Genomic DNA, 115,343 nt, shown 5'->3' with positions numbered 1-115,343 from the left:
GACGTCCCACCAGTGGCCGCCGGCCTCGGTCGTCGCATACGGATCGGTATCGATCACCACGACCTGGACGCCTGAGGCCGATTTCGCCCGTTCCAGCGCCGTCTCCAGCTCGCCGACGGAGCCGGCCTTCGCCGCACTGGCGCCGAGTGCGCGGGCATGGGCGGCGAAGTCGATTTCCGGCAGCGTCTCGTGACGCGCATCCTCGAGAAGATTGTTGAAGCCGGCGCCGCCGGTCGAGCGCTGCAGCCGGTTGATGCAGCCGAAGCCGCGGTTGTCGAGGACGACGATGGTGAGCTTGACGCCGAGCATCGCAGCCGAGGCGATCTCTGAGTTCAGCATCAGATAGGAGCCGTCACCGACCATCACCACGACGTCGTCGCCCGGCCGGGCGAGCGCGACGCCGAGCCCGCCGGCGATCTCGTAGCCCATGCAGGAGAAGCCGTATTCGAGATGATAGCCGCCGGGGACCGCGGGATTCCAGAGCTTGTGCAGCTCGCCCGGCAGGCCGCCGGCGGCGCAGACGATGCGCGCTTCCGGTCCGAAGACCCGCTCCACGGCGCCGATCACCTGGCCATCGGAGGGGTGCTCGGCGTTGGTCGTGGCCTTGGCGGCGGCGGACGCTTCCGACCAGACGGCCTTGGCCCTTGTCGCCGTATCCGTCCATTCGCCGGGTACGCGGTGGCTGCCGATCGCGGCCGACAGCTCATCGAGGCCGACCTTGGCGTCGGCGACCAGCGTCGCGCTCGCATGCTTGCCGGCATCGAAGGGCTGGATGTTGAGACCGATGATGCGCCGGTCCGGGTTCTTGAACAGCGACCAGGAGCCCGTGGTGAAATCCTGCAGCCGTGTGCCGACGGCGAGGATCAGGTCGGCATCCTCGGCGAGCTGGTTGGAGGCCGAGCTGCCGGTCACGCCGACTGATCCCATGGCGAAGGGATGGTCGTGCGGCATCGCCGACTTGCCGGCCTGGGTTTCCATGACCGGGACGCCATGGCGCGTCGCAAATCTCTGCAGCGCCTTGCTGGCCTGCGCGTAGAGCACGCCGCCGCCGGCAACGATCACCGGCTTCTTCGCCTCCGCCAGGAGATGGGCGGCGAGCTGCAGTTCCTCGACGTCGGGCCGCGGCCGGCGGGTCGTCCAGATCTTCTCGGCGAAGAAACTCTCGGGGTAGTCGTAGGCCTCCGCCTGGACATCCTGGCAGAGGCCGAGCGTCACCGGGCCGCAGTCGGCCGGGTCGGTCAGCACGGCCATGGCGCGGGCAAGGGCGGGGATCAACTGCTCCGGCCGGGTGATCCGGTCGAAATAGCGCGAGACCGGGCGGAAGCAGTCATTGGCCGAGAGCGTGCCGTCGGAGAAATCCTCGATCTGCTGGAGCACCGGGTCCGGGCGGCGATTGGCGAAGACGTCGCCCGGCAGGAGCAGGAGCGGCAGCCGGTTGACATGGGCGACGGCGGCGGCGGTGACCATGTTGGTGGCGCCGGGACCGATCGAGCTGGTGCAGGCCATGAAGCGGCGGCGGAACTTCGCCTTGGCATAGGCGATCGCCGCATGTGCCATCGCCTGCTCGTTATGCGCACGAAAGGTCGGCAGTTCCTCGCGGACGCCATAGAGCGCCTCGCCGAGGCCGGCGACGTTGCCATGGCCGAAGATCGCCCAGACGCCGCCGAAGATCGGCACCTTCCGGCCGTTCTCGATGATCATCTGACGGGTGAGAAAGCGCGCCAGGGCCTGCGCCATGGTGAGGCGGACGGTCTTCTGCGTCATGGGTCTGCGGTCCTCCCGTGTCGTCTCTTGCGGCTCAGGCGGCGCGGGCCCGGCGCGCCCGGTCCCAAGCCTCGACGAGCGTGCGGAACCGTTGCGTCATATCGGCGACCGCCGCAGCGTCGTCGATCTCGCCGCGCATCCAGCGGCGCGCCGCGTCACCGAAGATCGTACGCCCGACCGCAAAGCCCTTGACCAGCGGCGCATCCGCCGCGGCCGAAAACGCCGCCTCGAGCTCCTGCGTCGGCGCGTCGAGCCCCAGCAGGACGATGCCCCGGCACCAAGGGTCCTCGCGCGCGATCACCTCGGAGATGCCGGCGAAAGCCCGGCTCGAAGCCTGTGGCTCGAGCTTCCACCATTCCGGCTTGATGCCCGCATCATAGAGTTCCTGCAGCGCCCGCGCGACCGTGTCGTCGGACAGGCGGCCATGCTTGCCGGCGATGATCTCGATCAGAAGCTCGCGCCCGACCCGCCGCGACGCCTCGTAGAGTCGCGCCAGCGTTTCGGCCTGCTCGCGCTTCAGGTCAGCCGGATCGTCGGGATGGTAGAAGCAGAGGCATTTAATGACGTGATCGACCGGCCATTCGACCAGCTGCGAGCCGATGTCGCGCCTGTGCTCGAAGGCGAGGGGCCGCGAGCCCGGCTTCTCCACCGGGCGGCCGATCCAGAAGCCAGCCTTGGCCGCGGCGTCGAAGGCTGTCCGCCCGTAGGTCTCGTCGAGCAGCATGCCGAAGTCGTCCCGGCCGGCCGCAGCCTGGCGCGCCGCCTCGACCGCCAGCGTCTTGAACACCGCGATGCGGGAGACGTCCGCTCCCGCCTCGGCAGCCATCTCCTCCAGCTGCGAGCGATGATCGATGGCGAGGGCGACGAGGCTCGGCCAGTGCTTGCGCCGCGTCGTGGCGCGGTGGATGTGGTTCAGCGCCTCGTCCTTGCGCAGCGCCCTGTGCGGCGACCCGAGCTTCAGGAAATACTGCAGCTCCTCGAAGGTCGGGCTTTCCGGCGAGCAGAGCAGGCGCGAGACGGCAAAGGCGCCGCACGCATTTGCCCAGGTTGCGGCGGTGGAAAGATCCTCGCCGCCGAGCCAGCCGCGCAGGAAACCGGACATGAAGGCGTCGCCCGCGCCGAGGACGTTGTAGACCTCGATCGGGAAGCCCTGGCCGACAATGCCGGCCTCGAGGTCGTCGGAAATCGGCCCGTCATAGACGATGCAGCCCATCGGCCCGCGCTTCAGGACGATCGTCGCCGCGGATATCGCGCGGATCGCCTTGAGGCTGGCGAGGACGTCGCTCTCGCCCGCGGCGATCATGATCTCCTCTTCGGTGCCGACGATGAGGTCGCAGTCCGGCAGGACGGTCTTGAGGTGCCGGGAAACCGCTTCGGAGGCGATATAGCGGCTCTCGCCGGCGTCGTGGCCGGCAAGGCCCCACAGGTTCGGGCGGTAGTCGATGTCGAAGCAAACCTTGGCGCCGGACGCCTTGGCGATCCGGATCGCCTTCTTCTGCGCGGCGTCGGTGTTCGGCTTGGAGAAGTGCGTGCCGGTGACGACGATCGCGCGGGCGCGCCGGAAGAAGGTTTCGTCGACGTCGTCCTCGCACAGCGCCATGTCGGCGCAGTTCTCGCGATAAAAGATCAGCGGAAAGGTGGTCTCGTTCTCGACCGAGAGCAGGACCAGGGCGGTCAGCCGCTCCCCGTCGGTGACGATGGCACCGGTATCGACACCCTCCCGGCCCATCTGTTCGCGGATGAAGCGCCCCATCTGCTCGTCGCCGACGCGCGTCAGGACCGCGCTCTTCAGCCCCAGTCGCGCCGTCCCGATGGCGATGTTCGAGGGGCAACCGCCGACGGACTTCGCGAAGCTGGCGATGTCCTCGAGCCGCGAGCCGATCTGCTGGCCGTAGAGGTCGACCGAGGAGCGTCCGATGGTGATGACGTCGAGCGTGCCTGAATCGGCTCCGGCTGGGGCCATGGCTTATCCTCCCGCTCGTCTGATCTGCGTCTGCGCGGCCGGGCACGCCAGCTGCCTGTCGAGCAAATGAAATAGCAATTTCGTATTCATGTCAACGTGGATTGAATATTCCAAATTGCTGCGATAGAAGGGCGGCAGCCATCGTGTGGGGGAGAATGCGCATGCTGACCTTCGGCCTTCTGGGATGCGGCCGCATCGGGCAGATCCACGGACGCAACATCGCGGCGCATCCGGGCGCCTCGCTCGTCGCCGTCGCCGACGCGCTGCCGCACGCAGCCGACGCTTTCGCCGGCACGACAGGCAGCGCGGCGCGCTCCGTCGACGACATTCTGTCGGCCGGCGACATCGACGCGGTCGTCATCTGCACCCCGACCGACACCCACTCGCAGCTGATCGAGAAGGCTGCCGCCGCGGGCAAGGCGATCTTCTGCGAGAAGCCCGTCGACCTCAACTCGCAGCGCATCCGCGACACGCTGTCGCGCACCGGCGGCGTTCCGCTGATGATCGGCTTCAACCGGCGATTCGACCCGAACTTCGCCTCGCTGCGGGCGCGCATCGAGGACGGCCTCATCGGCGATGTCGAGCTCGTCACCATCCTGTCGCGCGACCCCGGCCCGCCGCCGGTCTCCTACATCAAGTCGTCTGGCGGGCTGTTCCGCGACATGACCATCCACGACTTCGACATGGCCCGCTTCCTGCTCGGCGAGGAGGTGGAGGAGGTCCATGCGGTCGGCTCCTGCCTCGTCGACGCCGCGATCGGCGAAGCCGGCGACATCGACACGGCCGCGGTGCTCCTGAAGACCGCCTCCGGCAAGATCGCCCAGATCTCCAATTCGCGGCGCGCGACCTACGGCTACGACCAGCGGATCGAGGTGCACGGGGCGAAGGGCTTGCTGAAGGCCGAGAACCTGCACCGCACCACGGTCGTCCTCGCCAACGCGGCTGGCGTCTCCGCCGATCCTGTTCAGGACTTCTTCCTGGAGCGTTATGCCGAGGCGTATCGGCGGGAGCTTTCGCATTTCATCGACGCCGTCACGTCCGGCCGCAAGCCGAGTCCGACCGGCGAGGACGGGCTGAAAGCGGGGCTGCTGGCCGACGCGGCGACGCGGAGCCACGAGAGCGGCCGGCCGGTGAAGCTCGCCGACCTCGGCTGAGCGTCCCCGAAAGGCGGCCGTCTCGCATGCCGCCGCCTTACCGCTCGCGCCGCTTGCGCGCCGCGGCGACGGCGAGCGTGACTGACAGCGCCATGGTGGCGCCGAGCGATCGAAACCCTTCGAAATCGGCTTCCACCACCTCCAGCCAGACCGCCGAGAGATTGACCAGCGGCGAGAACAGGCTGTCGGTCAGCCCGATCACCGGGACCTCCTGAGCGGCGAGCGTCTGCGCCCATTCGACCGTCGCGGAGGCGTAAGGGGTGAAGGAGATGGCGATCGCCGCATCCTTCGGCCCGGCGAGCGCCAGCTGGTCCTCTTCACCGCCCTGGGCCGAGCCGACCACCACGACGCGCATGCGCAGCTTGCCGAAGATGTAGCCGAGATAGCTCGCGGCGGGGAAAGAGCGCTTCTGCGCCAGCACATAGATCGTCTCGGCATCCGCCAGGATGTCCGTGGCCCGCTCCAGCGCTTCGGCATCGAGGCTGCGCTGCGCCCGTTCGACGGAATGGACCGCGGCGTTGAGCACGCCGATCGCGATCGTCTGGGCTCCCGATGCGTCCGCCGGGATCGCCTGGCCGGCATGCGCCAGCCGCTCGTCATAGCTGGCGGTCCGCGCCTTCAGCCGCTCGCGGAACACCGCCTGAAGGTCGGAGAACCCCTGGTAGCCGAGGCTCTGGGCGAGGCGCACCAGTGTCGAGGGCTGCACCTCGGCCGCCTCGGCAATGCTCGCCGCGGTGCCGAAGGCGATGTCCTCCGGATTCTCGACGGAGAAGCGGGCGACCTGCGCGAGCCGCTTGGGCAGGGAATCGTGGCGCGCCAGGATCAGCCGGCGCAGCGATTCGAAATCCGTCGGCGGGGCGGCATCCTCGGCTGCATTCATACTCAGACGCTCTGTTTCATTTCATTCGGATCCGGAATTTACATTCCAATCCCCGGTTTGCAAAGCTAACATGGCCGGACCGGCGGGTGTGGGCGCAGGCGCGCATGGCCCGTCATAGCATCTTGGGAGAGACGCATGGCAGCCATCGGGATCGGCCTCATCGGCACGGGATACATGGGCAAGTGTCACGCGCTCGCCTGGAACGCCGTCTCCGCGGTCTTCGGCGGCATCGAGCGGCCGCGCCTCGCCGTTCTGGCCGAGGCCGGGGAGGATCTGGCGGCGGCGCGGGCGGCGCAGTTCGGCTTTGTGCGCGCGACCGGCGACTGGCGCACGCTGGTGGACGACCCGGCGGTCGACGTCGTCTCGATCACCGTGCCGAACCACCTGCATGCGGAGATGGCGACTGCCTTCCTCGCCGCCGGCAAGCATGTCTGGTGCGAAAAGCCGATGGCGACGAGCCTTGCCGATGCGGAGCGCATGCTCGCCGCGGCGCGCGCGTCCGGCCGCCTCGCCGCGCTCGGCTACAACTACATCCAGAACCCGATGGTGCGGCAGATGGGCCGGATGATCGGGGAGGGCGCGATCGGACGGATAAACGACGTGCGCGTCGAGATGGACGAAGACTTCATGGCCGATCCGGGTGCCCCTTTCTGCTTCAAGGACGAGGCGCGTTCCGGGCATGGCGCCGCCGACGATTTCGGCGTCCATCCGCTCTCGCTCCTGTCCGTGCTGGTCGGCCTTCCGACCCGGCTGGTCGCGCAGTTCGCGGCGCCGCACCGGACGCGCCGCGCAGAAGGCGGACAGGCGCGGGCGGTCGAGACCTTCGACATCGCCCGCATGCTGATGGAATTCGGGGACGGCGCAACGGGCTCGATCCTGCTCCACCGCGGCGCCTGGGGCCGCAAGGGGCGCATCGCCGTCCAGATCTTCGGCAGCGAAGGGACACTGCTCTACGACCAGGAGCGGATGAACGAACTGCAGTATTTCGACGCCCGCGAGCCGGCCGACCGGCAGGGCTTCCGCACCATCCTCGCGGCACCGGCGCACGAGCCCTATGGCGACTTCGTGCCGGCGCCCGGCCATGGCCTCGGCTTCAACGACCTGAAGGTGATCGAGGCACGCGAGCTGCTGCGCGCGATCGCGGGCGAGCCGGCGCGGCTGATCGATTTCGAACAGGGGATCCGGATCGAGCGCGTGGTCGACGCCATGGCGCGGTCGCATCGGGAGGGCCGGTGGATCGGCGTCGGGACCTCGGCTCCGTCCGCGCCCTGATCAAATCGTCTCGCGCCGAAACCTGCGGCAACTCGGCGTTCCGTCCCCGGCAAGCGCGTGGAAAGGCGCGAGGAGGAGTCGAATCTTTTGGAACAGGCTTGACCAATGGAAAAATAATGGAATAGAAATTCCATAACGAAGGCGGCCCGTAGTCAAAGAGGGGTCGCGGGAGCGAGACGATCATGGTCGCTGCGAACCCTGCCGACGCAATCGCCTTCGGGCTGAACCACATGGCCGCGCCGAAGCTTTCGCCGGCGGGCTTCTTCGGTCTCGCCCGATCACTCGGGATCGAGGCGGTGGAGATCCGCAACGATCTCGCCGGGAATGCCATCCTCGACGGAACGGCGCCGGAGGCGATCCGCGATCTTGCCGCTGAGAGAGGCGTCAGGATCGTCTCGATCAACGCGCTGCAGCGCTTCAACGCGTGGACGGAAGAGCGCGCGGCGGAGGCGATCGCGCTCGCCGACTACGCGGCGGCCTGCGGCGCCGAGGCGCTGGTCCTCGTGCCGAAGAACGACGGCACCGGCACCGGCGCGGAGGAGCGGCTGCCCAATCTGATGGCGGCGCTGCGTGCCCTGAAGCCGATCCTCGCCGAGCGCGGCCTGACCGGTCTGGTCGAGCCGCTCGGCTTCGCGGTTTCGTCGCTGCGGCTGAAGAGCGAGGCGGTGGAGGCGATCGCATCGCTGGACGCCGGAGAGGTGTTCGAGCTGGTGCACGACACCTTCCACCATCATCTCGCCGGCGAGGCGGCGATCTTCCCCGAGATGACGGGTCTCGTGCACATCTCCGGCGTCTCGGATCCGACGGTGGCGGTTTCGCGCCTGCGCGACGACCACCGCATCCTGGTGGGTGCCGACGACCGGCTGGGCAATCTGCAACAGATCGACCGCCTGCTGGCGGGCGGCTATCGCGGCGTCTTCTCCTTCGAGCCCTTCGCGGCCGAGGTGCACGCGCTCGCCGATCCCGCCGCGGCCCTGTCGAGGAGCATGGCGTTCATCGCGGCCGGACTGCGCGAGGAGGCCGCCTGACATCGGCGCCGCGGCGGCGGGAGGATGCTGCCGCGGGACTGATCGACTGGGCTGACGGGCACCTGCCCGACCGCCTTCCGGAGGAAAGGGTGCCGCCGGACACCCGAGTGGAGGAGAATCGGACGATGAAATCGCTTCTGTTGGGCGTGGGGCTCGCGGCCCTTCTGTCGACCTCGGCCATGGCCGAGACCATCGGCGTCTCGATGGCGCTGTTCGACGACAACTTCCTGACCGTGCTGCGCAACGGCATGCAGCAATATGCCGACTCCAAACCGGGCGTGACGCTGCAGATCGAGGACGCCCAGAACGACATCTCGAAGCAGCTGAACCAGATCCAGAACTTCGTGGCCTCCGGCGTCGATGCGATCATCGTCAACCCGGTCGACACCGACGCCACGGTGGCAATGTCCAAGGCGGCCGAGAACGCCGGCATTCCGCTCGTCTACGTCAACCGCGAGCCGATCAACGTCGACAAGCTCCCGAAGAACCAGGCCTTCGTCGCTTCCGACGAGAAGCAGTCCGGAACGCTGGAGACCAAGGAGGTCTGCAAGCTCCTCGGCGGCAAGGGCAACGTCCTCGTCATCATGGGCGAACTCTCGAACCAGGCCGCCCGCCAGCGCACCGCCGACATCCACGACGTCATCAAGAACGATCCGAACTGCCAGGGGATGAAGGTCACCGACGAGCAGACCGCCAACTGGCAGCGCACGCAGGCGGCGAACCTGATGACCAACTGGCTCTCCTCCGGCCGCAAGTTCGACGCCGTGATCTCCAACAATGACGAGATGGCCATCGGCGCCATCCAGGCGATGAAGGCGGCCGGCAAGGACCCGAAGTCGGTGGTCGTCGCGGGCATCGACGCGACCCGCGACGGGCTCGCGGCCCTGCGGGCCGGCGATCTGAAGGCGACCGTCTTCCAGGATGCGGCGGGGCAGGGGCAGGGCGCGGTGGACGCCGCGCTGAAGCTCGCCAAGGGCGAGCATGTCGACCAGAAGGTCTACATCCCGTTCCAGCTCGTCACGCCGGACAATATCGACAAGTTCGACAAGAAGAACTGAGTCTGCGCCGTCGGGCCGGGCGCGCGCCGTCCGGTCCGCCGCGCGGCATGCGGCGCGAAGGCCGCAAGCTTCGCCCGGAGGATTAGCCGGATGCTCAAGCCAGCGACGATGAAGGCGGTGCGCGAAAGCGGCGCGGTGCCGGGAGCGGCCTTCCTCATGGAGGTCGAGAACGTCCGCAAGACCTTCCCCGGCGTCGTCGCGCTCGACGACGTCTCATTCCGGCTGCGGCGCGGCACCGTCCATGCCCTGATGGGCGAGAACGGGGCCGGCAAGTCGACGCTGATGAAGATCATCGCCGGCGTCTACCAGCCGAATGGCGGAACGGTGCGCCTGAAGGGTCAGCCGATCCGGCTGGAAAGCCCGCTGGACGCACTCGAGAACGGCATCGCCATGATCCATCAGGAGCTCAACCTGATGCCCTTCATGACGGTCGCCGAGAACATCTGGATCCGCCGCGAGCCGATGACCCGCTTCGGCTTCGTCGACCACAAGGCGATGCGCGAGAAGACCGCGGCGCTGTTCGAGCGGCTGAACATCGAGATCGACCCGGAGATCGAGGTGCGGCATCTGTCTGTCGCGTCCCGGCAGATGGTGGAGATCGCCAAGGCCGTCTCCTACGATTCCGACGTCCTCATCATGGACGAGCCGACCTCGGCGCTGACCGAGCGCGAGGTGGAGCACCTGTTCCGGATCATCCGCGACCTGAAGGCGCAGGGGATCGGCATCGTCTACATCACCCACAAGATGAACGAGCTGTTCGAGATCGCCGACGAGGTCTCGGTGTTCCGCGACGGCCGCTACATCGGCACGCACGCATCCGAGGACGTCACCCGCGACGAGATCATCAGGATGATGGTTGGACGCGCGGTGACCGACCTCTTCCCGAAGGAGACGGTGCCGGTCGGCGACGTCGTCCTGAAGGTCAAGGACCTGACCCTCGACGGCGTCTTTCGCGATGTCAGCTTCGACGTCCGGGCCGGCGAGATCCTCGGCGTCGCAGGCCTCGTCGGCTCCGGCCGGTCGAACGTCGCCGAGACGCTGTTCGGCGTGACGCCGGCGAGCCGCGGGACGATCACCATCCGCGGCGAAGCGGTCGACGTGTCGTCTCCGACCGTCGCCATGCGTCATGGAATGGCGTTCCTCACCGAGGACCGCAAGGACACCGGCTGCTTCCTGCCGCTGGACGTCTTGTCGAACATGCAGATCGCGGTGATCGGCAGCCGCTTCGTCAAGGGCGGCTTCGTGCAGGAGCGGGAGATCGCGCGGCGCTGCGACGAGCTGAAGGACATGCTGCGGGTCAAGACGCCGGATCTCCACGAGCGCATCGAGAACCTCTCGGGCGGCAACCAGCAGAAGGCGCTGATCGCCCGCTGGCTGATGACCGAGCCCTCGATCCTGATCCTCGACGAGCCGACGCGCGGCATCGACGTCGGCGCCAAGGCCGAGATCCACCGGCTGATCAGCAAGCTCGCGCGGCAGGGCGTCGCGATCATCATGATCTCGTCGGAAATGCCGGAGGTGCTCGGGATGAGCGACCGCATCATGGTCATGCACGAAGGCCATGTCACCGGCTTCCTCGACCGGGCGGAGGCCGACCAGGTGAAGGTCATGGACCTCGCCGCGCAGTAGCGGATGATGCCGGAGGGCGGGAGCCTTTCGGGAAAGCATCATCGCTGGACAAGGACGGATTCGAGCGGCGCGGCGGGTCTTCCCGCAGACGTCGCGATTGCGGCCCGCGGCTGCGGGCAAAGCCATCGGGAGGACGCCATGGCGGTGGAACAGACGACGACGCCGATGCCGGGAACCGCGCCGGCGGTCGACAAGCGGAAGAAGTCGCGGCGCGTGCCGACCGAGCTGAACATCCTGGGCGTGCTCGTCGCCATCGCGCTGGTGTTCGAGATCCTCGGCTGGATCACGCAGGGCCAGAGCTTCCTCTTCAACAGCCAACGCCTGACGATCATGATCCTGCAGGTCGCGGTGATCGGCATCATCGCCGTCGGCGTCACCCAGGTGATCATCACCGGCGGCATCGACCTGTCCTCCGGCTCCGTGGTCGGCATGGTGGCGATGATCGCGATGAGCTTCGCGCAGTCGAGCGAATACGGGCGCGCGGTCTACCCGGCGCTGACGGACCTCCCGGTCCTCGTGCCGCTCGCCGTCGGCCTGGGGGTCGGCCTGCTCGCCGGCATCGTCAACGGCGCGCTGATCGCCCAGACGGGGATTCCGCCCTTCATCGCGACGCTCGGCATGATGGTGACGGCGCGCGGCATCGCCAAGTGGTACACGAAGGGCCAGCCGATCTCGTTTCCGACCGACAGCTTCGCCTTCATCGGATCGGGCATCGTGCCGGTCGTCATCTTCATCGGCGTCGCGATCGTCTTCCACATCGCCCTGCGCTACACCCGCTACGGCAAGTTCACCTATGCGATCGGCGCCAACATGCAGGCGGCGCGGGTGTCGGGCATCGACGTCGGCAAGCACCTCATCAAGGTCTACGCCATCGCAGGTCTCCTCGCTGGGCTCGCCGGCATCGTCACCGCCGCGCGCGCGCAGACCGCGCAGGCCGGCATGGGCGTGATGTATGAGCTCGACGCGATCGCCGCCGCGGTCATCGGCGGCACCTCGCTCTCCGGCGGCATGGGCAAGATCACCGGCACGGTGATCGGCACCATCATCCTCGGCGTGATGACCTCGGGCTTCACCTTCCTGCGGATCGACGCCTACTACCAGGAGATCGTCAAGGGCATCATCATCGTCGCCGCGGTGGTCGCCGACCAGTACCGCCAGCGCAAGCGCGGCAAGGCCTGAAGCCGGCGCCGGCGGTCCCGCCGTCGTCAACCGCGCGCGGTCGATGGGGACCGGACGCCGATCCATCCCGCTGGCGGCCGTGCGGAACGCCCGCTTCAGGATGTCGCAGGTTGCGAGCAACAGGCTCCGGCTTGAGCATGAGTGAGACGGGACCGAGAAGTCGGAAAGCAGCCGGTCCGGCGTTTTTCGGGCGTCCTTCCGGACCACTTGGCAGTGCTCGACTTGCACGTGCCCCAGGCGGATTCGATGCGAGGGCTCTGCGGCCGGTGGTCCCCTGAAAGACGATTGACAGGTTCGATAGACTACAGCGTCCGAGAGATGGCCTGCGACAGGCTCGGCAGTCGCACCCACAACCTCGCGATGCGCCCGACTCACCGCCCGGCGCTTCGATCTGGAGAGCCCGCAGCGCATGAGTCCGTTCCAGGCATCCCATCGTTCCACCATTGATGTTCGTCCGGACGAACCTCGGTGACACTCTCCTCTTTCGAAGCGCAGCTGCAGCCCTTTTCCGGGGATGAGCCGCGGGTCCTTCCGGAGTCGGATCCGTCAACGATCGGCCGCCCGATCACGCGGGCGCAGGCCCCGTCGCCGGCAGCGGCGCAACGCTCCGTGTTGTCCATTCCCGCACCGGCAGACATCATGCGGGACAAGGACGCCGGCGCCGATCTCACGGTGGTTGTCCCGACGCTCAACGAGGCGGCGAACGTTCCCGTCCTGGTCGAGCGACTGCATCGGGCGCTTTGCGGCATCGACTGGGAAGTCGTCTTCGTCGACGACGATTCGAAGGACGGCACCACCGACGCCGTCCGGCGGATCGCACGGCGCGACCGGCGCGTGCGCTGCATCCGCCGGCTGCGGCGCCGGGGCCTCGCCGGCGCCTGCATCGAGGGCTTCCTGTCGAGTTCGGCGCCGGTCGTCGCGGTCATCGACGCCGATCTCCAGCACGACGAGAGCCTGCTGCCGGCCATCTTCCGGATGGTCGAGGCGGACGAGGCGGATCTCGTCGTCGCCAGCCGCTATGCCGGGCAGGGCGAGGCGGCCGGCGGGCTGAACCCCTTGCGCCACTGGGGCAGCCGGCTCGCGACCCGCATTGCGGGCCTCGCGACGAAGACCCGGCTCAGCGATCCGATGAGCGGCTTCTTCGCCATCCGCCGCGACATCGTCGAGGCGCTGGCGCCGAGGCTGTCCGAGCAGGGGTTCAAGATCCTCTTCGACATCGTCGCCTCCGCGAAGCAGCCGCTGCGGGTGCGCGAAGTGCCCTACAGCTTCCGCCCGCGGCTCGCCGGCGAGAGCAAGCTCGATACCAATGTGGTCCTCGACTATCTCGGGCTCCTCGTGTCCAAGCTCTCGCGCGGCCTCGTCTCGCCGCGGCTGTTCGGCTTCGGCCTCGTCGGCTCCGCCGGCGTCGTCGTGCATCTGACGATCCTGCGGGCGGCGCTCCTCGCCGGGCTCTCCTTCGCGGGCGGCCAGGCGGCGGCGATGACCACGGCGATGGTGTTCAACTATTCGCTGAACAACGCCTTCACCTTCCGCGACCGGCGCCGGCGCGGCTGGCGGTTCCTGACCGGCCTTCTCTGGTTCGCGGCGCTGTGCAGCGTCGGGCTGGCGGCGGGCGTCGGCGTCGGCGCCTTCCTCTATCAGGACGATCAGCGGTGGTGGGCCGCGGGACTGGCCGGCGCGGCCTTGGGAGCGGGGTGGAACTATGTCACGAACTCGGCCGTCACCTGGCGCGCCGGCTGAGGCCGGCGCCCGGTTCGCCGACAGCGACCTCGCCTTTGCCTCGGCCGTCGTCCTGGCGGTGGTCCTGTTCCGGCTGTGCGTCGCCGGCCTCGTCGATCTCGTGCCGGACGAGGGCTATTACTGGCTGTGGGCGCAGGCGCCGTCCGCCGGCTATTACGACCACCCGCCGATGGTCGCCTGGTGGATCTATGCCGGCACGGCGCTGTTCGGGGATACGCCGCTCGGCGTGCGGGCCGTGCCGGTCCTCGCCGACCTCGTGCTCTCGGCCGCGGTCTATGCCACGGGGCGCGAACTCGGGCTGAGCCGCCGGGTCGCGGCGACCGCGGCGCTGTGGATCAACGCCACCTTCCTCATTGCCGGAGCGATGCTGCTCGCCACCCCCGACGCGCCGTCGGTGGCGCTCTGGGCGCTGACCGTCTGGGCGCTGGCGCGCCTCAGACGGACTGGAGCGGAGACCTGGTGGTTCGCGGTCGGCCTGTTCGCCGGGCTCGGCTGCGTCGCCAAATACACCAATCTCTTCCTCGGCCCCGGCATCGTCCTCTGGATCGTCCTAGACCCTCAGGCGCGGCGCTGGCTGCGCTCGCCCTGGCCCTATCTCGGCGGACTCGTCGCGCTCGCCGCCTTCCTGCCGGTGATCATGTGGAACGCCGGGCACGGCTGGATCTCCTTCGCCAAGCAGTTCGGCCGCATCACCGACGGCCATCTGACCCTTCGCTATCTCGGCGAGTTTGTCGGCGGCCAGTTCGCGCTCCTCAACCCGCTGATCGCGCTCTTCGCCGGCCTCGCGATCCTGCGCATCAGGCGCAGGGACCTCCTTGGAAACAGGACGAGCCCCGCGGCCTTCCTCGCGCTCCTGTCAGCGCCGCTGGTGCTCTACATGATGCTGCACGCCTTCCACGACCGCGTGCAGGGCAACTGGCCGGCGCCGATCTATCCGGCTGCGGCGCTTCTCGCCGCCGTGGCCGCCGCGGATCCGAGAAACGACGTCCGCTGGCGCCGGCTCGCCCGCTGGGTGCTGCCGGTCGGGCTCGGCCTGCAGATCGTGGGGCTCGGCTACGCCGCGGTGGCGGGCCCGGCGGGACTGCCGTTCCGCTCGCCGCTCGACCAGGTCGCCGGCTGGGGCGCGATGACGGACAGGCTGCAGGAACTCGCCGAGCGGAACGGCGCCGGCTGGATCGCGACCGCCGACTATGGCCTGACCGGCGAACTCGCCTTCCACTCGGGCGCGCCTGACACGGTGCAGGAGGTGGTCGAGCGGGCGCGCTACAGTTTCCAGACGCCCGACGCGGGCCTCGCAAAGGAGCCGGCGCTCCTCGTCCTGCGCCGGCGCGATCCGGACATCGCGCATTTCCGCGCCTGCTTCGCCTCGATCCAGCCGCTCGGCACCGTGTCCCGCTCGGCCGGCCCGCGGGTTGTGGACGACTATCGGGTCTACAAGGTGGCCGGCGCCCGCCCGGACCTTCTCACCGCCGGCTGCGATGGCGAAACGGCGAATTAGGAGTCCGCCCCGCAGGTCTGTCCCGAGCGGCCGCAGAAGGGGCAGCATCGCCGCGAGGCAATGTTGGCGCCGGCGCGCACGCGGCGCTCGGCGGCTCGCTGATCCGCCGAGCTGTCGGCGTCGTTACCGGAGCCGCGCTCCTGCAGCAGCATAACCCTCGCGGCGACGCGCCGAGGAGCCCGCGGGCGGTGACCGCCGGATGCTCACCGGTCGGGGGCGAGGATCGCTTCGCTTCGCCTGATCGTCAGCCTTGCTTTCGGTCGACGATCGGTCTCTGTTGCGATAGGGGGCGCCGCCGGCGTCGGCGGCGTCCGATCATCGCCCGAAGATTGATGCAGTGCCGGCCCGTGGGCGATCGCCGCGCCGGGAGAGGAAGATCGATTGATGCGCAATTCCGAGGAGATCTGGGACCTCGTCGACAGCAAGAAGGCGGCCTTCGAGGCCCTAGCCGACCGCGTCTGGGGCATGCCGGAGATCGCCTATACCGAGAACCGTTCCTGCCAGGAGCATACCCGGATGCTGGAGGAGGAAGGCTTCCGGGTGACGTCGAACGTCGCCGGCATCCCGACTGCGGTGATGGGCGAGGCGGGCGAGGGCGGTCCGGTGATCGCCATCCTCGGCGAATACGACGCGCTGCCGGGCCTCTCCCAGGAAGCCGGCGTCGCCGAATACAAGCCGATCCCCGGAACGGGCCACGGCCATGGCTGCGGCCACAATCTTCTCGGCTCGGCGGCCCTGCTGGCGGCGACGGCCGTAAAGGACTATCTCCAGGCGAACGGCATTGCGGGGCGTGTGCGCTATTACGGCTGTCCGGCGGAAGAGGGCGGTGCGGCCAAGGGCTTCATGGTCCGCGCGGGCGCCTTCGACGACGTCGACATCGCGATCTCCTGGCACCCGGCCGCCTTTTCCGGCGTGCGCGACGCCAAATCGCTCGCCAACACCCGCATCGACTTCACCTTCTCCGGGCGGGCCTCCCACGCCGCGGCATCGCCCGAACTCGGCCGCTCGGCGCTCGACGCCGTGGAGCTGATGAATGTCGGCGCCAACTACATGCGCGAGCACATGCCCTCGACCGCGCGCCTGCACTATGCGCTGCTCGACGCCGGCGGAATCGCGCCGAACGTCGTGCAGTCGAAGGCGACGGTGCGCTATCTCGTTCGCGGCAAGGACCTGACGGACCTCAACGCGCTGGTGAAGCGGGTGAGGAAGATCGCGGAAGGCGCCGCGCTGATGACCGAAACGACGGTAACGGCGAAGGTCGTCAGCGCGGTCTCCAACCTCGTCGGCAACGAGCCGCTGGAGCGGGTCATGCACGACAATTTCATGCGGCTCGGCCCGCCGGATTTCGATGAGGCGGACAAGGCCTTCGCCCGCGAGATCCGCAAGACCATGACCGCCGACGACATCGCGGCGGCGTTTCGCAGCGCCGGCCTGCCGGTCGACCGCGACCTCGCCTTGTGCGACCGGATCATCCCGTTCGAGATCAAGGGGGAGCGCATGTTCGGCTCGACCGACGTCGGCGACGTCAGCTGGGTCGTGCCGACGGTGCAGGCGGAAGGGGCGACCTATGCGATCGGGACGCCCGGCCATTCCTGGCAGCTGACCGCGCAGGGCAAGATGCCGGCCGCCCACAAGGGCATGGTGCATACGGCGAAGGTCATGGCGGGAACGGCGATCGACGCGCTGCTCGACGAGACGCTGATCCCGCGGGCGAAGGCCGAGCATGCCGCCCGGCTGAAGGAGACGCCCTACGTCTCGCCGCTGCCGGCCGACGTCGACCCGCCGATCGAAATGTCGAAGGTCGCCTGAACGGACGCTCCCGCGGCCGGACGAGACCAGCATCATCGGGACGAGCGGCGCCGCACCGTCGGGGCCGCTCATTTGCATGGACAGGCAGCACATGACGACACGCGACGAGGCGCTTTCCGGAATCCGGAGCTACTTTGATTCCGGCGATTTCATCCAGGACCTCGCGCGGCTCGTGTCCTACCCGACGGAGAGCCAGGACCCGGAGCGCAAGCCCGAGTTGAAACGCTATCTCGTCGAGGAGATGCAGCCGCTTCTCGGCGCGCTCGGCTGCGAAACCGAGCTCTTCGAGAATGCCGATCCGCGCGGCGGCCCGATCCTCCTCGGCACGCGGATCGAGGATCCGGCGCTCAAGACCGTGCTGACCTACGGCCATGGCGACGTCATCCGCGCCCAGACGCAGGACTGGCGCGCCGGCCTTTCGCCGTTCGAGCTCGTCGTCGAGGGAAACCGCGCCTATGGTCGCGGCACCGCCGACAACAAGGGCCAGCATCTCGTCAACCTCGCGGCGCTGAAGACCGTCCTCAAGGCCCGCGGCCGGCTCGGATTCAATCTCAAGGTCGTCATCGAAACCTCGGAAGAGACCGGCTCGGCCGGGCTGGCGGAGTTCTTCCGCGCGCAGAAGCACCGGCTGGCGGCCGACGTCCTGATCGCCTCCGACGGGCCGCGCATCCAGGCCGACCGGCCGACGCTGTTCATGGGCAGCCGCGGCGCCATCAACTTCGAGCTCGCCGTCCGCTGCCGCGAGGGCGCGCATCACTCCGGCAACTGGGGCGGTCTGCTGAAGGACCCGGCGACGCGGCTGGCCCACGCGATCGCATCGATCGTCGATCCGCGCGGACAGATCAAGGTGCCGGAATGGCGGCCGACGAGCCTGACGCCGGCGGTCCGGGACGCGATCGCCGACTGCCCGCTCGGCAACCGCGAGCCGCCGATCGACATCGACTGGGGCGAACTGGACCTGACACCCGCCGAGCGCGTGTTCGGCTGGAACTCCTTCGCCGTCCTCGCGATGAAGAGCGGCGTGCCGGAAGCGCCGGTGAATGCCATCTCCGGCCATGCCGCGGCGACCTGCCAGCTGCGCTACGTCGTCGGTACCGATCCGGACGACATCCTGTCGGCGCTGCGCCGTCATCTCGACGCGCATGGCTTCGCCGACGTCGCGATCACCCCCGCCGACCGGGTGTTCTTCAAGGCGACGCGGCTCGACCCGGACCATCCCTGGGTGCGGCGGGTCGCGGCCTCGATCACGGCGACGACGGGCCGGCCGCCGGTGATCCAGCCCAATCTCGCCGGCTCGCTGCCGAACGACAGCTTCACCGACATTCTCGGCCTGCCGACCGTCTGGGTGCCGCACTCCTATCCCGGCTGTTCCCAGCACGCGCCGAACGAGCACGTGCTGCTCGACGCCTGCCTCTCGGCGCTGGAGCTGATGACCGGGCTGTTCTGGGACCTCGGCGATCCGGCGCCTGCGCCCTGAGTCGCGCAGCATGGGCGAGCAGAAGCCCGGGCCGTTTCGTCCCTTCGCTTGCCGCGGTCAACGGATACGAACCCGCTGGCTGCCCGATGCCTGGGCGTCTCCGACGCATCCGCCACTTCCCCCGGGGTGGCCGGTATCTTGATCAACAAAAAGCCCACCCGCTGATCCTGCGGGTGGGCTTTTTGTCTGCCTTCGCGCGTTCCGCCCGCTCCGGATGGGGCGGGCGGAACGATGTGTCATGGAGGCGGCCTCCGGCGCGTCGTCAGACCCTCGGCCGCTGTGCGCGCTCAGCTGCAGCCGCTCGTCGAGCCGCAGGTGTCGCACTTCAGGCAGGTGCCGTTGCGCACCATGGTGAAGTTGCCGCATTCCGAGCAGCTCTCGCCGGTGTAGCCCTTCATCATCGCGATGGTCCGGCGCTCGGCGCTGGAGGGCTTCGGCGCTTCGCTGACATTGGCCGCGTCCTTCTCGCTCGCCTCGTAGGCCAGCGGCTGGTCGAACAGCCCCTGTGCCGGCGAGGCATCTGCGACCGGGGCCGGGGCGTCGAGCGGCTCGATGTCGAGCGGGGCGGGGGCCGCCTCGTAGTCGCGCTTGAACGCCGTCGCCTGGTTGCCGGCATGCGCCGCCACCGTCGGGGTGGCGCGGCCCATCGTCGATGCCGCCGGGGCCGCAGCCGAGGCGGCCTGCGGCTTGGCCGGGGCGTTGGCGGCGGCGACAGGGCGGCCCGATGCCGTCACCGGCGCGGGCTTGGCCGGCGCCTCGACCTTGGCCGAGCCCTGCGGCTCGCCGGAGGAGACCAGCCGGAACTTCGCCGTCTGGCCGCGCACCATGCCGGACGAGATCGGCAGCGGCGCCGGCTTGTCGCCAGCGACCCCGCGCCCGACCGTCGAGGCGCCGATGTCCTCGGGCTGGACATGGGCGAGGTCGTGCCGGCCGAGATAGGAGATCGCGAGCTCGCGGAACACGTAGTCGAGGATCGACGTCGCGTTCTTGATCGCCTCGTTGCCCTGGACCATGCCGGCCGGCTCGAACCGCGTGAAGGTGAAGGCGTCGACATACTCCTCCAGCGGCACGCCGAACTGCAGGCCGAGCGAGATCGCGATGGCGAAGTTGTTCATCATCGCGCGGAAGGCGGCGCCCTCCTTGTGCATGTCGATGAAGATCTCGCCGAGCCGGCCGTCGTCAAACTCGCCGGTTCGCAGATACACCTTGTGGCCGCCGACGATGGCCTTCTGGGTGTAGCCCTTGCGCCGGTTCGGCAGCTTCTCGCGCTCGCGCACCACCTTCTCGACGATGCGCTCGACGATCCGCTCGGCGACCTGCACCGCCTGCGCTGCCGGCGGCGACGCGATGAGCGCAGCGGCCGTCTCCTCGACGACTTCGTCCTCGTCATTGTCGTCGGCGATCAGCGACGCGTTCAGCGGTTGGCTGAGCTTGGAGCCGTCGCGATAGAGCGCGTTCGCCTTCAGCGCGAGCTTCCAGGACAGCATGTAGGCGTTCTGGCAGTCCTCGACGCTCGCCTCGTTCGGCATGTTGATCGTCTTGGAGATCGCGCCGGAGATGAAGGGCTGCGCCGCCGCCATCATCCGGATGTGGCTCTCGACCGACAGGTACCGCTTGCCGATCCGCCCGCAGGGATTGGCGCAGTCGAAGACGGGCAGGTGCTCCGCCTTCAGGTGCGGGGCGCCTTCCAGCGTCATCGCGCCGCAGACATGGACGTTCGCGGCCTCGATGTCCTTCTTCGAGAATCCCAGCGCCGGGAGCATCTCGAAGGAGAAGTCGTTCAGCTCCGCGTCCGTAAAGCCGAGGACGTCCTTGCAGAACGCCTCGCCGAGCGTGAACTTGTTGAAGACGAACTTGATGTCGAAGGCCGAGGTCAGCGCGGCGTTGACCGTCGCGATGATCTCGTCGGTGAAGCCCTTGGCCTTCAGCGAGCCGGGGTTGATCGCCGGGGCCTGGTTGAGGTTGCCGTGGCCGACGGCATAGGCCTCGATCTCGGCGATCTCCGCCTCGGTGTAGCCGAGCGTGCGCAGGGCCTCGGGAACGGCGCGGTTGATGATCTTGAAGTAGCCGCCGCCGGCGAGCTTCTTGAACTTCACCAGGGCGAAGTCCGGCTCGATGCCGGTGGTGTCGCAGTCCATGACGAGGCCGATCGTCCCGGTCGGGGCGATCACCGAGACCTGGGCGTTGCGGTAGCCGTTGCGCGAGCCGAGCTCGACGGCTTCCGTCCAGGCGGCCTTGGCGCGGCCGGACAGGCGCTTGTCCTTCAGCGAGGCGTGGTCGAGCGGCACCGGATCGACCGACAACTGCTCATAGCCGTTGGCGATGCCGTGCGCGGCGCGGGCGTGGTTGCGCATGACGCGCAGCATCGCCTCGGCATTGCGCTCGTAGTCGGGGAAGGGGCTGAGCGTGCCCGCCATCTCCGCCGAGGTCTTGTAGGCGACGCCGGTCATCAGCGCCGAGATCGCGCCGCAGATCGCGCGGCCTTCCTTGGAGTCGTACGGGATGCCGGAGGACATCAGGAGGCCGCCGATATTGGCGAAGCCGAGGCCGAGCGTGCGGTAGTCGTAGGAGAGGCGCGCGATCTCCTTGGAGGGGAACTGCGCCATCAGCACCGAGATCTCGAGAACCACCGTCCACAGCCGCACGGCATGCTCGAAAGCGGCGGTGTCGAAGCGCTTCGTCACCTTGCCGTCGGCCCCGGTCACGCTCTCCTGGAACTGCATCAGGTTGAGCGACGCGAGATTACAGGCCGTGTCGTCGAGGAACATGTATTCCGAGCACGGATTCGACGCGCGGATCGGGCCGGCCGCCGGGCAGGTGTGCCAGTCGTTCATCGTGGTGTTGAAGTGCAGGCCGGGATCGGCGGACGCCCAGGCGGCGTAGCCGATCTGCTCCCACAGGTCGCGCGCCTTCAAGGTCTTCGCCACCTTGCCGTCGGTGCGCCGGATCAGATCCCAGGTGCCGTCTTCCTCGACGGCGCGCAGGAAGTCGTCCTTCAGCGAGACCGAGTTGTTGGAGTTCTGTCCGGCGACGGTGAGATAGGCCTCGGAGTCCCAGTCGGTGTTGTAGACCGGGAATTCAATGTCGGTGTAGCCCTGGCGTGCGAACTGGATGACGCGCTTGACGTAGTTCTCCGGCACCTGCGCCTTCTTGGCGTCCTTCACCGCGCGCTTCAGCGCCGGGTTCTTCATCGGCTCGAAGCAGTCGCCGTTCGGCCCCTCGCAATTGACGCAGGCCGACAGGATCGCCTTGAGGTGCTTGGAGACGGTCTTGGAGCCGGTGACGAGCGCGGCGACCTTCTCCTCCTCGCGGACCTTCCAGTTGATGTAGGCCTCGATGTCGGGATGATCGATGTCGACGACGACCATCTTCGCCGCGCGCCGGGTCGTGCCGCCGGACTTGATGGCGCCCGCGGCGCGGTCGCCGATCTTCAGGAAGCTCATCAGGCCGGACGACTTGCCGCCGCCGGCGAGCTTCTCGCCTTCGCCGCGCAGGTTCGAGAAGTTCGAGCCGGTGCCCGAGCCGTATTTGAACAGCCGCGCCTCGCGCACCCACAGGTCCATGATGCCGCCCTCGTTGACGAGGTCGTCGGCGACGGACTGGATGAAGCAGGCATGCGGCTGCGGATGCTCGTAGGACGAGCCGGAGCGGGTCAGCTGGCCGGTGCGGTAGTCGACATAGAAGTGACCCTGGCTCGGGCCGTCGATGCCGTAGGCCCAGTGAAGGCCGGTGTTGAACCACTGCGGCGAGTTCGGCGCGACCTTCTGGGTCGCCAGCATGTAGGCGAGCTCGTCCTTGAAGGCCGCCGCATCCTCCTCGGAGGCGAAGTAGCCGCCCTTCCAGCCCCAGTAGGTCCAGGTGCCGGCGAGACGATCGAACACCTGCCGTCCGTCCATCTCTGAGCCGGTGCGCTCGGCTTCGGGAAGCGCGGCGAGGGCCTTCTCGTCGGCGACCGAGCGCCACAGGAAGGCGGGAACGTCGTTCTCCTCGACCTTCTTCAGCCGCGCCGGCACGCCCGCCTTGCGGAAATACTTCTGCGCCAGGATGTCGGCCGCGACCTGGCTGAACTGGGCGGGAACGTCGATGCCTTCCAGCCGGAAGACGATCGAGCCGTCGGGATTCTTGATCTCGCTCGTCGCCTTGCGGAACGCGACGTCGTGATAGGGGCTTTGGCCGGCCTTGGTGTAGCGGCGCTCGATCTTCATGCCCATGACGGTATCCCTCGTTTGAAGCCAGATCCGGTGATTCCGCGCGGCATGCCGCCAGCATGGCTCGCTGGAACCGTGTTGGCCGATCTAGTGGGGCGGCCGGTCCGGAACGCTACATATAGTAGCTTGTGCGAGGTTAATCGACTCTGAATCGGAGGCGGGGAAAGCGCCGGAGCGAGTTTTGCACGCTTTTCGCCGGCAGCCGGGGACGGCTGTGGAAAAGCCGGAGATCGCGTCTCGTCCGATCTGGGAGCTGAAGCCGAGGCTAGGGCGAGTCCCGGAAGCGGGTCAATCGGGCGGCGCCGCTTCTCCCCGGCTTGAATCGAATATGATGAAAATCGCTGGAAAACCGGCCGGCGGCGCAGGAAACCGGCTTGAAAGCCGGAACGAGCCGGCCCTACAAAAATCGCCATATCCTGAGCAGCTCGATTCGGCAGGCATTGCCGGCTGCCGTCACTCATCCGGCCACGGGACGTGCCCGGATGGAGCCGTCCGCGGAAAGGACAGGGTCGTGTCTTTGCTGAACGAGTCGGGTTGGCGGCTGGGCGCCGCGGACCTCATCGAGTCGGGACCCGACGAGGCTTTCGACCGCGTCACGCGGCTCGTCGCCCGAATCCTGGGCGTCCCGGTGGCGCTCGTCTCCATCCTCGATGTGGACCGCCAGGTCTTCAGCGGCGCGACGGGGCTCGCGGAACCCTTCGCCACCAGCCGCCAGACGCCCCGCTCGCACTCGTTCTGCCAGTATGTGGTGGCCAGCGGCGAGCCGCTCGTCGTCGCCGACGCCCGAATCGATCCCCTCGTTCAGGACAATCCGGCCATCGAGGCGCTCGGCGTCGTCGCCTATCTCGGCCTGCCGCTGAAGACGCCGAGCGGCGAGGTCATCGGCACGCTCTGCGCGATCGATCACCAGCCGCGACAGTGGACCGCGGCCGATCGCGAGACGGTGCAGGATCTCCTGGCGATTCTTTCGTCCGAACTCGCGCTGCGCGAGGAGGTGCGGTTCCGCCGGCGGGCCGAGGAGCAGGCGCGGCTGATGTCTCGGGAGATGGAGCACCGGGTCAAGAACTCGCTGTCGACCGTGCAGGCGGTGATCTCGCTGTCGGTCCGTGACACGCAGAGCCCGGCCGACATCCGCTCGGACCTGCTCGAGCGCGTCGCCTCGCTCGCCAAGACCCACTCGCTGCTGGTCGAGAGCGACGGCACCGGAGCACTGTTCGGCGACATCGTCGCGTCCGAACTGCAGCATTACGGTCTCGGCGGGCGCATCCGGACGAACGGGCCGGAGGTGTACCTCACCGCGAACGAAGCCGTCACGCTCGGAATGGCCATGCACGAACTCGCCACCAATGCGACGAAATACGGCGCGCTGGCACCGGGATCGGAGGGCGCGCTCGCAATCGCCTGGACGCTCGAACAGGAAGCGGGACGGCCGGTGCTGCGGCTGCGCTGGACAGAGGAACTGCCGGCGGGCATCGCCGCGCAGGCCGGAGCGGCGCCGCCGGAAGGATTCGGAAGCGAGCTGCTGGACACGCTGATCGTGCGCCAGCTCCGCGGCGCCATGCGCCGGGAATGGACGGCGAGGGGCCTGATCTTCGAGGCGACGATGCCGCTCTCGGCCGACTCCGGCGAGGTTCCCTGCCAGGGCATCCCCGGAGACTGAGCGGACCGAGCGGGCCGAGGCCGGAACCGGGTCATCCCGGGGCTGAGAGCGGCGGCGCTTGCGGCTCAGATGCCCGAGCCCGCCTCCTCGAAGTCGCTCTCGCGCGCCGGGTCCGGCCAGCCGCCGACCGTTGCCTCGGCACCGCGCCCCGCCGGCGGCTGGGGCAGGGGCATCCATGCGACGAGTTCGTCGTCTTCATAGGTGACGGGGTTGTCCGGGCCGGTGTCGGTGGCGACCCAGCCGCGCTCGGCACCGCCTCTCGGCATCTGCCAGCGCACGGTATCGACCTCCGCAGGTCCCTGTTCGCTGGCGCGGACGGTCACGAGAATCCGCCGTCCGTCGCGCTCGGCGCTCGACATCGGCAGCCAGCCGCCGCGATCGCTGTCACTCATGCTGTTTCTCCCATTGTCTGCCGGCGACCTTCCGCCGCGGGTTCGCCCGCCGAAGCCAAAACGCCCGGTAGAGCCGCACAGCCTCCCGCTGCGGCGCCGCGCCCGCCACTGTCGGCGATCTGCGCTCTTCGTTCCAGCCGCGCAGCTGGAACGCTTCCAGCCTTGCGTCGCCCGGGAGAAGGGGGTAACCGTCGCCGCATTGCGGGATGGCGGCCCGACCGCGTCTCTTCGACAAGCCCTCGCGAGGCGTTCGCCCAAGATCGTATTCGCGCGGCCGATCCTGCAAGAAGCATGGCGATTTCCGCAGGTTATGCTTGCGACGGATCGCCTGCGAACCGATATGAGGTCCGAAAGTCGCGATGACCGTATTGCTGACATCCTACCTGCCGATCGTCATCTTCGTCGGCGTTGCCATGATCATCGGCCTGGCTCTCTTGGTCTCGCCCTTCCTCGTGGCCTTCAAGGCGCCCGACGACGAGAAGCTGTCGGCCTACGAATGCGGGTTCGATGCGTTCGACGACTCGCGCATGAAGTTCGACGTCCGCTTCTATCTGGTGTCGATCCTGTTCATCATCTTCGATCTCGAGGTCGCCTTTCTGTTTCCCTGGGCGGCGAGCTTCGGGACCCTGGGCTGGTTCGGCTTCTGGTCGATGATGGTGTTCCTCGGCGTCCTGACGATCGGCTTCATCTACGAATGGAAGAAGGGTGCCCTGGAATGGGATTGATCTCAGGCGAGAAGCCGCTCGTCGCGCATGCGGCGGAGGCCGGATACGGAACGGCGGATCCTGGCCGGGCGGTTGCTCCGGCCCACGACCCGTTCGTCACCGACATCAACAACGAGTTGGCTGACAAGGGTTTCATCGTCACCTCGACGGACGACGTCATCCAGTGGGCCCGCACCGGCTCGCTGATGTGGATGACGTTCGGGCTGGCCTGCTGCGCGGTCGAGATGATGCAGATGTCGATGCCGCGCTACGATGCGGAGCGATTCGGCTTCGCGCCGCGCGCCTCGCCGCGCCAGTCGGACCTGATGATCGTCGCCGGCACGCTGACCAACAAGATGGCCCCGGCGCTCCGCAAAGTCTACGACCAGATGCCGGAGCCGCGCTACGTCATCTCGATGGGCTCCTGCGCCAACGGCGGCGGCTACTACCACTACTCCTATTCGGTGGTCCGCGGCTGTGACCGGATCGTGCCGATCGACGTCTACGTGCCGGGCTGCCCGCCGACGGCCGAGGCGCTGCTCTACGGCATGCTGCTCCTGCAGAAGAAGATCCGCCGCACCGGCACGATCGAGCGCTGAGCGGAAAGGGCGATCGATGCGCGAATTCGCGACCAAGGACCTGTCGGACTATATCGCCGAGACCATCGGCGATCGGCTGGTCGAGCACTTCTTCAGCTTCGGCGAGCTGACGATCGTCGTCGCGCCCGAGGACATCGTGCGGGTGATGACCTTCCTCAGGGACGATCCCCAGACGCAGTTCATCAACCTGACCGATCTCTGCGGCGTCGACTTTCCGGCGCGCGAGAAGCGCTTCGAGGTAGTCTACCATCTCCTGTCGCCGCGGCAGAACCAGCGCATCCGCGTCAAGATCCGCACGGCGGAGGACGATCCCGTCCCCTCGGTCTGCGACGTCTTTCCGGCAGCGGACTGGTACGAGCGGGAGGCCTACGACTTCTACGGCATCCTGTTCACCGGCCATCCGGATCTCAGGCGCATCCTCACCGACTACGGCTTCGAGGGCTATCCGCTGCGCAAGGACTTCCCGCTGACCGGCTTCGTCGAGGTCCATTACGATGAGGAGAAGAAGCAGGTGGTCTACGAGCCGGTCGAACTCCGCCAGGAGTTCCGCTCGTTCGACTTCCTGTCGCCCTGGGAAGGCGCGGACTACGTCCTGCCCGGGGACGAAAAGGCCAGGCAATAGGCGAGGGCGGATATGGCGATCAGAACTCTGCAGGCGAAGTGTCTGTGCGGCGGCGTCCGCATCGATGCCGACTTTGAGGATGTGGCGGTCAACGCCTGCCACTGCGATACCTGCCGGCGCTGGACCAGCGGGCCCTTCCTGTCGCTCCACGGTGCGGAGAACGTCGTTCTGGCGGGCACCGATCTGCTGACGGTCTACAAGTCGTCGCAGTGGGGCGAGCGGGGCTTCTGCAAGGCCTGTGGATCGGCGCTGTTCTGGCGCAGCCACGACGAGGCGATCTACGCGATCTCCGCGGCTGCGGTCGATAATCTCGGCGACGTCGAGATGACGCGGGAGATCTTCATCGATTCCAAGCCGGACTGGTACGCCTTCGCCAACGATACCGAGAAGATGACCGGCGCCGAGTTCTTCGCCATGGTGGCGCCCACGCAGGAAGAGCCGAATGGCTGAGATCGACGTCCGCAACTTCAACATCAACTTCGGACCGCAGCATCCTGCCGCGCATGGCGTGCTGCGCCTGGTGCTCGAGCTCGACGGCGAGATCGTCGAGCGGGTCGACCCGCATATCGGCCTCTTGCACCGCGGCACCGAGAAGCTGATCGAGCACAAGACCTATCTGCAGGCGATCCCGTATTTCGATCGCCTCGACTACGTCGCGCCGATGAGCCAGGAGCATGCATTCTGCCTCGCGATCGAGCGGCTCGCCGGCGTCGAGGTTCCGATTCGCGGCCAGCTGATCCGCGTGCTCTACGCCGAGATCAGCCGCATCCTCTCGCACATCCTCAACGTCACCACGCAGGCGATGGACGTCGGCGCCCTGACGCCGCCGCTGTGGGGCTTCGAGGAACGCGAGAAGCTGATGGTGTTCTACGAGCGCGCCTCCGGCTCGCGCATGCATGCGGCCTATTTCCGGCCCGGTGGCGTGCACCAGGACCTGACGCCGCAGCTCGTCGAGGACATCGGCAACTGGTGCGACCCGTTCCTGAAGGTCTGCGACGACCTCGAGGAGCTCCTGACCGACAACCGCATCTTCAAGCAGCGCAATGTCGATATCGGCGTCGTCTCGCTCGAGGATGCCTGGGCCATGGGCTTCTCCGGCGTGATGGTGCGCGGCTCCGGCGCGGCCTGGGACCTGCGCAAGGCCCAGCCCTACGAGTGCTACGACCAGATGGATTTCGACATCCCGATCGGCAAGAACGGGGACTGCTACGACCGCTACCTCATCCGCATGGTTGAGATGCGCGAAGCGGTGAAGATCATGAAGCAGTGCGTCGAGCGGCTGTCCTCGACCGCCGGCGCCGGCCCCGTGGCCTCGCTGGAGGGAAAGGTTGTCCCGCCGAAGCGCGGCCAGATGAAGCGTTCGATGGAAGCGCTGATCCATCACTTCAAGCTATACACCGAGGGCTTCCACCTGCCGGAGGGCGAGGTCTACGCCGCCGTCGAGGCGCCGAAGGGCGAGTTCGGGGTCTATCTCGTCGCCGACGGCACCAACAAGCCGTATCGCTGCAAGATCAAGGCGCCGGGCTTCGCGCATCTCCAGGCGATGGACGTCATGTGCAAGGGGCACATGCTGGCCGATGTCTCGGCGATCCTCGGAACGCTCGACATCGTGTTCGGCGAGGTGGATCGCTGATCCAGCGGTGACGGAGCGGCCGTGATAGTCTGATGCCATGATGAAAGCAGAGCCTTCCGATACCAGCCCGATGACCGCAGACGAGTTCTTCGCCTGGTGCGAAGGCCTGCCGGACAAGCAGCGGTACGAGCTGGTCGAGGGGGAGCCGGTACGGCGGCAGTCGGAGCGCATCCGGCACGCGGAGACGAAGTTCGCGGCGGTCGTGGCCCTGAAGGCGGGGCTGCGTGCGGCAGGAAGGCTCGACTGCCACGCATTCATCGACGGCGTCAGCGTGCGAATCGACGATCAGACGGTCCGCGAGCCGGACGCGCTCATTCATTGCGGCCCCTACGACCCCGATGACGTCGTCGCGACCAATCCCGTGGTGGTGGTCGAGGTGGTCTCGCCGTCGACCGTCGAGACCGATGCGACGCGCAAGCTTCTCGACTACTTCGTCGTTCCTTCGATCTGCCATTACCTCGTGCTCGTCCCCGAGCGGGACCGCCTCGTCCATTATCGCCGTTCGCCCGTCGAAGGCGAAATCCTCACGCGCATCCTCGGACGCGAAGCCACGGTCGATCTGTCGCCGCCCGGCATCGCGGTTTCGGTGGAGGCGCTCTTCGGTGCCTGAGGGGGCGTCGCGAGACGGCTCTTACGGCATCCAAACCTGCGGCGGCTCGCCACTGGCCTTTTGCCGGTCATGTGGTAGAACGCGCCGCAACACACGCATGTTGAACCGGTTCTAAAGTCGAGGTCCGATGTCCGTCAGACGTCTCGCGGAAGATGCCGTCCAGCCCCAGGGCTTTGCGTTTTCGGAAGAGAACGCCGCTTGGGCCGAGATGACCATCCGCAAATATCCCGAGGGTCGTCAGCAGTCCGCGGTGATTCCCCTTCTGATGCGTGCGCAGGATCAGGACGGCTGGGTGACCAAGGCTGCCATCGAGCATGTCGCCGACATGCTCGACATGCCGCTGATCCGCGTGCTGGAAGTCGCGACCTTCTATACGCAGTTCCAGCTGAAGCCGGTCGGCACCAAGGCCCATGTCCAGGTCTGCGGCACGACGCCCTGCATGCTGCGCGGCTCGGAGGATCTGAAGGCGGTCTGCCGCAAGAAGATCCATGCCGAGCCGTTCCACCGCAACGCCTCCGGCACGCTGTCGTGGGAAGAGGTCGAGTGCCTCGGCGCCTGCGTCAACGCGCCGATGGTGATGATCTTCCAGGACACCTATGAAGACCTGACGCCGGAACGGCTGGAGGAGATCATCGATCTCTTCGACGCGGGCCGGGGCGAAGAGGTGCAGCCGGGCCCGCAGAACGGGCGGCATCTGTCCGCACCGATCGGCGGACTGACCAGCCTCAATGGCGACTACGACGACATCATCGAGACGCAGCGGCGCGAGACGGGCCATGGCCCGGCCGCCGGCGCGCCGCCGCAGGGCGCGGGGGGCGGAGCCGCGTCGACGCCGCCGTCGGATGCCGGGCGACCGGACACCGACGCAGCCGAGACCGATCCCACCATTGCCGCGCCCGGCAAGGCGCAGGACGGCAATGCGGTCGAGGGCGGCGAGCGCGAGGAAAGCGACGAGCTGACGGCGGAGGCGCATGCGCCCGAAGCCGGGCAGACCGGCGGCACGCGGCAGGGCGAGACCGGCGAAGCCGAGCGCGATGCGGCCGAAGTCGGCCAGGTATCGGGCGATTCTCCGTCGGCCCCGACGAACACCGGCGGGACGATGCGCCGGAAGGAAGCGGCTGCGACCGACGCCGTGGTGCCGGACGTGCGGCTGGTGCCCGAGGACCGCACCGCCGGAGCTTCGCTCGACCTCGACAAGGGCGGCGACTACGACCGCGCCAACACCGATCAGGTCGGCGGCGACGAGATCGAGGGGCGCCGCACCGGAACGTCGGACGAGTCGGCCGGTCCGGTGATCCACGATCACTTCGACAGCGAGGCCGAGGAGAAGCGCGAGGCGCCGCAGGTCGGCGAGAAGCCCGCCGACCTTCTCTCGCAGCCGCAGGGCGAGAAGGACGACCTGCAGAAGATCCGCGGCATCGGCCCCGTCATCGAGGGCAAGCTGAACGATCTCGGCGTCTTCCACTACTGGCAGGTCGCCAAGTGGCGCGAGGTCGAGCTTCTCTGGATCGACGACTACCTGAACTTTCGCGGACGCGCGGTGCGCGAGGGCTGGATCGAGCAGGCGAAGGAGCTTCAGGGCCGTTCGCCGGATGATGCCGGCGACGCGTGATGCGGACGAGGAGAGACTGACATGCTTCAGGACAAGGACCGCATCTTCACCAACATCTACGGCCTCCGGGACAAGAGCCTGAAGGCCGCGATGAAGCGCGGGCATTTCGACGGCACGGCCGAGATCATCGGCAAGGGCCGCGACTGGATCATCAACGAGATGAAGGCCTCGGGCCTTCGGGGCCGCGGCGGCGCGGGCTTCCCGACGGGTCTGAAGTGGTCGTTCATGCCGAAGGAAGTCGGCGAGCGGCCGCACTACCTCGTCATCAACGCCGACGAGTCCGAGCCCGGCACCTGCAAGGACCGGGAAATCATGCGGAACGACCCGTTCACGCTGATCGAGGGCTGCATCATCGCCGGCTTCGCCATGCTGGCGCACACGTGCTACATCTATATCCGCGGCGAGTATGTCCGCGAGCGTCAGGCGCTGCAGCGGGCAATCGACGAGTGCTACGAAGCGGGCCTCCTCGGCCGCGACAACAAGTGCGGCTGGGACTATGACATCATCGTCCATCACGGCGCCGGCGCCTATATCTGCGGCGAGGAGACGGCGCTGCTCGAAAGCCTGGAGGGCAAGAAGGGCCAGCCGCGGCTGAAGCCGCCATTCCCGGCGAATGTCGGCCTCTACGGCTGCCCGACGACGGTCAACAACGTCGAGTCGATCGCGGTCGCGCCGACCATCCTCCGCCGCGGCGGTTCCTGGTTCGCCGGCATCGGACGGCAGAACAACACCGGCACCAAGCTCTTCTGCGTCTCCGGCCATGTCGAGCAGCCCTGCACCGTCGAAGAGGCGATGGGCATCTCGTTCCGCGAACTGATCGAGAAGCATTGCGGCGGCATTCGGGGCGGCTGGGACAATCTCCTGGCGGTCATCCCCGGCGGCTCGTCGGTGCCGCTGGTGCCGGGCGCCGACATCATCGACGCCCCGATGGACTTCGACGGCCTGAAGGAGATCAAGACCTCCCTCGGCACCGCCGCCGTGATCGTGATGGACAAGTCGACCGACATCGTCCAGGCGATCGCCCGCATCTCGTACTTCTACAAGCACGAGAGCTGCGGCCAGTGCACGCCGTGCCGCGAGGGAACGGGCTGGATGTGGCGCGTGATGGAGCGCATGGCGACCGGCCACGCGCAGAAGCGCGAGATCGACATGCTGCTCGACGTGACCAAGCAGGTCGAAGGACACACGATCTGCGCGCTCGGCGACGCCGCCGCCTGGCCGATCCAGGGCCTGGTGCGGCATTTCCGCGCCGAGATCGAGCGCCGCATCGACGCCTATTCGCGCAATGCGCACCAGGTGCAGCCGGTGCTCGAGGCGGCGGAGTAGGGGCCGGGGCGATGTCGGACGAGCCGGACAATCTGGTTTTGCAGCTGCTTCGGGATATCCGCGCGGATATCGGCGAGGTGAAGTACACGCTTGCGAAACACAGCGAGCGCTTCGACCATGTCGACCAGCGGCTCGAGGAGGTCCACGACACGCTCTACACGGTCGCGGGTGCGGCCGTGCACGCAAATGTCCGCCACGACACGGTGGCGGAGCGGTTGAAGACGCTGGAAGAGCGCGTCTCCCGGCTGGAAGAGAAGGCTTGACCATGGCGAAGCTGAAAGTCGACGGCAAAGAGATCGAGGTTCCCGACCACTTCACGCTGCTGCAGGCGGCGGAAGAGGCCGGTGCTGAAATCCCGCGCTTCTGTTTCCACGAGCGGCTGTCGATCGCCGGCAACTGCCGCATGTGCCTGATCGAGGTGAAGGGCGGCCCGCCGAAGCCGGCGGCCTCCTGCGCCATGGGCGTGCGCGACCTCAGGCCCGGGCCGAACGGCGAGGCGCCGGAGATCTTCACCAACACGCCGATGGTGAAGAAGGCCCGCGAGGGCGTGATGGAGTTCCTGCTGATCAACCATCCGCTCGACTGCCCGATCTGCGACCAGGGCGGCGAGTGCGACCTGCAGGACCAGGCGATGGCCTACGGCGTGGACAGCTCGCGCTACCAGGAGAACAAGCGCGCCGTCGAGGACAAGTACATCGGCCCGCTGGTGAAGACGATCATGACGCGCTGCATCCACTGCACGCGCTGCGTCCGCTTCACCACCGAGGTCGCGGGCATCTCCGAACTCGGCCTCGTCGGCCGCGGCGAGGACGCCGAGATCACCACCTTCCTCGAGCAGGCGATGACGTCGGAGCTGCAGGGCAACGTCATCGACCTCTGCCCGGTCGGCGCCCTGACCTCGCGCCCCTACGCCTTCCAGGCGCGGCCTTGGGAACTGGCGAAGACCGAGACGGTCGACGTGATGGATGCGGTCGGCTCCTCGATCCGCGTCGACACGCGCGGCCGCGAGGTCATGCGCATCCTGCCGCGCACCAATGACGAAGTGAACGAGGAGTGGATCTCCGACAAGACTCGCTTCGTCTGGGACGGGCTGCGGACGCAGCGGCTCGACCGGCCCTATATCCGCGAGAACGGCAAGCTTCGGCCGGCGACGTGGCCGGAGGCCTTCGGCGCGATCAAGGCGAAGATCGACGGCGTTTCGCCCGATCGCATCGGCGCGGTCGCCGGCGATCTCGCGGCGGTCGAGGAGATGTGGGCGCTGAAACGGCTGATGGGCGAGCTCGGCTCGGCAAACATCGACTGCCGCCAGGACGGTGCGATGCTCGATCCGGCGGACGGGCGGGCCTCCTACATCTTCAACACGACGATCGCCGGGATCGAATCGGCCGACGCGCTGCTGATCATTGGTGCCAATCCACGGTTCGAGGCCTCGGTGCTCAACGCCCGGATCCGCAAGCGCTGGCGCCTCGGCGGCTTCCCGATCGGCGTGATCGGCGAGCACGAGGATCTGCGCTACGACTATACCTATCTCGGCGCCGGCACCGACACCCTGTCGAACATCGAGGGCGCGAGCCAGGGCTTCTTCGACGCGCTGAAGAACGCCGAGCGCCCGATGGTGATCGTCGGGCAGGGGGCGCTCACGGGTGAGAACGGCGCCGGCATCCTCGCCGCGGCCGCCGCGCTCGCGCGGGAGATCGGCGCGGTGACCGACAGCTGGAACGGCTTCAACGTCCTGCATTCCGCCGCCTCGCGCGTCGGCGGCCTCGACATCGGTTTCGTGCCGGGCGAGGGCGGCAAGACCTTCGCCGAGATGGCAGCCGGCGGGCTGGACGTCCTGTTCAACCTCGGCGCCGACGAGGTCGAGATCGCGCCGGGACCGTTCATGGTCTACATCGGCACGCATGGCGATCGCGGAGCGCACCGCGCGGACGTGATCCTGCCGGGGGCTGCCTACACCGAAAAGGACGGCACCTACGTCAATCTTGAGGGTCGGGCCCAGGTCGGTGCCCGCGCCGGCTTCCCGCCGGGCGATGCCCGCGAGGACTGGGCGATCCTGCGGGCGCTTTCGGCGGTCCTCGGGCACACGCTGCCCTTCGACTCCCTTGCTGCATTGCGGCGCGAGATGTATCAGTCGCACCCGTGGATGCGGACCGACCGGATCGAGCCGGCCGATGCGGGCGCGATCGCCCGTCTGGCGGACCGGGTCGGATCGCTCCCGTCGCAATCTCTGACGTCCCATATCGGCGATTTCTATCTGACGAACCCGATCGCCAGGGCGTCCAAAGTCATGGCCGAATGTTCGAAGCTGGCTCACGCCGAGCATCTTCAGGCGGCGGAATAGGGAACGGCGCGAAGTGGCGGATTTCTTTTCACTCTACGTCTGGCCGGCATTGATCGTGCTGGGGGAGAGCGTGCTCTTCCTCGTCGTCCTCCTGGTGCTGATCGCCTACATCCTGCTGGCCGACCGGAAGATCTGGGCGGCGGTGCAGATGCGCCGCGGCCCGAACGTCGTCGGCCCCTTCGGCCTGTTCCAGTCCTTCGCCGACCTGTTGAAGTTCATCCTGAAGGAGCCGATCATCCCGGCGAGCTCCGACAAGGCGGTCTTCCTGCTGGCGCCGCTGGTCGCGGTGGTTCTGTCGCTTGCCACCTTTGCGGTGATCCCGGTCTCGTTCGGCTGGGTGATCGCCAACATCAACATCGGCATCCTCTACGTCTTCGCGATCTCCTCGCTGGAGGTCTACGGCGTGATCATGGGCGGCTGGGCGTCGAACTCGAAGTATGCCTTCCTCGGCGCGCTTCGCTCGGCGGCGCAGATGGTGTCCTATGAGGTGTCGATCGGCTTCGTCATCGTCACCGTGCTCCTCTGCGTCGGCTCGCTGAACCTCACCGACATCGTGCTGGCCCAGGAGAACGGTTTCGGGACCTGGCTCGGCCTGCCGAACACCTTCCTCGACTGGCATTGGCTGACCCTGTTCCCGATGTTCGTCGTGTTCTTCATCTCGTCGCTCGCCGAGACCAACCGGCCGCCCTTCGACCTGCCGGAGGCGGAGTCGGAGCTGGTCGCCGGCTTCATGGTGGAGTACGGCTCGTCGCCCTATATGATGTTCATGCTCGGCGAGTATGCGGCGGTCACGCTGATGTGCTGCCTGATGACCATCCTGTTCATGGGTGGCTGGCTGCCGCCGTTCAACTTCGCACCGTTCACCTGGGTGCCCGGCATCATCTGGTTCGTGCTGAAGGCCGGCTTCGCCTTCTTCATGTTCGCCATGGTGAAGTCGTTCGTGCCGCGCTACCGCTACGACCAGCTGATGCGCCTCGGCTGGAAGGTGTTCCTGCCGCTGTCGCTGGCCATGGTGGTGATCGTCGCCTTCGTGCTGCAGCTCACCGGCTGGGGTGCCGCGGCGGTATGACCGACCCGGCCATCATCGGCGGGCTCGTCGGACTGCTTCTCGGGATCGCGGACTTCTTCGCGATCGGCTATGCGAAGCAGCGGGTCGCCAGAGAGCGGCCCTCCGAACGGCTCGGTGCCGGAGTGGCCCTCAACATCGCCCGGATTTCCCAGCTGATCCTGTTTCCTGTGGTCGGCTGGTTCGTCGGGCCAATCGTCGCCTCGTAGAATGGAGGCCTGAAAGCCATGTCGCAGATCGCCCAAACCGTCCGCTCCTTCTTCCTCATCGAGTTCGTCAAGGCATTCGGCCTGTCGATGCGCTACTTCTTCGCGCCGAAGGCGACGCTGAACTACCCCTATGAAAAAGGGCCGGTCTCGCCGCGCTTCCGCGGCGAGCACGCGCTGCGCCGCTATCCCAACGGCCAGGAGCGCTGCATCGCCTGCAAGCTCTGCGAGGCGATCTGCCCGGCCCAGGCGATCACCATCGAGGCGGGTCCCCGGCGCAACGACGGCACCCGCCGCACCGTGCGCTACGACATCGACATGGTGAAATGCATCTATTGCGGCTTCTGCCAGGAGGCCTGCCCGGTCGACGCCATCGTCGAGGGGCCGAACTTCGAGTTCTCGACGGAGACGCGCGAGGAACTCTACTACGACAAGGAAAAGCTGCTGGCGAACGGCGACCGCTGGGAGCGTGAGATCGCGCGCAACATTGCGCTCGACGCGCCTTACCGATAATCGGACGGGCGGCGCGGGCGACTCTTCCGCGCCGCTCTCCTTCCGGCGACCGTCGGCCGCATCAGACGATCCATCGGCACGGCCGTCCGGCCGCGTTTTCGAGACCACCAAGGGAGCCCGAGGATGCTCGGCCTTCAGGCACTTTTCTTTTACATCTTCGCCTTCATCGCCGTCGGCTCGGCGCTCGGGGTCGTCTTCTCCAAGAACCCCGTGCACTCGGTGTTGTTCCTGATTTTGACCTTCGTCGCAGCCGCGGGCCTGTTCCTGCTGGCGGGCGCGGAGTTCCTCGCGCTGATCCTCATCGTCGTCTATGTCGGCGCAGTGGCGATCCTGTTCCTGTTCGTCGTGATGATGCTCGACCTCGACTTCGGCCGAATGAAGGTGCGCGCGCTCGAATATGCGCCGATCGGGGCGATCATCGGCGTGGTGCTGCTGGCCGAGCTGATCATCGCGGTCACCGGCAGCTACTACAATCCGCAGCCCGCGGTCGTGACGGCCCTGCCGATGCCGCCGCTCGAGGCGGTGTCCAACATCCAGGCGCTCGGCGGCGTGCTCTACACCCGTTACATCCTGTTCTTCCAGCTCGCGGGCCTGATCCTGTTCGTGGCGATGATCGGGGCGATCGTCCTGACGTTGCGCCACAAGGAAGGCCTGAAGCGCCAGTCGATCCCGCAGCAGGTCGCACGCACCCCCGCGACTGCGATCGAGGTCGTCAAGGTCGAGAGCGGCAAGGGCATCTGAGGGCGAAAGGGAATATCGGCATGGAAATCGGTCTCGGCCAATATCTCACCGTCGCGGCGATCCTGTTCGTCACGGGCGTCTTCGGCATCTTCATGAACCGGAAGAACATCATCACCATTCTGATGTCGGTCGAGCTGATCCTGCTCTCCGTCAATCTGAACATGGTGGCGTTCTCGGCCTTCCTGAACGACCTCGTCGGCCAGGTCTTCGCGCTGTTCATCCTGACCGTCGCGGCGGCCGAGGCAGCGATCGGCCTCGCCATCCTCGTGGTCTTCTTCCGCAATCGCGGCTCCATCGCCGTCGACGACGTCAACACGATGAAAGGCTGATCCGGTGTATCCGATCATCGTCCTCCTGCCGCTCGCCGGCTTCCTGGTCGCCGGCCTGTTCGGCAAGTCCATCGGGGCCAAGGCCAGCGAGTACATCACCTCCGGCTTCCTGATCATTGCCGCGATCCTTTCGTGGATCGCCTTCATCTCCTTCGGTGCGGGCGAGGGGGAGACGCTGCGGATCACGCTCCTGCACTGGATGCAGGTCGGCTCGCTCGACGTCTCCTGGTCGCTCCGGATCGACCGGCTGACGCTGGTCATGCTGATCGTCGTCACGACGGTGTCGTCGCTCGTGCATGTCTACTCGATCGGCTACATGCACCACGATCCGCACCGGCCGCGCTTCTTCGCCTATCTGTCGCTCTTCACCTTCGCCATGCTGATGCTGGTGACGTCGAACAACCTCGTGCAGATGTTCTTCGGCTGGGAGGGCGTCGGTCTCGCCTCGTACCTGCTGATCGGCTTCTGGTACAAGAAGCCGTCGGCCAACGCCGCGGCGATGAAGGCCTTCATCGTCAACCGCGTCGGCGACTTCGGCTTTGCGCTCGGCATCTTCGGCGTCTTCGTCCTGTTCGGCTCCATCAATCTCGACACGGTCTTCGCCGGCGCGGCCGACGTCGCCGCTCAGCTCGGCGGCGCGCATCCCGCGGCCGGTGCTGCGGCGACCGCCGCCGCGCCGCATGCCAGGGACATCGTGCTGACCTTCGCCGGCTATCACCTGACGATGGCCAGCGCGCTGACGGTCGTCTGCTTCCTCCTGTTCATGGGCGCCATGGGCAAGTCGGCCCAGATCGGCCTTCACACCTGGCTGCCGGACGCGATGGAGGGCCCGACCCCGGTCTCCGCGCTGATCCATGCCGCGACCATGGTGACCGCCGGCGTCTTCATGCTGGCGCGCATGTCGCCGATCTTCGAACTGTCGCCGACGGCGCTGACCTTCGTCACCTTCATCGGCGCGACCACGGCGTTCTTCGCCGCCACGGTCGGACTCGTCCAGAACGACATCAAGCGCGTCATCGCCTATTCGACCTGCTCGCAGCTCGGCTACATGTTCGCCGCGCTCGGTGTCGGGGCCTACGGCGTTGCGATCTTCCACCTCTTCAGCCACGCCTTCTTCAAGGCGCTCCTGTTCCTCGGCGCCGGCTCGGTCATCCATGCCGTGTCCGACGAGCAGGACATGCGCCGCATGGGCGGCCTCAGGAAGCACATCCCGATCACCTACTGGTGCATGGTCATCGGCACGCTGGCGCTGACCGGCTTCCCCTTCACCGCCGGCTACTTCTCCAAGGACGCGATCATCGAGGCGACCTTCGTCGGGCAGAACAGCTTCGCGGGCTACGCCTGGGGCATGACCGTCCTGTCGGCGCTGCTGACGAGCTTCTACTCCTGGCGGGTGATCTTCATGACCTTCCACGGCAAGCCGCGGGCCTCCGCCGACGTCATGCACCACGTGCACGAGTCGCCCATGGTCATGCTGGTGCCGCTCTTCGTCCTCTCCGCCGGAGCGTTGTTCGCGGGCTTCCTGTTCTCCGGCTCCTTCATCGGCGAGGGCTATTCGGAGTTCTGGCACTCGGCGCTGTTCACCGGGCCGGCCAACCACGTCCTGCACACGATGGAGGAGATCCCGTTCTGGATCGCCATCCTGCCGACGGTGCTGATGGTGATCGGCTTCGTCGTCGCCTACGTCTTCTACATCCGCTCGCCGTCGATGCCGAAGGACCTCGCCAAGCGCCATCGCGGGCTCTACCAGTTCCTGCTCAACAAGTGGTACTTCGACGAGCTCTACGACTTCCTGTTCGTGCGCAACGCCAAGCGTATCGGCCGCTTCCTCTGGAAGACCGGTGACGGCCGCGTCATCGACGGGCTCGGCCCGGACGGCGTCTCGGCGCGCGTCCTCGACGTCACCGGCCGGGTCGTGCGGCTGCAGAGCGGCTATCTCTACCACTATGCCTTTGCCATGCTGATCGGCGTCGCCGCGCTGGTCACCTGGACCATGCTCGGGGGAGCGTACTGATGACCGGCTGGCCGATCCTTTCGACCGTCACGTTCCTGCCTCTCGTCGGCGCGCTCCTGATCCTCTTCATCAAGGACGACAACGAGCTGGCGCGGCGCAACATCCGCAATGTCGCGCTGCTGACGACCGCCTTCACCTTCATCCTCTCGCTCTGGATCTGGGTCGACTTCGATCCGTCGAACCCCGGCTTCCAGATGGTCGAGCAGATGAACTGGGTCGGCACCGGGATCACCTACCACATGGGCGTCGACGGCATCTCGATGCTGTTCGTGATCCTCACGACCTTTCTGATGCCGATCTGCATCCTGGCGAGCTACGAGTCGGTGAAGGTCCGGGTGAAGGACTACATGATCGCCTTCCTTGTGCTCGAGACGCTGGTGACCGGCGTCTTCTGCTCCCTCGACCTCGTGCTGTTCTACATCTTCTTCGAGGGCGGCCTCATCCCGATGTTCCTGATCATCGGCGTGTGGGGCGGCAAGCGCCGCATCTATGCGAGCTACAAGTTCTTCCTCTACACCTTCCTCGGCTCGGTGCTGATGCTGGTCGCCATCATGGCGATGTACTGGAACGCCGGCACCACCTCTATCCCGGACCTCCTGCGCCATCCGTTCCCGGCGTCGATGCAGCCCTGGCTCTGGTTCGCCTTCTTCGCGAGCTTCGCGGTGAAGATGCCGATGTGGCCGGTCCACACCTGGCTGCCGGATGCGCACGTCGAGGCGCCGACCGCCGGGTCGGTGATCCTCGCGGGTATCCTCCTGAAGCTCGGCGGCTACGGCTTCCTGCGCTTCTCGCTGCCGATGTTCCCGCTGGCCTCGGCCGAGTTCGCGCCGCTGATCTACACCCTGTCGGTCGTCGCGATCATCTACACGTCGCTGGTCGCGCTGATGCAGGAGGACATCAAGAAGCTGATCGCCTACTCGTCCGTCGCCCACATGGGCTTCGTCACGATGGGCATCTTCGCGGCGAACGCCCAGGGCGTGCAGGGCGCGATCTTCCAGATGCTCTCGCACGGCCTCGTCTCCGGCGCGCTGTTCCTCTGCGTCGGCGTCGTCTACGACCGCATGCACACCCGCGACATCGCCGCCTATGGCGGCCTGGTGAACCGCATGCCGCACTACGCGGTGGTCATGCTGATCTTCACCATGGCGAATGTCGGCCTGCCGGGCACTTCGGGCTTCGTCGGCGAGTTCCTGACGCTGCTCGGGGTCTTCCAGGTCAACACCTGGGTCGCGATCTTTGCCACGACCGGCGTCATCCTCTCGGCGGGCTACGCGCTCTGGCTCTACCGCCGGGTGATCTTCGGCGCGCTGGAGAAGGAGAGCCTGCGGCAGATCCTCGATCTCTCCGGCCGCGAGAAGATCCTGCTCTACCCGCTGGTCGTGCTCACCATCTTCTTCGGCGTCTATCCGATGCCGGTCTTCCACGTGACCGCCGCCTCGGTGGATCAACTCGTCCACAGCTACAGCGCAGCCCTGCAGACGGCCTCCACCGTCGCGGGCCTGCAGTAAGACGAAAAGGCCCGTTTCGCCCATGTTTTCGGAAATGGTCGCCCACAGCCTGCCGATCGTCGCGCCCGAGCTGATCATGGCGGTCGGTGCGATGGTGCTCCTGATGATCGGCGTCTTCGCCGGTGAGGGCAGCGCCCGGATCGTCACCGGCCTCGCGGTCGCCCTGATCATCATCTCCGGTCTCTGGCTGATCTTCGTCACGCCCTACGGGGTCGCGTTCGGCGGGTCGTTCCTGCTCGATCCGTTCGCCGCCTTCATGAAGATCCTGGTGCTGATCGGTTCGGCCGCGGCGGTGATCATGTCCGTCGGCTATGCCGAGAGCGAGCGCTTCAACCGCTTCGAGTTCCCGGTGCTGATCGTGCTCTCGACCACCGGCATGATGATGATGGTCTCCGCCGGGGACATGATCACGCTGTATCTCGGGCTCGAACTGCAGTCGCTGGCGATCTACGTTCTGGCCGCGATCAATCGCGATTCCGTGCGCTCGACCGAGGCCGGCCTGAAGTACTTCGTGCTCGGCGCGCTGTCCTCCGGCATGCTGCTCTACGGCGCCTCGATGGTCTACGGCTTCACCGGCCAGATCGAGTTCCATGCGATCGCCGCGGCGGCGTCCGCCGAGGGTGCCCGCTCGCTCGGCCTCGTCGTCGGCATCGTCTTCGTCCTCGCCGGTCTCGCCTTCAAGATCTCGGCAGTGCCGTTCCACATGTGGACGCCGGACGTCTACGAGGGCGCACCGACGCCGATCACCGCCTTCATGGCGGGCGCGCCGAAGGTTGCGGCCATGGCGCTGCTCGTCCGCTTCACCGTGCAGGGCTTCGGACCGCTGGCGGTCGACTGGCAGCAGGTGATCATCTTCATCTCGATCCTGTCGATGGTCTTCGGTGCCTTCGCGGCGATCGGCCAGAGCAAGATCAAGCGGCTGATGGCCTATTCCTCGATCTCGCACATGGGCTACGCGCTGGTGGGTCTGTCGGCGGCGAGCGTCCAGGGCGTGCGCGGCGTCGCGCTCTACATGGCGGTGTATCTCGCCATGACCCTCGGCACCTTCGCCGTCATCCTCGCCATGCGGCGCCGTGACGGCGTCGTGGAGGACATCGACGATCTCGCCGGCCTGTCGAAGACCAATCCGGCGATGGCGGTGTTCCTGACGATCCTGATGCTGTCGCTCGCGGGCCTTCCGCCGCTCGCCGGCTTCTTCGCCAAGTACTTCGTGTTCATGGCGGCGGTGCAGGCGCATCTCTACGCGCTGGCGGTGATCGGCGTCCTCGCCTCGGTGGTCGGCCTCTTCTACTACCTGCGCATCGTCAAGGTGATGTGGTTCGACGAGCCCTCGCACGAGTTCGTCCCGATGGCGACGGAGCTGCGGGCGGTCCTGTGGGTCGCCGGCCTGTTCATCTTCCCGGTCTACCTGTTCGTCGGCGGTCCGATCTTCGCGGCGGCAGAGGCGGCGGCCAAGACCTTCTTCTGACGGTGTCCCGGGCGGCTTCCTCCCAGCGCCGGCGCCTCGCGCTTCCAGAGGTCACCTCGACCAACAGCGTGGCGCTGGAAGCCGCGCGGGCCGGCGATCCCGGCCCGCTCTGGGTGACGGCCGAGCGCCAGTCCGCCGGCCGCGGCAGGCGCGGCCGGGCCTGGGTGTCCGAGGCCGGTAACCTCTATGCGAGCTGGCTCGTCGTCGACCCGGCGCCGCTCGATCAGCTGACCAACCTGCCGCTCGTTGCCTCGCTCGGCGTGCGCAACGGCATCGCCGCGCTTCTCGGCGGGGACGGCGAGCGCGCGCAGGTCAAATGGCCGAACGACGTCCTCGTGTCGGACAAGAAGGCCGTCGGCATCCTTCTCGAAAGCGAGCGCCTGCCCGACGGGCGGATGGCTGTCGTCGTCGGCTGCGGCGTCAACGTCGCGCATGTGCCCGACGATGCGCCTTACGGCGTCACCAGCCTCGAGCGCGAGGGCGTGCTGCGGCCGCTCGACGTCGTTTTCGATACCATCGCCGGCGCTGTGGAAGCGGCCTTCGGCCTGTTTGCCCGCGGGGCCGGCTTTGCCGCCGTGCGGCGGGACTGGCTGGCGCATGCAGTCGGCGTCGGCGGGCCGTGCCGGGTCAATCTCTCCGACCGCAGCCTCGAGGGGCGGTTCGAGGCGCTCGACCAGAGCGGACGGCTGCTTCTCAGGCAGGACAACGGCGAGACCATCGCTATATCTGCCGGTGACCTCTTCTTCCTCGGCGCCGATGCGCGCGGGACGCCCGGCGTTCCCGCATCGGCCGACGCCCGGGGTCAAACGAATGTGTGAAAAGTGAACGACAACGGGGCGCCATCGGAACAGCCGGCGCGGCGCCCGAACGAGAGAAGACAGACAGCTTGAACGAACTTCAATTCGTGCCGCTCGGCGGCATCGGCGAGATCGGCATGAATCTCGCCCTCTACGGCTATGGTCCCGAAGACGACCGGCAGTGGATCGTCGTCGATTGCGGCGTCTCCTTCGCCGGGCCGGAGATGCCCGGGGTCGACCTCGTCTTCCCGGACATCCGGTTCCTGGAGGAGGAGCGTCATGCGCTGAAGGGGATCGTGATCACCCATGCGCATGAGGATCATTACGGCGCCCTCCTGGACCTCTGGCCGCGGCTGAAGGTGCCGGTCTACGCCACCGCCTTCACCGCCGGTCTGCTCGCGGCGAAGCGCGAAGGCGAGCCGGGCGCGCCGAACATCCCGGTGCAGCTCTTCAAGGCCGGCGACCGCTTCAGGCTCGGCCCCTTCGAGATCGAGGCGATCAACGTCACGCATTCGATCCCCGAGCCGGTGGCGCTGGCGATCCGGACGGAGGCCGGCACCGTCATCCATACTGGTGACTGGAAGATCGATCCGACGCCGGCGCTGGGAGCGCCGACCGACGAGAAGCGCCTGCGCGAGATCGGCGATGCGGGCGTCCTTGCGATGATCTGCGACTCGACCAATGCGCTCCGGGACGGCGTCTCGCCGAGCGAATCGGAGGTCTCGGCGTCGCTGGCGGAGATCATCCGCAACGCCAAGGGCCGCGTCGCGGTCACCACCTTCTCGTCCAATGTCGGCCGGATCCGTTCCGTCGCCGCCGCGGCGCGCGACGCCGACCGGCAGGTTCTGCTGATGGGACGGTCGATGAAGCGCGTCGTCGATGTCGCGACCGAGCTCGGCTACATGGAGGGCCTGCCGCCGTTCCTCGGCGAGCAGGACTTCGGCTACATTCCGCCGGAGAAGGCGGTGATCATCCTCACCGGCAGCCAGGGCGAGCCGCGCGCGGCGCTGGCCCGCCTGTCGCGCGACGAGCATCCGGCCGTGAGCCTGTCGAAGGGCGACCTCGTGATCTTCTCCTCGCGCTCGATCCCGGGCAACGAGAAGCCGATCATCGAGATCAAGAACGCCCTCATCGAGCGCGGCATCGAGGTGCTGGAGGACGGGGCGAAGCTCGTTCACGTTTCCGGCCATCCGAGGCGCTCCGAGATGCGCCAGATGTACGAATGGGTGCGGCCGCAGATCGCGGTGCCTGCGCATGGCGAGGCGGCGCATCTGATCGCCCATGCCGCGCTGGCGCGCGAGATGGGCGTCAAGGAAGTGGTCGCGGCCCGCAACGGGCGCGCGATCCGCCTATCACCGGGGCCGGGCGCGATCGTCGACGAGGTTCCGGTCGGACGGCTCTACAAGGACGGCAAGCTCATCGGCACGGCCGAGGAGATGGGCATCATCGAGCGCCGTCGCCTGTCCTTCGTCGGGCACATTTCGGTGCTGGTGGAGCTGACGGCCAAGAACGCGCTCCGCGACGACCCGGAGATCGTCGCCCTCGGCCTGCCGGAGGCGGACGAGGAGGGCGACGACATGGAGGACATCCTGATCGATGCCGCCGCCGGCGCCGTGGACAGCATCCCGCCGCAGCGGCGCAAGGACGTCGAGACGGTTCGTGAGGCGGTGCGTCGCGCCGTCCGCTTCGCCGCCTATGACGCCTGGGGAAAGAAGCCGGTGGTGACGGTCTTCGTCTCGCGCAGCTGAGAGGGGCGCGCCGTCTGACAGACCGTCCGCGGCGTCGTGCTCGGGACCGGGAACCGCTGCTTTATCGGCAGGGCGCCATTCGCTATTGTCGGGGCTGAAGGTTCGGTCGGGATCGACATGGACCGCGCAGACGAGGAGGGGGCGCATCGATGTCGAAGGTCAGCACCTGTCTGTGGTTCGGCAACGAGGCGGAAGCAGCGGCGCGCTTCTACGTCTCGCTCGTGCCGGACTCCCATCTCGATCACGTCCTGCACGCGCCGGGCGACTGGCCGGGCGGCAAGGCAGGCGACGTGATCATGGTGAGCTTCAGCCTTGGCGGCCAGAGCTTCCAGGGATTGAACGGCGGCAAACCTGCCGACTACGGCACGGCCGCCTCGATTTCTGTCGAATGTGCGGATCAGGCCGAGGTCGATCGGCTGTGGACGGCGCTGACCGCCGACGGCGGCAAGGAAATCATGTGCGGATGGCTGCGGGACCGATGGGGCGTGCCCTGGCAGATCGTCCCGCGGATGTTGCCGCGTCTCCTGGCCGATCCCGATCCCGGCGTCGCCGGCCGCGTCTTCGCGGCGATGTCGGCGATGGTCAGGCTCGACATCGCCGCGCTGGAGCGCGCTGCCGCCGGATGACGAACGCGATGAATCCCGTCTTGGCAGCCGCTGGCCTTCCATCTCTCACTCAAAGCCAGAGAGCGGAGGCTCGATGCTCGATCGACTGAACCATGTGGCCCTCGCCGTGCCCGACCTTGCCGCCGCCGCGGCGCGCTACCGCGAGACGCTGGGCGCGACCGTGTCGGCGCCGCAGCCGCTGCCCGAGCACGGGGTGACGGTGGTCTTCGTCGACCTCGGCAATTCCAAGGTCGAGCTGCTGGAGCCGCTCGGCGAGGGTTCGCCCATCGCCGCCTTCCTCGCCAAGAATCCCAGGGGCGGCATGCACCACGTCTGCTACGAGGTGTCCGACATTCGCGCCGCGCGTGATCGGCTGCTGGCGTCCGGCGCAAGGGTGCTCGGCGACGGCGAGCCAAAGATCGGCGCGCATGGCCGGCCGGTGCTCTTCGTCCATCCCGGTGATATGTTCGGGACGCTCACGGAACTGGAGGAGGTGTAACGATGGGCTGGGTCTCGGGAACCGCCATCTACTTCATCATCTGGTGGACGTCGCTGTTCGTCGTCCTGCCCTTCGGCCAGCAGTCGCAGCTCGAAGCGAGCGAGATCACGCTGGGCACCGAGCATGGCGCGCCGGTCGAGCACCGGATGGGCCGCAAGGTGCTCCAGACGACGGTGCTCGCCACGATCGTCTTTGCGATCTTCTACGTGGTGACGCAGGTCTTCGGGCTCGGTCCCGACACCTTTCCGCATGTCATTCCCGGGACATGACGAGCGCGCGTTCTGTCCGGAGCAAGACGCTCCGACAGCAACGCACCCAATATCCGTGTCCACCGAACACTGCCCAAAAAAAATGCAAGGCTTTCGCCTTGCATCGAGATCAAGCGCCTGGATTTCCGTCCGATGTTTCACCGGGGCTGCGGCGTCCGCCGCGCCGGAAATCACGTCCTCCCAAGACTAGACCGCTCGTAGCGGCGCCCCTGGGGCGCCGTTTGTTATGCGGCGCGAACTTATCGCTGCTGCAAGAGCTTGTCACGTGAAATTTGCAACCGTGTCATTCTTTGGTCGCTTTGTCTTCGGCGACACTGCGGCCCATCCGAGGTCGGCGCCGGATCGCGGCCCCTGAAGCGTGCCGACTTTCCAAGCCTTCGCCGACCGTTTAAGAGGCGTCGGGGCCGACCGATCCGCCCGAACGTCACCGGATGAACGCATGCGACTGTCGCGATATTTCCTGCCGATCCTGAAGGAAACGCCGAAGGAAGCGGAGATCGTCTCCCACCGGCTGATGCTGCGGGCGGGCATGATCCGCCAGCAGGCCGCCGGGCTCTACGCCTTCCTGCCGCTCGGCAAGCGCGTGCTCGACAAGGTCTGCGCGATCATCCGCGAAGAACAGGACCGGGCAGGGGCGAACGAGATCCTGATGCCGACGATCCAGTCCGCCGACCTCTGGCGCGAGAGCGGGCGCTACGAGGATTACGGCAAGGAGATGCTGCGGATCGAGGACCGGCACGAGCGCGACCTGCTCTACGGGCCGACCAACGAAGAGGTCGTCACCGACATCTTCCGGTCCTACGTGCGCTCCTACAAGGACCTGCCGCTCAACCTCTACCACATCCAGTGGAAGTTCCGCGACGAGGTGCGGCCGCGCTTCGGCGTGATGCGCTCGCGCGAATTCCTGATGAAGGACGCCTATTCCTTCGATCTCGACCAGGCCTCGGCCGAGACGGCCTATCACCGCATGTTCGTCGCCTATCTCAGGACCTTCGAGCGTTGCGGGCTGAAGGCGATCCCGATGCGCGCCGACACCGGCCCGATCGGCGGCGACCTTTCGCACGAATTCATCATCCTCGCCTCGACCGGCGAGAGCGAAGTGTTCTGCCACCGTGACTTCCTCGAGCTCGCGGTGCCGGGCGAGGAACTCGACTTCGACGACGCCGCGGGCCTTGCCGGCATCGTCAAGACCTGGACGGCGCCCTACGCCGCGACCGACGAGATGCACGACGAGGCGGCCTGGGCCGCGCTGCCTGCGGAAGACCAGGTCGCTGCGCGCGGCATCGAGGTCGGCCACATCTTCTATTTCGGCACCAAGTACTCCAAGCCGATGAACGCCGTCGTCACCGGCCCGGACGGCAAGGACGTTCCGGTTCACATGGGCTCCTACGGCATCGGGCCGAGCCGGCTGATCGCCGCGATCATCGAGGCCTCCCACGACGAGAACGGCATCATCTGGCCGAAGTCGGTGGCGCCTTTCGATGTCGGCCTGATCAACATGAAGCCGGGCGACGCCGACTGCGACCGTGCCTGCGACGATCTCTACGCCCGCATGCAGGCTGCCGGCCTCGACGTCCTCTACGACGATCAGGACACGCGCGCGGGCGCCAAGTTCGCCACGATGGACCTCATCGGCCTGCCGACGCAGGTGATCGTCGGTCCGCGGGGCGCCAAGGCAGGGGAGGCGGAGATCAAGCTGCGGGCGACCGGCGAGCGCATGACCCTGCCGCTCGACGCCGTCGTCGCACGGGTGCTTTCGTGACCGCCATGACCGCGGCAGGGCAGATGGTGGCGGAGGCGCCGTCCTCGACGCGGCCGTTCTCCCGCTTCGAATGGATGATTGCCGGCCGCTATCTGCGGGCCCGGCGCCGCGACGCCGGCGTCTCGGTCATCGCCGGCTTCTCCTTCGTCGGCATCATGCTCGGCGTCGCTGCCCTGATCATCGTCATGTCGGTGATGAACGGCTTTCGCGGGGAGCTCTTGTCCCGCATCCTCGGCGTGAACGGCCATGTCATCCTCTATCCGATCGACTCGCCGCTGAAGGACTACGACGCGGTGGCGGCGCGACTGGAAAAGGTGCCGGGGGTCAAGTTCGCCATGCCGCTGGTGCAGGGCCAGGTGCTCGCCTCCGGCTCCAGCGGCACGAGCAGCGGCGCACTCGTCAAGGGCGTTCAGGGCGCCGATCTCGCCAAGCTGACGCCGGTCGCCTCGAACATCAAGCAGGGCTCGCTGAAGGATTTCGACAAGGGCGACGGCGTCGCCGTCGGCAGCCGGCTGGCGCAGGCGCTCGGGCTGCGGCTCGGCGACAACATCACCCTCGTCTCGCCGGAAGGGGATGTGACACCCTTCGGCACGAGCCCGCGCGTCAAGGCCTACCCGGTCACCGCGATCTTCGAGATCGGCCTGTCCGAATATGACGCGGCCTATGTCTACATGCCGCTCCACCAGGCGCAGCTCTATTTCAATCAGCAGGACCAGGTGCAGTCGATCGAGATGTTCGTCGACGACCCGGACCAGGTCGGCGCGATGCAGCCGGAGATCGAGAAGGCCGCCGGGCGGCCGAACTACACGACGACCTGGCAGACGCAGAACGAGAGCTTCTTCTCCGCGCTGAACGTCGAGCGCAACGTGATGTTCATCATCCTGACGCTGATCGTGCTCGTCGCGGCGCTGAACATCATCTCCGGCCTGTTCATGCTGGTGAAGGACAAGGGCCGCGACATCGCCATCCTGCGGACCATGGGCGCGACCAAGGGCGCCGTGATGCGCGTCTTCCTGATCACCGGCGCCTCGATCGGCATTGCCGGCACGGCGGCTGGCCTCGTGCTCGGCGTGGTCTTCTGCCTGAACATCGAGAACATCCGGCAGTTCTTTTCCTGGCTGTCCGGCACGACCCTGTTCAATCCGGAATTCTATTTCCTGAGCCAGCTTCCCGCCGAAGTCGACTCGTCCGAGGTGATCATGGTCGTCGCCATGGCGATCGGCCTGTCCTTCCTGGCGACGATCCTGCCGTCCTGGCAGGCGTCGCGACTGGATCCCGTGGAGGCGCTGCGGTACGAATGATGACTGAGACTTACGCGCTGCGCCTGCAGAATGTCGGCCGGCACTTTTCGCAGGGCGAGGGGCGGCTGACCATCCTGGAAGGCGCCGAGACGACGGTGGCCGCGGGCGAGATGGTGGCGCTCGTCGCGCCCTCCGGCGCCGGCAAGTCGACGCTCCTGCAGATCGCCGGCCTGCTCGACCGGCCGGACGAGGGCGAGGTCTATGTCGGCGGTGAGGCCTGCGGCACGCTCAACGACGATCGCCGCACGCGCATGCGCCGCCAGTCGATCGGCTTCGTCTACCAGTTCCACCACCTCCTGCCGGAATTCTCTGCGCTGGAGAACGTGATGATGCCGCAGATGATCCTCGGCCTGTCTCGGCAGGACGCCGCGGAGCGGGCGCAGGAACTGCTCGACTACATGCGGATTGGCAAGCGCGCCGCGCATCGCCCGGCGGAACTGTCCGGCGGCGAGCAGCAGCGCGTGGCGATCGCCCGCGCGGTCGCGAACTCGCCGCACGTGCTCCTCGCCGACGAGCCGACCGGCAATCTCGACCCGACGACGTCCGGCTACGTATTCGATGCGCTGACAGCCCTCGTACGCCAGTCCGGCGTCGCGGCGCTGATCGCCACCCACAACCACGAACTCGCCGCGCGCATGGACAGGGCGATCACGCTGCAGGACGGCAAGATCGTCCCGCTCGAATTCCATTAGGTCGAAGAGTAGCTGTCGCAGTTGGTGCTCTGCACCAGCGGCGAGGGATCACAGCGTTGCATCTCGCGGCGGCGGATGCCGGCGCGTGACGTACCGGTGCTACCGGGCCGCGATCTCCGATTCGGGATTGCGGCAGCGCCAGTTCCAGTCGCGCTTCGGCCCGACATCGACATGGATCGCGCGGGTGTTGCAGTAGGTGCCGACGCCGCCGCGGCCCGGCAGCGCGCGCACGAATGCGGCGACCTTGAAGCGGTCCGTGTCGGGAATGACGACGTCGGCCGCGTTGCAGTTCATGTGCTGCGAGTGGAGCGCCCCATTGACGGCGCGATTGTGCTCCGGGCTGCGGTAGCCCGACGTGATGATGATCCGCTTGCCGAAGCGCTGCTCGATCGCGTGCAGGATGCCGACGAGCTTCTGCGGAAAGCATGCGGTCTGGACGTCGTTGCGCTGGACCATCAGCCCGTTGGCGCCGAGCCGCGCCATGCCGCCCAGCGAGGCCTCCTGATAGGAGCTCATGACGTCGCCGACAGCATCCTCGTTGGCCGCCTCCTTCTGGCCGATCTCGAACAGCGAGGTCGGGTCGACGCCGGGCAGGTTGGCGTCATAGAAGTGCTGCTTCTCCTCGCCGCTCCGAAAGACCACGCGCCGGCTCTTGCCGCTCTCGACATTGCCGAGCGGCACGCGCGGCTTGCCGTTGGTGAACAGCGACGTGAACAGCGAACGATTGGCCGATTCCGGCGCATCGCCGGACGAACCGTCGCCTTCGCCGACGGTCGCGCCGGCATAGGCGGCGATCGCCTTGCCGCTCGCGGCATGCGACGAGGCGGGAAGCATGAGCGAGGATTCGGAGGAGGGGGCCGATGCGGCCTTTGACGGCGGCGTCCCGGCAGCGGCCGATGCTGGCGCAGCGCCTTCATGGCCGGACGGGGTCGACGATGCGCCCGCGCCGCCCTGCTTGCCGGCATCGCTGCTATTCGCAGGGGCCGCGCTCGCGACCTTCTGCGCCGTGGTGCCGGAAAAGCCGAAGGCGGTGGTGTCGTCCACTGCCGAGACGCAGGAACTGATCAACGGCAGGCACGCCACGATCGCCGAAGCGACCAGGCTTCGCCTGTACTGCTGCCGGGCCATGCCGGCGCCGTCCTTCGCCACGATCGTCCTATACCCCCTTGCCGGCGGCCGGATCGGCCCTGCGGGACACGCGAGTGTGATGCGGCTTCGACTTGGTCCCCACCACCGCCGGCCCAACGGACCGGCGGAACCGAAGCATTTCCTAACATCGCGTAAACGAGGAGGTATTGCTAGAATACGGCGAGAGGAAGTTCAACCTTGCCTGCAGCCTGCCGTGCCGCGCGTCCAGCCCGGCTCACCAGCTGCCGGTGTTCTGCATCGAGCTCCACGGCTCGGCGGGCGCCTTGGCATCGCCCTTCTGCAGGAGCTCGAAGGAGATGTTGTCGGGCGACTTGACGAAGGCCATGTGACCGTCGCGCGGCGGCCGGTTGATGGTGACGCCCGCGTCCATGAGGCGCTGGCAGGTGGCGTAGATGTCGTCGACCTCGAAGGCGAGGTGGCCGAAGTTGCGCCCCCCGGAATAGGTCTCCGGGTCCCAGTTGTAGGTCAGCTCCATCAGCGGCGCCTTGTTTTCCTTCGCGCCGGGCATGTCGCCGGGAGCGGCCAGGAAGATCAGCGTGTACCGGCCCTTTTCGCTCTCGATCCGCCGCGTCTCCACGAGACCGAGCTTGTTGCAGTAGAAGTCGAGCGACGCCTCGACATCGGTTATCCGCACCATGGTGTGCAGGTAGCGCATGAACTGGCCCTCCATCGGTTATCCGGCGCGGGAGGGTAGGGCTCCGCGCCGCAAAGCCAACAGTGCGGCGCGAAAAGGGGGACCCGGCCTCCGGATCCCCCGGTTGCGCGTGGAGACGGCGTCTCCACCTCAGCGAATGCCGCGACCGGTTACTGGTTCGCGGCCGACTTGGCGGCGTCGAGCGCCTTCATGCATGCCTGCTCGTTACCCGCGTCGGCGGCCTTCTGCGCCGCCGCGAGATGCGTCGCAACCGCCGAGCTGCCGCCGGTGGACGCGGTCGTCATCGCGTCGTCGCCGGAGGTCGAACCGGAAGCGGACGCGTTCCCCCCAGCGTTCGATGCCGATTCCTGACTGTCGGAAGCGACCTTTCCGAGAGCCGCGGTCGGCGCGATGCCCGAAACGGCGCCCGTTGCGCTCTGGCCCTCATCCTGCGGCTTCTGCGCGTTCTCGGCGGTGTAAGTTTCGACGCCGCTCTTGTTCGCCGCCGTCTGGTCCTTGTCGGCCGGCGTCTTGTCGGCGGACACCCTGCCGCTCTGTTGATCGGTGCCGGGCATCTGCGCCACGTCGGTCGAACCGGCCTGGCCGGCGCCAGCCGATGCCTGCGTGTTCATGTTGCTCTTGAATGCGGCAAGATCCTGCGCGCAGTCGGCGAATGCGCTGCCGGCCGCGGCAGTGGCGATCGAGATCGTCAGCGCCGAGGCGAAGATGCTGAGCTTGGACATTGTGGCTTCTCCCAGTTGACCTAGTCTGCACGGTGCTCCCGAGGCCTGAACCCGGCCACCTTCCGCAATGTTCCAGAGTGTCGACGGCAAACGATTGCTGCACCGCCGAGGCCGGATCGCTCCGCGGGCCGGATGAGCTTTGCTGCAAAACCATCTACTCTTCACGGTTCCGGCCGTTTCGAACGATGATTGCACTGCGAACGATCGAAATACGGGGAATGTGACGATTGCCGCAGAAATGCGTGCAGCTGCCTCTTGCTTCGATCGGCACAGATAATGCTAAGATTTCGTGTCGCGATTCGGTTGGCGTAAAAGGCGGAACCCCCGAATGCCGGAGAGACTCTCTGCACAGCTGCGAGACGGGCACGAGGCGCCGGCTGGCGGCGATGTCGGCCTCACGGTGATCTCTGGTCACATCAAGTGGTTCGACGTCTCCAAGGGCTTCGGCTTCATCGTGCCGGACGAGCGCGGCCCGGACATCCTGCTGCATGTGACGTGTCTGCGGCGCGACGGCTTTTCCACCGCCCCCGAGGGGGCGCGGCTGGTCTGCGAGGTCCAGCAGGGGGAGAAGGGTCTGCAGGCGTTCCGCATCCTGTCGATGGACCAGTCGACGGCGGTCCACCCGTCGCAGATGCCGCCGTCGAAGACGCATGTGACGGTGGCTCCCAGCAGCGACCTCGTCGCCGCCGTGGTGAAGTGGTTCAACCGGACGAAGGGCTACGGCTTCGTGACGCGCGGCGAGGGCACCGAGGACATCTTCGTGCACATGGAGACGCTGCGCCGCTACGGCATGAGCGAGCTCAGGCCCGGGCAGAGCGTGATGGTGCGCTTCGGCAACGGCTCGAAGGGGCTGATGGCGGCGGAAATCCATCCGGCCGGCGGAGCGGAACGACCAGCCTCCCACTGAAGCCGGCGATGGCCGTCGGACGTGCGGCCCGGCGGAGAGCCACGCATCCGGAGTGCGGCGCCTGCGCCCCATCGTCCCGGTTGCGCCTGCCGCGGAAAACCGCTTCCCATCGTTCCGGGTCGCGCGCTAGTTTGCGCCGCACCTCTTTGCGGATGAATGCATGATGATCGCACGCAAGCTCGCCCTCGGCGGCACGGTCGCCGCAGTCGCCGTCGTCGCTGCCGCCTATCTCGCCTTCGCCGGCGGAACGGCGACGGCAACGCTCGTCACCGACAGCGGGCGGCACAAGCTCGACATCGAGATCGCGGCGACCGAATCCGAGCGCGAGACCGGGCTGATGAACCGATCGTCCATGCCGCAGGATCACGGGATGCTGTTCGTCTTCGACGCGACCGGACCGGTCGCCTTCTGGATGAAGAACACGCTGATCCCGCTCGACATGCTGTTCATCGACGACAAGGGAACGGTGAAGAGCATCAAGACCAACGCCCAGCCGCTGGACGAGACGCCGATCCCGTCGGGCGTCCCGGTCCGCTACGTGCTCGAGCTGAACGGCGGCGCGGCCGCGCGGCTCGACGTCAAGACCGGCGACCGGCTGGAGACCGAGGCGATCCCGGCCACGAACTGAGCCGCTCCGCAGCCCGGCCGCACGGCAGCCTCGGGCGGCATCGCTCGCGCCATGACCTTGTGGTGCAGCCGGGTGGTTCCTCTCTCCCTGGTCGGAGAAATCGCGTTCGGGCGACCTTGACTTCGCCCTTGCGCACCGGCACATCCCCAGCGGTGGCATCGGCATGCCGCGGCGGAGCGTAGCGCAGTCTGGTAGCGCATCTGGTTTGGGACCAGAGGGTCGCAGGTTCGAATCCTGCCGCTCCGACCAGCATCGTCGGTGCTTCTTAACGTTCCGGTGTTGTGGTTCTGGCGCGGAACATCGAGACGAGGCCCGAATGCTTGCACGTATCTACCGTCCCTCCCGAAACGCCATGCAGTCCGGCAAGGCGAAGAGCCGCGAGTGGCTGCTGGTCTATGAACCCGAGGAGCAGAAGCGGGTCGAGCCGCTGATGGGCTATACCTCGTCCGGCGACATGCGCTCGCAGGTGCGCCTGTCCTTCAAGACCAAGGAAGAGGCGGTCGAATACGCCGAGCGCAACGACATCCCTTACCGGATCGAGGAGCCGCACATCGCGCAGGGGCGCCCGAAGATCGCCTATTCCGACAACTTCAAATATGATCGCCGCCAGCCCTGGACGCATTGAGGTTCGCTTCGCTCAGCCCGAGCGGCGAACGAAGCGGCGCTCGGAAGATGCGGCGGCTGACGGCGAGACATGATACGACTGCGCAGTCGCTCCGCGACGCGACGGCCCCGTAGCTCAGAGGATAGAGCACCGGCCTTCTAAGCCGATGGTCGCAGGTTCGAATCCTGCCGGGGTCGCCATCAATTCTTTCGCGGTTTCAGTGACTTACGCCGGTCGCTGGGGCGCGTTCCCCAAGCCGCGATTTGTCCCGAGATCACCGTCTTTCACAGCGTGAGGCTGCCTCAACCGGCTGTATGTCCCCGCGCGGGACGCCGGTCGTGCCGCCATCCCCTGCAAGGTCCTCATTCTCCATCCCCTTCAGCAGCAAAGAAATGCGCGGCGGAGCCGCAGATTGGAAAATCTCGCATGTGCATTCTCCGAGCCCTCCGCTAATCCGGCGGCACGATCACCGGAGAGGGCGGCGCCGTAGTCCGACATGCACGACAGTTTTCTGGTTCGCCTGATCCCCAATCTCGGGCAGGTCACATATGCGGAGAGACTGCGCGCCAGCATCGGCGGGCTGATGGGCATCCTCATCACCGGGCTCGTCACGCGGCTCATCCTCGGACCGTCCGGGGACGTTCCACTGCTGATCGCGCCGATGGGCGCATCGGCGGTGCTCCTGTTCGGCGTGCCGTCCAGCCCGTTGGCGCAACCCTGGTCGATCCTCGGCGGCAACGGCCTCGCCGCCCTCATCGGCGTGGCCTGCCGGCTCTGGATTCCGGATCCGATCGTGGCCGCGGGAGTAGCGGTGAGCCTAGCGATCGGGACGATGTTCTTTCTTCGGTGCCTGCATCCGCCGGCCGGCGCTGTGGCGATCACGGCAGTTCTGGCCGGGCCGGCTGCGCAGTCGCTGGGATTCGCCTTCGCCCTCGCGCCCGTCCTTCTGAACTCGGCTCTCCTTCTCGCCGTCGCGCTTGCCTACAACAACCTGACGCGCCACCGGTATCCTCACCTGCGTCCGCTGAGGGACAGCCGGCACGGCACCTCGGATTCCCCGCCGACGGAGCGCGTCGGCTTCACCCTTGCAGATCTGGACACGGTTCTCAGCCGGTATGACGAGGTGATCGACATCGACCGGGATGACCTGGCGAACCTCCTGTGGGAGGCGGAGAGGGAAGCTTATCGGCGGCGCTCGGGAGACGTCGTGTGCGCCGACTTCATGTCCCGGGAGGTGGCGACGGTCCGCCCCTCGGCGACGCTCGACGAGGCCTGGCGAGTCCTGCGGGCGCACCGGTTCAAGGCGCTGCCGGTGATTTCCGAAGACCGCAGGGTCCTCGGGATCGTGACCCAGACCGATCTCCTCCATGCGATCGGCCGTGGCTCCCGCCGGCCGGCATTCGGGAGGGCCGATCGCCTGCAACAGGCCATCAGCACCGGGTTCTCGTCCCGCACGCAAGTCGCCGAAATCATGAGCAGCCCCGCCCGCTGCGCGGATGCCGACCTCACGATCGCTGAGCTCGTTCCCCTGATGGCCGATGCCGGACTTCATCACATGCCGGTGGTCTCCCAAGGGCGTCTGGTCGGCCTGGTGACGCAGTCCGACCTGATCGCGGCGCTGTTCCAAGGCAGCCTGCGGGAGACGACGGTCTCGGCGGCCTAGCGTCGTCGAAGCGATTCCGTCTCCAGCCTCCCTGTCCTCTACGGCGACACCCGGCATCGGCCGGATGTGCAGGGGTGTGTCGGGCGCATACCGTTGGTCCAGCGTCAGGACACGTAGTCGGACGGAAGGACGAGGCGTCCCGTCTCGGCGTCCTGATAGAGCGGCGGCTTCACGCGCGAGGCGAGGGCGTCTTCGAGCCGTCGAAGCTCGCCGCTCACCTGATGCCGCGTGAGGGCGGTGGAGAACACCGGCGTGAAGTCCCGGCCGGCACTGCCCGGCTCACCCGTAGCACGCCAGAGCGCCGCGGCGAGGGACAGTCGGCATGCCTCGGCGTCGGCGAGGCGGCAGAGGCTCCAATCCGGCCACAGGCTGATGAGTTCGGTCCCGACGCGGAGCCCCGTGGCAGGTGCACTGGCTTCCGTTCCCTAAAGCGCGCCAGCGATGTCCAGCAAGCATCCGGGGCCGGTCCATACGCCGAGCAGGAGAGGGCCGTGCCCGGTGCGCGCCCTGCGGTGCATGACCGCGAGCAGCTCCGAGATCTGGGCAAGCGCGAACTCCCGGCATCCCGCGTCGCGGACCACTGCGAGCATCGCCGCCGGCTCTGGCGCGACGTTGGATGCAGTGATCGGGGTGGGGCGGTCGACCGGCATTCCGATCACGGATTGCAGGCGGGGCATTGGCCGGGATCGGCCTCCGCGAGCCCGTCCGGGCGCTCGCGGGCTTCCCGGCTGTCGCAGGCGACGCAGCCGAAGATCTCCTGCCGCACGAGGCCGGTCGGACCGCCGCACCAGGCGCAGGGAAGGCCGGTCGCGGCCTCCACGACCCCGTAGCCCGGCGCCCCGCAGGCAGGACACAGGCAGAGGAGACGCTCGGCAAGGGGTCCTGCGAGCCGGCCGAGCACTGCCATGCGGCTCGGGTTCATGTGGGCGCGCATGTCCGTCTGGACGAACGCCAGACCGTCCCCGGACCAACGAGCGCCGTCCGCCACCGCCCGTTCAAGCTCCTCCAGGGTGCGCACGCCCTTGTGGATCTGAGCGTGCAAATCCTTGAAAACGTTCGGGCGGACGATCAGGGCATGCGAGGGAAAGCGGACCGCATCCAGAAACCGTTCCAGCCCCGCCGGGCTCGACGCTGCCGCGTGCCTGTAGACCGGGGCGTCGTCAACGAGGCGCTCGCGCACGACAAGGCCTCGCTCGTCGTCGACGAACACCAGGAGTTCGACCCCGGCGGCCACGAAGGGAAACTGCGGGTGGGGCCCGTAGCTGCCTTCGCTCGCAATGCCGATCGACGCGCCCGATGCGGCCATGCCCAGTCGCGCCTTGGCGATGGCGGCCTCGTCCATGTTGCCGGCTCTCGGCACCTCGCCGGTGAACGTGCCGAGGCTGTCGGTGTCGATGCCCGTGGCAACGTCGACAGCGAGGCCGAGACGCCCGTGAAGCGACGGGCCGATCGCCGCCTCCTTGCCGTGCATGGTCGCGAGTACGGCTCGTCGTCCGGCATAGACCGAAGCCACCGGGGAAACATCCTCCGTCGTCTGCGCCTCGATCGAGCCGCCATCGCCGGGAGGCGGCAGCATCATGCGCCGCATGCGGCGAACTCCTCTTCGACCGCGACGCCTGTGGCGGCGAACGGCTCCCAGCCGAGGTCTCCGGCATAGCGCCAGGCCATCCGGCCGGTGTCGTCGAGCGCGAAGAGATGCAGCCAGCGATGATCGAACAGCGCGCGCACGTCCTCGTGCCGCTTCAGGACCGCGCTCATCGCCTCGCGGGGCGCCTCGATGCACACCGACAGGCGCAGAGGCTCATGGACCAGCGTCTCGCCGTCATGCACCGACTGCCAGGGCAGGCCGCCCCGCAGGAGCCCGCCATTGCCTTCGACGACCCCGATGCCGCCGGTCACGTTGTGCAGCAGCTTGTTGCCGGCGCCGAAGACCTCGGGGGCCACCGCCGAGCCGTAATATTGCAGGCTGATCCAGCTCGCCACGACCACCGGCGCGGTCAGGATCAGCTCCAGCACGCCGAAATCCTTGTCCTGCTGCCAGTCGTAGTCGTGCAGGAAGGCGCGGCCTTCGAGGTGTCTGCCGGTCGTGCGGCCGCGCGGGGCAGCGATGAAGGCCCGGCAGCCGGCGAGCCCCCATTCCGGGCGCACCTCCGCCCAGTTGCGGCCGCGGCCATGGAGGCAGGCTTCCCCCGCCGCCCTCGGCAGGCAAAGCGCCCGCTCGGCCCGCGTCGCCTTGCCCGCAGCGGCAAGCCAGCCCTTCAGACGCTCCAGGTCCTGCTCGTGCTCCGGCGGGACGTGGTCCTGTTCGTAGAGCACCACCGCGTCGGTCGTCGTATCGTGCAGGGCGCCGACGAACAGCGTGTCCTGCGGGATCCGGATCTGCCGGTTCGCCAGGCCCTGTCTCACCTCCGCACTGTTCAGCAGCGTGGCGAGCAGTCGGACGTTGACCTCGCCGGAATGGCCGCCGCAGGCGCCGCACTGCAGCGCGCTCGCATGCGGATTGTTGACGACGGCGGCGCCATGGCCGGCGAGGACCACGACGCGCGCGAAATCCCCCGTCAGCGACATGGCCCGGAGGATCTTCTCGGCCATGTCGACGCGGGCCTCGATGGCAAGCGGCGGATCGAACCGGGGTGGAGGTCCGTCCGGCCGGGACGCTGGGCCGAGGCCGAGCGCGTCGCGCAGAAGCTTGCCAGCATAGAGCGGCCCGCTGGCCTCGACGAGGGCGAAGGAGGAGACGGCAGCGAGCTTGAAGCGACCCCACGCCCGTCTGGCGCGCCTGGCGAAGCGCGACGACCGGTCGGCGGCGTCCTCGGCGCCGCCCGAACGGCTTCTCACGCCCGGCTGGAGGAGGACCGGTAGACGCCGCTCCCCGACATCGGAGGCAAAGCCCTGGTGCTCCACCGGAATGCCGAAGAAGCCCGCAAACCCCGACGTCCTGATCCGCGGGTCGACGGACTCGAGGGCGCGGCGGAACCGCTCGGAGCGCACGTCGATGCAGAAGGCGGCCTGCACCGCCGGCCGTCCCTGCGGCCGCGCGGGCGCCGGCGAATCGAGCACGGCGGCGAGCGCCCGCTGATCGGCCCGCTCTGCGGCTTCCTGCAGGATCGCGTCGACGACAAGATCGGGCGTCGGCCGGTCCGCATCGGCGTAAGCCGCCTGAGCCGTCTCCCAAGCCGCCGCGAGGGCTTCGCCGTAGCGCTGGAACAGCGTCTCTTCCCAGACGAGCCGGATCGCCAGGAGGTCGGTCAGCGTCGTGTCGGTCCGGCTGCTGAGTTCGGCTACCCAGAGCCGGTAGCGCGCATATTGCGACCAGCCGCCGAGTGTCATCAGCAGCCGGTGGAAATAGGCTTCCAGAGCCGCGTCGCCGAGACCGAGCCGACCCGCCGCCCGCGCGACGGCCTCTTCCGCCCGTTCCGGCGCGTCGGCGACATGGCGGGCAAAGCCGGGCAGGCCGGCGATCTCGGGCGTGAGGTCACGGATCGCGACTGCGCGCCAGGCCCGGTAGGCGCTCGTCTCCCGCGGGGCAGCCCAGAGCGCCTGACCCTCGTCGAAATGGGCGGCGGCCCATGCCCCGAGCCGCTCCGCGACGAGACCGGGCCAGTCGGTTCCGGAGACCTCGGCTGCGAGGTCTGCGACAGTGGGGAGAGGAGAGGGGGGTGGCGTGTCGTCTTCGGTCGCCCGCCGCAGCGCCGCAAGATCGCGCGGCCGCCCCGCCTGTGGTGACGCCGCGAGCGCATCTGCGAGATCCTCGTCGGTGATCGCGCCCGTCCCGATCCGCGCCCGGTACCATGCGCGCGGCATCGTCACGTCTGCGCCGGCGACACGCGCCAGCCGCACGCCGGTGTCGGCGAGACCGCTCTGGGCCTGGCCGAGGAACGGATTGACCGCCACGCTCGCGTTCAGCGGCCAGAGCGGCGGCACCGCACGTGCCGCGGCGTCGATCGCCCGCGCGAGCCCGTCATCCCGCAGTGCGGTGAGGCTGGTGTCTGTCCACGCCATGGGATCCTCCTCCAGATGTCTTCAGCGGGCCCGGCCGGCGGTCCAGCCGCCGAGGAGGCGGTCGAACGCGGCGTTGGCATAGAGGCCGTTCGAGAGGTGCACGCGCAGGCCGCCGGCGGCCGGATGATGAGCCCAGAGCGGGAACATCGCCTGCGCGACCGCGACGATGCCGAAGCTGACGAGGGCGAGCGCGATCAGCGCCCATTCGAGCGGGCCGGGCGCGGGCGTCGCCGGCAGCGTGCCCGACAGCAGCCGTTCCGCCACCGTCTGCAGGCCGAAATAGCCGATCGCGACAGCGACGGAGTAAAGCGCGGTGCGGCGCGTCAGCGCCCGCGGCGCGGCGTCCGCCAGTCCCTGTGCGAGGAGATAGGCGACGCCGAAGATCAGGATGGCGCCGAGCGCCAGCGCCTGCGGCGACTTGCCTCCGATCCCGAAGATCACGGCGACCCCGGCATAGATCGCCAGCGCCAGCACGAAGGCGCGACCGACGGCGCGCACGTCCGGGATCGCGATCGGACCGGGCCGACGGATCGCCGCGACCCTCTCCACCGCGCCGCCGGAGCTCAGGAAGGCGTGCGCCTTGTAGAGAGAGTGGGCGACGATGTGGAGGAGCGCGAGCGGGAAGAGCGCGAGGCCGCACTGCAGGATCATGAAGCCCATCTGCGCCACCGTCGACCAGGCGAGCGAGGTCTTCACCGCGGGCTGGGTCAGCATGACGAGGGCGCCGATGAGGGCGCTGAAGCCGCCGATCATGACCAGGAGGGCGAGCACGCCCGGCGCCAGCAGCATGAGATCGGCGAAGCGGACGAGGAGAAACCCGCCGGCGTTGACGACCCCGGCGTGCAGCAGGGCCGACACCGGCGTCGGCGCTTCCATCACCTCGGTCAGCCAGCCATGCGTCGGGAACTGCGCCGCGGACAGGACGGCAGTGACGGCGATCAGGGCCGCGGCCAAGAGCAAGCTCGCCGGCGCTTCCCCCGACCGCGCCGCATCGAGCACCGCCGAGATGTTCGCCGTTCCCATCGCCGCGACGATCAGCACGGCCGCGCCGATCAGCGCCACCTCGCCGACCCGCGCCACGACGAGGCGCTTGCGCGCCGCCCGCCGTGCCTGAATCCGATCGGGGTAGAAGAGCAGCAGCCTCTGGAGGAACAGGTTCGTTCCGATCCAGGCGAGAACGAGCTGCACCAGGCCGTCCGCCTGCACCAGCAGGAGCACTGCCGCGAGGGACGCGCAGAGCCACCCGGTAAAGGCCCCCTGTCGGGCCTCGCCATCCATGTAGGTCCGGGCGTAGCGGAGCACGACCCAGCCGATGAACGGAACGAGCAGCAGCATCGCCGCGCTCACCGCGTCGAGCCGCACCGACAGCGCGAGATCGCCGAAGCCGAGCGCTGCGCTGGAAGGCCCCCACGTCACGAGGACAGCAGCAGAAGCCAGCGCCACGAGAAGAGCGAACAAGGCTGCGCCCTCGGCGAGCCGTGGAATATGGCGCGGCCGTCTTCCCGGATCGAGTGCGGCCGAGGCTGCGACGGCGAAAAGCGCCAGCGGGGCGAGGAGCGGCAGGAGAGGGAGGGGCAAGCGGATCTCCGTGGCTGGGTTGCGAGAGCCCGGATCTCGTATCGCGGCCGCTAGGAGGAGAAAAATTCATTGTTTTGCAAAAATCGTTCTTCTAAAGAGAATGAACGATGGCCGAGCTGAACTACAGGCATCTCCACTACTTCTGGGCGGTCGCGCATGACGGGAACCTCACCCGCACGGCGGAGCGGCTGAACCTGTCGCAGTCCGCGCTGTCCGTGCAGATCCGCAAGCTGGAGGAGCGGCTCGGCCACGCGCTGTTCGAGCGCCGCGGCCGGCAGCTGCATCTGACCGAGGCCGGGCGGATCGCGCTCGACCACGCCGACGCGATCTTCGCGGCCGGGGAGGAACTGGTGGGCACGCTGCGCCAGACCGGCGAGGTCCGGACGGCGCTGCGTGTCGGGGCGCTGGCGACGCTGTCCCGGAACTTCCAGATCGACTTCCTGCGGCCGATCCTCGGGCGGCCGGACGTTGAGGTCGTGCTACGCTCCGGCAGCACGGCGGAATTGCTCGCGGCGCTCGAGACCCTGAACATCGACGTGCTGCTGACGAACCGGGCACCCGCGCCGGATGCGGTGACGCCCTTCGTCTCGCACCGGCTGGCCGAGCAGCGGGCGAGCCTTGTCGGCGTCCCGGCGCGGATCGCGGACGGCACCACGATCGCCGAGCTCATTTCGGCGCAGCCGGTCATCCTGCCGACCGCGGACAGCGGCGTGCGCATCGGCTTCGACGCGCTGGCCGCCCGGCTGGGCGTGCGCCTTCAGATCGCGGCGGAAGCCGACGACATGGCCATGATGAGGCTTCTGGCGCGCGAAGGGATCGGCCTCGCCGTCATTCCCCGCATCGTCGTCAAGGACGAACTCGAGAGCGGCGTCCTCGTCGAAGCGGAGCGGATGCCCGGGGTGTCGGAGACCTTCTATGCCGTGACGATTGAGCGGCGGTTCCCCAACCCGCTTCTGCGCGAGCTGATCGGGCGCGGGCAGATCCTCGGCCAGACGCACGAAGCACCGCATCCGGCAGCTGAATGACGCTTCGGACGTCGTAGCGGGAAAGGACACCCATTCCGGTTCCGCCTCGATCTCGCAATCCCACGCCAGACGGCACCCTTCGCCGAGCGGCCATGATTCTCGTCAGGATGAGCAGGAGCGCAGCCAGCCACCTGCCCAAGGAACGAGAATGGATCGAGAGCACGGCGGCATTCCCAAACACCCGAGTCGAAACGCATCCATGACCTTAGCGCCGACTTGACGGGGCCGGGCAACGCCGGGGACGATTGCATCGCAAAAGTCAGCGCGGTCCACGACCTCGCCGCGCGACCAGTCATTCGATCGCCGCGTCGACCGGCGGAGAATGAGAGCCGATCAGCGGGGACATGTCACGACCCGCCTCCGCTTGGGATCGGTCTTTTCGACTCATCCCTGCCTCTGTCGATCGCGACTGTCCGCCGACATTGTCCCGGTCGGCATGCCGCACCCATCAGGGGACGAGCTGGCGGTAATCTGCGGCTCTTCGCCGCGGATGCGGCCATGCTTTACGCCACGGACGAGTTCGAGGGAACGCTGCTGATCGGTTCTCGCTCAAGCGCGAAGACGCCGGATTTCGCCGCTTCCGATGCTTGCCGCCTGCACGCCGCGCGGAGCGTCTCTACGGGAAGATTACGCGCCGAGACGCGGCGACCGCATCCGCCGCTGGAAGTCCGAGGCAAAGCAAGAAAAGGAGGCCTGTAGCGGGAGTTCCGCAACGCGTATCGCGAGCCGCTGCACGTCCGGTGAAGCCGCAGCCACCACCTCGCCGAATCGCCAGATGCCGCACCGCTCGATGCCGCGCTGCATACCTTGGTGCAAGTGGCCGGACCATGAGCGCGGACGGCTCGCTGTTGCCCAGTCGAATTTCCGGCACGGCGCTTGTTCGCCGATCAGCACGAAAACGCCCGCCGGACTCGTCCGACGGGAATCACAGAGGCATGTCGCCGCGAATGCAGGTTCACGGCGAGGGAAGCCGTTCGGTCAGGCCGACTGGAGGTTGACCGCCTTCGGACCCTTGCCGCGCTTGTCCGGCTCGGTGTCGAAGGAGACCTTCTGGTTCTCCTGCAGGCCGGGGAGGCCCGAGGCCTGAACGGCCGAGATGTGGACGAAGATGTCCGCACCGCCGTTGTCCGGCTTGATGAACCCGAAACCCTTCTCGGTGTTGAAGAATTTGACCGTCCCGGTCTGTGCCATTCTCGGAATCCTTATCCTGGCATAACGTTTCGCCCAAGGGCTGTGGCAGGCAAGTCTTGACTAGGATAGGAACCGATACATCGTAAGCCGAACTAAATCGGCCAACCCGGGAGAGGCGCTCCCGACACGCAATTCGTCCAATACCCGTGTTCGCGAATTTGCCCGAACGCCTCGATGATGCTGTCATTCCCCAAGCTTTGCAAGTAAAACTTTTCTGACGGACTTCACATATCATTACGGGACGAACGGGCGCCCGATGCCGGACAGCAAGTCACACGCAGAACGACACGAGACCATGCCTATACTCGCCGCCGGCTTCTCCGCTTTTCCGGGTGCTCCCGTCAATCCGACCGAGGATCTCGCTAAGGCCCTGGCAGACGGGTCGGCGGCGCCCCGAGGGGCCGTCGAGGCGATCGTCCTTCCGGTCGAATGGGCGGGCAGCTGGCCGGCCCTGCGGGCGGCGATCGAGCGGGCTCGGCCGAGGACCGTGCTGCTCTTCGGCCTGCATGCGCGCGCCGAGCGGTTCCGGGTCGAGCTTGTCGCCCGCAATCATCGCGAGCTCGGCCGGCCCGACGCGGTCAACGGCTTTCCGGCCGGCCCCTCGATCCTCGACGGGCCCCCGACGCTGCCGGCGCGGCTGCCGTGGGACCGTGTCGCGGCAGCCCTCAGGGCGGCGGACGTCGATTTCGAGTGGTCGACCAATGCCGGCAGCTATCTCTGCAACGAAACGCTCTACAGGCTGGCTTTCCACGCCGAAGCGCTGGGCGTCGAGCAGTTCGGCTTCTTCCACATGCCGATGAGCGACGAGCGTATCCCGGAATTCGCCACGGCCGACGCGCTGCCCGAGGTGTTCTTGAGTCTGCCGTTTGCGCAGATGGTGCGTGCCGCCGGAGCTTTGATCGGCGAGCTTGGCGGGGCCTGAGCGCCAGATCCCTCACGTTCCCGCGACTCGCGGAAGCGGGCCCCCTCTATTCCGTCCTGGGAAGGCGGCTGGTGGTGGCGGTGACGGTCGCCCGGGACGCGGTCGTCGGGCGGAGGCGTCTCCGACCTTCAAGGTGATCCGGTAGAAGCGACACCAGCTTGCCCGGCGTCTCGCCATCGTGAGGGATCGCACCGGGTCGTGCGGCATTCTTCCTCGTGATGGCCGGCACGGACCGGCGCGACTCAGAGGAGGATCGGATGATCCGTCACATGGCACTTGCAACTGCAGCCACAGCCGCGGCTGCCCTGGCTCTTGTCCCCGCCGCCTTTGCGCAAGCGCGGCATCATCGGCACGCACCCATCCCCGAAAACGGCCGGCTGGTTCGGGTGGACTCGGGCACGCCGATTTCCCCCGCCGTGCACACCAATCTTCCGGGCGTCGATTTCAGCGGCTATGGCGGCCCCGCGCGCGGCCCGGGTGGGCTGCAGAACAATGTCGGGGCGGTCGGCGTTGCGCTTCCCTCGACCTCCAGTTCCAATCCGGTGCCGATCGAACAGCCGGGGATCACGACACTCGGCGGCGTACCTGTTGGCGCGGGGAGCCCGGAATAGGCCGCCGGCGGATCTGCGGCCGAAGTGTTCCGGAGGCTGCCGTCTCGGGGATGCGTGATGTAGCGGTGCGGCAAGTTCGCGAGCCGGCTCCATCGACCGGCGCGATAGACGCCCCGAACGCGTCGCCGCGATGCAGCAACCGGCCGAGGCGGCCTCACACATCCGTGATGAACCGATTATGACAACCAACGAAACAAAATCTGCAGGTCGCCGTTGTATCCCCCGATGAAGGCGGACGAGAGCGCCAAGCTCTTCCAAGTCTGTCAGAGCAACGAAATGAGAAGGATGTATATTATGAAGCTCATCGCTACCGCCGCAGTTCTTGCCATGATCGCTGGTCCGGCCTTCGCGCAGTCGAACATGGTGCCGGGCCAGACGCCGAACGGCGCAACCCCGACTGACGCCTCCAACCGCACGACCAACTGCGCCGGCACCCCGGCTGGTTGTGCCGAGGGCGCGGGCAACGGCGGCACCGTGACGGTGCAGGGCTCGACCGACATGACCACGCAGTCGACCAGCGAGACCCCGCTGACCGGCGACAGCATGGGCAGCGGCTCGGAGGGCACCGGCGCCAACGTCGGCATCGGCACCACCACGCCGTCGCAGGGCGTTGTCCCTGGCCAGACCAACCACAACTAAGTCGTTCTGACGGCTAGTGATACGCCCGGCTCGACGAGCCGGGCGTTTTTGCGTGCGGTCACAGGATTGCGCCGGCGCGCGCCCGATCGGACCGCCAAAACGGTATCCTCGATCGTTTGCGGCCCGCTGGGGGCATACCAGAGGAGGCTTTTGCCGCAGCGGGAGGCCGTCTTTGGCCCGGCGCTTGCGCGTCCCTTGCGCCGCAACGCGGCTCGTGATCTGCCGGAGCCGCCGTCGGGTCTGCAGACCGCCGGCGCGAGGCGGAAACAGGAGGGATCCTGCGTGATCGACGAAGCTGCACTGGAAGAGGCCTACGGCCGTGCGCTGACGGCAGAAAAGGCCGGCCGGCGGCAGGAAGCGGCCGACGCCTACCGCCGATGCATCGACATCGACCCGGACGACCATGTCGGGGCGCGGCTGCGCCTCGCCGCGCTGGGCTGCGGCGAGACACCGCCTTCGGCCGGCGACGCCTATGTCGCGACCCTGTTCGATCAGCACGCCGAGGCCTTCGAGGACATCCTCGTGCGCCAGCTCGCTTACGATGTCCCGGCTCTTCTGGCAGCGCGGATTGCCGCGGTCGCGCCGGGTCCTTACCGGCGGATGCTCGATCTCGGCTGCGGCACGGGTCTGGCGGGGCGCGCGCTGAAGCCTTTCGCCGAGACGATCATCGGCGTCGACCTGTCGGAGGGCATGATCGAGGCCTGCTTCGACGCCGGCGTCTACGACCATCTCTATATCGGTGAGGCCGTCGGATTCCTCGAGGATTTCGAGGAAGACGAGCCCTTCGACCTGATCGTCGGGACGGACGTCATCCCCTATCTCGGCGATCTCGATCCGCTGCTTGCGGGCGTCGCCGGAAGGCTGGCGCCGAACGGTGTCTTCGGTGTCTCGACCGAGACGTTCTCGCCGGACGACGCCGGAGGCGAGGCCTTCGCGGTCGGGCCGGACCACCGGTTCCATCACCGCGAAGGCTATGTGCGCAGCCGCCTCGCCGCGAACGGCTTCGCCATCCTGGATCTGCAGCCGATCACCGTGCGCCAGGAGAACGGCCGTCCGGCGCCAGGACATCTCGTCGTCGCGCGTCGGTCCTGACGCGCGTCCGGCGCCGGCAAAGGACGCCGACGCCAAGCTTGAAGCCGAAGAACCACCATCCTATACGACCGACATCGCAATAGCCCCACCCGCGCTCGTAGGCGGGACTGGACAGGAGAGACTTCCATGGCCGAGGCCGTTTCCCTCGTATTCCCCGACAATTCGCGCCGCGAGGTGCCCGCCGACCAAAGCGGCGCCGACATCGCCGCCGGCATTTCCAAGTCGCTCGCCAAGAAGGCCGTCGCTTACGCGCTCGACGGCGAGGTGCGTGATCTCGCCGATCCGGTCGGGCGCTCCGGCGCGATCGAGATCATCACCCGTGATGACCCGCGCGCGCTGGAACTGATCCGCCACGACGCGGCCCATGTCATGGCCGAGGCCGTGCAGGAGCTCTGGCCGGGGACGCAGGTGACCATCGGCCCGGTGATCGAGAACGGCTTCTACTACGATTTCGCCCGCAATCAGCCCTTCACGCCCGAGGACCTGCCGGTCATCGAGAAGAAGATGGCCGAGATCATCCGCCGCAACGCGCCGTTCAGGAAGGACGTTTGGTCGCGCGAAAAGGCCAAGGCGGTCTTTGCGGAGAAGGGCGAGAACTACAAGGTCGAGCTGGTCGACGCGATCCCCGCGGACCAGGACGTCAAGATCTACAGCCAGGGCGACTGGTTCGACCTCTGCCGCGGCCCGCACATGGTCTCCACCGGCCAGATCGGCGACGCTTTCAAGCTGATGAAGGTGGCCGGCGCCTATTGGCGCGGCGATTCCAATAACGCCATGCTGACCCGGATCTATGCGACCGCCTGGGCGACGAAGGAGCAGCTCGCGGAATACCTCCACATGCTGGAGGAGGCGGAAAAGCGCGATCACCGCCGCATCGGCCGCGAGATGGACCTTTTCCATTTCCAGGAGGAGGGGCCGGGCGTCGTCTTCTGGCACTCCAAGGGCTGGCGCATGTTCCAGACGCTCGTCGCCTACATGCGCCGGCGGCTCGACGGCGTCTATGAGGAGGTCAACGCCCCGCAGATCCTCGACAAGTCGCTCTGGGAGACCTCCGGTCACTGGGGCTGGTACCAGGAGAACATGTTCGCGGTGAAGTCGGCCCATGCCTTCACCCATCCAGACGACGAGGACGCCGACCACCGCGTCTTCGCGATCAAGCCGATGAACTGTCCGGGCCATGTCCAGATCTTCAAGCACGGCTTGAAGAGCTACCGGGAACTGCCCGTTCGCTATGCGGAATTCGGCAATGTCCATCGCTATGAGCCCTCGGGGGCTCTGCACGGGCTGATGCGGGTGCGAGGCTTCACCCAGGACGATGCGCATGTCTTCTGCACCGAGGACCAGCTCGCCGCCGAGTGCATGCGGATCAACGACCTGATCCTGTCGGTCTACCAGGACTTCGGCTTCGGCGAGATCACGGTGAAGCTTTCGACCCGGCCCGAAAAGCGCGTCGGCTCGGACGAGAACTGGGATCACGCCGAGACGATCATGAGCGAGGTCCTGGAGCGGATCGCGGCGCAGTCGGGCGGGCGGATCAAGACCGGCATCCTTCCGGGCGAGGGGGCCTTCTACGGCCCGAAGTTCGAGTACACGCTGCGCGACGCGATCGGCCGGGAATGGCAATGCGGCACCACGCAGGTCGACTTCAACCTGCCGGAGCGGTTCGGCGCCTTCTACATCGACAAGGATTCGGAGAAGAAGCAGCCGGTGATGATCCACCGCGCGATCTGCGGGTCGATGGAGCGCTTCCTCGGCATCCTGATCGAGAACTATGCCGGTCACCTGCCGCTGTGGTTCGCGCCGCTGCAGATCGTGGTGGCGACGATCACCTCCGACGCCGACGACTATGCGGTCGAAGTCGCCGCGGCGTTGAAGGCCGCCGGCCTGCATGTCGAGACGGATCTTCGCAACGAGAAGATCAACTACAAGGTCCGCGAGCACTCGCTGGCCAAGGTCCCGGTGATCCTCGTCTGCGGCAAGCGTGAGGCGGAGGAGCGGACGGTGAACCTCCGCCGCCTCGGCTCCCGCGACCAGACGGCTATGGGGCTAGACGAGGCGGTGCGGTCGCTGGCCGACGAGGCGGTGCCGCCGGATCTGAGGCGCAAGCGGGTGGCAGCCGCAGCGGCGTGATCCGCGAGCGGAATGTGCGCGCTTGGGTTGATCGAGTGCGGCGGCACTCGCCGCCTTTGACATCGTCTTGTGATGGTAACGGCCCGATGACCGACAGCTTGTCGTCATCGGGTCGTCATCGATCTGCTGTATCCGCTGACGCGTTTAACGTCAGCGGCTGCGGCGCATGCGAGACTACCCCGAACTTACCTATGCACGACCGGGCGACCGCTTTCTGAAGCGGACCGCCATCCGCTCGATCGAGAAGCTCTCCGGCCGTCGCCGCCTGGCCCGGCTCTACGTCGTCTGGCGGACGCGGGTCGGCAACGGTTCGCCGACGGCGTTCCGCGAGATGCTGAGCCTGATGCGGATCCGCCTCGACTGCGTCGGCCAGCTGCCCGATCCCGAGACCCTGCCGGAGCGGCTGGTGATGGTCGCCAACCATCCGTTCGGGATCGGCGACGGCGCCGCGCTCCTGGCGATGGCGGAGCGGCTGGATCGACCGTTCCGCATCCTCATCAACAACGATCTGATGAAGATCCCGGAGATGGCCGCCTATGGCCTTCCGGTCTCGTTCGAGGAGACCAAGGAGGCGCTCGCCCTCAACATGGCGACGCGCAAGGAGGCGATCCGTCTCCTCGCCGCCGGCACGACCATCGTCGTCTTCCCCGCCGGGGGCGTTGCCACGGCTGAGAAGGTTTTCGGCCCGGCCGACGACCTGCCGTGGAAGCAGTTCACCGCGCGGCTGATCCAGATCGGCGGCGCCGCGGTTCTCCCGATCCACTTCCACGGCCAGTGCGGGCCGCTGTTCCACCTCGTCTCGAAGTGGTCGATGTCGCTGCGGGTGGGGCTGCTGATCGGCGAGTTCCGCCGGCTGTACGGCCGCTCGATCCGGCTGACGATCGGCAATCTGATCCCGTTCGAGGAGCTTGCGACGGTCAGCGACCGCAGGCTTCTGACCGAGCGCCTGCGGCACGCCGTCTACGGTCTCGCCGGCGAATCGCGCGGCCGCTCGCGGATCGCGCGGCTGCGCGCCGCAGCCTGAGGAATCTCTGCCCCGGGTCTTCGGCGTCGTGCCTGCAGTCGCGGGTGTGTCAGCTGCCGCTGTGGGTCTCCAGGCTCCGGCCTGGTCAGTCGGTGGAGGCGTCGCTGCCGTCCTGATCGGCCGCGATGTCGGCGGTCGTGACCTCGACGTCGGTGTTCTCGCCGGAATGGACGCTGAATTGGCGCTGATACACCTTGTCGTGGTTCTTCGCGACGATGAGATAGTCCCCTTCCGCCAGCACCATGGAAGGGAAGGCGCCGACGCTCTCCTTCACGACGTCCCCCGACGCCGTGCTGATCGACCAGGCGGTGTCGGCGATCGCCTCGCCGCCATGCTCGCGCACCAGCTTCAGCGTCAGCAGCGCCGCGTGCTGCTGCAGCGTCGCGTCGGTGATCTTGCCGGCTTCGACGCGGATATCGGCGCGCACAGACGCGTTGACCGAACCATAGCTCGAGACCACGTGGTAGGTGCCGGCGTTGAGCCGGACCACCTTGTCCGGCGGCACGTCGCTGGCGATCAGCTTGCGGTCGCCGCCGTCCTTGGCGTCCGAGTAGATGTCGAAGCTGAGCTTCGAGGCGATCGCCCGCTTGCCGCCCTTCACCAGCGCATTCAGCCGCAGGCCGCCGGCGTTCAGCACCACCGTCTCGCGCGTACGCACGCCGGTGAAGTCGATGCGCTGCACCAGCCCGGCCCGGCCGAAGGCGACGTGCAGGATGTATGAGCCGGTCGGAACGTTGAAATCCGCCACGCTGTTTTCCGACGAGGCGATCAGCGATGGGCGCCCGTCGATCGAGGGAACGGCCGCGAACAGCCGCCAGACGAGTCCGTTCGAGACGACGGGGCCGTCATCCGTCAGCTTCGCCGACAGCGTCAGGGTCGCCTGCGAACGCATCATGTCCTTCGGGGGCGTCGGCTGGGGCGCGTAGGCCGGCAGGCCCGGAAGGTCGATCTTCGGCGCGATGGGGCTTCCGGACCGCTTCGGCAGCGCGATCGGGTTGTAGCTCCGGAGTGGGCGCAGCGGCGGCGCGCCGACATCCTTCGGCGCGGGAACGAGGTCGCTGGCGGAGGGCGAGACGTAGGCTCCGGGCTTTTCCGGAGCGCTGCCGCCGAACAGGCCACCGTCGAACAGTCCGGTGCCGAAGAGGCCGCCTCCGCCCTTCTGTTCCTGTGCCTGCGCCGCGGCGGGCACAAGCAGAAGGCCGACGATGATCGCAAAGCGCATGCCGCCCGGCACCGGCCGTCCCCTCAGATGCGTTCTTCCCCTGAACGTCCTTGACCCCAGATGCGGGACGAATTCAAGGCGGAGAGGAAAAATCGACCCGTCGCGGCAGAAGTCCGCCCGTTTCGGCCTAATTTCGGTTCATCGCTTCGGGTTCTGAAGCCTTCTCCCCCAGCAGGCGCGGAGCCGCAGACACCGCGCCTTCGCGTCGCAGCCGCCACAGGTCCATGCTGGCCGCGCCGACGCTCCGGCAGGCTTCCCGACCTGTCATAATTCCTCTAGACGCTTGCCCTGGCGCCCTGGAAGCGAGGCTGCGCCGATTTCCGCCGACGAGGAGGGGTGCATGGCTGACACACAGCTCACGATCGATGCGCCCGCCGTCGAGGCGCGCTCCGAGATCTACGACGAGGACGGCTACGTCGCCGAGGAATTCCTCGGCCGCGTGCGTGAGGCGATCGAGGCCGGCGACGGCGCCTTCCTGCGCGAGCGCGTCGGCCCGTTGCACGAATCGGAACTGGGCGACCTCCTGTCGACGCTAGACAACGAGCAGCGCCAGTCGCTCGTCAGGCTCATGGGCGAGGAGTTCGACTACACCGCGCTCACCGAGGTCGACGAGGCGATCCGTCTTTCGATCGTCGACGCGATGCCGAACGAGCAGGTCGCCGAAGCCCTGCGCGAACTCGATTCGGACGACGCGGTCTACATCCTGGAGGACCTGGAGGAGGAGGACCGCAAGGAGATCCTCGCCCAGCTGCCGTTCCGCGAGCGCCTGCGGCTGCGCCGGTCGCTGGAATATCCCGAGGAATCGGCCGGCCGGCGCATGCAGACGGAGTTCGTCGCGGTGCCGCCCTATTGGACCGTCGGCCAGACCATCGACTACATGCGCGAAGAGGACGACCTTCCGGAGTCCTTCGCGCAGATCTTCGTCATCGATCCCACCTTCAAGCTGCTCGGCGCGGTCGATCTCGACCGGATCCTCAGGGCCAAGCGGCCGGAGAAGATCGAAGAGATCATGCACGAGACGCGCCACGCGATCCCGGCCGAGATGGACCAGGAGGAAGCGGCGCAGGTCATCGAGCAATACGATCTGCTCTCCGCCGCGGTCATCGACGCCAACGAGCGTCTGGTCGGCGTCCTGACCATCGACGACGTCATCGACATCCTGCAGCAGGAGGCCGACGAGGACATCAAGCGCCTCGGCGGCGTCGGCGACGAAGAGATTTCCGATACCGTGCTGACAGCGACGCGCTCGCGCTTCCTGTGGCTGCTGGTGAACCTTGCGACGGCGGTCCTCGCCTCGCTGGTCATCGGTCTCTTCGACGCGACGATCCAGCAGATGGTGGCGCTGGCCGTCCTGATGCCGATCGTCGCCTCGATGGGCGGCAATGCCGGCACGCAGACGATGACCGTCGCGGTCCGGGCGCTCGCGGCCCGCGAGATCGACATCTACAACGCCGGCCGGATCGTGCGCAGGGAGGTGCTGATCGGCCTGCTCAACGGCGCGCTGTTCGCGATCATCATCGCCCTCGTCGCCTGGCTCTGGTTCGGCAACATGGCGCTCGGAGAGATCATCGCCGCGGCCATGATCATCAACATGCTGGCCGCAGCGCTGGCCGGCATCCTGATCCCACTGGTTCTCGACCATTTCGGCGCCGACCCGGCGATCGCCTCGGGCACCTTCGTGACCACCGTGACCGACGTCACCGGCTTCTTCGCATTCCTGGGGCTCGCGACCCTCTGGTTCCATTTCGGCTGAGCCGGCAGAACGCGACGCGCCATTCGGTTTGACTTTCGCGCGAAGCCTCGGGCAAGCATACCATCCTGTATTGAGTTCGAAGAAGCTGGAAGCCGGCCGCCGATGCGCGAGCACTACACGATCACCGAGCTCACTCGCGAGTTCGGCATCTCGACGCGGACGATCCGCTTCTACGAGGACGAGGGCCTGATCGCGCCGATCCGGCGCGGCCGCACGCGCCTGTTCCGGCACTCGGATCGGCAGCTTCTGAGAAATATCCTGCGCGGCAAGCGGCTCGGCTTCTCCATCGCCGAGATTCGCGAGATCATCGGCATGTACAAGGCGCCTCCCGGCGAGGCCGGTCAGCTGCGTACGATCGTTGCGAAAGTGGCCGAGCGGCGCGCCGAACTCGAACAGAAGAAACGCGACATCGAGGACATGCTGCGCGAGCTCGACGCGGCCGAGGAGGCCTGCCTGACCCGCATGGCGGAACTCGGCATCGGCCAGCGCCAGCGCAGCCGCTGATCCCGGTAGGACGCGCTCGCGCGGGGCCGGCCAGTCCCGCTACTGCTGCGCCTTGAACGAACAGAGGTTGGTGACCTGCCGGATGCGGGTCATGTCCTCCTTGCCGACGTCTCCCTCCATCAGCGTCACGAAGAGGTTCTGCGCCTTCAGGTCGTCCCGCGCACAGGCGCAGTAGCGCTGGCAGAACGCCTCCGGCCGCTGCCCGATGCAGGCGCTCATGCACTGCGAGGCAAACACCCGGTCGAGATCCGGCGGCGCGACCTGTGTCAGGCCCCACACCAGGCCGAACAGGATCGGCTGGTGCAGGAGATAGAAGATCAGCGTGTGCCGGCCGAGCACCTCCGCCGGCCACAGCGGCGCCAGATACGGGTTGAGGGCGCGCAGACGCCCGAGGAAGCCGGTGTCGGTGGCGAGCCTGGCAGCCGCGACGCCTGCGAGGACCCCGCCGAAGAAAGGAAAGATCGGCACGAGGTCGTTCGACAGGGGCGGAGCGTCGCCGAGGCCGACCCAGGCCAGCCAGCGCGTGTCGAAGGCCGGACCCGAGACGAAGAAGGGCAGGGCGATGACACCGGCCGCGACGAGCCCCGTGAGATAGAACGGCAACCGCACGAAGAGCAGACCCAGGAGGCTGGCGACGACGATCTCGTGCAGGATGCCGAAGAAGACGAAGCTGTTCGGCGTCACGAAATAGGTGACGAGCGTGATGGCCGCGGCCCCGGCCGCGATCTGCGCCAGGCGGACGAGGAACGGCCGCCAGCGGATCGCCCGTCCATGCGCCAGGACCAGGCTGAAGCCGACGAGGAACAGGAAGCTCGTGGCGATGCAGCGCGCGAAGATCCGCCAGCCGCCGACCTCCGTCAGGCCGCGCTCGACATAGGAGAAGTGCTCGAGGTCCCAGGTGAAGTGGAAGATCACCATGGCGACGAGGGCCAGCGCGCGCGCGATGTCGATGATCTGGATCCGGCCCCTCGCCGCCGGGTTCGGAGCGGCGGGCCCGGCGCCGGAGGCATCCGGAGAGACAGGGATGAGAGTCTGGGTCACAGAGGCTCCTGGCATGCTGGAAACGGGGTTTGGCCGCCTATGTACCTGAAACGGCACGCCGCGATCGGCGTGAGGTCTCGGAAAGGCTCTGCATGAAGATCATCGAGGCGAACGGCGCCCGCATCCCGGCGATCGGATTCGGCACCTATACACTCGAAGGCGAGACTTGCGTCGATATGGTGGCGAAAGCGATCGCCGCCGGCTACCGCCATGTCGATACCGCCCGCATGTACGGCAACGAGCGCGAGGTCGGCGAGGGCATCCGCAACAGCGGCGTCGACCGCGACGACATCTTCCTCACCACCAAGATCTGGTGGACCGATATCGCCGGCGACAAGCTCGTGGCGTCGGCCGAAAAGGCAGTCGAGGCGCTCGGGGTCGGCGCGGTCGATCTCCTCCTCATCCACTGGCCGAACCCGGATGTGGCGCTGGAGGAATCGATCGAGGCGCTGAACGCAGCCGTGGACAAGGGCCTGACGAAGCATATCGGCGTTGCGAATTTCACCGAGGCGCTGCTGGACGAGGCGAGCGCGATGTCCTCGCATCCGCTCGTCTGCAACCAGGTCGAATATCACCCCTTCCTCAGCCAGGAGAGCGTGCGTGCAGCCTGCCGCCGGCACGACATGGCGATGATCGCCTATTCGCCGGTCGGGCAGGGCGGGGCGGTCTTGAACCATGAGGTCATCCGCGCGGCGGCAGAGCGCCATGGCAGGACGCCGGCGCAGATCATCCTCGCCTGGGAGATCGCGCAGGACCGGGTCGGCGCGATTCCCCGCACGAAGACGCCGGCACGACTGGCCGAGAACCTCGACGTCTTCGACATCACCCTCACCGAAGAGGAAACGGCGGCGATCGACGAACTGACGAAGCGGCGCCAGCGTCTGGTGAACCCGTCCTTCGCGCCGAACTGGGACCGCATCTGATGGACCGGGAGGCGCTGCGGCGCCTCGCTGCCGGCGTCTCCGACTGGGGACGCTCAGCGCTCGACTTCTTCTACCAGCCCTCCTCGCTGGCGCAGATCGGCGCCGTCGTCGTCTGCTATCTCCTGGCAATGGGGCTCGACCGCTTCACCCGCGCGCCGATCGAGCGGCAGGCGCGCCGGATCCGGGGTGCCCCGGGAATCCTGCGCATCGTCGTCGCGATCCGGCGACGCATGCGGTGGGTCTACTTCGTCCTTCTGCTCTGGCTGGTCACGCTCATCGACGTCGCCGCCGGCGGACCGCGCTCGCAGATCGTCTCCGTCGTCTTCAAGCTGGCGCTCGCCTGGCTGGTCATCGCGGTCGCCTCGCGGATCATCCGCAACCGGCTCGCCTCACGGCTGATCACTCTCGCGGCGTGGAGCTTCGCGGCGCTGTCGATCCTCGACCTGACGACGCCGGTCGCGAACGTGCTCGACCAGACGGCGATCAGCATGGGAACGGCGCGCATTTCGGCGCTCCTCGTCGTCAAGACCGTCATCGTGATCGCGGTGGCGCTGTGGATCGCCTCGACGCTCGGCAGCTTCCTCGACGCCCGCGTCCAGCGTAGCGAGGAGCTGACGCCGGCGCTGCGCGTGCTGATCGGCAAGATCCTGAAGATCGGGCTGGTCGTCGTCGCGCTGGTAATCGCGCTCGCCTCCGTCGGCCTCGACCTCACCGCGCTCACCGTATTCTCCGGCGCGATCGGCGTCGGCCTCGGCTTCGGGCTGCAGAAGGTCGTCTCGAACTTCATTTCCGGGATCATCATCCTGCTCGACCGCTCGATCAAACCGGGCGACACGATCTCGCTCGGCGAGACCTTCGGCTGGATCCGCGACCTTCGCGCCCGCTTCGTCTCCGTGGTGACGCGGGACGGGAAGGAATATCTGATCCCCAACGAGGACTTCATCACCAACCAGGTGATCAACTGGTCCTTCTCCAACGACCTCGTCCGGATCGACGTCAAGTTCGGCGTGTCCTACGACGCCGATCCGCACGAGGTGATGCGGATCTCCAAGGAGGCAGCCTCTGCCGTGCCGCGGGTGGTCGAGAGCAAGCCCGTGGTCTGCTGGCTGACCGGGTTCGGCGACTCCTCGCTGGACTTCATCCTGCGCTTCTGGATTTCCGACCCGCCGGCTGGCATCGCCAACGTCAAGGGACAGGTGCTCCTGGCGCTGTGGGATGCCTTCAAGGCGAACGGGATCGGCATTCCGTTCCCGCATCGCGAGGTGATCTTCCGCACGCCGATGGTGGTGGAGCGAGGAGCGACCGGCTCCGCTCAAGCCGCGACCGCTAACACGGCGACGTTCGGCAAGAGCGACGTCGCCGAATGAAACAACGCTAGGCCGGTGCCGTCCGGGGCCGGCAGTCGGTCGCCGAGGGGGCGGTCGGGGCGCCGCAATCGCCGGGGGAGGCCAGCCTGTTTTTCTATCTCGCCAAGCCCGGCTGGTTTCTCCTGCAGCCGCTGGTCGCGATCATCCTCCTGACGGCAGCCGGCATTCTCGCACGATGGTGGCGCTTGCAGCGCTTCGGCACGTTGCTCCTCGCGCTCGCCGGGCTGTATCTCATCGTCTGCAGCCTGACCCCGCTCGGCCTCGCCATGACCGCGGCGCTGGAGAATCGCTTTCCGCAGCCGGTCCTTCCGGACAAGGTCGCGGGTATCGTCGTCCTCGGCGGCTCCTTCGACACGAGGGTTTCGCGGACCCGGCACGCGCCGGAGGTGAACGAGGCGGCCGATCGGGTGACGGCAGCCATGGCGCTCGCGCGGCAATATCCCGAAGCCAAGGTCCTGTTCAGCGGCGGCGACGCGTCGGTCTTTGCCCGCGACATTCCCGAGACGCAGGTCGCCAGGGCGTTCTTCCTCTCGCTCGGCCTCGATCCGCAGCGCCTGATCCTCGACGGCCGCTCGCGCGACACCTACGAGAACGCGCGCTATTCCAAGCAGCTGGCGGACCCGAAGCCGGGGGAGACCTGGCTGCTCGTCACCTCCGCCTATCACATGCCGCGCGCCGTCGGCTGCTTCCGGAAGGTGGGCTTCGCCGTCGTGCCGGTTCCGGTCGATTACCGCACGCCGGCGGGCGCCGACCTCTGGCGCCCGTCGAACGACACGACCCGCAATCTGGAAAAGGTCCACTTCGCGCTGCGCGAATATCTCGGCCTGCTGGCATACTGGATCGCCGGCCGTACCAGCGCGCTGTTTCCCGGCCCGAACCCGTAAGGGCTGTGCGCGGCCGCCGAAACGACAAGAGCCGGGGCGGCGATACGCCCCGGCTCTTGAAACTGGTCCGGAATGGTCCGCCGGCAGCGCTCCGATCAGTAGACCGTGACGTCGAAGCCGAACCACTTCTCCGACAGCTTCTTGATCGTGCCGTCTTCCTTGGCGGCGGCGATCGCCTTGTTGAACATCGCCTTCAGCTCGTCGTCGCCCTTGCGAAGGCCGATCGAGGAGCCCTTGCCGAGCATGCCGCCCTGGAAGCGCGGCCCGGCGGCGATCATGCCCTGGTTGCCCGGCTCCTTGGCGGCGGTGCCGACATAGGCCATCGAGGCCATGATCGCGTCGACGCGGCCGGACATCAGGTCGAGGTCGTGCTCCTGCGTCTTGCCGTATTCGCGGATGGTCGCGACGTCGGAGAAGTACTTCTGCAGGAAGCCTTCGGCGATCGAGGAGGACTGGACGCCGATCACCTTGCCCTTGAAGAACGGCTTGATCTCGTCGATCGCCTTCTGCGCCTTGTCGGGCTGGGAGGCCAGCGAGAACACGTCACCGGTCAGCGGCAGCTTGGCGAGGTCGCTGTCCTTCAGGACGGCGAAGGTCTGGCCGGTGGAGCCGTAGGGCTGGGTGAAGTCGATCACCTCCTCGCGCTTCTTGGTCGCCGACATGCCGGACATGATGGCGTCGAACTTGCCGGCCTGCAGCGCCGGGATGATACCTTCCCAGGACTGGACGACGAAGTTGCACTTCACGTTCATGCGCTTGCAGAGATCCTGGCCGAGGTCGATCTCGAAGCCCTCGAGCGTGCCGTCCGGCTTGGTCGAGTTCCACGGCGGGAAGGCGCCCTCGGTGCCGATGTTGACGACCTTCCAGTCCTTCGCCGCCGCCTGGCCGGCGAGCAGCGTGACGGCCGTCAGCGCGATGCCGACGGCCTTGGCCCATGTCTTCATGTCTCAGTTCCCCTTGGTTGAGCCACCCGGCCAGAGGCCGGCTGCGGCGTGTGGAGCCGGCGGATCAGCCGGCGATGAATTTCTGGAAGCGTTCCGAGCCGCCGCCGGAGAACAGCGCCTCCGGCGCGCCTTCCGCATCGATCAGCCCCTGGTGCAGGAAGACGACGCGACTCGAGACATCCCGGGCGAAGCCCATCTCGTGGGTGACGACGAGCATCGTGCGGCCTTCCTCGGCAAGAGAGCGCATGACCCGCAGCACCTCGCCGACGAGTTCCGGGTCGAGCGCCGAGGTCGGCTCGTCGAACAGCATCACCTCCGGCCGCTGCGCCAGCGCCCGGGCGATCGCGGCGCGTTGCTGCTGACCCCCGGAGAGATGCGCCGGATAGTGGTCGCGCTTGTCGGCGATGCCGACCTTTTCCAAAAGGCTTTCCGCCTCCGCGACGCACTCCCTGCGCGGCCGGCCCTGGACGTGGATCGGCGCCTCGATGACATTTTCGAGGACCGTCATATGGGACCAGAGATTGAAGGTCTGGAACACCATGCCGACCCTGGTGCGGACGCGGTCGACCTGGCGCCGGTCCGCCGGGCGCGCTTGGCCCCGCCGGTCACGCGTCAGCCGGATCGTCTCCTCGCCGACGGTGACAGTGCCCGACGTCGGCACCTCCAGCATGTTGATGCAGCGCAGCATGGTGGACTTGCCGGAGCCCGACGCACCGAGGATCGAGACGACCTCGCCCTCGCGGGCTTCGAGCGAGATGCCCTTCAGCACCTCCAGAGTGCCGAACGACTTGTGCAGGTCGTCCAGGCGGACGGCGACCCTGGCGCCGGCGGGTCGGGTCTGGCTCATGCGCGTTCTCCGACCGTCCCGGTCGTCGGCAGCACGGTGCCCTCCGGCCGCGCGCGCAGATGCGGCGTCAGCCAGTGTTCGAGGGCGAGGACGAGGCGCGTCAGGACGAAGTTGATGACGAGGTAGATGGCTCCGGCGACGAGGAACACCTCGATCACCCGGTAGGTGTCGGAGATCAGCTTGGCGGCGCGGCCGGTGATCTCCATCAGCGTGATGATCGAGGCGAGCGAGGTCGCCTTCACCATCAGGATCAGCTCCGTGCCGTAGGCCGGCAGCGCCTGGCGGATCGCCAGCGGCAGCACGATGCGGCGGAAGAGCAGGAGGCGCGACATGCCGGCCGCCCGGGCGGCCTCGATCTGGCCGTGCGGCACCGAGAGCAGGCCGCCGCGGATGACCTCGCTGGCATAGGCCCCGGTATTCAGCGACAGCGCGATGATCGCGCACCAGAACGGCTCGCGCAGGATGGGCCAGAGGAACGAATGCCGCACCGCCGGGAACTGGCTGAGGCCGTAGTAGATCAGGAATATCTGCACGAGCAGCGGGGTGCCGCGGAAGGCGAAGAGATAGGCCCGGGCGAAGAGGTCGAGCGGCAGCACGCCGGAGAGACGCATCGACGCCAGCGCGAGTGCCAGCACGGCGCCGATCGCGGTGGAGAGAAAGGCGAGCTCCAGCGTCAGCGGGACGCCGGGCAGCAGGGTCAGCAGCGTCTCCTGGAAGAAGGCGAAGCTCATCAGGCCCGCCTCACGCCGCGATTGGCGCGGCTTTCGGCGGAGCGGAAGGTCAGGCTGGAGACGCTGGTGATGACGAGATAGAGCACGGCCGCGGCAAAATAGAAGGTGAAGGGCTGGCGCTCGGAGCCGGCGCCGACCTGCGCCTGGCGCAGGAGTTCGGCGACGCCCGTCACCGAGACCAGCGCCGACTCCTTCAGGACGATCTGCCAGACATTGCCGAGGCCGGGCAGCGCATGGCGCAGCACCAGCGGCGCGACGATGCGGCGGAATCGGAGCATCCGGTGCATGCCGGCGGCGACCGCCGCCTCGATTTCGCCGGGATGCACCGCGCGATAGGCGCCGCGGAAGACTTCGGCATGCTGGGCGCCCGAGACGACGCCGATCGCCATCGCGCCGGCGGCAAAGCCCGGAAGGCCGATGAAGCCGTCGCGGCCGAACAGGTGCCCGACCGCGGTCAGCACCGAACTGCCGCCGAAATAGAAGAGGTAGATGACGAGGAGGTCCGGAATGCCGCGCAGCACGGTGGTGTAGACGTCGGCGACGATGCGCGCGATGCGCCCGCCGGAGATCTTGGCGAAGGCGGCGAGCGAGCCGAAGACCGCGCCGATCGCAAAGCCGCAGACGGCGAGGGCGAGCGTCGTCGCCGCGCCCATCAGCATGAGCTGGCCCCACCCGCCGGGGCCGAAGCTCATCAGTTCGAAGAAGCCGGGTTGTTGCATCAGCGTCCGTGGCCAGGGGGTCTCGTCGATCCGGCACCGCTGCTAGGCGGCGCCGGAAGCAGGCGGCTCACTCCGCCGCCTGCGGCAGCTCTGCCGGCAGCTCCGGCTGCGTGTCGTCCGGGATCGGGTTGACGAAGGGCCGGCCGGCCCGGCGCTTGGCGAAATCGGCCTTCGCCGCCGCGATCTCGGCGGGATCGGAGAACAGCGCCGTCGCCGTCGCCGCCATCACCTTGGCCGCGTGCTCCATACCCCTGTGCGCCGCCGGCATCTTGCCCTGCGCGACCAGCTGCCAGGAATGGCCGGGCGTGCCGATCGCGTAGGTCGCGCCGCGCATCTGAACGGTCGGCACCACCCAGCTGACGGTCCCGACGTCGGTGGAGCCGACATGCGTGCCGTCGCCGGCGCCGAGCGGCGTGATCGTATCGCAGAGCGGCACGTCGAGCTGCGGCGTGAGCCCGAAGCGCGCATAGGCAGCCTCGATGTCCTCGCGGCTCAGCGTCTTCTGGATCTCCCGCGCGAAGGCCCGGTCTGCCTCATCGAACTGTGGCGGGCCCAGCCGTTCCAGCTGGCGGTGCATCAGCGCCTCCAGCGGGTCGTTGCCGATGAGGTTGGCGTCGCCGCTGACGATCTTTCCCTCGACCTTCGTCTCCGTCATCAGCGCCGCGCCCTCGGCGATCTTCTCGACCCGCTTCACCAGCGCCTGCATGGCCGGCAGCTCGCGGTCGCGCACGAGGTAGCGCACTACCGCCTTCGGCTGCACGACGTTCGGCGCGACGCCACCCGTATCGATCACGGCATAGTGGACGCGCGCCGTCGACGGCATGTGCTCGCGCATGTAGTTGACGCCGACGCTCATCAGCTCGACCGCGTCGAGGGCGGAGCGCCCGAGTTCTGGCGAGGCCGCAGCGTGGCTGGCGCGGCCGGTGAAGGTGAAGACGATCTCGTTGCAGGCGAGCGAGATCGGCTTGTTGACGCCGGCGAACGGGGCAGGGTGCCAGGAGATCGCGATGTCGACGTCGTCGAAGACGCCTTCGCGGACCATGAAGCCCTTCGCCGACCCGCCTTCCTCTGCCGGGCAGCCATAGTAGCGCACGCGGCCGGCGATGCCCCGTTCGGCCAGCCAGTCCTTCACCGCCGCCGCGGCGAGCAGCGAGGCCGAGCCGAGGAGATTGTGGCCGCAGCCGTGGCCGGCGCCGTTCGCCTCGACCGGCCGCTCCTCGGCGACGCCCGCCTGCTGGCTGAGGCCGGGCAGGGCGTCGTACTCGCCCAGGATGGCGATCACCGGGCCGCCGTCGCCGGCTTCGCCCATCACCGCCGTCGGCAGCCCGGCGACGCCGGACTGCGTGCGGAAACCCTGCCGCTCCAGCATCGCCAGATGCTCGGCCGCGGACCGTGTCTCGTGGAAGTTCAGCTCCGGCATCCCCCAGATCCGGTCTGCGAGGCCGAAGAAGTCCTCCGACAGCGCCTCGACATGAGACCAGATCGCTTCGCCGTTGTTCATGGGGCCGTCCGCCTTCCGTCTTGGGTGAGTAGCGCCGGCTGGCGCAGCGCCCAGCCGCCTTGCTGGTCGCGCTGCCGCACCGGCCCGGCGCGAGCGTGGCATTGCGCCACGATTGGTGCCAATATCATGCACGCTTTACAAGTCTGCGCAATCGGCGGTCCCGTCCAATTTTCAGGCAGTGCGACCACCACCGGTGCGGCAGGCGGCGGTATGCGCGGCTGGTCGGCCGGCGATCCCGCTGCGGGGGACATGCGGACAAATGGCCGATTTGCGGGACAACGGTTCGAGAACCCGAGCAGCAGGTGAGGGCGGCCCGGGCGTCGCCGATCGCCTGGCGAGCGACATTCAGGCGGGGTGCTTCTCCCCGGGCTCTTGGCTGAAGCAGATCGACCTGCAGGAGCGCTACCGCACCAACCGGTCGGAGATCCGCAAGGCGCTGGAGCATCTGGCAGCAAAGCGGCTGATCGAGTACCTGCCGAACCGTGGCTACTATGTCCACCGCGAAGACGATGCGGCCGCCGACGAGATCCGCGACATCCGCATCATGCTGGAGACGGCGGCCGCAGAATTCATGGTGGCGCATGCTGCCGAGGCGGAGATCGCCGCGCTCCAGCGCCTGGCGGAGCGCTTCGTGGCGCTGCTCGACCAGGGCACGATCGTCGAGATCTACGAGACCAACCTCGCCTTCCATCGCGCGCTGCTCGCCACCGCCGGAAACCGCGCGCTCGTCGACCTCGTCGACGAACTCCGGCTGCGAACCTCACCGGCCCCGGCCTCGCAATGGTCGACCCGGCAACGGATCGCGCAGTCGGGCCGGGAGCATTTCGAGATGGTCGAAGCGCTGCGGGCCCGCGACGCGCCCCGCCTCGGCGCAGTCATCCGCCGGCATATCGGACAGGACGGCTCGGGCGATGGCCCACGGTGAGACCGGGCGGCGTTCCGCTGATCGCCGGCCGGATAACCGCCGAGGCGAATCGGGAAGACGCTACAACAGGTCCTCGATCCGGATCGGCAGCTGGCGCACGCGCCGGCCGGTGGCGTGGAAGACGGCGTTGGCGATGGCGGCGTTGACGCCCACGATGCCGATCTCGCCGATACCCTTGACGCCGAGCGGGTTCACCTCGGAATCCTCTTCGGGCACCATGATCACGTCGACCTGCCGGACGTCGGCATTCACCGCGACGTGGTATTCCGCGATGTTGGCGTTCACGTAGCGGGCGTGGACCGGGTCCACTTCCGTCTTCTCCAGGAGCGCCGAGCCGAGGCCCCAGATCATCCCGCCCATGTACTGGCTGTGCGCCGTCAGCGGGTTGACGATCCGGCCGCAGGCGAAGGCGCCGACCATGCGCGGCACGCGGATCTCGCAGGTCCGGCGGTGGACGTGGACCTCGACGAACTGCGCGCCGAAGGCATAGGCGGTGACGTCCTCACGGCTGTGGCCGCGCACCATCGGCATAGCGCCGTTGTAGAGCATGTTCACGCCGTCGGACGGCGCCCCCTTGGGGATGTTCTCGGCATAGCCTTCGAGCGCCCCGACGGACAGCCGCTTCAGGACCTCGGTCAGTGCCTCCGTCGCTCCGTTCTCGGCGGTGAGGCTGCCGTCCGAAAGAACCACCTGCGCCGGCGCCTGGCCGGCGAGCGGCCCCTCGTTGCTGGTGGTCGCCGCCCGGACGATCCGCTCGCGCAGCTCGCGGCAGGCCTTGGCGACGGCATGGGTGATCGTCGCGGTATGGCTGGAGCCGGCGGCGAGCGAGGCGGGGGGCAGGGTGGTGTCGCCCATCTCGACGGTGACGGCCTCCGGCGACACGCCGAGTTCGTCCGCCGCCGTGATCGCGACGACCGTGTAGGCGCCGGTGCCGATGTCGTGGCCGGCGATCTGCACCCGGACCGAGCCGTCCGGGCGGATGGTCGCCCGGGCGGAGGAGGCCGCGATGTTGGTGGGGTAGGAGGCGCTTGCGACGCCCCAGCCGACCAGCCACTCGCCGTCCCGCATCGACCCCGGCGTCGGGTCGCGGTCCTTCCAGCCGAAGCGCTCGGCGCCCTGGTCGAGGCACTGCATCAGGCTGCGGCTGGAGAACGGGCGCCCGCTCACCGGGTCGGTCGCCGTGTCGTTGATCCGACGCAGCTCGATCGGGTCGATGCCGAGTTCCAGCGCCAGCTCGTCCATCGCGCATTCCAGCGGGAACATGTACGGCGTTTCCGGCGGTGCCCGCATGAAGCCGGGCGTGTTCCGGTCGGCGTGGACGAGGTTCACCTTGGTCAGGATGTTCGGGCAGGCATACATGCGCGCCGTCGTATCCGTGCCGGAGACGTTGTAGTCCATCGGCCGGCTGGTGAGTTCCCAGCCCTCGTGGCGGAGCGCGGTGAGCTTGCCCTCCCGGGTCGCGCCGAGCTGGACGTGGTGGCGGGTCTCGGCGCGATAGGTCGCGATGGTGAAGCCCTGGTCGCGGGTGGCGACGAGCTTCACCGGCCGGCTCACCCGGCGCGCGGCGACCGCAATCCATGCGGTGCGCGGCGTCGCGCCGCCCTTCGAGCCGAAGGCGCCGCCGATGAATTTCGAGACGACGCGGATGTCGCCGGGATCCATGCCGAGCTGCTGGGCGACGTTGGCGCGGAGGCCGTAGACGAACTGGCTCGGCTCGAAGATCGTGAGCTTGCCGTTTTCCCAGACGCAGGTCGTGGTGAACAGTTCGATTGCGTTGTGGTGCTGCGTCGGCGTGCCGTAGAACTGGTCGAGCTTTACCTCGGCCGCAGCGAATGCGCCCTCCGCATCGTCGACCGCGTAATCCTGATGCTCGCCGGGGTCGCGGACCTCCTCCTCGGCCCCCTCGCTGCCAAAGCTCGCCGCCGGCTTCTCCTGATCGTAATGCACGTGCACGCGGGAGGCCGCCTCGCGGGCGATCTCGTAGCTGGTGGCGACGACGACGCCGATGATCTGGCCGTCGTGCCAGATTCGGTCGCTCTGGAGCGTCGTCGTGGGCTCGCCCGCCGCCATCTGCTTCGGCGGCTTGGCTTCAGACCCGACATTCTCGTGCGTCAGAATGTCGAGAACCCCCTCCATCGAGAGCGCGTCCTCGAGGTCGAAGCGCTTGATCCGTCCGCGCGCGATCGCGCTGGTGAGGAGAAACGCCCAGGCCGGCGCCGGAACCGCCTCGTCGGACGGGTAGAGCGCGCGGCCCGTCACCTTCGCACGGCCGTCGATTCGCACCTGCGGCTTGCCGAAGACGGAGCCGGTGCGGCGCTGTTCCATGGTCTCAGACATCGTCGATCTCCATGCGTCCGGCGTCGAGTAGAGCGCGTACCAGGGTGCGGCGGCCGAGCTCCGGCTTGAAGTCCGTCTGCGAATGCGTCACGGCACCGGCGAACGCCGCCTCGGCGGCGTCCGCAGCGCTCGCCTCGTCGAGAACCCGGCCGGCCAATGCGTCTTCGGCCTCGCGGGAGCGCCAGGGCTTGGCGACCATGCCGCCGATGCCAATGCGGGCGGTGCGGACCGTGCCGTCCGGGCCGAGATCCAGCGCGACCGCGGCCGAGGCGAGGGCGAAGTCGTAGGAGGTACGGTCGCGGATCTTCAGGTAGAGCGAGCGCCTGGTCCACGGGCCGGACGGTACGGTGAAACCGGTGATGAGGTCTCCCGGCACAAGATTTGTCTCGATGTGCGGCGTGTCGTCCGGCAGCCGGTGGAGGTCCTCGAACGGCATCGTCCGAGTGTCGCCATCCGGGTTCACGATCATGACCTCGGCCCCGAGCGCCACGAGGGCATTGGCGAAGTCGCCGGGATAGTTGGCGATGCAGTGCCGGCTGACGCCGAGGACCGCGAGGCGGCGGTTGACGCCTTCGATTGCGGCGCAGCCGGAGCCGGGATTGCGCTTGTTGCAGCCCGCCCACTTCCGGTCGCGGAAATAGTTGCATCGCGTCCTCTGCAGGACGTTGCCGGCAAGGCTCGCCATGTTCCTGAGCTGCGGGCTGGCCGCCTGCCAGAGCGCGTCGGAGATCACGGGGTAGTCGCGGCGGATGACGGGGTGGTCGGCAGCCTCGGACATGCGGGCGAGCGCCCCGAGCCGCAAGCCATCCGCGGCTGCCTCGATCGCGCCGAACTCGCGCTCGAGGCCGTTGATGTTGACCAGCGTGCGCGGCTGCATGACGTCGAGCTTCATCAGGTCGAAGAGCTGCGTTCCGCCGGCGAGGTACTGCGTCGGGGCGGTGATGTGGGCTTCGGCGCCGCCGGTATCGCGGCCGAACCTCAGCGCCGCCGAGCGGTCGTTTGCGGTTTCGAGGGCGAAGGGACGCATCAGGCCGGCTCCTTCCGCTCGGCGCGGATCGCGGGCGCCGCCTGCTCCACCGCCTTCACGATGTTCGGATAGGCGGCACAGCGGCAGAGATTGCCGCTCATATACTCGCGGATCTCGTCGGCGTTGGTCGTATGGCCCTCGGTGACGCAGGCAATCGCGCTCATGATCTGGCCGGGCGTGCAGTAGCCGCACTGGTAGGCGTCCTGTTCGAGAAAGGCCTGCTGCATCGGATGCAGAGGCTCGCCCTCGCCGGAGAGGCCCTCGACCGTGGTGACCTCGCCGTCGACCGTTGCGGCGAGGGTGAAGCAGGAGAGCACCCGTCGGCCGTCGATCAGCACCGTGCAGGCGCCGCACTGGCCCTGGTCGCAGCCCTTCTTCGAGCCGGTCAGGCCGAGGTGCTCGCGCAGCGCGTCGAGAAGCGTCACGCGGATGTCGAGGCCGAGGCGGTGCTCCTGGCCGTTCACTTTCAGAGTCAGGTCCATCGCGGCGCGTCCCTTCGCTGTCCGGTCGTCAGTTCATGTGCAGGATGGGCTTCACCACGTCGCCGCTGTCGCTGTCGGCGATGGCGGTGTTGACGTCGGCGAAGGCGTAGGGGCGCACGAGCTTCTCGAGCGGGAAGCGTCCGGCGGCCTGCAGTTCCATGAGGGCGAGGTGGTAGGCCGGGGTCTGGCCGCCGCCGCCCATGATGCCGATCAGCCGCTTGCCGTGCTGGAGCATGTCGGGATGGGTGAGCTTCACTTCCGCCGTCGGTGCGGCGCCGCCGACCATCGCGCAGATGCCCAGCATGTCGAGGGAGGCGCATGCCTCGGCGACGAGGTTGGAGCCGTTGGTGGATTCGATGGCGTAGTCGACGCCGCCATGCGTCGCGTCCTTCACCTGCTCGGCCAGCCGGTCGCTGCCGGAGATCGTGTGGGTGGCGCCGAGTTCGCGGGCGAGCGACAGTCGCCGCTCGTCCTTGTCGATCGCGATGATCGTCGTCGCGCCGGTCAGCCGCGCCGCCATGACTGCGGAGAGGCCGACGGCCCCGGCGCCGAAGATGGCGATCGAGGAGCCGGGATGCGGCTTGAGCTCGTTCAGCACCGTGCCGGAGCCGGTGCTGATCGAGCAGCCGAGCGGGCCCATCAGATCGTGGTCGACATGGTCCGGCACCTTGGCGAGCTGGCGCTCCAGCGCGACGGTATGGGTCGACCAGGAAGACTGCTGGAAGAAGCGGCCGGCGAGCGCTCCGCCGTCCCGGCGCTTGATCGGGCTCGATCCGTCGGCGCGGTAGCCGCTGAACAGGAGCGTGCCGAGGCTCTCGCAATAGCGCGGCTGGCCGCCGCGGCAGTTGCGGCAGACGCCGCAATAGGGAAAGCCCATGATCACCCGGTCGCCGGGCTTGACCAGTGTGACGCTCCGGCCGACGTCCTCGACGATGCCGGCGCCCTCGTGTCCGAGGACACCCGGCGCTGGGTAGGGTTCGATGCCGTGGATGCAGCCGCGGTCGGTGCCGCAGACGCCGCAGCTCGTCACCCGCACCAGCACTTCGTCGTCGCGCGGGCCTTCGAGCTCCAGGGTCTCGATGCTGATCTTGTAGCTGCTGAGCGTGCCTTCCGGGCGCTCCAGCACGGCAGCCTGTATGTCCATGAACCCATCCACAGTCGTTTCACTCGCCGAGCGGCGATCCGTGTCGGCAAGTCGTGCGGATCGGCGGAAGTTCCTTTTCCGGTCTGCGCGATTCATCCGCCGCCTATGGTCTCGCGAAGTATTCCCTTCGCCTGAAACGGCTTCGCCTTACGGCTTGCCGGTGCAGCCGCAGTCGCCGGCCTGGGCGAGCCATGCGGGTACGAGCGGGGTTGGTGCTCCGGTCGATGCAGCAAGCGGCTCGAAGATTCCAATCCGGAAAGGCGGTCCACCGCCTGCGCATGAAAGTGCGGTTATGAAATACACAGTTCATGAGTTCAGTGAAACAATCCGAAAGGTCCTTAAACGCATCCATTTTCAGCAGGTTAACTTCGATAGTATTTGCGTTAACAGAAAATAAAACACGATAAACTGGATAATACATGCGTTAATACATCACATGCATGATGGGTTTCGTCGGGTACAAGTTGAACCCTGCAACCTGAGGAGGCGCACGTGCTGATCTCCCTCGTGGGAGTCCTGCTGATCGCGGCCGTGCTGCTCGACGCGTTCCTGACCGTGCTGGACGCGAACGGTCGCAGCCTGTTCTCCGCCTGGGCCTATCGCTGGTTCTGGTGGTTCTGGCGGCATCTTGCGCGGCTCGTGCCGCCGGATCGCACGCATCGGATGCTGAGCTTCGGCGCTCCGCTGATGATCCCGATGATGATCGGTCTGTGGACCGGCGGCCTCGTCGTCGGCTTCGCCCTGCTCTACTTCGGCGGGCTGGAGCCGCAGGACGCGCTCGCCGGCAGCCAGTCGGAGGCGGATTTCGCCAACGCCTTCCGGCTGTCCTTCGTCACCCTCTCGACCATCGGCTTCGTCGAGATCAGCCCGTCCAACATGGCCTATTCGGTCACCGTCGCGCTCGAGGCCATCCTCGGCAGCATCCTGATCACGCTGTCCGTCACATACTATCTCAGCGTCCACGACGCTGTCGCTGCCTACGGCCGGCTGGTAACGGGGATGCAGCATCGCATGCCGGACGCGGACCGGCCGCTGTCGGCCGCCGCAGCCTTCCTGAAGCATGGCAGCGCCAGCGACCTCTCCGCCTGGCTCGGCACGCTGCACGACGGCACCGCGGACCTGCACGAGGGCCTGCGGCGCTATCCCATCGTCTACTACTTCCGCCCGCTCGCGCGCCGGCGCGGCCTGCCGCAGACGCTGGCCGCCCTGCGCGAAACGGCGGCCGGCCTCCTGTGGCACTTGCCCCGCCGGCACCCGCTCGCCAGCAGCCCGGCGCTCGCGGCGCTCCAGGCCGCGCTGCAGGACCTCACCGGCGATCTTGCCGACCGCCACGTGCCTGTCCGTCGCCGCACCATCGCCCGTCCGGTCGATCCCGGCGCCTTCGCAGCCGCGTTCCACGGGCGGCTCTATGCCCCGGACGCGTGGGTTGAGCGTTTCCTGAGGGAGCGCGCTGCGGCGCGGGAGCTGCTCGATGCCGTGATACCGGAAGACGCGACGAGCGCCTACGAGGACTATCGCGGCTGGCTCGGCTTCGTGGTGCCGCTTCACGACTTCGAGCGGGCGATGCGCGCCGATCTCAGCTATGCCGAGCGGTTCCGGCCGGGCCGCTCCTCCTCGATCCTCTCGGTGATCGCGCGCGGGCCGAAGGACCGGCCGCAGCCGCTCGAACGCGTGCGCGAGATACAGCCGTGACGCGCCGCCTGCATCTGAAGACCCTCGCGGCACGGCTCGAGATCGCGCTCGCCAACGCGGTGTGGCTCGTCCCGGTCCTCGCTGCCGTGTCCGGGCTGATCATCGCGAAGGGCCTGACGGAGGCGAAGATCAGCTTGCCGAAGGCGTTCGGCATTCTGCTCAGCACCGGCGGCGCGGTGGGCGCGCGCGACCTCGTGCGCACCGTCGCGACGACGTCGCTCACCGTGGCGACGCTGGTCTTCTCCATCGCCATGGTCGTCCTGCAGCTGGCGAGCTCGCAATACTCGCCGCGCCTGCCGGGCCAGTTCCTGCGCAACCGCGGCACGCAGGTCATCATCGGCACCTTCATCTTCACCTTTGTCTACAGCCTGGCGATCGTCCGGGCGATCCGGGCGAGCCAGGAGTTCGTGCCGAGCTTCGCGGTCACCGTCGCGTTCCTCCTAATCCTGTGCTGCGTCGTGGCGCTGATCATCTTCATCCATCACGTGGTCCAGTCGATCCGGGTGGAGAGCATCCTCGCCTACATCGAGGGCAAGACCGGCAAGGCGATCGAGCGGACCTTCGAGAAACTGGAAGAGAACGACCGGGACAACGAGGAGAAGGGGCACGCGGACGCGGCGATTCCGGAACACGCCGCGCCGATCTTGATCGAGGAGTCGGGCATCGTCCGGCGCATCGACGGCAATGACCTCGTCCGCTTCGCGCGCCGCCGCGGCCTCGTGCTGCGCCTCGTCAAGAAGCTCGGCCAGCACGTCGCGGCCGGAACCGCGATCGGCTGGGCCTGGTCCGAGGACCCGGATTCACGCGCGCCGCCAGCCGAAGACGTGCGCGACGAGCTCTCCGTCGCCGTCCAGCTCAGCGGCGACCGCACGCTGAAGGACGATGTCGAGTTCGGCTTCGTGCAGCTCGTCGACATCGCGCTGCGGGCGCTTTCTCCGGCGATCAACGATCCGACCACTGCCTGCAATGCGATCCGGTCGCTGGAAATCCTGCTCGTCAAGCTGACCGGCTTCCGGCTCGGCGACCGCTTCTTCTTCGACGAGGACGAGCGACTTCGGGTGATCGTGCCGCAGCCGACCTTCGCCGATCTCCTCGACCGCGTGATCACGCCGATCCGGCAGGCGGCTCCGGACGATACCTCCGTCGCCCTGTGCCTGTGCGAACTCCTGACCGACCTTGCCCGCGCCGCCCGCAACGAGGGGCAGTGCGAGACGCTTCGCGAGCAGCTTCAGCGCGTGCGCCAGGCCTACGGGGAGGGGGCCCAGCAGGACGTCGACGCCGAGCGCCTCGAAGCGTCGCTCGTCGAGGTGGAGCTGGCGCTTTCGGGCCGGAAGCCGAGGTCGCCATGACGCTGCGAAGCTGGATCGCCATCCGGGCGCTGATCTTCTTCCTCGTCGGGCAGGTCACGACGCATGTGCTGCTGACGGTCATCGCCATCGCCGCCGGGTTCCTGATCCTGCTCGCCTCCGCCTGGGCCTATACGGAGGTGCTCTGGTACGAGGCGATCGGCTATCTCGACGTCCTCCTGACGCTGGTCGAGGTCCAGTTCTGGATGGCCGTCTGCCCGTTCGCGGCGATGAGCCTTGCCGTCGTCGTCAACATGAACCTCGCGCGCAAGCTCGCGCCCCTGGACCGGGTGATCTCGGCCGACGAGACCCGGATCGACCGCTGGCGCCGGGCCGTCGCCCCGTTCGCGCGTCCGCTCATCACGACGATCGGGCTCCTCTGCGGCCTGATCGTCGCGCTTCAGACCTACGTCCACTGGGACACGTTCCTGCTGTGGTGGTACGGCGGCGACTGGGGGCGCAACGATCCGCAGTTCGGCCGCGACCTTAGCTACTTCATGTTCCGGCTGGCCTTCTACACGCTGGTGCAGCGCTGGGTGTTCGTCGGCCTGCTCGTCACGCTCGTCCTGACGGTGGCGACGAGCTACCTCTTCGGGGGTATCCGGCCGCAGGCGCCGGACGCCAAGATCCCCTTCCACGTCAACCTCCACATCTCGGCGCTGATGCTGGCGCTCATGGTCATCCTCGGCTGGGGGATGATCCTCGAACTCCATCTGCTCAGCTATTCCGAGCGTGGCGTCATCACCGGGCTCGGCTTCACCGACGCCAATGCCAGCCTCGTCGCCTACAAGTTCGTGGCGACGGCGGTGGTCACCGGCTTCATCCTGTTCCAGGTCAACATCCGCCGGCCCGGCTGGATCATCCCGACCCTGGCGCTGGTCTGGCTGTTCCTGATCGGCCTGTCGGTCGCGCGCTTCTACCCGAACATCTACCAGTTCCTGGTGGTCGAGCCGCAGGAGCTTGAGCGCGAATATCCCTATATCGCCGATCACCTCGCCTTCACCCGCTACGGCTTCGGCCTCGACACGGTCGAGCGCCGCCGGACGCCGGGCACGAGCCGCCTCTCGCCCGAAGATCTCGCGGCCTATCGGCCCGCGCTGGAGCAGGTCCGGCTGTGGGACCCGGACACGATGCTCATCAACTTCCGCGAGCTGCAGGCGCTGCGGACCTATTTCGACTTCGAGGACGTCGACGTCGACCGCTACCCCGTCGGCGGCAAGGAGACGCTCGCTCTCGTCGGGGCGCGCGAGGTGAACGACGAGCATCTGCCGGAATTCGCCCATCGCTGGGAAAACCGGCGCATGATCTACAGCCACGGCCACGGCCTCGCCGCAGCGTCCGGCACGCTGTCGACGCCGTCCGGCATGCCGGTCTTCCTGACCCGCGACCTGCCGACGACGGGAACGCCGTCGATCGAGGCGGCGAACCCGCAGATCTATTACGGCGAGACCTCGCCGCCCTATTCCGTCGTCCGCACCGACACGATCGAGCTGGACCGTCCCATCGACGCGCCCAGCCGGCCACCGCCCAATGCGTCATCCTCGGGCTCGTCCGCCTCCACCAGCCTTCCCCCGGCGGGCAGCAAGGAGCGCGACTGTCCCCGGACCGGAGAGCCCGGCGCAGGCGAAGGGGCGGCTGGTGCGACCGGAACCGGCGCGGCCGCCGCCTCCGGCTGCCGGCCGCCGGAGATCGGCTTCGCGGTCAGCAACTACGGCGGCACCGGCGGGGTGCAGATCGACGACATCCTCAGGCGACTGGCCTTCGCGGTGCGCTTCTGGGACGCGCGGCTCGCTCTCACCTGGCTGCTCGACCGCCACACCAAGGCGCTGTTCCACCGCCGCATCCGCGACCGGATCCACCGCGTCGCGCCGTTCCTGAAGCTCGACCGCAACCCCTATCCGGTCGCGGTGGACGGGCGGATCAAGTGGATCGTCGACGCCTACACGGTCTCCGACATGATGCCCTATTCGCGCCGGGTGAACCTGTCGGACCTGACGCAGGTCACCCAGCCGAAGCAGGACGCGGCCGCCCTGATCGTCGACGCGTTCACCAGCAGCGAGGCGGGCCTCGCCGGCACGGCCAACTACATCCGCGGCAGCGTCAAGGCGGTCGTCGACGCCTATGACGGGTCGGTCACGCTCTACGTCGTCGATCCCACCGACAGGGTCCTGCAGGCCTGGGAGCGCGTCTTTCCGCACATCTTCGTGCCGCAGGCCGAGGCGAGCCCGGCGCTGCGCGCGCATTTCCGCTACCCGCAGGACCTCTTCCGCATCCAGGCGGCGATGTGGTCGGACTACCATATGGAGACGCCGGAGGCCTACTACACCAAGGAGGCCGCCTGGCGCATTCCGCCCGATGCGGCGTTCATCTCGCACCGGCGCGAGCGCAAGGAGCCGGGCGACGAGCAGCGGCGGAAGGATCTGCGGCCCTACTGGCTGATGGCCCGCTTCCCCGGCGAAGGCTCCAACCAGTTCGCCATCGTGCAGCCGTTCAGCCCGGCGAGGCGCAATCTCCTCAGCGGCTATCTCGTCGGCCTCAGCGACGGCGCGAATTACGGCCGGCTCGTCTCCTACGCCTTTCCGCCGACGACCACGATCCTCGGTCCGGCGCAGGCGCAGGCGCGCATCGACCAGGACGCCCGCATCTCGGCGTGGATGACGCTACGCATGCAGTCCGGATCGCGCGTCTCGCGCGGCCGGCTGATCGCCCTGCCGGTCGCCGATGCGCTCCTCTATGTCGAGCCGCTCTTCGTCCAGGCAGACAAGTCGTCCGTCTCGCACCTCCTCGGCGCGCAGCTGTCCAGCATCCCCGAACTGAAGAAGGTGATCGTCCTCTTCGGCGACGAGGTGGTCATGCGCGACACGCTGAAGCAGGCGCTGGCGGCGGTCTTCGACGGAGCGGCGGAGGAGCATCCGGACCGCAGCACCGTCGCGATCGACGGAGCGGCACCGGCCCGCCTCTCCATCACCGTCGGGCATCAGGCGGTGGCGCCGGGCGAACTCCCGGACGCCGAAACGACCACTCCCGCGGACGCGCGCTAGCGGCCGCCGCGCCGGCCGATCCGAGAAAGGTGACGAGCATGCTGACCCTCATCCTCATCGTCGCACTGCTGATCCTGATCGTGACGGTCCTCGTCGCCGCGATGCGGCGCTACGACGCCAACAACTATTTCGACCAGGACCGCCAGCCCTTCTATGCGGAGCCGGACGCCCTCGTCGCCGCCGGACTGCTCTATTCGCAGACCGACCGGGAGCAGCGGGAGCAGCACACCTATACCGTCACGCCGGCCGGCGAGGCGGGGCTGCGAGCCTGGCTGCGCGAGCCGTCGAACGATCCCGGCTTCCTCGAGCACCACTTCGCCGGCCTCGTCGTCCCCTTCGACCGGGGCCGGATCGTCGCCCGGTGCAGCGCCCTGCATCGCGGGCGGCTCGCCGAATACGAGCGGCTGGAACTGCTTCTCGTGAACCGGCCGGAGTGGCGATACGCGCTCGCCGCCGCGCGCGTCGGCATCCGCTTCGAGCGGCGCTGCCTGGACTTCTGGAAGACCGTCGAGAGCGAGGGCGAGGCCGAGGAACCGAAGCGCCGCGCCCGTGCCCATGGAGACGACGAGCGCGACGGTGATGCCGCCCCGTCCCAGGCCGACCGGGCGGAGGCCGCCGCAGCCTCCGGCGAGGCGCCGCGCCCGGCGGACGAGGCGGAGGAAGCCGGCCGGGACGAGGATGGCAAGCCGTCACGCACCGCCGGTCTTCGCAGCGACTGGCGCGGCGGCGCGGCATCGGACGACCGGGAAGGCTGAGGCGGGCGCGATGGTGGCGAGGCGACAGAGGCCGCGAGACGGAGGACCGGCATGAGGCTCGATGTCTTCCGAGGGAAGCGTCCCCGCGACAAGCACAGCCGCTTCAAGATCAAGCGGCGGTTGTTCATCGCGCTCCTGTTCCTGTCGCTGCTGGCCGGCTGGATCGCGATCGGCCTGCTGCTGCCCTGGTTCGACACGACCTTCTCCACCCCGTCGCTCAGCCTTTTCGAGACGCGTTCGCCCCCGCGCTTCGCCGCCCTGCCGGCGCCTTTCCCGTCCCTTCGCGCGCTTTGAGAGGAGATCTTCGCCTTGCTCGTCATCATTCTGATCGTCGCCTTCATCCTCCTCCTGATCATCTACCTCGTCGCGGCCTTCAGGCGGCACGACCCCGACAGTGCCGTCGACCAGGAGCGCGACCCCTTCTTCGGCGAGATGGCGCGGCTCGCCGCCGCCGGACTCCTCTACGAGCAGGAGGAGCGGTCGTTCGGGCGGCCGCGCAAGTCCTACACGGTGACCCCAGCCGGCGAGGCGGCACTGCGCACCTGGCTGCGCGAGCCGATGAACGATCCCGGCATGGTCCGGCTGTACTTCGCCGGCATCGTCGGGCCGGCCGACGTCGTCTCCCTCACGCGCCAACAGCGCCAGCGGCACGAACAGCGCGTCGAGCATTATCGGCGCATCGAGGCGCTCCTGTCCGGCGGCGACGCCGACTGGGACTCTGCGCGCAGAACCGTGGAGCTTGGGCGGCGCTTCGAAGAGGCCTGCCTCAGCTTCTGGGCAAACGAGATCGATCTGCCGATGAACGCGGTCCCGGACCCTGACCGTCACCGCGCGGCTTGAGATGCCGCGCCCGCCGCTCGTGCTCCTTCCCCCCACAGTCGAAAGGAAGACCCCGATGCGCATCCCACCGAGCCTTTGGCTGTGCGGCCTTCTCCTCGCATCCGCCACGTCGCGGGCGGCGGCCGAGGACAACCATGTCCGGATCATTCAGGCGGACGAGGAAACCCGGCGCGCGAGCACCGCCACCGCCGATCAGACCGGCAGCGGCAACCACGCGGACGGCGAGCTGAAGGACGCGGCCGGCTTCACCTTCTTCGACGGCACCAAGCTGTCCGTCGCGCCGGCCGAGGCCGGCATCTACCAGGACGGCGCCGGGTCGACCTCGGTCATCAAGCAGGTCGGAGACGACAATGCCGCGGCGATCCGCCAGGCCGATGCCGTCGGCGGCAGCGCCGATGGATCGACCGTCCGCATCCTGCAGGGCGAGAGCGGCTACGAGGCCGACAACAGCATCGCCGCCGTGCGGCAGGCGGGCGACGCGATGAGCGTCACGATCGAGCAGAACGGCGGGAACAACCGCTCGTTCTCGCTCCAGCGCGGCAATCGGGGCGCCAGCCAGGCGGGGCCGTCCGGATCCTCGCAGTCGACTGCCGGCGCGTCGTCGTCCGACGAAGGCGGGAAGACGCCCCGTGCGACCAGCGGCAACAAGCAGACCCAGACGCTCTACGGCGAAGGCAACGAAAGCCAGGTCGTCCAGGACGGCGGCGGACTGACGGCCGAGGTGACTCTCTCCCACGGCCGCAACGATGTCGGCCGCGTCAGCCAGACCGGCGAGCGCCACAAGGCGTCCTACTCGGCCAAGGCCGGCAGCGGACGCTTCGGCGAGGTGGTGCAGTCGGGTGCCGCAGCCGACAGTGCGGACATCGACGTCACCGGCAACGACCACCGGGCGAGCGTCCGCCAGAGCGGTCCCGGCGGCCACCACCAGGCGCGCATCACCCAGGCCGGCCGCAGCCACGACGCCAGCGCGCGGCAGGCGGGCGGCACGAGCGGCGGCGAAGGCGACGTCGCCTCGATCGGCCAGAAGGGCGCCGACGGCAGCGCCGATGTCGACCAGTCCGGCTCCGGGGGCGGCAACAAGGCGCAGATCGGCCAGGAGGGCGCGAACTCCTCCGGCCTGTCGGCGACGGTCCGGCAGAGCGGGGCGGGTGGCGGCAGCAAGGCCGACATCGACCAGACGGGCACCGACCAGGCGGCCACGATCGCGCAGTCCGGCGCGGGCGGCGGCAGCGTCGGCGCGGTCGACCAGTCAAATGACGGCAGCCACGGCGACTCCGCGACGATCGTCCAGCGGATCGACGCTCCCTCGGGCACCGACAAGGTCGACATCGACCAGGGCGGCGACGACAACGAGGCCCGGGCGCGGCAGGTGCGAAGCGAAGGCGGCACCGGCCATTCCGCAACGCTCGCCCAGCCGGGCACGCGCAACAGCGTCGAGACCCGTCAGTCCGGCGTCGCGCAGCTCGCCAACGTCGCGCAAGGCGGCAGCCGCAACACGGCAAGGCTCGACCAGGCAGGGGTAGGCGGGCACAAGAGCGACGTCGACCAGAACGGCAGCCGCAACCGCGCCGACATCGGCCAGGACGGCGACGGCGGCACCAACACTGCCTCCATCGACCAGTCCGCGTCGGGCGCCGAGCGCAACGTTGGCCGCATTCGCCAGACGGGCGCCCGCGGCCTCAACACCGCCGACATCGACCAGGCCGAGGCGAACAACCGCGCGACCGTCCGCCAGGACGGGGACGAGGGCGGCACCGGCCACAAGGCGTCGATCGCCCAGCCCGGCAGCGACAATGGCGCGGACATCGTCCAGTCCGGGGCGGCGCTCGAGGCCTCGGTGTCGCAGAACGGCAAGGACAATTCCGGCGAGATCGCGCAGTCCGGGACGAAGGCCAGCGGCAAGGCGCAGATCACCACCGGCAGCGGCACCTCTGACAACCGGGCGCGGATCGAGCAGACGAGCGGCGGCAACACCGCCTCGATCGACCAGACGAGCTCGCGCAACGTCGCGACCGTGACCCAGGCGAACCCGGCGCCGCAGCGGGCCACCGACAAGGCCGACATCGATCAGGGGGGAGGGCCGGACAACCGGGCCGAGATCGCGATCGGCGGGGAGGGAACCGGCCGGACGGCGAAGATCGCGCAGGACGGCGAGGCAGGGACGGCCAAGCTCGACCTGTCCGGCGACGGCGACACGATCAAGGCGCAGATCCAGCAGACCGGCCACGGCAACCGCGCCTCGGCCAGGGCAAAAGCCACGGGCGGCAACGGCCTGACGGTCGACCTCCAGCAGGACGGGAAGGAGAACCGCATCCATGCCGGCGAAGACGGGCATGGCTTGAAGCTGAAGGTCTCCCAGGACGGCGACGGCAACCGCGTCGACGTGACGCTGCAGGGCAGCGGCTATTCCGTCACCATCACCCAGAAGGGCTCGGGACACCGTCTGCAGAGGAGCTTCACCGGCCCGGCACCCGGCGGCGGCGACTACACGATCGTGCAGGGACGCTGAACGAAGCAGCGCGTCCGGGCGTGCTGCGCTTCGGGGGGGGGGACGATCGGGACCGTCTCCGAGGTCCGAAAATGGCGGATGGGGTGTCTGTTTCTCCGCCCACCCTTACCAACCATATCGCCAAAAACCCTTGCTCCGATTGATTTTTGGACGCCATAGACCTTATGTTCACTATGGCGGTTAGGATAACAGGTAGGGCGAATGGCACGCTTCAAATTGTCGGAAACCAACCTCAAGACGCTCGAAAAGCCGGGGATGCATAGCGACGGCGACGGCCTCTATCTCCGGGTTCAAAAGAGCGGCTCGAAGAACTGGGTCTTCGTGTACCGGCGCGGATCGAAGCGCACCGAACTTGGGCTGGGCGGGTATGGTCGGGGAACGGCTCCGGTTTCGTTGAAGCTTGCTCGCGAGAAGGCGGAATTGATACGGCAACAATTGGCGAATGGCGAAGACCCGCGGGCCGAACGTAAGGCTCCAAAGATCGTTACATTTGCGGATTGTATGGCTGGATTGATCGAAGCCAGAAAGAACGACTGGGGCAATCCGAAACACCGCGATCAATTTGTAATGACGCTTCAGAAGTACGCCGCGCCGCTGCACGACATGCCGATCGCCGACATCAAAGTCGGTGATGTGAAGGCAACCCTCATGCCCCATTGGTCAGCGCGACCAGAGACGGCTGACCGCTTGAGATCCCGCATCGGAATGGTGATCGACTACGGCATCGCCCACCAATGGCGAGACACTGCCAACCCGGCGAAATGGACCGGCCTTCTCGATAAAGTAATGCCTGCCCGACAGAAGCTGACGCGCGGCCACCACGCGGCATTGCCCTACAAGGACGCGCCAGCCATGTGCGCGCGCCTACGGGGATCCAGCGGCACGGCCGCGCGCTTGGTTGAATTTCTGACGCTCACCGCCGTTCGGACAAGCGAGGCGCGGAAAGCGGTGTGGGGCGAATTTGACTTTGATGAAGCCGTCTGGACGATCCCGGCTGACCGGATGAAGGCAGGGAAACAGCATCGCGTCCCGCTGACGCCCCGAATGGTTCAGATCTTGGAGGCGCGTCGACAACGCTCAACCGGCGAGTACGTCTTCGCCGATACCGGGAAGCCGGTAAGCGGAACCGCAATGACAAAAGCGCTGAAGCTCGCGGTCCCAAAGGATGTTCACGTCACTCTGCACGGTCTTCGAAGCATGTTCCGCGACTGGGCGGGGGAAGAGACTGATCACCCGCGCGAGATTGCTGAAGCGGCTTTGGCGCACGCGGTCGGCGATGCCGTTGAACGGGCTTACCGCCGATCGGATGCTCTGGATAAGCGCCGCGCATTGATGACAGATTGGGAAACGTATTGTAGCCGAGGGGGTCGACTTTTAACAACCATATCAACTAGTGTCGCTGCGCTCGATTGGAGGGCAGACGTATCCATGATGCGGAGCATGTAAACACCCTCCAAAACACGTGTCAATCCCTTGGGAGAAAAAATGCAGGCCGAGAACGACAACTACCCCCGCCTCCTTTCGCTGAACGAAGCTGCAAAGATGACCTCGATGTCGCGGTCGATGCTGAACAGGTACCGAATGGAGGGTAAGTTTCCGCAGGCGGTGCCGCTGGGCGAACGGCGCTTGGCCTTCGTGCGGGACGAGGTGCTGGAATGGATCAAGGAACGCATCGCAGCGCGGGCGGCCGCATAACTGGTCGGCCATCACACAAAAATAACCCGACACCGCGGGCACGGCGCCGGGTTAAAATCCGCATAGCATTAGGAAGATAATTGACCAATTTAGCAAAGTCAACGATTAAAGACAATAATTCCGTCGATGATGCGTGTATTCGCGGTGGGTCGGCGAAATATCTCGCGCACGATATCATTTCGCAGGGGTGGCCGGTCTTCCCCTGCGACCATGACCCGGAAAGCAAAAAGCCGCTGATCGCGAACGGGCTTCGCGGCGCGTTCAAAAGCACGCGGCTTGTCGAGGAATGGTGGAAACGCCACCCGGACGCGATGGTAGGCGTCCCGACCGGCGGAGCGACGGGCGTCTTCGTCCTCGATATCGATATCCCCGGTCAGGTGCATGGCGATGACGACGGCCGGATCTGGTTTGCGGAAATGGAGGCCGAGCACGGCGCCCTTCCGGAGACCCGATCGGTCAAGACGGCTTCCGGCGGGCGGCACCTCTATTTTCAGCATGTCGAAGGCGTCCGTAATCGGCGGATCGCCAAGGGCGTCGATGTGCGCGGTCAGGGCGGCTATGTGATCGCGCCTGGCAGCGTCACCGAAACCGGCGAATTCTACGAGTGGGAAAACCCCGAGGCGCCGATCGCCGATGCGCCGCGTTGGCTTCTCGACTGCATCCTGCCGCGCGAGCCGCAGGCTGCGCCTACCCCGGCGACGCCCTACGAGCACACCCGAGGCGATAACACCGCCTATGTCGAAGGCGCGGTGGAAGCGGAAATGCGGGAGCTTGCGAGCACGCCGCAAGGATCGCGCGGCTACCAGCTGAACGCCTCCGCTTTCAGCATGGGGCAGCTTGTAGCGTCGGGCGTTCTGTCGCGATCCGAAGCCGAACGTCGCCTGATGGAAGCCGCCGCCGCGAATGGCGTCCTGGCTGCCGATGGCGAACGCGAGGTGCAAGCTAAGATCAGGCGCGGTCTTGAAGCGGGATTGAAGCGGCCACGGGAAATTCCCGAAAGGATCGACCCGCATGATGACGGAACGCCGCCGATCAATGTGACGCGATTGTTCGCTAACGGGCTGAAGAAGGGCGAGTCGAAGACAGCGCCACCGGCCGCGAACGACGACGACCCGCTGCCGATCGTCAATCCCGCCGAATGGCAGGGCAAGGAAGTTCCCGCGCGCCAGTGGTTCATCGACGGATTGGTGCCTGATCGGCAGGTGACTCTCACGAGCGGTGATGGCGGCGTAGGCAAATCTCTGTTTTGGCTACAGCTTGCCGCCGCAAGCGCACTGTCCTGCGAAACCATGGGTATGCGGCCTGCCGCAGGTCGTGTCGTCTATCTAGGCGCCGAGGACGAAGCAGAGGAGTTCCCGCGGCGCCTGCGGGATATTGCGCACGCGCATCATCGGCAGTTCGAGGATCTAGACAGTTTCCGCTTGATCGCCTTAGCCGATCGGGACGCGCTTCTGACCATGCCAGACACGAAGACCGGCGCTATGCGGCCGACCGCGCTATGGCACCGAGTCCGCGCGTTCATTATGGAATTCCGGCCGCGCTTGATCGTGTTGGACACTGCCGCCGATCTGTTTGGCGGTGACGAGGTAAAGCGCTCCCAAGTCCGTCAGTTTGTTTCCATGCTTCGGGCGTTGGCTATCGAGATCGACGGTGCTGTCGTGCTGCTTTCGCATCCATCAGTCTCGGGCATGCAATCCGGCACCGGCCTGTCGGGATCGACGGCTTGGGGCAATTCGGTGCGGAGCCGGTTGTATCTGACGAAGCCGAAGGGCGACGACGCGGACGATGCCCAGCGCGTGCTCGAAACCATGAAGAACAACTATGGCAAGACCGGCGACAAGCTGAAGCTGCGGTGGCAGGAAGGCGTGTTCGTCGTTGACGATGGCACGGCATCGCCCGAGCGCGGGTTGCTTCAAAAGCAGCACGAGAAGGTGTTCTTCAAGCTGCTGGCGGCGGCCAATCTGCAGGGTGAAACATGGTCGCCGGCAAAGGGCAGGAACTACGCGCCAAAGATGATGACTGAGAAACCGGGTTCGGAGGGGATCAAGCAGAAGCAATTCGAGGGCGCGATGCACCGGCTGATGGACGCGGGCCGCATCCGCGTGGAAATGGACGGATCCCCATCACGGCAGAGAAAGAGCCTGATCGTAGTGCAGGAATGATGTGGCGGATGGCGGTTCCATCACCTTCGATCACCCCTACGAACCGCCTTCCATCACCTTCGAACCGGCTTCGTTCCGGGGTTCGAACCGGCTGCGAACCGCCTTCGTTCCGCTTCGAACCGCCTTCCTTCCATCCCCCCACACCCCCCTGCCGGGTGGAACACCCCCGGCCGGCTTCGGGGCCGGCCAGTGTTCAACCCGTTTAAGAGAAAAAGAGGAGTGGCCCGCACCATTTTGAAGGTACCGGCAATCGTGCGTCCCGTCGACGCGCTGCGGCGGATCGCGGCGAACGACAACAGCCGGGACGGCCGACCGATTACAATGCGGCGGCGCTGAAGGCCAAGAAGGCGTTCCCCGGCACATCGGGCCATCTGGGTTCGCCGCGGCGATTTGGTAAAAACCTGAAGTAACCGCGGAGCCGCTTCGGTGACAATTTTGCGGCCTTGTGAAGGCACATTCTGATATTCGAATGGATCATTGTCTTGTTCCGAACATTAGCGCCTTGGAACAGCAAGGAAAAATCGATGTCGGACGAGTTTGCGCCATCCGCCATCGTCGCCGACGACGATGCCATAATTCGAATGGATGCGGTCGATATCTTGGAGGATGCGGGCTTCCGCGCTCACGAAGCCTGCCACACCGAGGATGCGATCAAACTGCTTGAAGCCATTGGTGAGAGCGTCTGCCTGCTATTCTCCGATGTGCACATGCCGCCGAGCAAGCGGACCGGCTTCGATTTAGCGCGGGAGTGTGCCGAGCGCTGGCCGCATGTGGGGATCATCGTTGCATCAGGGCAGGCTAAGCCGGGGCCGGACGATCTGCCGGAAGGCGCCCGCTTCATCAGCAAGCCGTTCTCTGCCGACGTTGTGCATGAGCATCTGCATGAGATCCTGCCGGAAGGCCAAAAGCCCGAACCGCTCAAGAAGCGGGTCGTCTAAGGCCCCCCGGGGTAAAACCTGAGATTTTGTCGATGTCCGTGGTTGCACGGCCACCTATTGATTTCGGCCGTGACCAGAAAGCCGTACCCGTTCAACATGCGTGCTCGTCTCGCTTAGGATCGAACACGGGAAAATCAATGGCAAGCTTCTACTTCCACTTCCGCGACGGCGGACCGGAGGAGCTCGACGAAGAAGGTTGCGAGTTCGACACGGTTCGATTGGCGTCCGAAGCGGCGTGGGACGCACTGGCCGTGATGGCTCGGGAGATGGGGCCACCACCTTCCTCGCACGAGATCGCGGTCTCCGTCTGCGACCATACCGGCAGCGAAGTCTGGCGGGCCGCCATGTCACTCGCTATCGCGCAAGCGACCGGGCGGCTTCCGCATTAGCGCGAAAGCCACCCATGCCCAAGCCGTATTCCGCCGCACAAGGATGCCCGGATGTCAATTCTTGGAGCAAGATCGACTTCTGATGCTCCAGGCACCCGTGGGGGCGGACAGCCTTGTCGGTCAGCGACCGCGAATGGCGTTAAGCGCCTTTGGGGACAGATGTTCTGTCTGCGCAGCGCGATAATCAGAGTAGGTGAGCTTCCCCGACGCCTGCGCTTCTACAGTGTTTTTGCACATAGTGGGAATGGGGTCGCGGCCCATCTTCATGTATTTGAGCTTTCCCTCCATTCCTCTCTCCCGAACCTTGCGACGCGTATCGATGATGCAGCGGTGGATCTCAGCGCGTCGTAGATCTGGATTATTTTTCAGCGCCTGCGCATTTGCATCGAATTTATTTGAGCTAACGCAGCCGCTGAAGGCTGAGAGACCGGCGGCAACCGATACGCACACGGTAATATTTCGCACCCGCATTTCTGACTCCAATTTCTTCTTCTCAATTTCCATTAACGTAGCCGAAGGTAGTCAGCTTTGGGTTGCGGGGAAAGCTAATATTCGCTTATCGAGTCGCTTATTAGTTGTTTGGTAAATCGGCCGGTGTCTTCGGCGGCTCTCACCTGGGAATGCGCAGGTGAAGCTGAGCGTCCAAGCCGCCTTCTTTGTCGTTGGTGAGCTGAAAATCAGCCTCCCGAGCGGGACAGTCGAGGGGTAGCGAAAGCGCCTCACGAAGCTTGCCATCGCAAGCTCACCATTATCATCACTTCGAGGCCGCTTCGGCGGCCGGCTTAGCGGCGCGATGCTGCCGCGACGCGAGCGCCCGGGCGGTTCTCCTTCTTCCCCGGCCGGGCCGATCTTTACCCGCCGCCGTCCTTCTCCGGAAGCGCGGCTTCTTTGTTTGGCCGAAGGCGGTCTTGAAATCGATCAAGGATCGGAAATCAAAATGAACGACCCGCTGACCGGCGCGGCGACCCCCGACGACTGGCATCATGCGGAATTCAGTTTCGCGGAAGCCGGCGAGGTCGCCAATGTTCCATTCGACACACTCTATTCTTGGCATCGCCTGATGCGCGCCATGGACTTCAAGATCGGCGACAAGCGTCGCGGACAGTGGTGGTTTTCCGGCCACGAAATGTACGTGCTATCGCTTCTCGGCGCGCTGTACTGCCTGGACTTCCCCATCGGTGCGAAGCAAATCCGTGGCGCCTTGAATTTTGCCGACGAAGACGCCGGTCCCGACGGCGTGTGGTACATGATGTCCGACACCGATCTCGCCGCAACGATGGTCGACGCGCCCAAGATTTTTTGGGCGGTCTGCCGGATTGTCCGGCGGGCGCAGGCGGCGCTTGACCTCGAATACGCAGAACGAAAGGAGGCGGAGAATGCTTGAGCGCCTCCGAAACCTGTTCCGCGGATCGGCCCGCTCCTTCGACGGCGCAACCGGCGGACGCAGATGGCCGCGGAAGGCGACCACGCCGTCGCTGTTGCACGCTCAGCACGCCGCGCGGTTCACCATCGCCGCACGCGCCCGCTATCTAGCTTCGAACAATGCGCTTGCAGCGTCGGCTGTCGAGGCTTGGGTTTCATCGCTTGTCGGGACCGGGATCAAGCCGCAGGCGGCGCACGGCGACAAGGACACGCGGGAAGCGCTGAACGTCGCGTTCGAGCGGTGGACCGATGAAGCGGACGCGGACGGCCTCGGCGACTTCTATGCTTTGCAGGCTTTGCTAGTGCGCCGACTGGTGATCGATGGCGAGGCGTTCGCGGTCATGGCGAATGACGCCACAGGGCTCTCTGTCCGGCTTCTCGATCCCGAGCAGGTTGACGCATCGTTGACGCGAGAGTTGGAAGGCGGCGCGCGGATTGTTTCCGGCGTCGAATTCGACACAGCGGGCAGGCGGGTCGCCTACCACATCCGCGACCAAAACGCCTTCGTAAACTTGAGCTACAGGGTGCGGCGCGTCCCAGCCGAAGACGTCTTGCACCTGTTCCGCATCGACACGCCGGGGCAGGTTCGGGGTATTTCGTGGTTCGCGCCGGTGATGCTGCGGATGGCCAATCTCGACACCTGGGCCGACGCGCAACTGGAGCGGCAGAAGATTGGCGCAATGCTGGCCGGCTTCATCCGATCCAATGATGCTGGCGGTTCGCCGATGGATGGCGTCGACAACGGCGACGGAACACTTGAAGGCGGGCTTGAACCGGCGACGCTGAAATACCTTCGGCCAGGCGAGGAGATCGCCTTTTCTGACCCACCTGCAATCGGTGCCGAGGTTATTGGCTTCGCCAAGCGGCTGGAGCGCGAGATCGCCGTGGGCCTTGGCCTGCCGGGCTGGCTGCTTCACGGCGACATCAGCGACGCGAACTATGGTTCGCAGCGCGGTTCGCTGGTCGAATTCCGGCGGCGGGTCGAAGCCCTTCAACACGGCGTCGTCGTATTTCAGGCGCTGCGGCCGATCTGGAAGCGATGGGCCGCCACCGAAGTGCTGGCCGGCCGGATCGACACCACGATTGATGCCGCGATGCCGGCCCGATGGATCGTCCCGAAGACCGCTTGGATCGACCCGAAGAAAGATGTCGAAGCCGAGCTTATGGCGATCGAAGGCGGGATTATGTCGCGCCGCGAAGCCGTGACTTCACGCGGTCTCGATATCGAAGAGGTCGACCGCGAGATTGCGGACGACAAGGCGCGGGCTGACGGCCTTGGCCTGACGTTCAGCAACCCAGCGAATGACAATAAGACCACCGCTGCAGATGGCGTAGCGGCCTAATTCGAAGGAACATTGATGGCAGACAAACCCGGCGTGCGCACGCGCGCCGCCCCCCTTCGTGCGTCCAGTTGGGATGCCGAAGCGTGGACCGTCGAAGCGGTCCTTTCCACCGGCGCAGCGGTCGAACGCTACGACGCACGCGGCGCCTTCGACGAAACCCTGTCGCTCGATCAGCCGTGGCCGGACTCGATCCCGCTGCTCGACAGCCACAGCCGCGCAAGCGTCGACGATCGGCTTGGCGAAGTCTTCCATCTTCAAACCGAAGGCGGCGCCCTGCGCGGCACCGTGAAGCTCTCCCGACACAACGATCGGGCGAAGCGGATCGCGGCCGAAATCTCAGACGGCGCCGATTTTGGCGTGTCGATCGGCTACGTCACCGGCAAGGTGACCGAGGCTACGCGAAGCGGCCGGCGCGTGAAGATCGGCAGCGACCTGACCCTCCTGGAAGCATCCCTCACAACCGTCCCTGCCGATGCCGGCACGGGCTTGCGGAGCAATGAAAACATGTCCGAGACCAATACCGAAGCCGCCGAGACCCGCGACGCGCCGCCAGTAAAGACCCGCGCGCAGACGAACGCGGAAATCCGATCCATCGCCAAGGCGGCCGGCCTGCCTCAGGATTTCATCGACGCCCACGTCGACGCGGAGGCCGATCTGCCGGCGGTTCGCGAAGCCGCTTTCGCCGCGATGGCCGAGCGTTCCGCCGCCGCTGCCTCGGTTCGCGCGCCGCACAATGACAACAGCAACGACAACCCGGAAGCGCGCGCCCGCGCTGCGGGCGAGGCAATGTATGTTCGCGCGAACCCCGCGCACAAGCCGAGTGAACAGGCCCGGCAGTTCATGGGTATGTCAACCGTCGACATCGCCCGCGAAAGCCTGCGGCACGCGAACGTCTCGACCACCGGCCTCAGCGGTTCGACGGTCATCGAGCGCGCGCTGCATACGACCTCCGATTTCCCGCTTGTGTTCGCCGACACGGTGAGCCGCACGGTTCGGCAAGCTTATGAGTCAGCGCCTTCCGGCATTCGCCAGATCGCCCGGCAGTCGACGGTTCGCGATTTCCGCGCCAAGTCGGCGATCGGCCTTTCCAGCGATATCAGCCTGGAGAAGGTGAACGAGCACGGCGAGTTCAAGAGCGGCACGCTGGTTGAAAGTGCCGAGTCCTATTCCGCCGATACCTACGGCGCGATCATCGGCATTACGCGGAAGATGCTCATCAACGACGACATCTCGGCGTTCACCGACGTTTCTTCGCGGCTTGGCCGCGCCGCCGCGGATTTTGAAGCGGATTTCCTTGCGAGCAAGCTTTCTGACAATCCCAGGATGGCGGATGGCAAGTCGGTCTTTCACGCCGGGCACGGCAACCTTGCCGCGACCGGATCGGCGATTACCGAGGACGCGCTGTCGGCGGCTCGCCTTGCCATGCGGTCTCAGACGGACGAGGGCGGCAACTTCATCCGGGTAACGCCTACCTATCTGGTGGTCGGCCCGGCGCAGGAGACGGCAGCCGAGAAGATCCTCGCAGCCATCACGCCGGCGAACAGCAGCGATGCGAACCCATTCAGCCAGCGGCTCACGCTGATCGTTGACGCGCGGATCATCGGCAATGCCTGGTACCTCACCGCCTCGCCGGCCGATGTCGTCTCGCTCGAATACAGCTACCTCGAAGGCGCGCCCGGCCCGCAGATCGAACAACAGGTCGGCTTCGACGTCGACGGCCTGCGGTTCAAGGTCCGCGAAGATTTCGGCGCCGGTTGGCTTGACTTCCGCGGCGTGTACCGAAACGCCGGTCAGTAATGGCGGCCGACGAACTTAACGCGAAGCGGGCTGCCCTTGTGGCGGCCCGTTCATCGGGCGAGACCCGCGTAATCTTCCACAGCGGGGGGACGCGGCGCGAGATCGAATATCGATCCGTTGCCGAGATCGAGCGCGCGATCGGCGCCATCGACCGCGACCTCGCCGCCGCTGCTGGCCGGCGACCGATCCGAACCTTCCTGCCTGTATTTTCTAGAGGACTTTGAAATGCGTAACTTCATCCAGTCCGGCGACGTTATGACCGTCACCGTCAATGCCGACACCGTCTCCGGCGACGTGGTGGCGACCGGCAAGCTCGTCGGCGTTGCAGCTATCTCGGCGAATGCCGGTGAGGAAGCCGAGGTCGCCCTGACTGGCGTCTTCGACGTTCCGAAGGCGACCGGCAGCGCTTGGTCGCAGGGCGCGCCCGTGTATTGGGATGGTGCCGCAGCCACGGCGACGGCAAGCGGTAATGATCTGATGGGCCATGCCTTTGTCGAAGCCGCCAGCGCCGCCACCATCGGCCGCGTTCGCCTGGCGCGGTAAGATGACCGACTGGCGGAGATTGGAAGCGGCGGTCGACGAGGCCGCCGCCAATGCCTTCGGCGAGAAACTCGAGCTTCGGTTTTATCGCGACTTCAAAATCGATCCTGATCGTCTGCCCTGCGAGATCCGGGCTGTCCTACACTTCGGCGGCGGGATCGAGAGCTATCGACCCGGCAAGGGCTTCCACATTCAACTGCCGGCGAACCAAGGCGAGCTGATTCTAATGCGGTCGGCGTATGAAGGGCCGATGCCGGCGGAAGGCGATTACGTGGTCGCGATGGACCGTGCAGGCGCGCCGGAATACAAGATCAAATCGGTAAGCGCGGCGTACTCGGACATGATCGTCGCCACGGTGACACTTTAGAATAAATTTCTAGTAATGCGCGCGGCGCGAAAAAGCCGCCGAGCGATTTTGTTGCCATCTATCCGCGTAAACCATTGATCTTGAAGGTACTTCCGGCGTTCGGTGGTTCTGCGGGCGCCATCCGCGAAAGCGCGATCGCTGCAAATTTTTCCTAACGCGTTTCCTTCCCAAGAGGTGATTTATGGAATTGAAGACCGCCGAGCTGGCCAAGCTACTCGGCTTGTCCGTTCGGCGCGTCAATCAGTTGGCGAAGGATGGCATCGCAATCAAAACGGCGCCGGGCCGCTTCGACGGACCGAAGTCGATCGCGAACTTTATCGAGTCGAAGACGATCGGAGATGACGCCAAGGCCGCGGCGCTCGACCTGAACGCCGAAAAGGCTCGCCTGGCCAAGCTCCAGGCGGACGGACACGAGATCAAGAACGCGGCGCTTCGCGGCGATCTGGTCGAAGCCGAAGCCGTCGCCCGCGAATGGGCCGACATTCTTCGCCGCGTGCGCGCCGGCATCATGGCCGTGCCCAGCCGCGTTCGCAGCCGCAACCCAGCACTATCCGCCACCGACATCGAAACGATGTACCGCGAATTGCGCGACGCCCTGGAGGCGCTATCCAATGAACATACAACAGATGACGGCGAGGGCGATGAAAGCCCTCCGGCCGCCGCCGAGGATGCGGCTTAGCGAATGGATCGAGAAGGACGTTCGCCTTCCTGAAGGCGTGTCTGCGCTGCCGGGTCGCGTCCGCCTGTACCCCTACCAAACGGAGATCGCTGACGCGATCGGCGACCCGAAGATCGAGCGCGTCACCTTGGTGAAGGCGGTTCGCGTCGGCTTCACCACGCTCCTTACAAGCGCGATCGGCAGCTTCGTCGCGAACGATCCGGCCGCCATCATCGCCTTGCTGCCGACCGACGACGACGCCCGCGACTATGTAGTTTCCGACGTGGAGCCGATCTTTTCGGCGTCGCCTGTTCTGGCGGGACTGCTCGACGGCGACACCGACGAGGCCGGCCGCAACACGATGATGTCCCGCCGCTTCCCGGGTGGGTCGCTTAAGGTGCTGTCCGCGAAGGCGCCGCGAAACCTGCGCCGGCACAATGCCCGCGTCCTGTTCATCGACGAAGCGGACGCAATGGCGCCGACGCCTGAAGGCTCGCCGCTGGTTCTTGCCGAACGCAGGACGCTTTCATATCCCGACCGGAAGATCGTGATCGGTTCCACGCCGGTGGACACCGACACGTCGAACGTCCTTCGCACCTATGCGCAGTCAGATCAGCGCGTCTTCGAGGTGCCGTGCCCGGATTGCGGCGAGTTCAGCGAGATCCGTTGGAAGGACATTCGCTGGCCGGAGGGCAAGCCCGCCGCCGCTTACTATGCTTGCCCGCACTGCGGCTCTTGCGTCGAGGAGCGGCACAAGGCCGACATGGTGGCGAAGGGCCGCTGGCGGGCTACAGCGCCGCACGTCGAAGGGCACGCGGGTTTCCGCGTCAATGCGCTGGTCTCGCCTTTGGCGAACGCGGCGTGGGGCAAGCTCGCGACGGAATTCCTTGCCGCGAAGGATGATCCGGACACGCTGCGGACCTTCATCAATACCATCCTCGCGGAGGGCACCGGCGACGAAGCAGATACCGGTCTTGATGAAGTCGAGCTTCTGGAACGGGTCGAGCCGTTCGGAATCGGCGCCATACCGGCCGACGTCCTTTATCTAACGGTCGGCTGCGACGTGCAGGACGATCGGCTCGAAGCCACCGTCGTGGGGTGGGATCGCGAAGGCGGCGCGTATGTGCTCGACCATCAGCTCCTGTTCGGATCGCCCGGCGAAGACGCGACATGGCGGCAGCTTGACGAGCTGCTGACCGCCCGATGGAAACACCCCCTTGGCGGCATGATCGGCATCGATGCCGCGTGCGTCGACTCCGGCGATGGCGACTGGACGCAGGCCGTCTACCGGTTCGCGTTTCCGCGCGCCCGGCGCCGCGTGATGGCGATCAAGGGCATGGCGGGAAGCCGCGCCGTCATCGAACGGTCGAAGTCGAAGGTTGCCGGCGGGGCGCTTTGGATTGTCGGAGTGGATGGCGTGAAGCGGACGATCGTTGATCGCCTGTCCCGCGCGGTAAAGATGCGCTTCTCGGACAGCCTCGACCTGTCGTTCTTTGAGCAGCTGGCATCGGAGCGTCGCATCGTCCGCTACACCCGCGGCCAGCCGGTCGCCCGGTGGGAGCGCAAGCCCGGTCGCGCCGCCGAGGCGCTTGACTGCACCGTCTACGCCTTCGCGGCCCGGCAGGTGGTCCCTTCGAATTTCGACAACCGCGCCGCCGAACTGGCGGAAGAACCCCGGGCACCGACACGGCCGCGGGTAATCAAGAGCAGATGGATGGAAGGCAACTAACGGCACTGTCGCCAAATAGGAATATCACGCAGAGATCGTCTGCCGCAATCAAATGGGATAGGAACCGAGATAATACTCAGGCCATGTCAAGCGAATTTCCAGTGTATATATCGCCGAACAAGTCGTAAACTTCAATAACAGTGACGCACATCGTATAGATTATCCTATCCCATTCTTCTGCCGAAATTAGCGGCGCCGATAAGGCTGGCCGAAAGTGAACATGAGCGTTTCTTAACTGGTAGATCTTCTCAGCACAATTATGGCCAGTAGCAGTGGGAACCGTGTCCGCCGACAAAGAGAAGGAGGATAATATCGACGCCCGTCTTCCTTCCGAAATCTTACTTAGTATAGCCGAAAGAGACTCCTGTTCACGCGGGCGCCAAGAGATTATTGACTCGAGCGTGGATGCCAACTCAGCGATCGGGCCGGCGTGTGCCAGTCTCTTCCTTAGAACCTGCAATCTTGGAACACTGTATAGCTGCTCGATACATCGATAAAGTTCGAGGTAGAAGGCGGGCCAAGTGTAAGATAAAAGACCCTGAAGCGGAAGATGATATGGGAGCGTGTCGTGGCCGGACTCGAACAATTCCGTAATTGACGATAGAGTCATAGAACTAAGGCCAAGAGGATATCCTGGATAGCCGCGCGCACAATATGAACCACACACGCGCTCAAGACTTTCCAGAAAGATGCTGTCGGCACCGCTTGCCACACGAAAAAAATCTACTTCTTGAAACAGGTCCAGAACGGTTTGTAAATCATGACCTTGGTAGCCTTCAACACCCCGATGCTGTTCCTCAATTGCATCCCGAATTTCGGCCGCCGTCGCCGTCACGGGTAGATCGGCGTTCACGAACACCGCGCCGAACAGCCCGGGAGTAGCCGAAATCTGCTCAAAGCCGTCTGGAAGAAAATCTGGAACCGGCAGCCCCGAGAAACAGAAATACCGTTCACCATCAAAGGAAATTCTCGATGCGAATGACCTCATTCCCAGAGGCAAGATAGTAACCTCTGCATCCGCCATTAGTGATGCGTCTTTATCATCCTTCCGTGCAATCCACCTCGCATTATCATCAACTAGAAAGCCCGGCTCGTCTTTTGCACCGGCAGATTTGAGCCTTCCAAAAATTTCGTTCGACATTCGTATGCGGTTCCGAGACATCTCACGCGCGCCAACAGGGCTCCATAGTAGGAACCTCGAAGCTTTCCTCCACTAGCACTTTGAACGACTTCTCGAAAAATGCTCTTTCCCACCGCCCCACCGCTGAACTCGGCCTATGTCCCAGCTTCTCCATCAGAACATCCAGCGCTAGAAAATTCCCCAGCTCCTCCGAACTTGCCTTCTGAAGACGATCAACGAGCCTGGCGCAATCGACCTCCAATGTGGCGCATCGCAAGTCGCTGAAAGCCTCTTCCTTGTCCATCCCGACTCTGCCCAAAATCGCTACAGCACATGCGACAACGAAACCCACTCGCGCGGCCTGTGTGTCGAAAATGTTTCTTCCTCGCGTGATGACACGGACTTTCGACTGACCTCCACTCAAATCATCGTTGAATCCGTCGTCCAAATCTGAGTCGTCCGTAGAGGCATTGAATGCCGACAAAGCAGTGTCTATGTTTACTAACATCTGAATAATGCGATAAAAATAGCGATCATACTTCTTATTGGTCAACGCTTCAGCGACATCAAGCCGCGAAAATTCGTCGGCGAGACTTTCCTGAGTATCAACTTCAGTCCGCCGTAAGCCGAAAGCAATGTAGCATTCGATCAGTGCATCAGATTTAAACTCGCCACCATTTCTTCTTCGCTCCCGCCCAGTAAGGAGGCGAGTAAAAGTTACCTTTTGGGAGATCGTCTTTATTAGGGGGGCATAAATGACTTCGAGCTGTTGCTTAAGGTTCCAAGGCACTTGGCCTGTGTTCAGGACTAGCATACGGTAAATTAAGCTTTCAGCGCTTCGAGCTACCCAGGCCTCCACGCGTACCATATGAGCACCCACGGAAGCGTCAAGTTCAAGTGCTTCCGTCAGCGCAGTGGTCCGTTGCATGCCGTCGATAATTGACAGCTCGCTTTGATGCAGCACAAAAAGGTTATCTACTTCAGAAGCATCGGATATTTTGCTGAGTCCTTCCCACTCGCCCTCTTCAACAACTAGACCGATTACGAGCGGTGGAATTACAGCCCCCCGCCGTAGGTCCTCAACTAAGCGAGCGCGGATCCGACGAGCTGAGGTGGTTTTCAGTGCAACTCGTTGGTGCTTAATGCCGCCGCGATTTGAATACGCAGTGTCGATTAGCGAAAGATAGTCAGATACCGACTTTTCCACCAAGAACGACCAACAGTCGACCCGGCGATCTTGGATTTTGCTGATGAAGGTAGACGGCGTCATGATAACCTCTCTTTATGTCCTATGATGCCGATTTATCGACAGGAGACAAGCGATGGTGGAGTAGGCGCAGCCGGCCTTCCGGTCGTCGGCGATGCTGAGTCGTTAGAGATCGAGGCTGCCGTCTGCCTCCCGCGACATCTTCCCTTATTGGCTGCAAGGCTGCGGCTTCGACTAGATCGCGGACAGCAGCGGCGGACTGAGGTAGGTCGAAACCCATCGAGATCGCGCCGCCGTTGCGCCCCGTCATCGCCTTGCGCGGTGGCGGGGTTGGTTCAAGAGCCTGCGCGTCAGAAGGCCGTAGGGACGATGAAGAAATCGCCGTTCGTCCCATACCCAACGCGAAACTTCGACTCCTTAGATGGATTAGGAGTGACGGTCGTCTCGTAGGTGCCGCCGCCGCAGACGCCCTCCGGCTTCACACTGAGGATCGTGCTCGTCACGGGCAGATGAAGGGTGACCGCCTCGCCTGGCCAAAGATCGGCAACAACGGAGCCGTCAACGAAGAGGCGCGAGGCGCATGCAGCGCCCATCAGTCCGGCGTCCCGCTTCACAATGACCGTTGCAGTGCCCGGCTTGGCGGTCGCGTACTTGGCAAGTTCCGATGAGGTCGATGCCGCGGGGGTCGCTTCACTATCGGAGATTGGTGAAGTCGCGCATGCGCCAAGCAATACGGGGAAGGCGACGATCATGCTGCGCGCACCAATTCGTCTCACATAATATCCCCGGCCGGCATTTCGTTCAATTCGTTGGATGGATCGACAACAGGTGAATGTCAATCGCTGGCCGGCAGCGGGAAAGGAATGACGAGAACGGCCAAGGGCACGCGGCTTTAACTGGACGATCGGGGAGTAATCGTCGCGCTCGATCGCCTGGAGCGGGCGAACCTGCGCAAGCCGATGAGCGAAATCGGCGTCGCCCTCGTCACCTCGACGCAACAGCGCTTCGAATCCGAAAACGGGATTGCTGCGGTTCAGGATTTGCGGGGACGAGCTTCGGAATGCTCAATGGTCTCTTCACCCGTGCTGTCGGCTGGCGATTTACGAGTGAAGTGTCCTCTTAAGCTTCTTGACTAACGAATGACATGACGGTTTCGACCGGCCTGCGGCCCATGTTGCGGTAGCCGAGGTGCGGGCGTTCGGTGTTGTAGTGGACGAGCCAGGC

102 protein-coding genes and 2 tRNA genes (1 of these 104 running past the window's edge) are annotated in these 115,343 nt (G+C 66.8%); 76 read left to right on the top strand and 28 right to left on the bottom strand.

All coding sequences use genetic code 11. The annotated features are described in order from the left end of the window. Positions 1–1,764, bottom strand: the 5' portion of a protein-coding gene (gene iolD / locus AB5S17_RS14380) for a 3D-(3,5/4)-trihydroxycyclohexane-1,2-dione acylhydrolase (decyclizing) (RefSeq protein WP_369240509.1). It extends 87 nt beyond the left edge of the window; only the first 1,764 of its 1,851 coding nucleotides appear in the window; it begins with the start codon at positions 1,762–1,764; its stop codon lies off the left edge, out of view. A 34-nt stretch (positions 1,765–1,798) separates the two neighbouring features. Further along, positions 1,799–3,727, bottom strand: a complete 1,929-nt coding sequence (gene iolC / locus AB5S17_RS14375) for a 5-dehydro-2-deoxygluconokinase (RefSeq protein ID WP_369240507.1) — start codon at positions 3,725–3,727, stop codon at positions 1,799–1,801. 161 nt (positions 3,728–3,888) lie between these two features. Here iolC and iolG point away from each other — a divergent pair, with 161 nt between their 5' ends. After that, on the top strand, positions 3,889–4,881 hold the full coding sequence (gene iolG / locus AB5S17_RS14370; protein ID WP_369240505.1) for an inositol 2-dehydrogenase: 993 nt from the start codon (positions 3,889–3,891) through the stop codon (positions 4,879–4,881). 37 nt (positions 4,882–4,918) lie between these two features. Here the strand turns inward: iolG and AB5S17_RS14365 are convergent, their stop codons facing one another. Then, positions 4,919–5,761 (bottom strand): MurR/RpiR family transcriptional regulator, encoded by an 843-nt coding sequence (locus AB5S17_RS14365; RefSeq protein WP_369240503.1) that lies wholly within the window; start codon positions 5,759–5,761, stop codon positions 4,919–4,921. Positions 5,762–5,896: 135 nt separating this feature from the next. On the opposite strand from AB5S17_RS14365, the gene AB5S17_RS14360 reads away from it, so the two are divergent. The 9 genes from AB5S17_RS14360 to AB5S17_RS14320 all read left to right on the top strand — a co-directional run bounded on the left by AB5S17_RS14360 (position 5,897) and on the right by AB5S17_RS14320 (position 18,451). Continuing rightward, entirely contained in the window at positions 5,897–7,033 is a 1,137-nt protein-coding gene (locus tag AB5S17_RS14360; protein ID WP_369240501.1) for a Gfo/Idh/MocA family protein, read from the top strand. A gap of 182 nt (positions 7,034–7,215) precedes the next feature. Further along, positions 7,216–8,061 carry a TIM barrel protein gene (locus tag AB5S17_RS14355; RefSeq protein WP_369240499.1) on the top strand — a complete coding sequence of 282 codons (846 nt, stop codon included), beginning with the start codon at positions 7,216–7,218 and terminating at the stop codon, positions 8,059–8,061. A 125-nt stretch (positions 8,062–8,186) separates the two neighbouring features. Then, entirely contained in the window at positions 8,187–9,119 is a 933-nt protein-coding gene (locus AB5S17_RS14350; protein ID WP_369240497.1) for a sugar ABC transporter substrate-binding protein, read from the top strand. A gap of 90 nt (positions 9,120–9,209) precedes the next feature. After that, positions 9,210–10,748: a sugar ABC transporter ATP-binding protein gene (locus AB5S17_RS14345; protein WP_369240495.1), complete on the top strand. Its 1,539-nt coding sequence runs from the start codon at positions 9,210–9,212 to the stop codon at positions 10,746–10,748. Between the two features lie 165 nt (positions 10,749–10,913). After that, complete coding sequence (locus AB5S17_RS14340) at positions 10,914–11,927, top strand: ABC transporter permease (RefSeq protein ID WP_369240847.1); 1,014 nt, start codon at positions 10,914–10,916, stop codon at positions 11,925–11,927. A gap of 639 nt (positions 11,928–12,566) precedes the next feature. Beyond that, entirely contained in the window at positions 12,567–13,667 is a 1,101-nt protein-coding gene (locus AB5S17_RS14335) for a glycosyltransferase (RefSeq protein WP_369240493.1), read from the top strand. Next, on the top strand, positions 13,630–15,165 hold the full coding sequence (locus tag AB5S17_RS14330; RefSeq protein ID WP_369240491.1) for an ArnT family glycosyltransferase: 1,536 nt from the start codon (positions 13,630–13,632) through the stop codon (positions 15,163–15,165). The genes AB5S17_RS14335 and AB5S17_RS14330 overlap by 38 nt, the downstream gene beginning before the upstream one ends. A 384-nt stretch (positions 15,166–15,549) precedes the next feature. Beyond that, positions 15,550–16,974 carry a M20 family metallopeptidase gene (locus AB5S17_RS14325; protein ID WP_369240489.1) on the top strand — a complete coding sequence of 475 codons (1,425 nt, stop codon included), beginning with the start codon at positions 15,550–15,552 and terminating at the stop codon, positions 16,972–16,974. 91 nt (positions 16,975–17,065) lie between these two features. Next, on the top strand, positions 17,066–18,451 hold the full coding sequence (locus tag AB5S17_RS14320) for a M20 family metallopeptidase (protein ID WP_369240487.1): 1,386 nt from the start codon (positions 17,066–17,068) through the stop codon (positions 18,449–18,451). Between the two features lie 287 nt (positions 18,452–18,738). Here AB5S17_RS14320 and AB5S17_RS14315 read toward each other — a convergent pair whose 3' ends face one another. Further along, a complete protein-coding gene (locus AB5S17_RS14315; RefSeq protein WP_369240845.1) occupies positions 18,739–22,656 on the bottom strand; it encodes a vitamin B12-dependent ribonucleotide reductase in 3,918 nt (1,305 codons plus the stop codon). Positions 22,657–23,170: 514 nt separating this feature from the next. Here AB5S17_RS14315 and AB5S17_RS14310 point away from each other — a divergent pair. Next, entirely contained in the window at positions 23,171–24,319 is a 1,149-nt protein-coding gene (locus tag AB5S17_RS14310) for a sensor histidine kinase (protein WP_369240485.1), read from the top strand. A 65-nt stretch (positions 24,320–24,384) separates the two neighbouring features. Here the strand turns inward: AB5S17_RS14310 and AB5S17_RS14305 are convergent, their stop codons facing one another. Further along, on the bottom strand, positions 24,385–24,711 hold the full coding sequence (locus AB5S17_RS14305) for a hypothetical protein (protein ID WP_369240483.1): 327 nt from the start codon (positions 24,709–24,711) through the stop codon (positions 24,385–24,387). Positions 24,712–25,070: 359 nt separating this feature from the next. On the opposite strand from AB5S17_RS14305, the gene AB5S17_RS14300 reads away from it, so the two are divergent. From AB5S17_RS14300 to AB5S17_RS14175, 26 genes are all read left to right on the top strand, one after another. Beyond that, positions 25,071–25,436 carry an NADH-quinone oxidoreductase subunit A gene (locus AB5S17_RS14300; RefSeq protein WP_369240481.1) on the top strand — a complete coding sequence of 122 codons (366 nt, stop codon included), beginning with the start codon at positions 25,071–25,073 and terminating at the stop codon, positions 25,434–25,436. Beyond that, complete coding sequence (locus AB5S17_RS14295) at positions 25,427–26,014, top strand: NADH-quinone oxidoreductase subunit B family protein (protein ID WP_369240479.1); 588 nt, start codon at positions 25,427–25,429, stop codon at positions 26,012–26,014. The genes AB5S17_RS14300 and AB5S17_RS14295 overlap by 10 nt, the downstream gene beginning before the upstream one ends. A gap of 16 nt (positions 26,015–26,030) precedes the next feature. Beyond that, entirely contained in the window at positions 26,031–26,636 is a 606-nt protein-coding gene (locus AB5S17_RS14290; protein ID WP_369240477.1) for an NADH-quinone oxidoreductase subunit C, read from the top strand. Positions 26,637–26,648: 12 nt separating this feature from the next. After that, positions 26,649–27,086, top strand: coding sequence for a GFA family protein (locus AB5S17_RS14285; protein WP_369240475.1), 438 nt, complete (start codon positions 26,649–26,651; stop codon positions 27,084–27,086). Beyond that, on the top strand, positions 27,079–28,269 hold the full coding sequence (locus tag AB5S17_RS14280) for an NADH-quinone oxidoreductase subunit D (RefSeq protein ID WP_369240473.1): 1,191 nt from the start codon (positions 27,079–27,081) through the stop codon (positions 28,267–28,269). Before AB5S17_RS14285 ends, AB5S17_RS14280 begins: the two co-directional genes overlap by 8 nt. A gap of 70 nt (positions 28,270–28,339) precedes the next feature. Beyond that, a complete protein-coding gene (locus AB5S17_RS14275; RefSeq protein WP_369240471.1) occupies positions 28,340–28,879 on the top strand; it encodes a Uma2 family endonuclease in 540 nt (179 codons plus the stop codon). A gap of 127 nt (positions 28,880–29,006) precedes the next feature. Continuing rightward, positions 29,007–30,491 (top strand): NADH-quinone oxidoreductase subunit NuoE, encoded by a 1,485-nt coding sequence (gene nuoE, locus AB5S17_RS14270; protein WP_369240469.1) that lies wholly within the window; start codon positions 29,007–29,009, stop codon positions 30,489–30,491. A gap of 21 nt (positions 30,492–30,512) precedes the next feature. Then, positions 30,513–31,817 carry an NADH-quinone oxidoreductase subunit NuoF gene (nuoF, locus tag AB5S17_RS14265; RefSeq protein ID WP_369240467.1) on the top strand — a complete coding sequence of 435 codons (1,305 nt, stop codon included), beginning with the start codon at positions 30,513–30,515 and terminating at the stop codon, positions 31,815–31,817. 11 nt (positions 31,818–31,828) lie between these two features. Continuing rightward, positions 31,829–32,080, top strand: coding sequence for a hypothetical protein (locus tag AB5S17_RS14260; RefSeq protein ID WP_369240465.1), 252 nt, complete (start codon positions 31,829–31,831; stop codon positions 32,078–32,080). 2 nt (positions 32,081–32,082) lie between these two features. Continuing rightward, on the top strand, positions 32,083–34,158 hold the full coding sequence (gene nuoG, locus AB5S17_RS14255; protein ID WP_369240463.1) for an NADH-quinone oxidoreductase subunit NuoG: 2,076 nt from the start codon (positions 32,083–32,085) through the stop codon (positions 34,156–34,158). 13 nt (positions 34,159–34,171) lie between these two features. Further along, positions 34,172–35,227 carry an NADH-quinone oxidoreductase subunit NuoH gene (nuoH, locus tag AB5S17_RS14250; protein WP_369240461.1) on the top strand — a complete coding sequence of 352 codons (1,056 nt, stop codon included), beginning with the start codon at positions 34,172–34,174 and terminating at the stop codon, positions 35,225–35,227. Continuing rightward, complete coding sequence (locus AB5S17_RS14245) at positions 35,224–35,433, top strand: hypothetical protein (RefSeq protein ID WP_369240459.1); 210 nt, start codon at positions 35,224–35,226, stop codon at positions 35,431–35,433. The genes nuoH and AB5S17_RS14245 overlap by 4 nt, the downstream gene beginning before the upstream one ends. An 18-nt stretch (positions 35,434–35,451) precedes the next feature. Then, on the top strand, positions 35,452–35,943 hold the full coding sequence (nuoI, locus tag AB5S17_RS14240; protein WP_369240457.1) for an NADH-quinone oxidoreductase subunit NuoI: 492 nt from the start codon (positions 35,452–35,454) through the stop codon (positions 35,941–35,943). A gap of 123 nt (positions 35,944–36,066) precedes the next feature. Beyond that, positions 36,067–36,684, top strand: coding sequence for an NADH-quinone oxidoreductase subunit J (locus tag AB5S17_RS14235; protein ID WP_369240455.1), 618 nt, complete (start codon positions 36,067–36,069; stop codon positions 36,682–36,684). Positions 36,685–36,704: 20 nt separating this feature from the next. Then, positions 36,705–37,013, top strand: coding sequence for an NADH-quinone oxidoreductase subunit NuoK (nuoK, locus tag AB5S17_RS14230; RefSeq protein WP_369240453.1), 309 nt, complete (start codon positions 36,705–36,707; stop codon positions 37,011–37,013). Between the two features lie 4 nt (positions 37,014–37,017). After that, positions 37,018–39,027, top strand: coding sequence for an NADH-quinone oxidoreductase subunit L (nuoL, locus tag AB5S17_RS14225; protein WP_369240451.1), 2,010 nt, complete (start codon positions 37,018–37,020; stop codon positions 39,025–39,027). Beyond that, the gene (locus AB5S17_RS14220) at positions 39,027–40,535 is read left to right on the top strand and encodes an NADH-quinone oxidoreductase subunit M (protein WP_369240449.1); all 1,509 of its coding nucleotides are present in this window, start codon (positions 39,027–39,029) and stop codon (positions 40,533–40,535) included. The genes nuoL and AB5S17_RS14220 overlap by 1 nt, the downstream gene beginning before the upstream one ends. A gap of 22 nt (positions 40,536–40,557) precedes the next feature. Further along, positions 40,558–42,003, top strand: coding sequence for an NADH-quinone oxidoreductase subunit NuoN (gene nuoN, locus AB5S17_RS14215; protein WP_369240447.1), 1,446 nt, complete (start codon positions 40,558–40,560; stop codon positions 42,001–42,003). A 2-nt stretch (positions 42,004–42,005) separates the two neighbouring features. Next, positions 42,006–42,821, top strand: coding sequence for a biotin--[acetyl-CoA-carboxylase] ligase (locus AB5S17_RS14210; protein ID WP_369240445.1), 816 nt, complete (start codon positions 42,006–42,008; stop codon positions 42,819–42,821). Between the two features lie 116 nt (positions 42,822–42,937). Continuing rightward, positions 42,938–44,548 carry a ribonuclease J gene (locus tag AB5S17_RS14205; RefSeq protein ID WP_369240843.1) on the top strand — a complete coding sequence of 537 codons (1,611 nt, stop codon included), beginning with the start codon at positions 42,938–42,940 and terminating at the stop codon, positions 44,546–44,548. Between the two features lie 149 nt (positions 44,549–44,697). Then, on the top strand, positions 44,698–45,174 hold the full coding sequence (locus AB5S17_RS14200; protein WP_369240443.1) for a VOC family protein: 477 nt from the start codon (positions 44,698–44,700) through the stop codon (positions 45,172–45,174). A 73-nt stretch (positions 45,175–45,247) separates the two neighbouring features. After that, positions 45,248–45,652: a methylmalonyl-CoA epimerase gene (gene mce, locus AB5S17_RS14195; protein WP_369240441.1), complete on the top strand. Its 405-nt coding sequence runs from the start codon at positions 45,248–45,250 to the stop codon at positions 45,650–45,652. A gap of 2 nt (positions 45,653–45,654) precedes the next feature. Next, the gene (locus AB5S17_RS14190; RefSeq protein ID WP_369240439.1) at positions 45,655–45,921 is read left to right on the top strand and encodes a DUF1467 family protein; all 267 of its coding nucleotides are present in this window, start codon (positions 45,655–45,657) and stop codon (positions 45,919–45,921) included. Between the two features lie 439 nt (positions 45,922–46,360). Beyond that, positions 46,361–47,683 (top strand): proline--tRNA ligase, encoded by a 1,323-nt coding sequence (gene proS / locus AB5S17_RS14185; protein WP_369240437.1) that lies wholly within the window; start codon positions 46,361–46,363, stop codon positions 47,681–47,683. A 5-nt stretch (positions 47,684–47,688) separates the two neighbouring features. Next, positions 47,689–48,984 (top strand): lipoprotein-releasing ABC transporter permease subunit, encoded by a 1,296-nt coding sequence (locus AB5S17_RS14180; protein ID WP_369240841.1) that lies wholly within the window; start codon positions 47,689–47,691, stop codon positions 48,982–48,984. After that, positions 48,984–49,676, top strand: a complete 693-nt coding sequence (locus AB5S17_RS14175) for an ABC transporter ATP-binding protein (protein WP_369240839.1) — start codon at positions 48,984–48,986, stop codon at positions 49,674–49,676. The genes AB5S17_RS14180 and AB5S17_RS14175 overlap by 1 nt, the downstream gene beginning before the upstream one ends. Before the next feature lie 99 nt (positions 49,677–49,775). On the opposite strand, the gene AB5S17_RS14170 is transcribed toward AB5S17_RS14175, so the two are convergent. The 3 genes from AB5S17_RS14170 to AB5S17_RS14160 form a co-directional block, all read right to left on the bottom strand. Next, a complete protein-coding gene (locus tag AB5S17_RS14170) occupies positions 49,776–50,825 on the bottom strand; it encodes a YcbK family protein (protein WP_369240435.1) in 1,050 nt (349 codons plus the stop codon). Positions 50,826–51,039: 214 nt separating this feature from the next. Next, positions 51,040–51,480: a VOC family protein gene (locus AB5S17_RS14165; RefSeq protein ID WP_369240837.1), complete on the bottom strand. Its 441-nt coding sequence runs from the start codon at positions 51,478–51,480 to the stop codon at positions 51,040–51,042. Between the two features lie 149 nt (positions 51,481–51,629). Further along, a complete protein-coding gene (locus tag AB5S17_RS14160) occupies positions 51,630–52,367 on the bottom strand; it encodes a hypothetical protein (protein ID WP_369240433.1) in 738 nt (245 codons plus the stop codon). Positions 52,368–52,530: 163 nt separating this feature from the next. Here AB5S17_RS14160 and AB5S17_RS14155 point away from each other — a divergent pair, with 163 nt between their 5' ends. The 6 genes from AB5S17_RS14155 (at position 52,531) to AB5S17_RS14130 (ending at position 56,004) form a co-directional block, all read left to right on the top strand. Continuing rightward, positions 52,531–53,109, top strand: a complete 579-nt coding sequence (locus tag AB5S17_RS14155) for a cold-shock protein (RefSeq protein WP_369240431.1) — start codon at positions 52,531–52,533, stop codon at positions 53,107–53,109. A 160-nt stretch (positions 53,110–53,269) separates the two neighbouring features. After that, positions 53,270–53,737, top strand: a complete 468-nt coding sequence (locus AB5S17_RS14150; protein WP_369240429.1) for a DUF192 domain-containing protein — start codon at positions 53,270–53,272, stop codon at positions 53,735–53,737. A gap of 172 nt (positions 53,738–53,909) precedes the next feature. Next, positions 53,910–53,986, top strand: a tRNA-Pro gene (locus tag AB5S17_RS14145). Positions 53,987–54,053: 67 nt separating this feature from the next. Continuing rightward, positions 54,054–54,362, top strand: coding sequence for an ETC complex I subunit (locus AB5S17_RS14140; protein ID WP_369240427.1), 309 nt, complete (start codon positions 54,054–54,056; stop codon positions 54,360–54,362). Between the two features lie 103 nt (positions 54,363–54,465). After that, positions 54,466–54,541 (top strand) — tRNA-Arg (locus AB5S17_RS14135). A 296-nt stretch (positions 54,542–54,837) separates the two neighbouring features. Then, positions 54,838–56,004 (top strand): HPP family protein, encoded by a 1,167-nt coding sequence (locus AB5S17_RS14130; protein WP_369240425.1) that lies wholly within the window; start codon positions 54,838–54,840, stop codon positions 56,002–56,004. A 104-nt stretch (positions 56,005–56,108) separates the two neighbouring features. Here AB5S17_RS14130 and AB5S17_RS14125 read toward each other — a convergent pair whose 3' ends face one another. The 4 genes from AB5S17_RS14125 to AB5S17_RS14110 form a co-directional block, all read right to left on the bottom strand. Further along, the gene (locus tag AB5S17_RS14125) at positions 56,109–56,252 is read right to left on the bottom strand and encodes a hypothetical protein (RefSeq protein WP_369240423.1); all 144 of its coding nucleotides are present in this window, start codon (positions 56,250–56,252) and stop codon (positions 56,109–56,111) included. A 407-nt stretch (positions 56,253–56,659) separates the two neighbouring features. Beyond that, on the bottom strand, positions 56,660–57,592 hold the full coding sequence (locus tag AB5S17_RS14120) for a DUF6671 family protein (protein ID WP_369240421.1): 933 nt from the start codon (positions 57,590–57,592) through the stop codon (positions 56,660–56,662). Next, positions 57,580–60,006: a YbcC family protein gene (locus AB5S17_RS14115; protein WP_369240419.1), complete on the bottom strand. Its 2,427-nt coding sequence runs from the start codon at positions 60,004–60,006 to the stop codon at positions 57,580–57,582. Before AB5S17_RS14115 ends, AB5S17_RS14120 begins: the two co-directional genes overlap by 13 nt. 21 nt (positions 60,007–60,027) lie before the next feature. Further along, positions 60,028–61,584, bottom strand: a complete 1,557-nt coding sequence (locus AB5S17_RS14110) for a proton-conducting transporter membrane subunit (RefSeq protein WP_369240417.1) — start codon at positions 61,582–61,584, stop codon at positions 60,028–60,030. A 107-nt stretch (positions 61,585–61,691) separates the two neighbouring features. Here AB5S17_RS14110 and AB5S17_RS14105 point away from each other — a divergent pair, with 107 nt between their 5' ends. Next, positions 61,692–62,609, top strand: coding sequence for a LysR family transcriptional regulator (locus AB5S17_RS14105; RefSeq protein WP_369240415.1), 918 nt, complete (start codon positions 61,692–61,694; stop codon positions 62,607–62,609). Between the two features lie 978 nt (positions 62,610–63,587). Here the strand turns inward: AB5S17_RS14105 and AB5S17_RS14100 are convergent. Further along, positions 63,588–63,800, bottom strand: a complete 213-nt coding sequence (locus tag AB5S17_RS14100; protein ID WP_233721542.1) for a cold-shock protein — start codon at positions 63,798–63,800, stop codon at positions 63,588–63,590. Positions 63,801–64,095: 295 nt separating this feature from the next. On the opposite strand from AB5S17_RS14100, the gene AB5S17_RS14095 reads away from it, so the two are divergent. The 6 genes from AB5S17_RS14095 (at position 64,096) to AB5S17_RS14070 (ending at position 70,218) form a co-directional block, all read left to right on the top strand. Beyond that, complete coding sequence (locus AB5S17_RS14095) at positions 64,096–64,722, top strand: hypothetical protein (protein ID WP_369240413.1); 627 nt, start codon at positions 64,096–64,098, stop codon at positions 64,720–64,722. 257 nt (positions 64,723–64,979) lie between these two features. Beyond that, positions 64,980–65,333, top strand: a complete 354-nt coding sequence (locus tag AB5S17_RS14090; protein WP_369240411.1) for a hypothetical protein — start codon at positions 64,980–64,982, stop codon at positions 65,331–65,333. A gap of 294 nt (positions 65,334–65,627) precedes the next feature. Beyond that, entirely contained in the window at positions 65,628–65,972 is a 345-nt protein-coding gene (locus AB5S17_RS14085) for a hypothetical protein (protein ID WP_369240409.1), read from the top strand. A gap of 282 nt (positions 65,973–66,254) precedes the next feature. Further along, on the top strand, positions 66,255–67,064 hold the full coding sequence (locus AB5S17_RS14080) for a methyltransferase (RefSeq protein ID WP_369240407.1): 810 nt from the start codon (positions 66,255–66,257) through the stop codon (positions 67,062–67,064). Positions 67,065–67,190: 126 nt separating this feature from the next. Further along, on the top strand, positions 67,191–69,194 hold the full coding sequence (gene thrS, locus AB5S17_RS14075) for a threonine--tRNA ligase (protein WP_369240405.1): 2,004 nt from the start codon (positions 67,191–67,193) through the stop codon (positions 69,192–69,194). A 166-nt stretch (positions 69,195–69,360) separates the two neighbouring features. Further along, positions 69,361–70,218: a glycerol acyltransferase gene (locus AB5S17_RS14070; RefSeq protein WP_369240403.1), complete on the top strand. Its 858-nt coding sequence runs from the start codon at positions 69,361–69,363 to the stop codon at positions 70,216–70,218. A gap of 85 nt (positions 70,219–70,303) precedes the next feature. On the opposite strand, the gene AB5S17_RS14065 is transcribed toward AB5S17_RS14070, so the two are convergent. Further along, positions 70,304–71,440 (bottom strand): hypothetical protein, encoded by a 1,137-nt coding sequence (locus tag AB5S17_RS14065; RefSeq protein WP_369240401.1) that lies wholly within the window; start codon positions 71,438–71,440, stop codon positions 70,304–70,306. Between the two features lie 340 nt (positions 71,441–71,780). On the opposite strand from AB5S17_RS14065, the gene mgtE reads away from it, so the two are divergent. Continuing rightward, positions 71,781–73,193 (top strand): magnesium transporter, encoded by a 1,413-nt coding sequence (gene mgtE, locus AB5S17_RS14060; protein ID WP_369240399.1) that lies wholly within the window; start codon positions 71,781–71,783, stop codon positions 73,191–73,193. Between the two features lie 102 nt (positions 73,194–73,295). Then, positions 73,296–73,697 (top strand): MerR family DNA-binding transcriptional regulator, encoded by a 402-nt coding sequence (locus AB5S17_RS14055; RefSeq protein WP_369240397.1) that lies wholly within the window; start codon positions 73,296–73,298, stop codon positions 73,695–73,697. A 39-nt stretch (positions 73,698–73,736) separates the two neighbouring features. Here the strand turns inward: AB5S17_RS14055 and AB5S17_RS14050 are convergent, their stop codons facing one another. After that, complete coding sequence (locus AB5S17_RS14050; protein WP_369240395.1) at positions 73,737–74,738, bottom strand: heparan-alpha-glucosaminide N-acetyltransferase; 1,002 nt, start codon at positions 74,736–74,738, stop codon at positions 73,737–73,739. 92 nt (positions 74,739–74,830) lie between these two features. Here AB5S17_RS14050 and AB5S17_RS14045 point away from each other — a divergent pair, with 92 nt between their 5' ends. From AB5S17_RS14045 to AB5S17_RS14035, 3 genes are all read left to right on the top strand, one after another. After that, the gene (locus AB5S17_RS14045; protein ID WP_369240393.1) at positions 74,831–75,661 is read left to right on the top strand and encodes an aldo/keto reductase; all 831 of its coding nucleotides are present in this window, start codon (positions 74,831–74,833) and stop codon (positions 75,659–75,661) included. After that, entirely contained in the window at positions 75,661–77,028 is a 1,368-nt protein-coding gene (locus tag AB5S17_RS14040; RefSeq protein ID WP_369240391.1) for a mechanosensitive ion channel family protein, read from the top strand. The genes AB5S17_RS14045 and AB5S17_RS14040 overlap by 1 nt, the downstream gene beginning before the upstream one ends. Positions 77,029–77,213: 185 nt before the next feature. Then, positions 77,214–77,912, top strand: a complete 699-nt coding sequence (locus AB5S17_RS14035; RefSeq protein WP_369240389.1) for a YdcF family protein — start codon at positions 77,214–77,216, stop codon at positions 77,910–77,912. 95 nt (positions 77,913–78,007) lie between these two features. Here AB5S17_RS14035 and AB5S17_RS14030 read toward each other — a convergent pair whose 3' ends face one another. From AB5S17_RS14030 to AB5S17_RS14010, 5 genes are all read right to left on the bottom strand, one after another. Then, complete coding sequence (locus AB5S17_RS14030) at positions 78,008–78,856, bottom strand: transporter substrate-binding domain-containing protein (RefSeq protein ID WP_369240387.1); 849 nt, start codon at positions 78,854–78,856, stop codon at positions 78,008–78,010. Between the two features lie 64 nt (positions 78,857–78,920). After that, complete coding sequence (locus AB5S17_RS14025; protein WP_369240385.1) at positions 78,921–79,703, bottom strand: ABC transporter ATP-binding protein; 783 nt, start codon at positions 79,701–79,703, stop codon at positions 78,921–78,923. Next, entirely contained in the window at positions 79,700–80,434 is a 735-nt protein-coding gene (locus AB5S17_RS14020; RefSeq protein WP_369240383.1) for an ABC transporter permease, read from the bottom strand. Before AB5S17_RS14020 ends, AB5S17_RS14025 begins: the two co-directional genes overlap by 4 nt. Then, the gene (locus tag AB5S17_RS14015) at positions 80,434–81,153 is read right to left on the bottom strand and encodes an ABC transporter permease (protein ID WP_369240381.1); all 720 of its coding nucleotides are present in this window, start codon (positions 81,151–81,153) and stop codon (positions 80,434–80,436) included. The genes AB5S17_RS14020 and AB5S17_RS14015 overlap by 1 nt, the downstream gene beginning before the upstream one ends. A gap of 67 nt (positions 81,154–81,220) precedes the next feature. Beyond that, on the bottom strand, positions 81,221–82,654 hold the full coding sequence (locus tag AB5S17_RS14010) for a M20 family metallopeptidase (protein WP_369240379.1): 1,434 nt from the start codon (positions 82,652–82,654) through the stop codon (positions 81,221–81,223). Between the two features lie 259 nt (positions 82,655–82,913). Between AB5S17_RS14010 and AB5S17_RS14005 the strand changes: the two genes are divergently transcribed. Beyond that, positions 82,914–83,579, top strand: a complete 666-nt coding sequence (locus AB5S17_RS14005; RefSeq protein ID WP_369240378.1) for a GntR family transcriptional regulator — start codon at positions 82,914–82,916, stop codon at positions 83,577–83,579. 60 nt (positions 83,580–83,639) lie between these two features. Here the strand turns inward: AB5S17_RS14005 and AB5S17_RS14000 are convergent, their stop codons facing one another. Genes AB5S17_RS14000 through AB5S17_RS13985 form a run of 4 tightly spaced genes read right to left on the bottom strand, consistent with a single transcriptional unit; the run spans position 83,640 to position 88,569 of the window. Then, positions 83,640–85,916: a xanthine dehydrogenase family protein molybdopterin-binding subunit gene (locus AB5S17_RS14000; RefSeq protein ID WP_369240376.1), complete on the bottom strand. Its 2,277-nt coding sequence runs from the start codon at positions 85,914–85,916 to the stop codon at positions 83,640–83,642. Beyond that, positions 85,909–86,943, bottom strand: coding sequence for a xanthine dehydrogenase family protein subunit M (locus tag AB5S17_RS13995; protein ID WP_369240374.1), 1,035 nt, complete (start codon positions 86,941–86,943; stop codon positions 85,909–85,911). The genes AB5S17_RS14000 and AB5S17_RS13995 overlap by 8 nt, the downstream gene beginning before the upstream one ends. Further along, positions 86,943–87,425, bottom strand: coding sequence for a (2Fe-2S)-binding protein (locus AB5S17_RS13990; RefSeq protein WP_369240372.1), 483 nt, complete (start codon positions 87,423–87,425; stop codon positions 86,943–86,945). The genes AB5S17_RS13995 and AB5S17_RS13990 overlap by 1 nt, the downstream gene beginning before the upstream one ends. A 28-nt stretch (positions 87,426–87,453) precedes the next feature. Beyond that, positions 87,454–88,569 carry an NAD(P)-dependent alcohol dehydrogenase gene (locus AB5S17_RS13985; RefSeq protein ID WP_369240370.1) on the bottom strand — a complete coding sequence of 372 codons (1,116 nt, stop codon included), beginning with the start codon at positions 88,567–88,569 and terminating at the stop codon, positions 87,454–87,456. A gap of 492 nt (positions 88,570–89,061) precedes the next feature. Between AB5S17_RS13985 and AB5S17_RS13980 the strand changes: the two genes are divergently transcribed. The 12 genes from AB5S17_RS13980 to AB5S17_RS13925 all read left to right on the top strand — a co-directional run bounded on the left by AB5S17_RS13980 (position 89,062) and on the right by AB5S17_RS13925 (position 103,936). Continuing rightward, positions 89,062–90,261, top strand: a complete 1,200-nt coding sequence (locus AB5S17_RS13980; RefSeq protein ID WP_369240368.1) for an ion channel — start codon at positions 89,062–89,064, stop codon at positions 90,259–90,261. Beyond that, entirely contained in the window at positions 90,258–91,610 is a 1,353-nt protein-coding gene (locus tag AB5S17_RS13975; RefSeq protein WP_369240366.1) for a DUF2254 domain-containing protein, read from the top strand. The genes AB5S17_RS13980 and AB5S17_RS13975 overlap by 4 nt, the downstream gene beginning before the upstream one ends. Continuing rightward, on the top strand, positions 91,607–94,648 hold the full coding sequence (locus AB5S17_RS13970; RefSeq protein WP_369240364.1) for a UPF0182 family protein: 3,042 nt from the start codon (positions 91,607–91,609) through the stop codon (positions 94,646–94,648). Before AB5S17_RS13975 ends, AB5S17_RS13970 begins: the two co-directional genes overlap by 4 nt. Positions 94,649–94,686: 38 nt before the next feature. Further along, positions 94,687–95,403: a hypothetical protein gene (locus AB5S17_RS13965; RefSeq protein ID WP_369240362.1), complete on the top strand. Its 717-nt coding sequence runs from the start codon at positions 94,687–94,689 to the stop codon at positions 95,401–95,403. A 51-nt stretch (positions 95,404–95,454) separates the two neighbouring features. Continuing rightward, positions 95,455–95,697, top strand: coding sequence for a hypothetical protein (locus AB5S17_RS13960; RefSeq protein WP_369240360.1), 243 nt, complete (start codon positions 95,455–95,457; stop codon positions 95,695–95,697). Positions 95,698–95,712: 15 nt separating this feature from the next. Further along, positions 95,713–96,243: a PadR family transcriptional regulator gene (locus AB5S17_RS13955; RefSeq protein WP_369240358.1), complete on the top strand. Its 531-nt coding sequence runs from the start codon at positions 95,713–95,715 to the stop codon at positions 96,241–96,243. Between the two features lie 55 nt (positions 96,244–96,298). Then, on the top strand, positions 96,299–98,752 hold the full coding sequence (locus AB5S17_RS13950; protein ID WP_369240356.1) for a hypothetical protein: 2,454 nt from the start codon (positions 96,299–96,301) through the stop codon (positions 98,750–98,752). A gap of 201 nt (positions 98,753–98,953) precedes the next feature. Next, a complete protein-coding gene (locus tag AB5S17_RS13945; protein ID WP_369240354.1) occupies positions 98,954–100,198 on the top strand; it encodes a tyrosine-type recombinase/integrase in 1,245 nt (414 codons plus the stop codon). A gap of 39 nt (positions 100,199–100,237) precedes the next feature. Then, on the top strand, positions 100,238–100,447 hold the full coding sequence (locus tag AB5S17_RS13940) for a helix-turn-helix transcriptional regulator (RefSeq protein ID WP_369240352.1): 210 nt from the start codon (positions 100,238–100,240) through the stop codon (positions 100,445–100,447). An 80-nt stretch (positions 100,448–100,527) separates the two neighbouring features. Then, entirely contained in the window at positions 100,528–102,609 is a 2,082-nt protein-coding gene (locus AB5S17_RS13935) for a bifunctional DNA primase/polymerase (RefSeq protein WP_369240350.1), read from the top strand. Between the two features lie 524 nt (positions 102,610–103,133). Further along, entirely contained in the window at positions 103,134–103,547 is a 414-nt protein-coding gene (locus AB5S17_RS13930; RefSeq protein WP_369240348.1) for a response regulator, read from the top strand. Positions 103,548–103,684: 137 nt separating this feature from the next. Beyond that, entirely contained in the window at positions 103,685–103,936 is a 252-nt protein-coding gene (locus AB5S17_RS13925) for a hypothetical protein (RefSeq protein WP_369240346.1), read from the top strand. Between the two features lie 120 nt (positions 103,937–104,056). Here the strand turns inward: AB5S17_RS13925 and AB5S17_RS13920 are convergent, their stop codons facing one another. Further along, positions 104,057–104,440 carry a hypothetical protein gene (locus tag AB5S17_RS13920; RefSeq protein ID WP_369240344.1) on the bottom strand — a complete coding sequence of 128 codons (384 nt, stop codon included), beginning with the start codon at positions 104,438–104,440 and terminating at the stop codon, positions 104,057–104,059. 289 nt (positions 104,441–104,729) lie between these two features. On the opposite strand from AB5S17_RS13920, the gene AB5S17_RS13915 reads away from it, so the two are divergent. The 8 genes from AB5S17_RS13915 to AB5S17_RS13880 all read left to right on the top strand — a co-directional run bounded on the left by AB5S17_RS13915 (position 104,730) and on the right by AB5S17_RS13880 (position 111,792). Next, positions 104,730–105,320, top strand: a complete 591-nt coding sequence (locus AB5S17_RS13915) for a hypothetical protein (RefSeq protein ID WP_369240342.1) — start codon at positions 104,730–104,732, stop codon at positions 105,318–105,320. After that, entirely contained in the window at positions 105,313–106,701 is a 1,389-nt protein-coding gene (locus AB5S17_RS13910; RefSeq protein WP_369240340.1) for a phage portal protein, read from the top strand. The genes AB5S17_RS13915 and AB5S17_RS13910 overlap by 8 nt, the downstream gene beginning before the upstream one ends. Before the next feature lie 15 nt (positions 106,702–106,716). After that, positions 106,717–108,498, top strand: a complete 1,782-nt coding sequence (locus tag AB5S17_RS13905; RefSeq protein ID WP_369240338.1) for a prohead protease/major capsid protein fusion protein — start codon at positions 106,717–106,719, stop codon at positions 108,496–108,498. After that, entirely contained in the window at positions 108,498–108,722 is a 225-nt protein-coding gene (locus tag AB5S17_RS13900; protein WP_369240336.1) for a phage head-tail joining protein, read from the top strand. The genes AB5S17_RS13905 and AB5S17_RS13900 overlap by 1 nt, the downstream gene beginning before the upstream one ends. Next, positions 108,616–109,041 carry a DUF2190 family protein gene (locus AB5S17_RS13895; RefSeq protein WP_369240334.1) on the top strand — a complete coding sequence of 142 codons (426 nt, stop codon included), beginning with the start codon at positions 108,616–108,618 and terminating at the stop codon, positions 109,039–109,041. The genes AB5S17_RS13900 and AB5S17_RS13895 overlap by 107 nt, the downstream gene beginning before the upstream one ends. Before the next feature lies 1 nt (position 109,042). Then, positions 109,043–109,405 carry a hypothetical protein gene (locus AB5S17_RS13890; RefSeq protein ID WP_369240332.1) on the top strand — a complete coding sequence of 121 codons (363 nt, stop codon included), beginning with the start codon at positions 109,043–109,045 and terminating at the stop codon, positions 109,403–109,405. A gap of 181 nt (positions 109,406–109,586) precedes the next feature. Further along, positions 109,587–110,084 carry a terminase small subunit gene (locus AB5S17_RS13885; protein WP_369240330.1) on the top strand — a complete coding sequence of 166 codons (498 nt, stop codon included), beginning with the start codon at positions 109,587–109,589 and terminating at the stop codon, positions 110,082–110,084. Next, positions 110,017–111,792, top strand: coding sequence for a phage terminase large subunit family protein (locus AB5S17_RS13880; RefSeq protein ID WP_369240328.1), 1,776 nt, complete (start codon positions 110,017–110,019; stop codon positions 111,790–111,792). Before AB5S17_RS13885 ends, AB5S17_RS13880 begins: the two co-directional genes overlap by 68 nt. 76 nt (positions 111,793–111,868) lie before the next feature. Here the strand turns inward: AB5S17_RS13880 and AB5S17_RS13875 are convergent, their stop codons facing one another. The 3 genes from AB5S17_RS13875 to AB5S17_RS13865 all read right to left on the bottom strand — a co-directional run bounded on the left by AB5S17_RS13875 (position 111,869) and on the right by AB5S17_RS13865 (position 114,871). After that, on the bottom strand, positions 111,869–112,933 hold the full coding sequence (locus AB5S17_RS13875; protein ID WP_369240325.1) for a hypothetical protein: 1,065 nt from the start codon (positions 112,931–112,933) through the stop codon (positions 111,869–111,871). A 22-nt stretch (positions 112,934–112,955) separates the two neighbouring features. Next, complete coding sequence (locus AB5S17_RS13870; RefSeq protein WP_369240323.1) at positions 112,956–114,182, bottom strand: hypothetical protein; 1,227 nt, start codon at positions 114,180–114,182, stop codon at positions 112,956–112,958. 287 nt (positions 114,183–114,469) lie between these two features. Continuing rightward, positions 114,470–114,871, bottom strand: coding sequence for a hypothetical protein (locus AB5S17_RS13865; protein ID WP_369240321.1), 402 nt, complete (start codon positions 114,869–114,871; stop codon positions 114,470–114,472). Between the last annotated feature and the right edge of the window lie 472 nt (positions 114,872–115,343).

Origin of the sequence: Jiella sp. M17.18, assembly GCF_041027365.1 — a bacterium.
In the GTDB taxonomy this organism is placed as follows: Bacteria; Pseudomonadota; Alphaproteobacteria; order Rhizobiales; family Rhizobiaceae; genus VKMB-3413.
Note: the sequence above shows the minus strand (reverse complement) of the source record. Positions and strands in the feature narration are given on the sequence as shown.

Coding starts and splice junctions, on each gene's coding strand:
- AB5S17_RS13885 (WP_369240330.1), top strand. CDS start 109,587: ATGGAATTGAAGACCGCCGAGCTGGCCAAGCTACTCGGCTTGTCCGTT.
- AB5S17_RS14315 (WP_369240845.1), bottom strand. CDS start 22,656: ATGAAGATCGAGCGCCGCTACACCAAGGCCGGCCAAAGCCCCTATCAC.
- AB5S17_RS13950 (WP_369240356.1), top strand. CDS start 96,299: ATGCGCATCCCACCGAGCCTTTGGCTGTGCGGCCTTCTCCTCGCATCC.
- AB5S17_RS14325 (WP_369240489.1), top strand. CDS start 15,550: ATGCGCAATTCCGAGGAGATCTGGGACCTCGTCGACAGCAAGAAGGCG.
- AB5S17_RS14340 (WP_369240847.1), top strand. CDS start 10,914: ATGCCGGGAACCGCGCCGGCGGTCGACAAGCGGAAGAAGTCGCGGCGC.
- AB5S17_RS14300 (WP_369240481.1), top strand. CDS start 25,071: ATGACCGTATTGCTGACATCCTACCTGCCGATCGTCATCTTCGTCGGC.
- AB5S17_RS14045 (WP_369240393.1), top strand. CDS start 74,831: ATGAAGATCATCGAGGCGAACGGCGCCCGCATCCCGGCGATCGGATTC.
- AB5S17_RS14220 (WP_369240449.1), top strand. CDS start 39,027: ATGACCGGCTGGCCGATCCTTTCGACCGTCACGTTCCTGCCTCTCGTC.
- nuoN (WP_369240447.1), top strand. CDS start 40,558: ATGTTTTCGGAAATGGTCGCCCACAGCCTGCCGATCGTCGCGCCCGAG.
- AB5S17_RS14285 (WP_369240475.1), top strand. CDS start 26,649: ATGGCGATCAGAACTCTGCAGGCGAAGTGTCTGTGCGGCGGCGTCCGC.
- AB5S17_RS13920 (WP_369240344.1), bottom strand. CDS start 104,440: ATGGAAATTGAGAAGAAGAAATTGGAGTCAGAAATGCGGGTGCGAAAT.
- AB5S17_RS14165 (WP_369240837.1), bottom strand. CDS start 51,480: ATGCGCTACCTGCACACCATGGTGCGGATAACCGATGTCGAGGCGTCG.
- nuoF (WP_369240467.1), top strand. CDS start 30,513: ATGCTTCAGGACAAGGACCGCATCTTCACCAACATCTACGGCCTCCGG.
- thrS (WP_369240405.1), top strand. CDS start 67,191: ATGGCCGAGGCCGTTTCCCTCGTATTCCCCGACAATTCGCGCCGCGAG.
- AB5S17_RS14245 (WP_369240459.1), top strand. CDS start 35,224: ATGACCGACCCGGCCATCATCGGCGGGCTCGTCGGACTGCTTCTCGGG.
- AB5S17_RS14350 (WP_369240497.1), top strand. CDS start 8,187: ATGAAATCGCTTCTGTTGGGCGTGGGGCTCGCGGCCCTTCTGTCGACC.
- AB5S17_RS14040 (WP_369240391.1), top strand. CDS start 75,661: ATGGACCGGGAGGCGCTGCGGCGCCTCGCTGCCGGCGTCTCCGACTGG.
- AB5S17_RS13985 (WP_369240370.1), bottom strand. CDS start 88,569: ATGGACATACAGGCTGCCGTGCTGGAGCGCCCGGAAGGCACGCTCAGC.
- nuoI (WP_369240457.1), top strand. CDS start 35,452: ATGTCGCAGATCGCCCAAACCGTCCGCTCCTTCTTCCTCATCGAGTTC.
- mce (WP_369240441.1), top strand. CDS start 45,248: ATGCTCGATCGACTGAACCATGTGGCCCTCGCCGTGCCCGACCTTGCC.
- AB5S17_RS14025 (WP_369240385.1), bottom strand. CDS start 79,703: ATGAGCCAGACCCGACCCGCCGGCGCCAGGGTCGCCGTCCGCCTGGAC.
- AB5S17_RS14005 (WP_369240378.1), top strand. CDS start 82,914: ATGGCCGATTTGCGGGACAACGGTTCGAGAACCCGAGCAGCAGGTGAG.
- AB5S17_RS14205 (WP_369240843.1), top strand. CDS start 42,938: ATGAATCTCGCCCTCTACGGCTATGGTCCCGAAGACGACCGGCAGTGG.
- AB5S17_RS14345 (WP_369240495.1), top strand. CDS start 9,210: ATGCTCAAGCCAGCGACGATGAAGGCGGTGCGCGAAAGCGGCGCGGTG.
- AB5S17_RS14180 (WP_369240841.1), top strand. CDS start 47,689: ATGACCGCGGCAGGGCAGATGGTGGCGGAGGCGCCGTCCTCGACGCGG.
- AB5S17_RS13960 (WP_369240360.1), top strand. CDS start 95,455: ATGAGGCTCGATGTCTTCCGAGGGAAGCGTCCCCGCGACAAGCACAGC.
- AB5S17_RS14235 (WP_369240455.1), top strand. CDS start 36,067: ATGCTCGGCCTTCAGGCACTTTTCTTTTACATCTTCGCCTTCATCGCC.
- AB5S17_RS14330 (WP_369240491.1), top strand. CDS start 13,630: ATGTCACGAACTCGGCCGTCACCTGGCGCGCCGGCTGAGGCCGGCGCC.
- iolC (WP_369240507.1), bottom strand. CDS start 3,727: ATGGCCCCAGCCGGAGCCGATTCAGGCACGCTCGACGTCATCACCATC.
- AB5S17_RS14360 (WP_369240501.1), top strand. CDS start 5,897: ATGGCAGCCATCGGGATCGGCCTCATCGGCACGGGATACATGGGCAAG.
- AB5S17_RS14095 (WP_369240413.1), top strand. CDS start 64,096: ATGCCTATACTCGCCGCCGGCTTCTCCGCTTTTCCGGGTGCTCCCGTC.
- proS (WP_369240437.1), top strand. CDS start 46,361: ATGCGACTGTCGCGATATTTCCTGCCGATCCTGAAGGAAACGCCGAAG.
- AB5S17_RS13990 (WP_369240372.1), bottom strand. CDS start 87,425: ATGGACCTGACTCTGAAAGTGAACGGCCAGGAGCACCGCCTCGGCCTC.
- AB5S17_RS14175 (WP_369240839.1), top strand. CDS start 48,984: ATGACTGAGACTTACGCGCTGCGCCTGCAGAATGTCGGCCGGCACTTT.
- AB5S17_RS14100 (WP_233721542.1), bottom strand. CDS start 63,800: ATGGCACAGACCGGGACGGTCAAATTCTTCAACACCGAGAAGGGTTTC.
- AB5S17_RS14200 (WP_369240443.1), top strand. CDS start 44,698: ATGTCGAAGGTCAGCACCTGTCTGTGGTTCGGCAACGAGGCGGAAGCA.
- AB5S17_RS13945 (WP_369240354.1), top strand. CDS start 98,954: ATGGCACGCTTCAAATTGTCGGAAACCAACCTCAAGACGCTCGAAAAG.
- AB5S17_RS14130 (WP_369240425.1), top strand. CDS start 54,838: ATGCACGACAGTTTTCTGGTTCGCCTGATCCCCAATCTCGGGCAGGTC.
- AB5S17_RS13905 (WP_369240338.1), top strand. CDS start 106,717: ATGGCAGACAAACCCGGCGTGCGCACGCGCGCCGCCCCCCTTCGTGCG.
- AB5S17_RS13870 (WP_369240323.1), bottom strand. CDS start 114,182: ATGACGCCGTCTACCTTCATCAGCAAAATCCAAGATCGCCGGGTCGAC.
- AB5S17_RS14000 (WP_369240376.1), bottom strand. CDS start 85,916: ATGTCTGAGACCATGGAACAGCGCCGCACCGGCTCCGTCTTCGGCAAG.
- AB5S17_RS14320 (WP_369240487.1), top strand. CDS start 17,066: ATGACGACACGCGACGAGGCGCTTTCCGGAATCCGGAGCTACTTTGAT.
- AB5S17_RS13995 (WP_369240374.1), bottom strand. CDS start 86,943: ATGCGTCCCTTCGCCCTCGAAACCGCAAACGACCGCTCGGCGGCGCTG.
- AB5S17_RS14275 (WP_369240471.1), top strand. CDS start 28,340: ATGACCGCAGACGAGTTCTTCGCCTGGTGCGAAGGCCTGCCGGACAAG.
- mgtE (WP_369240399.1), top strand. CDS start 71,781: ATGGCTGACACACAGCTCACGATCGATGCGCCCGCCGTCGAGGCGCGC.
- AB5S17_RS13915 (WP_369240342.1), top strand. CDS start 104,730: ATGCTGCCGCGACGCGAGCGCCCGGGCGGTTCTCCTTCTTCCCCGGCC.
- AB5S17_RS14260 (WP_369240465.1), top strand. CDS start 31,829: ATGTCGGACGAGCCGGACAATCTGGTTTTGCAGCTGCTTCGGGATATC.
- AB5S17_RS14295 (WP_369240479.1), top strand. CDS start 25,427: ATGGGATTGATCTCAGGCGAGAAGCCGCTCGTCGCGCATGCGGCGGAG.
- AB5S17_RS14290 (WP_369240477.1), top strand. CDS start 26,031: ATGCGCGAATTCGCGACCAAGGACCTGTCGGACTATATCGCCGAGACC.
- AB5S17_RS14150 (WP_369240429.1), top strand. CDS start 53,270: ATGATGATCGCACGCAAGCTCGCCCTCGGCGGCACGGTCGCCGCAGTC.
- AB5S17_RS14065 (WP_369240401.1), bottom strand. CDS start 71,440: ATGCGCTTTGCGATCATCGTCGGCCTTCTGCTTGTGCCCGCCGCGGCG.
- AB5S17_RS14155 (WP_369240431.1), top strand. CDS start 52,531: ATGCCGGAGAGACTCTCTGCACAGCTGCGAGACGGGCACGAGGCGCCG.
- AB5S17_RS13865 (WP_369240321.1), bottom strand. CDS start 114,871: ATGATCGTCGCCTTCCCCGTATTGCTTGGCGCATGCGCGACTTCACCA.
- AB5S17_RS13970 (WP_369240364.1), top strand. CDS start 91,607: ATGACGCTGCGAAGCTGGATCGCCATCCGGGCGCTGATCTTCTTCCTC.
- AB5S17_RS14365 (WP_369240503.1), bottom strand. CDS start 5,761: ATGAATGCAGCCGAGGATGCCGCCCCGCCGACGGATTTCGAATCGCTG.
- AB5S17_RS14105 (WP_369240415.1), top strand. CDS start 61,692: ATGGCCGAGCTGAACTACAGGCATCTCCACTACTTCTGGGCGGTCGCG.
- AB5S17_RS13930 (WP_369240348.1), top strand. CDS start 103,134: ATGTCGGACGAGTTTGCGCCATCCGCCATCGTCGCCGACGACGATGCC.
- AB5S17_RS14280 (WP_369240473.1), top strand. CDS start 27,079: ATGGCTGAGATCGACGTCCGCAACTTCAACATCAACTTCGGACCGCAG.
- AB5S17_RS14140 (WP_369240427.1), top strand. CDS start 54,054: ATGCTTGCACGTATCTACCGTCCCTCCCGAAACGCCATGCAGTCCGGC.
- AB5S17_RS13890 (WP_369240332.1), top strand. CDS start 109,043: ATGACCGACTGGCGGAGATTGGAAGCGGCGGTCGACGAGGCCGCCGCC.
- AB5S17_RS13925 (WP_369240346.1), top strand. CDS start 103,685: ATGGCAAGCTTCTACTTCCACTTCCGCGACGGCGGACCGGAGGAGCTC.
- AB5S17_RS13900 (WP_369240336.1), top strand. CDS start 108,498: ATGGCGGCCGACGAACTTAACGCGAAGCGGGCTGCCCTTGTGGCGGCC.
- AB5S17_RS14055 (WP_369240397.1), top strand. CDS start 73,296: ATGCGCGAGCACTACACGATCACCGAGCTCACTCGCGAGTTCGGCATC.
- AB5S17_RS14115 (WP_369240419.1), bottom strand. CDS start 60,006: ATGGCGTGGACAGACACCAGCCTCACCGCACTGCGGGATGACGGGCTC.
- AB5S17_RS13910 (WP_369240340.1), top strand. CDS start 105,313: ATGCTTGAGCGCCTCCGAAACCTGTTCCGCGGATCGGCCCGCTCCTTC.
- AB5S17_RS14015 (WP_369240381.1), bottom strand. CDS start 81,153: ATGCAACAACCCGGCTTCTTCGAACTGATGAGCTTCGGCCCCGGCGGG.
- iolG (WP_369240505.1), top strand. CDS start 3,889: ATGCTGACCTTCGGCCTTCTGGGATGCGGCCGCATCGGGCAGATCCAC.
- AB5S17_RS14305 (WP_369240483.1), bottom strand. CDS start 24,711: ATGAGTGACAGCGATCGCGGCGGCTGGCTGCCGATGTCGAGCGCCGAG.
- AB5S17_RS14070 (WP_369240403.1), top strand. CDS start 69,361: ATGCGAGACTACCCCGAACTTACCTATGCACGACCGGGCGACCGCTTT.
- AB5S17_RS13940 (WP_369240352.1), top strand. CDS start 100,238: ATGCAGGCCGAGAACGACAACTACCCCCGCCTCCTTTCGCTGAACGAA.
- nuoE (WP_369240469.1), top strand. CDS start 29,007: ATGTCCGTCAGACGTCTCGCGGAAGATGCCGTCCAGCCCCAGGGCTTT.
- AB5S17_RS14010 (WP_369240379.1), bottom strand. CDS start 82,654: ATGAACAACGGCGAAGCGATCTGGTCTCATGTCGAGGCGCTGTCGGAG.
- AB5S17_RS14335 (WP_369240493.1), top strand. CDS start 12,567: ATGCGGGACAAGGACGCCGGCGCCGATCTCACGGTGGTTGTCCCGACG.
- nuoK (WP_369240453.1), top strand. CDS start 36,705: ATGGAAATCGGTCTCGGCCAATATCTCACCGTCGCGGCGATCCTGTTC.
- AB5S17_RS14030 (WP_369240387.1), bottom strand. CDS start 78,856: ATGAAGACATGGGCCAAGGCCGTCGGCATCGCGCTGACGGCCGTCACG.
- AB5S17_RS14355 (WP_369240499.1), top strand. CDS start 7,216: ATGGTCGCTGCGAACCCTGCCGACGCAATCGCCTTCGGGCTGAACCAC.
- AB5S17_RS14120 (WP_369240421.1), bottom strand. CDS start 57,592: ATGCGGCGCATGATGCTGCCGCCTCCCGGCGATGGCGGCTCGATCGAG.
- AB5S17_RS14020 (WP_369240383.1), bottom strand. CDS start 80,434: ATGAGCTTCGCCTTCTTCCAGGAGACGCTGCTGACCCTGCTGCCCGGC.
- nuoG (WP_369240463.1), top strand. CDS start 32,083: ATGGCGAAGCTGAAAGTCGACGGCAAAGAGATCGAGGTTCCCGACCAC.
- AB5S17_RS14190 (WP_369240439.1), top strand. CDS start 45,655: ATGGGCTGGGTCTCGGGAACCGCCATCTACTTCATCATCTGGTGGACG.
- AB5S17_RS13875 (WP_369240325.1), bottom strand. CDS start 112,933: ATGTCGAACGAAATTTTTGGAAGGCTCAAATCTGCCGGTGCAAAAGAC.
- AB5S17_RS14085 (WP_369240409.1), top strand. CDS start 65,628: ATGAAGCTCATCGCTACCGCCGCAGTTCTTGCCATGATCGCTGGTCCG.
- AB5S17_RS14090 (WP_369240411.1), top strand. CDS start 64,980: ATGATCCGTCACATGGCACTTGCAACTGCAGCCACAGCCGCGGCTGCC.
- AB5S17_RS13965 (WP_369240362.1), top strand. CDS start 94,687: ATGCTGACCCTCATCCTCATCGTCGCACTGCTGATCCTGATCGTGACG.
- AB5S17_RS13880 (WP_369240328.1), top strand. CDS start 110,017: ATGAACATACAACAGATGACGGCGAGGGCGATGAAAGCCCTCCGGCCG.